Origin of the sequence: Crateriforma spongiae (assembly GCF_012290005.1) — a bacterium.
Taxonomy (GTDB): Bacteria; Planctomycetota; Planctomycetia; order Pirellulales; family Pirellulaceae; genus Crateriforma; species Crateriforma spongiae.
The window spans coordinates 1-115,343 of the sequence record NZ_JAAXMS010000012.1 but is presented as its reverse complement, the minus strand read 5'-3'; the positions used below and the strand labels follow the sequence as shown (position 1 = coordinate 115,343).

The following is a 115,343-nucleotide window of genomic DNA, read 5'->3' as shown; positions in this document are numbered from 1 at the left end:
AAGTGGCCCGCCATCGAACTCATGTGATGCGCCCGCGCGAGTGCATTGAGTCCCCGTCGCAGGTAGGCTTCGTCGGCGGATGGCGTCGGCTGAACCAGGTCTTCGTTGGCTTGCGTGCGTACGCTGCAGGCCGTCAAAAGCCCCATGGCAGCGGACGTTCCAGCCAGTAGTTCGATGAAGGTTCTTCGCGACGTCGCTGTTCGTGTTTGGTTGACCATGATCTCTCGGTCTTCACGGGTGCGTGGTTTTCAGAGCGGATGATGTTGATTCAGCAGAGCTTTTGAATACTGAACGATTCATTTGGGCTTCGAATGATCGACCGCGCCGATGAAGTCACGCGTGTGTGGCGGCTGATTGTATCCAACGTTCTGCCAAGCGACGCCGAGTCGATACTGACGGTCTTGCATCAAAGTGACCTGGCGGTGCTGTGTTGGGATGGTTGAAACGTAGATTCGCAGGGCTTGATTGTCTGCGGAACGGGCGACCAACTCTTCCCGCCAGTCACCGATCAGATCGGCGGCCAAGCAGGGATTGTTCTTCGAACCGTTGTTCGCGACGACGCCAGCCCGCGGTCCGTCGAACAGGAGTCTCTGCTCGTGGGCCAAATGATCCCACTTTTCGATTCGAACTCCATCCAGCAGTTCCCGTAGCCTGTCTCCGTCCCACCAGATGGCCATGTTGGTCGACCGTGGCGCTGGCCCGATCACTTTGCCATTGGCCGTCCAAAGATCTCGAGACCCATCCCACAGTTCTGCGCCGGGATAACGTGGGTCAATATCCGCTGCCATACCTCTGGCCACATCACGACCGCGTCGTCCAACGAAAAGAATTCGGCCGGTTTCGGCATCTCTCAACTCGGACCCGATAAAGTCTGGTTCGGGGCGATTGCTTTCGTGAATGCTCCAAGTCTCAAGGCCAGGTCTCCGTGGATCAAGGTCTCCTGTGTGCTGAGCATCTCCGTGACCGAGATTCGTTGAGTAAAGCCCCGTGCCATCGTCGTCGACCACCATCGATCCAAACACGATCTCGTCGCGTCCGTCGTTGTCGACATCGGCTACCGAAATGCTGTGGTTCCCCTGTCGCGCCCAAGGATTGCGGTGGCCATCGAAATTGACTTCGTCGCTGTCGAACAGCCAGCGTTTCTGAATTTGACCGTCGCGAAAATCCCAAGCGGCGATGACTGTTCTTGTGTAGTAGCCCCGGGACATCACGATGCTCGGGTGTTTGCCATCCAAGAATGCGACCGCCGCAAGAAAGCGATCCATTCGATTGCCATAGTCATCGCCCCAAATCTGCTGTTGCAGTTCCCGTGATGGGTTGTCGTTGTCGGGAGCACGTTGGGGAAGATAGGTCACTGTATCCAATGCAGCGCCGGTGCGTCCATCAAAAACGGTCATGTATTCAGGACCCGAGAGGATCTTGCCCACGTCTCCCGGCAGGCGACGTCGGTGTGTCGAACCTTCGCCGTCACGCAAAGCGACCGGCAATGGCACTCGCCAATCAGCTGATGGGTCACCGATCGCCTGCCCACGCCCATCCACCGTTCCATCACTTGTTCGACAAACGAATTCAGCGTGACCGTCCCCATCAAAATCAAACACTAGAAACGGATTGTAATGTGCGCCCTCGCGGACGTTTTTGCCAAGATTGATCTGCCACAATCTTTGACCATCCAAGGTGTACGCATGAAACAATGGTGGGTCGGTCATTCCACCGCGAGAGTTGTCATGGCCGCGACCGGCGACGTGAACCACCAACTCATAACGGCCGTCACCATCGAGGTCGCCGGCCGACGCGTCGTTGGCGTGATAGCCAGATGGAATCTCCGTCGGGATTTCCAGGTAGCCGAACGGCGCATGGTCAAGATCGATGGATACTTGGTTTTTGGCTTGCGGTTCTGTGATTCCCCCAGGTGCGCTCGTGCGGGTGATGCCGTAGGTGACCTTTCCCGATGCAGGAGGTGCTGCGTCCAGAAAGTGGGTCGACCCACGCAGCGGTTGGTCATTCAGTTTCTTCACTTTGTCGGTGCCGACCCCACGCCACAAATCGAATGCAACGTCAGAGGCGTCATCGAAAAGCAAACGCCAACTGAGAAAAACGCCTTGATCGGTCTGAATTGCTACCAAGCCTCGGTCAAGATCCTCCCAGTCAAGTGGCTGTCCATAAGCCGGGTTCAGGACGCAGATCGCAACGAAAAGTGTCAAGAGCTGTAAGTGTCGTTGCATCGTCGGATGCTCGCTGAAAAATGGTGTGTCGATTGTTGCGTGGCGTTTGTTCGGCTTTGGAACGGAGACGGCCGCAACCGATCGCGGTCTCCGGCGCCATCACGTCACGCAATCGATTGGTCACTGTCTTGCGGTCTTTGCAGAGGTCTGGCCCATATTCAGAGTCAAACGCAACCATTCACCTCGCGTGACCGAATCGGTAACGACAGAGACTTTGATGCCGCGACGCTTGGCCAGCGACTCCCATCGTTGGCGTGTTTGGCGACTGAGTGTTTCGTCCAAACGAGCCGTGTGTCCCGGGAATGCTTCGTAGTATTGTCCAATGATGTTGTCGCCTCGCGTGCCGCACGTGTCCGCCGGCTGCGGCGAATGATCGTCGTGGTGAAAGCCACCGATCGATCCCCACGCTTGAACGATTCCAAAATTTTCGTCGTCCTCGCGTACATCGCTGATGTATATCGTTGCCGCTTTGCTGCGATGGAGTTGTTTCCGAACGGTCACCGCATCGATCGTCGTTGCCGCCACGTTTCGATCGACAGCAATTCGCGTTGCCACGCCGGCAGCTTGTCCAAGCGACATCCAGATCGGTTCTAAACGCAACGCACAAAAGCCGACGTGCGAAGCGCTGCAGGCAACGGGCACCAAAAGGTTGTCCAGTTCACGTGGCTGCAAAACGCCGATAGGAATCTGATATGGCGGGCATCGTTTATAAAATTCACCGCGGTGGCGGCCGCCGATTCGCGGACCGTCGTGATCGGTTCCGTGACAGTTCGGTCCGTAGTCGCCCATTGCGATGGCATCCGATTGAAATTTTGCCCGCAAACCACTCCCGCACTGGACATCTTTTTCGGTGAAGATATAGCGGCCGACCATCCGCCGGCCTTCCCGAACGTACAGTTGATCCGGAATGCCATTCGTTTCAGTAAATTCATCCGCGCACAGCTTGAACTGATTCGCTTGCCTGCGAAAGAAATCAGGAACCGCGACATCATTCTGGACGAAATACAGCAAGCCGATTTGATGACGCAGGTGTTCGTCGAACAATCGATCGCGTTCGGCCCGATTGTCTGCCGGCCAAGTGTCACTGATCTGCGGTAACGACAGGCGGACGCGGCCGTTGGAAACATCGTTGACGTCGTACTTGGCATTTGGCAGTGGTGGTTCCTGGGCTTTGAAGATTGCAGCCGGATCACCGCTAGCCATGCAAAACGGTTTGTCGATGCGGCCGGATTGAATCAGATCCAGAAGCGGCGTGAAGTCGTTTCGATCGTAGCCTTTCGGCCTTGGCGTTTCGATCTGGTTTTTGGCGTCGTTGGTGACAACCAATCGAAAGTTGTATCCCTGCACCGATTCGGTCGCCTGTTGGGGCGCCAACGATTCGCCGTACGTATCCGTTGCTTCCTGACCGACATCAAAAGCGCAGCCCGATGCCGCCATCAAATCACCCTCGTAACTTGCGTCGATCCAGTGACGGGCGTGGATTCGAAGGTCCCTGCCTTCGCTGGACCGTATCTGGACGAAGGACAGTCGTCTGGACGATCGATCCGTCGTCGCCGAATGCAACGATGTCTGCGTCATGACCTGGATGTTCGGGCTTTCGTTTAGCCAGCCTTCAAACGTCTGGCGGTTGACGGATGGTTCCGCATGGGTGCCGCGAAAGTTGCCCAGGGCCTGTGCCGAATTTGCGCCGTACCGGTCACGATAAAACTTGCGAATTCGCTTTGTTAGCTCGAGATAGCTGCCGGTAAGGCCCTCGAATGTTCGGAAGTCTGCGTGGCAGAGACCGTTGCTGAGCATTCCGCCGACATAGCGATTGGGTTCGACAATCAATACCGTTGCACCATCGCGACCAGATTCAACCGCCGCCGCGATCCCCGCCGGCGTGCCCCCGTAGACAACAACGTCATAGGATTTGTCGGCTGCGTTTGCTTGATACGCTGGCGGAGTCATGCAGACCAGAGAGCAAAAGCAGGCGAGTCGGAATACGTGAGACAGCGAGAGATGTTGCGCGTTCATCGGCTCTGTTGCAGAGGTCTGTGCGGATCATTGTTCGGACCGCACATGATAAGCCTTGCCCAATTTGTCGTGTTGATCCTCGGCGTGGATGAAGTAGTGGATGTGCGCGTTTCACATGATCATGACATCATCGGCGAACGATGGCCGGTCCCCGTGATGTGACTGGCAATGCGGGGCATCGGTGATCGCTCATCAGGATCACGTCTGCTTCGGCGGTGTGCTGGCGCTGCCGACAACCTCTAGATCTTTCGATTTCGTTAAAGTGCTTCAACGTCGTCTACCTCGCGACACCGGAATACCCGTATGGCTGCGGGAAATCGGCTCGGGTGAGCGAATGACCGATTGCAGCGTGATGAGCATGCACAATGGGATTCGCCAGCCATTGGGGTTTCCATCTGTCGGTACTTGCTTTTGTCGGTGGGCCGAATGCGGGTGCGATACAATTGAAGGCTGCACGTTTACAAACGCTTGGGCCGGGGTGATGGATTTGTCAGATGCACGACGTCAGATGCTGGGTCGCGGTTATCACTTTTGCGGGGATGCTAGTGACCGGGACCGCTCAGGAACCAACGCCCGAGTCGATATATGAGACGCGTTTGAAGCCGATTTTTGATTCGCCCAACCCATCAAGCTGCGTCCAGTGCCATCTTTCCGCCGTCGACTTGAAGGACTACATCCTTCCCTCCAGTCGTGAAACGTTTTTGTCGCTGCGAGAACAAGGACTGATCGACACCGAACGCCCCAGTGAATCCAAAATCCTGCACCTGATTTCCATGGGCGATTCTGATCCCGATGCACTAGCCCGGCGGATTCACGCAAAGAATCGCAAGGCGGAGTACGACGCCTTTTCCTATTGGATTGTCGCTTGTTGTCAGGACCAGGATCTGCTTTCGGCCCGCCCGTCCGCAGGCAATCAGAAGGCAGGGCCAAGTCATTCAGATGATTTGATTCGCCACACACGAAAAGATCGTGTTCTGGATTCATTCGTCAGAAATGTCTGGTCCCAGCGGATGCGATGTTTCCCCTGCCACACGCCGGGCGAATTGGACGCGGACAATCCGATGCATCAAAAGCCCATCGAAAGGCATCGAGACTTCGTCAAGCAGTACGGAGCACGCATGAACCTCTTCAAGGAGACGCCGTGGGAGACGATGCGTTCGTTGGTTGCCAGCAGCCGGATCGTTGGAAGCGAACAGAAACGCAAAGGCACGGTTCTGCCGTTGATCAATCTTAAGAATCCCACCTTGAGCTTGTTGATCCAAAAGCCAACAGCAAAACTTCCGCCGAAGACCTCGGAAGGAAAAATCGGCGAACCGTCTTCGCAAATTCCGGTGTCACACATGGGCGGTATCAAGATGCACAAAGGCGATCAGTCATACAAGGCTTGGTTGCATTGGCTGGAGGATTACGCAGCTTCCGTTTCGGGTGGCTACGAGTCCGACGATGAACTTCCCGAGGACAATTGGTATCCGACCCAGCACGTTGTACGTATCAAAGGCGTTCCAGAATCGTGGCCAAATCTGGCAACCGTTCAAGTGTTCGTGCACCGTTGGGACGAGAAGACCGATCGTTGGGCGGATGAACCCATCGCATTCACTCAGTCACTGGTCACGCCGCGCAAAATCGTCAACGGATCACTCTTCGTCTTGGCAAAGTCCGAACAACGCGACCAGCTGGATCCAGCCGGTGTCACGCTTGAACCGAGCAAGGTGCAAATACGTCTTTTTCTTGATCACGACAACACGCTCGCCGAATCGCCTACCCGCCTGCTGAACAATCGCGACCCTGATGCCACATCTGTGTTCGATGCGGTGTTTGGAATCGGATTCAAGAATGCGGATGTAATCGAGACGCTTGAGATTCCGTAGCCGTTTCGCTTTCAGGTCGGTGTCGATTCAAAACGCTTGCGCATCTGCGCCGGGCCGGCCGGTTTCGGGGGTTTCCGCGGGAAGAGTGATCGCGATCGGTTCATGCGCCACGGATCCCGACTGCGTCCGACAGGGCGCGACGTTTGATTGTTGGATTTTCGTTCTCTTTGGAGGATGTGGTTTCGAAATTGCCGCGCCGTCGGGCATCGGCTCCTTCGTGCCAGGCGCCGAATCACCCGCGGTCCGACAGGCATGAAGTTTGCAGCTTGTCGCGATCTGGCGCAAGCCAGATTTTCTGCGTCTGGAGGATCGCCCGCTTGCGATGCCCGATCGGCGTCGTGTGCGATGCACCAGACCCACTGTTCCCCGAAGGAGCCTGACATGGACCGACGAAGCGTGATTTCCGCCCTTGCCGCTGCACCCGCCGCCGTGATGGCCTCAACCGCAGTGCGAGCCGATGATCAGCAACACAGTCATTCGCACACCGACGGATTGGATCTCCGCTGCGCGTTGACTTGCAGCGACTGCGTCGCGCACTGCGAAAACTGTGTTGCGGCATGCCTGGAAGCTCTGGCTGATGGCATGGACGACATGATGGATTGCATCAAGATCTGCCAGGACTGTGCCGACATCTGCCGAGCGTGCGCGGCCAGCGATGCACGTGGCGGTCCGATGTCCGCATCGATCATGAAGCTGTGCATCGAAAGTTGTCAAAGGTGTGTCGCCGAGTGCGAAAAGCACGACCATCCCGAATGCCAGGCTTGTGCGAAAGCGTGTCGGGCATGCATCGAAGCGTGCCAGGCAGAGCAGTGATCGTTGCTAAGTAGGCGGATAGATTCTTCTAAGTTCAGTAACCCGACGCGTAGGTTTTGAAGTCGCGTTTTTCTGGTAACCCGACGCTTGAGCGAGGGAAAGAAATGCTGTTGGCATCGATTCGCTCACGCTTCGGTTACCGAAAAGAAGGAGGCCGCGGGTAGTATCGCAACTTCAAAACGCGAAAGCGAGGAACGAACCGGCGAAGAACGCGGTCTCTCGCCGATGCGTCGGGTTGTCATTTGTCGCAAAAATTCTGTCCGCTTGCTTAACGCGATATAGCCCCCGCAGCATGAACCGCGTCACCTCCCGCCGGCCTACTTCAAGATTTGCCTGCCCAGTCGACGCGATCGACAACGTGGGGCGTTGAACGGGCGTGTATCCAACGGATGTATCTTGCCGCCGGTAGTGGTGCTTTGCGGTCTCGAATGACTCTTCCATGTCCGGTTCCGACCGGGGCATCGTTGCCCATTGTCAGACGCGAAACGGTGTCTGCTTCCCAAGCACCTAGAATGCGACAACGGACATTCAATTAAGGGTTTGAGGTATGACACGCAAAATGTTTCATCTGGGGGTGCTCGTGGGGGCCGCTGTGCTCGGGACCGCCGCGTGGACGATGACGGCGAGAGCCGGATACGAGTCAGCGGAGTACAAGGTCGTTGAAACCGATGGCGATATCGAAATCCGCGAATACCCCGATCTGATGCTGGCGGCGACAAGCTCGAAGCTGGATTCGCAGGGGCGGGATGGCAGTTTCATGCGGCTGTTTCGATACATCAGCGGCAACAACGAAAGCGACCAAAAGATCGCGATGACGACGCCGGTTTTCATGGAGGGCGATAGCGGCTTGTCGGACGTTTCGATGGGTTTTGTGATGCCCAAGGAAGTTGCGGTCAAAGGTGTGCCGGATCCCAAGAGCGACGGGGTCGAGATCCGCCGACGTGAAGGCGGCCGCTTTGCCGTCATTCGATTTTCAGGGCGGATGGATTCGAAACTCGCAAAGAAGCAAGAGGCACGGTTGCGGGATTGGATGAAGTCCCGTGGGCTTGAGGGAGAAACGACTGCGGAAGCCGCTGGGTACGATCCGCCGTTCACGCCAGGGCCGCTTGGCCGAAACGAGATCCTGATCCGGTTAAAGCAATCCAGCGACGAAACGCCTTCGGTGGACGGGTCGATGCGACATGGGGACCTGTGAAGTCAATTGATTTTCTTCGGTTGAATCCCTGCTTCTTTCAAAACCCTCGACGGAGACCACCAGCGATGTTTGGAAATCGCAAAGACAAGCTGCAGGCAAAGTACAACAAGCTGATGCAAGAGTCGTATGAACTCTCGACCGTGAATCGGAAAAAGAGCGACGAAAAGCGTGCCGAAGCCGAAGAGATTGGGCGACAAATCGATGAACTCGAGAAGCAAGCATAATCCTGTGGCGGCGAGCTTATGTGTGCTTGCGGAACGGTGAGTTGGTGGAGTCGGACTGAGCGCTCGTGACCTGGTCCGCCAGTGCATATTGGCGGCAAGGGACTCGAGACCTCGTCCACCCCGTTTGACAATTGAGGACTGATCAATGACATATGCCCGTGCTCGCTTGCTACTCGGCATGTTCGGTGTTGGTTTGATCGTCGTGCTAAGCGCCTTTCTGCTTCTGGCCCGATACCCGCTTGAAATCCTTCCCGATTCGGAGTCTTGGAGCAGCGATGATTTGACCGCACTTGCTTTAGTGTTCGGTTGTCTGGCCGCGGTGTTATTCCCACTGGACTTGCTGGGCGGTTACTTGTTACCGAACCGTTGGAGGCCAAACACGATCTCGCTGAAGATGTTCGCGGCAGGATGGCTCCGCGGCGTGCTCGTCCAGGGGACGCTTTTTGTTGCGGCCAGCCTGTTGATCCTGTTGATGGGGCGTTGGCTCGGGACCACGGGTGCAGTGGTGGCGATCGCGGGCTTCGCGATCCTTCTTGTCGGTGTACAGCTACCGATCGCCAAGTTTGTGGGAGCACTGAGGAATCGCGCGGCAGATGACGGGGACATCGACGCGAAGCTTGAAAGAGCTCAGTCGATCGTTTCGACCTGGGGTTGGAAGCCGCGCCCGATCACGGCACTCCAGCATCGCGACACCGGCTTCACCGGCGGCATTGTGGGTCTGCCCGGAATGGAGACCGTCGTGTTGCCGGCAGAGACGATCAGAAAATTATCGCCAGACCAGCTAGCGATCGTCATCGCACGACGACTGGAAGCAATTCAAAGCGGCAGCCGAACACGTGGGCTGTTGCTGGCACTTGTGTGGGTGGTGGTAGGGTTCGCGTTGTCGACCTTGTTGCCAGCCGCCGGCGTGACCAGCGTCGCGGGGCTGACCATGACCTGTCTCGGATTTACGCTTTGGACCTTTTTCGGGTTGCTGACGTTACCGACACTCAGTCGCCAAGCGTCGTACGCGATCGACGGAAAGGTTTTGCAGTCCGGCGCATCGCCGGAGGTTCTGCAGCAAACCGTGAAGGCGTTTGACGTTCTGCAGGACGATGAACCACGTCGATCCGCATTGATTGAAACGATCTTTCATCCCGTACCCAGCGTCCATAATCGTCGTTCCCCGACGCCCGGTGGCGCGCCGATCGCGTGGCATGCCGCTCGCATCACACTGTTCGTTTCCTGGGCTTGCATGGGGATGCTGGTCCGAGCCGTTCACTGTAACGTCGGCCGACCTGAACTGTGGGTGATGTTGCCGACCGATTGAATCCGGGCATGTTGATGCATGCCGAAATCGTCTTCGCAGACGAAGTGGATTCGATCTGGATCGTCGATCCTGTGACACCCGGTGATTCCACGTCGCTTGATTGGGGTGGAACCTTTTCGCTATCACCGATTGCCTCCTGCAAACTACAATTCGACTTGCGAAGCGGTCGTATTTCAGATGTGGGAAACGTGAGCGGAAGGTAAGTCGAAGGCATGCACATGGCGGAGGATGCCGGATCCAAAGGGCAGGCCGCCCTGGAAACGGTCTTTGGTTTTTCGCAAGACGACCTGGCAGTCAATCGCTTGGGTGAACTTTCGGCGACTCAGAAGGATCAGATCGCACGTGCACACTACGCCAACTCGCGTTTCGCTTGGATTGCCTTTTTGATTGTGTTCGGCGTCGCTTTCTTTGGCTTCTGTGCCGACATGCTTCGCAGGGATACCTTCGGGGCGAGAGCGTTGGCGGCGTATGCCGGTGTCACGATGCTTTTCGCCCTGATCCTTTGGGGATTCATTCTTTATCACCGGCATCAGATGAAGCGAACGCTTCGGGATGGAAGAACGTTCCCGGTGAAGGGCAAGATCCGGCTATACACCAAACGCAGCGAAAAGCTAGTGCACCGGTACTTTTGTATCGGCGATCATCCATTCCAAGTGGAGCGGTATGATCATTTTGTGTTGCTGCAGGAGTCTGGATTAGCGGGCCAGGAAGCCATCATGTATGTGTCGACGCCGCGGAAGGCCGTTCAGTCGGTTGATATGGCCAGTTACTTTGGTCGTGGGCAAAGTTGAAAATCGCAATGAAGAGGCGTACCGGCGGCCAGGGACTCGTGACCTCGTCCACGAGTGCGTACCGGCGGCAAGAGACTCGTGACCTCGTCCACTACGGCGTTTGGACGCTGTCGATTTTGTCCTGCATTGTTTGGTTGCGGTCGGTTCGCGTGCCCACTTTGATGCTTGTCGTGATGCGAGGTGCGCCCATCGCGTGGACCCGCTCGTGGCATTGTTTCACCGCGGCGAAGACTTCATCCCAATCGCCTTCGATATTCGTTCCGTAGGCGTGAAGCTGGTGATCCAACCCCGCTTCCTGCAGTACCTTTTGGCACTCGGCGACGTACTTGCTGACCGAGACACCGACGCCCATCGGGACGATGCACAGATCCATGATGACTTTCATGCCGATCGGTTCCTTTGCAGATTCGAGCTCGCATTCGACGTGTTCACCCTTGATCGTTGCCGGCGGTTGAACGTGTGTCTAGGGTGATGGTTTCACGACCTTGGCGACATCAGATCGAAAAACGTGGTGCCGCGTTTGAGGGCTGGTTAGAATGCCGCCGACCAAACCGGACGTATGCCTCAAGAGAATCCACCGATTGAAAGCGATGGGAGTTCGCCTCGTGAATCAGATCATTTTTCGTTCCGCCACCGTCATCGCCTGGCTGGGCATCGCGGCGTCAGTGAACGCCCACTACTTGTGGATCGCCGTTGACCGCGAAGCCGACAGCCGTACCGGGGCCAACATTTACTTCGAAGAAGCTGCGCGCCCGGGCGATGGATTTTACCTGGACCACTTTCTTGGCAGCAGCGATGTATGGATTCGCACGATCGAAAATCCCTCGCCGGATGCGATCAAAGCGGATGAAGTCAAGGACGGCGAAAACCGGTGGATGCGAGTGACGGTGCCGCCGGCCGACGAATACAGCGTGGACGCTTACGGAAAGTTTGGCGTTTACGCCTACGGTCAAACCAATGTGTTGCTTCACTATTACGCACGCAATTTGTCGGTCCAATCGCATGATGCCATGCATGAACTCGGGCGAGCGGAGCAGATGGACCTGGATCTTGTACCGCACGATGTGGGTGAACTTCTGGAGTTCACGCTGCTGTGGAAGGGCAAGCCGGTCGCTGATCGAATGGTCTTTGTGCGTGGGCCGGACGGTCTTCGGCTGAATGTGAAGACCGACGTCGACGGCAGAATCGAATTGCAGCGTCCGGCGTCCGGCAGACTGACCTTGCGAAGCAGCGTCGAATTTTCAACGCCCGGCAAGGACAACGGCGAAGCCTATGAAAAGATTCGGCACAATATCACGCTTGTGATGCCGATCGATGGCACCTCCGAAGGGCCCTGATGGTGATCGACCCCCATGGGGTGACGGTGATCTTGCGTTGCGCGATGCGGCTATTTCGTACCGCTGTTCAGCAAATGCGAGACACCGGACAAACGGCCCAATTCGGTGACATCCCATCCAGGCCAAAACACCAGCAGCAAGATTCCACCGGCAATTGCAATTCCGAAGGCAACGCACACGTATAGAAACGTTCGACGGCTTCCGAGTACCGCTACGATTCCGGCTTTGAAGATGAGGTTGGACAGTGTGGCGATCAGGATCACTCGCCAAGCGGTTTGTGAATCGACGCGATCTTCGCTAAACATCTTGGCCGTCGAAAGCGTGATCGCATCCACGTCGGTCAGCCCCGAAATGCCGGCAATCCAGTACAAGGCCTGTTCGCCGAACATATCCTTGGCGGCTGCAACGATGAACAGCACGACGGCGTACAGCGCGCCGAAGATAATGGCCGGTTTCAGCTGAGCCGGGTTGTCATAGTCCGGTGCGGTGGTGTCTTGCTTTCGGACGGGCATGTATAGCAGGGCACACTCCAGAACCATCAACACCAACATCGCAGCGATCGGCGGAAACGCAACATCGAGCAGAGCCGGCGCCACCGCGCCGATTTCGATCAACACGCGTATGTTGACAATCGTCGACGCGATCATGATCACCAGAGCCGCGATCGCACTGATATTGGGTGTGTCTTTGGTTTGACGGGCGTAGCTGACGGTGGTCGCGGTGCTAGAGATCAGTCCGCCGAAAATGCCGCCAAGGACCGCACCGGCTTTGGCACCCAGCAGCTTTTGCGCGACGTATGCGGCCATGCTAATTCCGACGATCAGCACCACCATCCGCCAGATGCTAAACGGGTTCAGGACGTTGTAGGGGCCGTAGGTCTCGTCTGGCAGAAGTGGCAGAATGATCAGCCCGATCAACGCAAGATTCATCACCGCGCGCAAGTCTTTCGCTGTCATGGCATCGACGACACCGTGCAGTCGAGCTTTCCAGTGCAGCAGGACTGCGGCGACCCCGGCCGTCACAATCGCCGGCCCCGTTTGGTTGACCGCCAAGGCACTGCCGACGACATACATCAACAGCACGGCGACCTCGGTAGTCATCCCCGAGCTGTTCACGCCGGACCGTAGTTTCGCGATGTTAGCGATGGCAAGCATGGCCGCCACGGATAGCAGGCCCGCTGCACTGAGCCAGCCGACACCGTCCGACGCAATCACGCACAATGTCCCCAGCATGGTGATCAGCGGAAACGTGCGAATTCCCGCGATGTCCGACTCCTTCCACTCACGCTGCAGGCCGACCAATAGCCCCAGGCCGAGAGAAATCGCAAGTGACTGGAAGGATTCCATAGACGTCAGACTTTCAAACTCGAACGGGTGCATCAACAAGCTGCATCGGCCGCAGGCCAATCCCCCATTCTACTCGGCGGACGTTTCCTCCAAACAGCAAACCTGGGGCGATGTGGCATTGCGGCGACCAAACGCCCGATTTCAAAGCGGCAATCCGAGGTTAGGATAAGATGAGGTTGGCAGGTCGCGGCCGAGTCGTATGAAACGCGGGGGATTGGAGCACCGCTTTGGCCCGTCGCGACCGCCAAGGCCGAACACCAGTCAACACAAGCATGAAGAAGGGCACCATGTCGCTGGCGGATTGCTGTGCAGATCATTTAGGCGCTGGCATCATACGACTATGCAATTTTGCGTTCGCAGTTGTCGAATCAGGGCGGTGTCGATTGGGGCGGACGCCGGTGCGGACCATCACGACAAACGACTTGGTTCATTGGTTGGAATCTGATGAACGATCGCCGGTCTTGGTGGATGTCCGCAGCGATGCAGAACTTGCCATTTCACGGATCTCCGGTGCAATCACTCGCAAGCAATTCGAATCGGACCCGCGGTCGTATTCCGGCCGGCCTGTGGTGGCGTACTGCACCGTCGGCGGTCGCAGCTATCTTTTCGCCGCCAAGTTGGTCGATTCGGGGGTGGACGCGGTCAATTATCGCGACAGCATTCTGGGATGGTGCAATGCCGGTTTGCCTTTGGTGAAGGCGGATGGCCGGCCGACGACCGACGTGCATCCGTACTGGCGATTGTTCAAAGTTCCGGATTCGTACCAGGTGCGCATGTCGAGCTGACCGGCAAACGCACCAAACGGACGAAAACGATGTCACGTCCAGCGGCCGAATCAGACCGCGACGGGGGTCGCTTGCAAGAATCGCAGTGTTTCACTGACGAATTCGTCCGGATTGTCTTGCGGTGTCCAGTGCGAACAATTCCGCATCGGGTGAAGTTCCGCGTTGGGCAGGTCTTTGACCAAACGCTCGGCAGTGTCGATAGGTTGCCAGCGATCGTCTTCACCCCACAGCAAAAGCGTCGACTGCTGCATCTTGTGCAGGCGATGCGTTAGGGGTGTCGTGTGGTTGGTGTTCAAACTTGCCGCGTTACGTACTAGGCTGACGATTCCTTCAGGTTCTTGGTAAGGCGCGATGATTCCCTCCTTGAACTCGTCGGTCAATCGTTCTTTTCTTGAAAGCCCAAATTGGAAACTCTCGACCAGTTTGTCGGTCATCTCTTCACGGCTCAATTGTGCGTTACGCGGGTGTCCTAGAGCCAGCATTTCGTCCACCGGCCAACTGTCATAGGCAACACTGTTGGACAGCACCATCGAACGCACCAATTCGGGACGACGATCTGCCAGGATCAGAGCAACGCCACCGCCGATGTCATGGGCAACGAAGTGCGCCCGATCAACGCCCATTTCATCAAGGAGGCTTTCGATCACGTCCGCTTGAAACTCGATCGAACGATCAAAACGATCCCGACGGTCGGAATAGCCATAGCCCGCCATGTCGGGGGCAACAACACGAAAATGCTCGGCCAGCGGATCAATGACCTCGTGAAACAAAAACGACCAAGTCGGTATGCCATGCAGCAACACCACTGCGTCCCCGTCGCCGACATCGGTCGCCGCGATTTGCAGCGGGGTGTCAATCAAACCTTCCAGAGAATGCATTTGCTGACGTTTGCGAAAGTCTTGGATCTTCATTGCTGTGGGGCTTCCCAAAATACGAGTTCTGCGATTGGTCGCCTTGGACGGACAATAGATGCGATGGGGAAACGCGATCTTCGTCCGACAAGCGACGGTCAGTCGAACGCCGACCAGTACTTCATCGGTCAACGCGATCGTTTGCCGCTCAATCAGATCCACATCACAGGCAGATCCACCACGCAAGTGTTGGTGACATCTTCGGCAGGTGGGAACCAACCACAGGGGCGCTTTACTGCTGAGCGACATCGCAATGGGATGCAGCTTTCGCGCCAAAGAAGCGGCGTCGGGGACTCCGCTGGCATGAAGAAAAGAGTGGGAAGGGCAAACCCTGGGGGTGGATCAATCCAGCAAGGCAAACGCCTGGTGGATCGCTGCAGACGTCTTGGCGCATGCCGCGTCATTGTCCAATTGATTCAGCGGCTTGTTGAACGGTTCAGCGCGAACGGGACCGTCGTACCCGATGTCGACCAAAGCTTCCAAAAAGGATTGAACATCGATGACGCCCGTGGCCATCGGCAATTCCCGCTGGTTGTCTTGTTGCTGGTCGATGTCCAGCCCCGCCGGCGCGTCATTCAGATCGCACCCGACCACTTGTTTTGAATCCAATGCACGAATGTCGTCCGCGGTTTCGCGAGCGGTGTACCAGTGCCACGAATCCAAGACAAATCCCATGTTGTTGACGCCGATTTCGGCATGCAAATCAGCCGTTTCACGCATGGTATGGATAAACGGATAGCGTTTGGAATTTCGCAAGGATGGTGTGCCCACATATTCCAAGCCAAACCGAAGACCGTGGTCTTGCAACACTTTGGCGCACTGGCGAAGGCGTTGGGCGTGCTGGCGGAAATTGGCGACGTAAGTCAATTCGTCGCTGCCGGGAGTGATCCAAGTCCCCATTCGCGTCACACCTGCTCGTTTCGCGGCGGCCGCGAGCGTTGGCAACTGACGCAATCCTTCCTGGAAACGCGCCTCGTCCTTGCGAAAGTCCAGTGGCAAGCCGCTGGAACCCCAGACCAATCCGGCGTCGGCCAGTTCGCCCAGCAAGTCCTGGTTTTCGCTATCGGACAACTTGGCCAACTCTGCCGGCGACGCCGCCACGGATTCGAATCCATGCTTGGCGGCCAATATGATCGCTTCCCGCTGGCTGGCTTTGACGCCAATGCTGCCCCAACGCAAATCCACGGTAAAACGACGTTGCCCTGACGGCTGGGCAAGCACGGACTTGGTCAGCGCACTTGCCGCAAGGAAACCGGCGGAGGAAGTAAGAAAACGGCGTCGTTGGTGGTTCATCGATGATGTCCTGGTGGAATGATGGGGGGGAATCACTGTTGCACTTGCGGGAATCGCTGATTCATCTGCTGCGTGATGCGATGATTGGCTTGGCGGATCAGTGGCACGTTCTCGGAATCGGGAATCTCTTGCTCATCCAACAGGCCATAGCGTCGGGCGCGATTGCGTTGATAGGCACCGCACAGATGGAATCCGATACAGCCTGGGGTTTGAAACAGCTGTTGCAGTGTGGCCGCGTACCACTCACCTTCGTTATGGGTGAATTCGCCTGGTGCCGTCTGCCATCGCATGCGGGCCGCGTCCGCCAAAAGCACCGGCTTGCCCGTCTGTCGATGATATTCCGGCAGGTGGGTGACCGGATCACGAAAGTCCTGAAACGATAGCACGTCGACGTACGGAAGCGCGGCGTCGATGACTTGCTTGGCGATCGGCGCGTTGGCTTCGTATCGGTCGCCGAAGATCAGGTGATGCTTGTCATAACGTCGAATCGCATCGTGAGTGGTTTCGTAATAAAGGGTCGCCAACTCGATCAGTTCTTTGCGGCCGGCCTCGGATTCCAGACGATCGGGATCAAAGATGGGCCCGCGCCATTGATTGTCTGGTCGGCTGTGAATCCATGTCGGACAATCACTATAGAAGTATCCGATCAGGTTGCGTTCCTCGGCAAGTTCGCCGCAATGAGCACGTGCCACATAGTCACACCAATCTTTCCAGTCATCGCTGCGGAAATCATAGTGGACGGTGTGCTTTTCCCATTGATGTGATTCGGTGAACGGCAGCAAATGACAATAGGGCATGTCCAGTGCCCGGTATTCATCGATGGTAAAGCTGCGTGAATGTTGCCATTTCCGAACGGTCACTTCTTGGACCCAGCCGACCGAATTGAACCCCCAGTCATGCAAGTTGGGTGTCACGGATTCTTGGATCCAACGAATCGTGCTGCCGCCGTACTTGTCACGCCACAGATCGATGTTTTCCGGGTACCGCAGCGTCGCCGGGTCGATGTGATTGATCCCCACCGTAAAGAACGGCTGGCCGTCGGGTGAGATCAGCCACCAGTGATCGTCTTGTCTTCCCAGCGTAAAGAAACCGTCGGGGGCCGGTTGAGTCGTTTTGACAGGTGCGGCACTGACAGACCGGGCCGTGGCGTTGATCGTCAACCCGGCGCCGGCGGCAATCAATTGTTTGATGAAACAACGTCGTTTGGCCAATCGGCTCTTTGTCGTGTCCCTTCGACCGCTCGTCGTGTCGCGGTCATTTCCTTTCGATTCAACCGTGCGGTTGGCGGTCATTGCTTCGTCGGCTGCGTTTGCGAAAGGATGGTTGTGTCATCCAGGTCGACGCCTAAAACCGTCTTGGCGATTCGATTCAGATCCTGGTATTCGCCTTCGATATGGAAGGTTTTGTGGACATGTTGAATGCTTTCACCGGGTGCCAGTGGTTTTGCGGGCGATGATGATTCCAATTCGTAAAAAGGGCCCAGCTGGGTACCGTCATCGACCGGACCGTCGTTGTACGAATTGACAACATCGCCACCGTACGGATTGTCTTGAATCTTCCACTGAGAATTTACATAGTCACGATCACCAGCAAACGAGTACTGGACGATCGTTAGGACTTGTTGCTGGGCGTCGTAGCTGCCGCACACCGGAACGATCGATTCGGGCGGCAATCCAATTTTCGATCGGAATCGTCCGTCGCCTTTGAACAGAACGGCGGCTTCCGTTGTCACCAATCGATCGGCTGGAACGTCGCCGAAGTAGTCACTGTTCAGCGTCAAAGGCTTTTTGTACGGGACGATGATGGTTGCTTGGTCCGATGGGTTGAACATGCCCAAAATCCAGATCGACAACAGACCGGTATCTTTGTGCCAAGCATGTGATCCGATGTTGGTGATTCGGTTGTCGGATTGAAAGCCGACCGATTTGACTGCGTCACCAAGTTGGACGTTCAGTGCCGATTCCATTTGTTCGGACGACAGCACCGAAATGTCGCGATCGACTTGAAGATCAAACGGAAAACCGCTGTAGTTTGTCAGGCTGATTTTCCGCTGAAACGAAACGCTGGATTGATCCTTGGACACGACCGAAAACGGTTCGGTATCGATCGCCGCCGGCGTCTGCCAGTTTTCCAAAGTGAATTCATCGCCGCCTTTGAAAAAGATTGAAAACTGACCGCCTTCCGGGCCCATCCAGAAACGGTCTTCGCCGCCGAACACGTTGATGTGGGGACGCGTTTCGCCCGAAGCGATCAGGTCGTGATTCAGCCATCCGAAACTGGTCCCCGCTTCACCGTTGGCTGTGCTGGTCATCACCCGGCCCTGATAGTCGGCGACCACGGCGATTTGGCTGGAATCGGAATCGCCTTTCAAGACAATGACGTCACCGTGCTTGCGAAGAAAATCGACGTCGTGGCCGAAGGTTCCGGGTTCGGCGGAGGGTTGTGCTGCACCGACAGGAAAACTGAACAGACACGCCAGCGACGCAAGAAACGCGGTGGAAAAAAATACAAGAGACCAATTCATCAAGTTGCTCTTTTGACGGACGATGCCGAGTTTGGATGGAGGGTCGATCCGGCAACCGTGATGTCTGTCGCGTTCGTACGTGTCGATCGCGGTCGCCTAGCAGAATCAATGCTGCTTGATCCGTTCGCTATTGTAACGGTGCGGCGTACCGAACGGTGATCGCCGGCCCGGGCCATAGAACTTCCACCATGTGATGCTGTGTTTCGGACCGAATGGTGAAGCGATTGTCCCCGCGACGAAGTTGCCCCACGGGGATCGGCAATAGGTCATAGTCGTAATGATGATTCTTACCTTCGTGGCGGTGGGGATGACCATTCAGACGCAGTGGCTCGTGGTGCGCGTCAGAGGCTTCCCAAGTGCGGTAGTGCAACACGGCTTCTTCCGCACGTTCGATCGGCGCCGTCGGATCGATAGAAATTCGACACGACTTTTCTTTTCCGACACGCACGCTGAAGGATTCCGGAACATCACTGGCGCGATACTGACGCACCGAAACCGATTCACGACTTAGGGTCAGTCCATCAACGACGTCGGTGACGAAAATTGTTCCGTCGTCATCATGGATGCGAGCCACCAGCTTGATGGATTCCGGCGTTTGGTCGGGGACCCAATGCGTGTCCCATCGCAGTTCGTGTTGTCCGATCGACGGATCGATGGTGCCCACATGATTTTGCAGATCCGCGGCCTGGCCACGCCAAGGCTGGAAACGCGACACGTGCCAGTCTTGGTAGATTCCATCGCCGTTTTCGTCATAGCCGTCATACCAAGCCAAGACGTCCACTCGTTCGGCGTCCTTCGTTGCGTCGACTCTGATTAGCGGATCATCCGAAATGATTGATCCCGTGGCGGGTGAAGCAATCCGTCCAGTGGCATGTGACTTCGCAGCCGGATCGTAGTAGACACGCAGGATCAGCGAATAAAGACCCCACTGGCCCCAATGATTCTGATTGCTCGGACCCACCGTTGCCTCGACACGGTTTTCCCCTTGAACCAAATGATCCAGCGGAAGGGTAACGACGGGATTGTCTTGCGAATGATACATTTCCGGCGAATGACCCTTGGGCGTGGTCGACAGTTCCGGCAATCGAATCCAAGTGTTCCCGTTGAACCGAATCCGCTTGTCCGTTGTTCCGGCGTGACCGCCCCAACGATCCAAAACGACTTCGGCGGCGATGGCATGTTCCAAGTCTTTTACTGCAAGCATCAAAACGGGATTTGGCAGAAACTTCTTCGCACCTTCGGCCGAAGCATTCGGGTCGGTCACTCGCCAGTCGAAATTGCCACCATTGTGAATCGCGTATTCACGATAGACATCGCCGGGTTTCGGCCCTGGTTGTTGGACGGCCGCGATCACGTTTTCGGCTGCCGCGGAATCGTTCGGTGCGGTGGAGTCGGTAGGGTGATCTGACGACTTCGACTGCTGCATGGAATCGACCAGTCGGCTTACATCCCTCGGAGCCTTGCCATCGGCCAACCCGATCGAAAAGCGTCGTCCAGGTGTGTTCAGGTAGGCGTTCAATTTCTGGCGTCCGAAACCAAACACGGTCATTTGGTCATCCATGGCATAGAACGAATCGTGCCAGCGGTCGTCATCATGGCTGTGCAGAACGATGCATTGCCGGTGACTGGCATCCCCAAACGCGATCCATTCCGGCGCATCAAGATCGCCGTCGTGCTTTTGGTCAATGGGTTTGGGGGCAGGCGTCGACGAGGTCATCCACCAATCATCAGGATCTAACCGGCCGCCGGGCGTGCCTTCATACAAGATCCAATAGTGCTTGTCGTTGGGCATCCGCGTGATCGAAAAGGTGCAGTGGGTGGGATAGAACTCATAGCGTCCTTGCCACCGGCCGTCCAAAGACTCTGTGGTGACTGCTGCATAGTCTGGACCGGCATGTACGAGTCGTGTTTGCATCGGATCGCTTTGCGAATTTCTCGCGTGGAAATAGTTGCCGCCTTGATGGAACACCGCGTTGGGAAAGCCGCGGTATTCGCCGGCCGCACCACTGCCCTTGCCGGGGTGAAAGCCCAGCCAATCATTGCCGTCGTTGTCGACCAAACTGCTAAGTCCTCCGCCCGATTTCTCCAGGTAGTAGGTTGCCGTTGGCGTCTGGATCTTGAACGCGGGTAGGTCTCCGGCGGATGCATCCACCGCATCCTCGATGACGTGGACGCCGGTTGGTCTGGGCCGGTCGCCGGTGGTCAACACGACCTTCTGCTTGGATGCCGCTGACGTCGGTCGCACGCGCAACAGCGATCCTGTTCCGCCCTGGAACTTGTCGTCGATCACCCAAGCGTTACGAAGCAGAACGTACAGAGATCCGTCATTCGAAAAACGCAGATCGACGGGACGCCGGATGCCCTCGATAAACGTGTTCACGTCTGCCGGATGATCGGGATCCAATGTGTGGATCCAGCCATGGACGAAATCGGCAAAGAAGTAGCGTCCCTGCCATGAGGTCGGCCACGCCGAATCGGAAGGACAAAAGTCACCACCGTTGACGGATGATTGCGGGTACCAATGGATCGGACCGTCGTATTGGGCGTCGTCGTACTCGGGAAAATCACCGTGTTCGACGACCGGCCAACCATAGTTGGCGCCCGCACGGCCGACGTTGATTTCTTCGGACTTGCCGCCGACATCGTTGATCAGCATCAATCCGTCGGAATCACGCACCGCGAAAGTGAACGGATTGCGGCACCCAAGTGCCCAGATCGCTTGGTACTTTCCAGCAGTGCGATCAAGCAATGGGTTGTCGTCGGGGATGGATCCGTCGGGATTGATTCGCAGGATCTTGCCCAGAAACGTATCCAGCTCTTGCGACGGCGTGCCGGCGGTTTGTTCTCCGATGCCGATGTAAAGCTTGCCGTCCTTTCCGAAGTGGATTCCACCGCCTTGATGACCCGCGGGGACTTTGCCACCCATTTTCGTTTGGTCATCGCCGATCAGCAGCACGGTTTCACTGTTGGCAATTGTGGCGTTTGCGTCGACGGTCAGACGACTGATTCGGTGGTGCGGATAGGGATCTTTGGCCACCCAGCAAACGTAGATGTAGGGTTCTTTGGGGAAACTCGGTGCGTGCGTTACGCCGATCACGCCACGTTCCCATGTCGAATCCACGGGAAAGGTGGCCAGCGGTTCGGGCATCAGTTTGCCGTCGTCGATGACACGGATTTGTCCGGTTTGTTCGCACACCAAAACGCGACCATCGGGAAGCACGTCCAGCGCGGTGGCACCATCGATCCCCGTGGCGATCGTTTCAACAGTGAAGCCGTCCGGAACGCTGATCGGACCGGCAACCCCCGAGCCCATTTTGGTCTTCACTCCCGATCGCAAGCTTTCCAGATAGGCGATCAAGTCGGTGAATTCGTCCGGCGTTAGTTCGTCCGCCAAACCTTCGGGCATGATCGACGCGATGCTATGGCTGATTTCCTCGACATCATCTTTCGCAATGAAGTGTGTCTTTGCGTTGGCATCGATCAACGTTAATGCTTCATCGGATTGCCGCATCATGATCCCGCTGATCACGCGTCCGTCAACGGTCAGCACGTTACTCGTTCGATAACCTTCGACGATTTGTCGCGACGGTTCCAACACCGATTCAATCAAATGCGGCCGATCGAATTTGCCACCGATTCGCGACAGATCCACGCCGACTTGGCCACCGCGTCCATCAATCGTATGACAGACCGAGCATTTCGTCCTGGCATCCAAAAAGATTTGCTTGCCCTTTGCGGCGTTTCCGGCATGCGTCAGTGCGAATTGTTCCAACGCATCCAGGTCAACTTTTGCACCATCATTGTGGTTGGCGGCGGATTCGTCGTCGGCATTGTTGGTGTTCTGGCCGGCTTCGTTCAGCCGACGGACGCGGATGTCTTTGACGCGAATCATCATCGGCGGCCCTTTGTGCAACTGGAAAGCGAACAGTCCCGAATCGCGGCGGTTGGCGGCGTCTTCGTCGATCCCAATCGCCATCACTTGGCCATTGATGATGTGCGTGAACTGGTTGCCGTTGGCGATGACGATCAGTTCGTTCCAGTCGTCACGGCGAATGTGGGTTTCCAATTCCACCGGATCGCCCACCGAGCCGATCTTTTCGATATGCGGCTTCTTGGCGTTGTCCTTGTTTTCGCGAACGATCACGGCGTCGCCGCGTTGCCCCAAAAACATTCGGCCTTTTTCTTCGAAGAACATCCCGGTGAACTGATCGACCGGGGCGGCACCGGGCTTTCCTTTGACCGGATGCCATTGGGCTTCGAAATCACACTGGTAGCCCGACACCACATAGTCGCCTTCGTCGACACTGCGATATTGGACGCCGGAATTGTATCCCTGGACTTGATACGACAACCGCAGTTCAAAGTCACTGAAGGAACCGCCACGATAAATCAAAAATGTGTTTTGTTCCGCGGCGACTTCAGTCGTTGTCTGGCCAACGATCGCACCATCTTCGACTCGCCAAAACCGACCGTCGCCTTCCCATCCGTCCAAGGTTTGGCCATCGAACAATGAATGGAACGGTTCCGTGTCACTCGGCTCGTCTGCGGCGGCCATCGGTGCGACGACCAGTAAGGCAGTCATGGCAGCGGCGTGCGCACCAGAAAGATCGAATGAGACCATCGAAAGAACCTGCGCTGGGTAGGAGGACAAGGAAGGATCGACGATCGCATCGTCGGGCGGGTGGTGATGCCAATATAGCTGTCCCGCCGACGGGGTGCCGCAAAGCTGCTTGACGACCACTGGCTGACGCACGCGTCAGCGTGGCCAATGGCATCGTGAAATGTTTCCGATTGTGCCGATCATGCTAAGACAAACGCGTGTTTCATGCCTGGCTTCCGATCAAGCTGAGCAATGAAGCAAACGTCTCGCCGATTTTGACGATTGTTTAGGCTTGTGAGGAACGAGCTGGAAACTAAGTTCAGCAAGGACAAGCGGATGATTCGAAAGCTGTTATGGGTCGGATGTGTGGTCGCCTTCGGAAGCCAAGCCTTTGGCCACGGCGACCTGCGATCGCGTGCCGACAAACACGCACCGGCGGGATTGATGGGCGACCACGTCCATGAACCCGGCGAATGGATGGTGGAGTACAGGTACATGAACATGTACATGGACGGAAACCGAGCCGGGACACGACGGCTGAGCGATGCCGAATCCATTGCATTCGGCGCGACCAGTGATCCGGTCACCAACCGTGGTGCGTCGCCCTCCAGCATGACACATGAGATGCACATGTTGCACGTCATGCGTGGAATGACCGATGACATCACGTTGTACACGATGATCATGTTGCCATCGATCACGATGGACCACATCCGCGGGCCAATGAATCCCGCCGGTGCGGGTAGCTATTTCACCACGCACAACAGCGGGTTTGGCGACACGACGATCGGTGCGTTGTTGCGTTTGTACAGCGACGCCGATGATGATTTGATCTTGAACTTGGGCGGTTCGCTTCCCACCGCGGACATCTTTCGAACGACCCGCGAGCCCACCGGCGGAATGATGGAGCAACCGCTGCCGTACCCGATGCGATTGGGGTCTGGAACGTTCAACGCTCGTCCCGGTATCACGTGGAAACGATACTTTGATCACGGTTCCTTCGGCACCCAGTTTCAAACCGACCTGCCCATCGGTCGGAACTACCGCGACTACAGCGTGGGAGACGAGTTTCGATTGAACACCTGGTACAGCCACGTTCTGACAGACCATTTTTCGACCAGCCTGCGAATCGAGAATCTTTGGCGAACCAATTACGGTGGTGCCGATCCGATGAGTCCCGACGCGTTGATCAGCACCAATGTGGAAAGCTTTCGCGGCGGATACACGCTGAATTTGGGCGTGGGGGCCGCGGCGTTACTGAATGGACACTTGTTGAATGTCGAAATCGTTCCGATGTTGCATCAGGATCTTGACGGCATTCAGCTGGAAACCGATTGGGCAATCGTGGCCAGTTGGTCCAAAAGCTTTTAAGGCGATTGAGTCTCGCCTTGCTGCCGGTCGCATCCAGCGGGGGTGCGCCGGCAGCTAGCTGGCTGTTGATCTTTTGATTCAACGCGGGGCATCGCCGTCTGCATGCCAAACGTCGTGGGATCACGGCAATTCTTCCGCGGACCGACAGTTCACGATCAAACATTCACAGGTCGCTGGACCACCGACTATGATGACCGCGCCGGTGATCGCCGCGGTTTCGTCGCGTCGATCGTGAATGCGTTTTTAATGTCTGTTCGTGTGGTTGTCCTTGGATGCTTTCTTTTCGATTTCCAGCGGGAAACCTTGTTCCGTTTGGATGGTTCTTGTCCGTTTTAGCATTTCTGTCGCCGGTGCCTGTTTCGTCCGAACCAATCCGGCTGCGATCACAGATCACGAAAGTCCAGCCGATGACCGGCATCGTCTTGTGGTCGGATAATCCCAAAGCGATTAAGCAGGCCGATTCGATCGCGCTAGAGTTTCGGTATTGCGGATACGATGAAGTCGTCGATGCCCATGGGCGATACGATTTTTCGAAGATCGATCAAGTGTTGGATGACATCGCATCGCGAAACCATCAAGCCGTTTTGCGATTCCACTTTTGCTACGTTGGCAAAGAAACAACGGTACCGGAATTCATTCGATCACGGTCCGACTATCAGGAAACGGTTGGCAAGAGCGAGAAGAAGACGACGCATTTCTGTGATTGGAGCAATCAAGCGTTACAGGAATTCACACTGCAGTTCTACAGCCGCTTTGCACAGCGATACGATTCCGATCCTCGGATTGCCTTTCTGCAGACAGGGTTCGGGTTGTGGGCGGAGTATCACATCTACAGCGGCCCTCGAAAGTTGGGAAAGACGTTCCCGAGCAAAGCGTTTCAGGATCGATTCCTGCGGCACATGAGTGCGTCGTTTCGACATCTGCCCTGGTCAATCAGTATCGACGCGGCCGATTCAGCGTATTCGCCGCTGGAAGACAATGCGGATTTGCTGTCGCTTTCGTTTGGTGTGTTCGACGATTCGTTTTTGTGTAAGCCGCACGCACGTGAAAACGCCGTGAACTGGCGCATACTGGGGCCCCAACGCTGGCGTCAACATCCGGCGGGCGGCGAGTTTAGCTATTACACTCGCATGGATCAAAAGCTTGCGCTAGCCGATCAGGGACCCCATGGCGTTTCGTTCGAACAGGCGGCGGAACAGTTCCATATTTCGTACATGATTGGCAACGACCAATTGCGATTCCAACCTGCCGAACGACTGCGCGAGGCGGCATCGTCAACCGGGTATCGGTTTCGTGTCACCGAAGCCACGCTGGCGGATGGCCGGTTGCGTTTGCGTGTGGTCAACGAAGGCGTAGCGCCGATTTATCGTGATGCCTATTTCAACGCCGGCGGAAAGATGGCGAAGCGATCGCTGCGTGGTCTGCTGCCCGGACAGACGCTGGCCTGCGAAATCAACGGGGTGACCACGGCCGATATCGAATCGATTTCCATCCGTTCCGATGCGATTCTGCCGACGCAAGTCATTCAGTTCGCTGCGGATCTTTAATCGGCAGTGTCGTCCAATAGACGCTGCATGCTTTGCGTGACATTCCCACTGCGATAAACGTCGTCGACAAGCGTTTCGTAGGTGGTGGCGAAGTCTTCGTTCTGTGCAAGTTCACCAAAGACTGGGGTGTATCGAATGAAGGCGCGCTTGTCATCAGCGGTTTTCTTCGCCGCTTGGTGCAGCGGTTCCTTCATGTCGTCGACAATATCCAATGGTTTACCGTTTTGGTCGACTTGTCGGTCGCAATACAGGCACCATGCGGCGATCACCAGGGTGGCAAGATGGATCGAACGACCCGCTTTCAGATTGTCGGTGATCGTGGGGATCAAAAAGACCGGCAACTTACTGGAACTCTGCAGACAGATCCGACTGACACTGTCACGGATGCTCGGGTTGCCAAACCGTTCGATCAGAGAATCTTTGTAGTCGTCCAGATTGATCCCGGGAACCGGATCGAGCGTCGGGGTTGCTTCCCGATCAAAGAAGGATCGCAGGTAAGTCGCGAAACGATCGTCGGCAATGCAATCGTTGATCGTTTCATAGCCGTGTAGCGCGCCAAAAATCCCCAGCACCGAGTGACCTGCGTTCAGCAGACGAAGTTTCATCGTTTCGTAGGGAGAGACGTCGGGAACAAACTGTGCGCCGACTTGTTCCCACGCGGGACGCCCGTTGGCAAAGCGGTCTTCGATCACCCATTGTCGAAACGGTTCACTGGTGACCGGCCATTGATCCACTAGACCGGATTGAACGCGAAAGTATTCGATATCGGCTTCGGAGGTTACCGGGGTGATCCGGTCGACCATTGAATTGGGGAAGGTGACTTGGTCTTCGATCCAGGATGCCAACTCGGGCGACTGACGCTGGGCAAAGCGTAGCAGCATTCGCCGAGCCAAGTCGCCGTTGTGCTGGATGTTGTCGCATGACAAAACCGTCACGGGGGCGGCCCCCGCATCGCGTCGCATTTTCAACGCGGCGGTCAGGTATCCGAATACGGATTTTGGTTGGTCGGGATGCTCCAGATCATGCACCACATCGGGATTGTCAAAATCAAAATCGCCGGTGGCTGGCGACAAATTATATCCACCTTCGGTGATCGTCAGAGACACGATTCGAGTTTCGGGCGATGCCATCTTGGAAATTACCACCGACGGATCATCGGTTCCCAAAATAAAGTCGATCATCGATCCGATGACGGAGCTTTCGACCAAACCATTCGGGTGCTTGACGATCAGCGAGTACAGACAGTCTTGTGGCCCCATGGCTGCGGCCATGCGAGCATCGTCTTCACGGATGCCGACCCCGCAGATGCCCCAGCATGACGTGTCTTGCTGGCTTGATTTGTCCTGTTGCCGTTGTTCCCCATCCGACAGTTTGCAGTTCAACAGTTCATCGGTATAGGAAGCCAAGTGGGAGCGAAAGAACCCGCCGACTCCGATGTGGACGATGCCCGAGGTGATGGAGGATCGGTCGTAGGTTGGACGCCCGATGGAGGAAGGCAAGTGGGGCAGATTGGCTTCGTTCAAATGATCATTGAGGCTCATGGTTCTAGCTCGCCTTCACTTCTTGTGAGAGATTCAAATTTCTTGCTTTTTCGATACGTAACGCGGCGTAGGCGGTGCCAAAGTATCCCACCGTCATCAAGAAACCCCAACGGTGAAAATCCGTGACATGGGATTCGTAAACCGACATGTCGGGGCTGGCAAACATCACTCGCAGCGCCAAGATCATGGTGATCAACAGGCACAGCCAAGCGACCGTACGCAAGACTTTCGTTGGTGTTGATTTGGGCAGTGGTACATGGTGATGAATTGCGGCTTGTTCCTGTTGCCACTGACGAATCGCAGCCATGTCGTTCTGTTCCTGCTGAATTTGGTCTTCATACGAATCGGCAGCTCCGTAGAACCGAGCCAGTACACAGTAAACGACGATTGTGAACGCCCACGTGGGTAAGAATAAGTAGAAAAAGGACATCACGTTTGCGGCATTCATCCCGAAGCCGAAGACCAGTCCAGCCGCCCAAGACGCGATGGCTGGGACGCTGGTTTCAAGATCTCGGTATTTCGACCAATAGCGAGTCCAACCCAGAATCGGAAACAGAAAGTGTTCGGCGAACACGATGCCTCCCACCGGAACGACCAACAATCCCGCGTACGTCAGCAAGGGCAGCATTTTGCTAAACACAAACGGAAAACATGCGATCAAGACGGTGACACAGCCGACCGTTAATGTCACTTTCCGTCGTGAGTGGTGATGAAAAATGGCCTGGGCCGCCAGGCCAGCGCGATAGAGGTTGGCGTTCGCGGTCGTCCATCCGGCGACAATGACGATCACGTATCCCGACAGGCCCAATGCTTGATAGGCCACATCGCCGGGGTCCAATTCAGCGATCGATTTTTGCACCAGGGCTGCCGTGCCCGCACCCATGATGCCAGCAGCGATCCACGCGACATAGTGGCCGAACAACATTCCCGCGCTGGTGCACAAGCCATAGATGGATCGCTTGGCGTATCGCAACAACGCCATGTCGATCAAGCCAAAATGAGTGATCGTGTTGGCTGCCCAAGCGAATCCGATCACTTCCCACAATCCAATACCCGGCGATCCGTCGGCCGCGGTACCAGTCCAGATTGAGTGGTCACCGATGGTGATGAAGTCATTCATGCCCATCAGTTCCGTACGCCCCAAAACGGACTCGGCCAACGCGGGCATCAGTACCAAAGCACCGCAGGTGAACATGACGACCAGCCATGGACCGCAAATGCTTGAAAATTCCGCGACGGCATTGAACCCGTACATCGCTATCAACACGACGATGACTCCGACACCCAAAACGACCAAGACGAACAGCCCGCTGGTGGGAAACCACTGCAACTGGGCAGGGATTCCAAATAGCAGTCGCACCGCGGTACTGGACACCGTGATCATGGCAGCGGAGATGACGGTGAAGATCAGCACGTTCGCACCGTTGTAAAGATCGGCCATCCGGTCGCCGGCGATCTTGTGCAGATAGGTGTAAAGACTCAGCCGAGTTTGCACCGCGATCGGAGCGGTGATCAGGGTCCAACTGGCGATCGCCAAAACATTGCCGATCAACAGTCCCCAAAGAATGTCCTGGGTCGTTGCCCCCAACGCGACGAAGGTTGCACCGATCACAAATTCCGTTGCGGCAACATGTTCACCGGCGTACAGCCCCAAAAAGTGGGGCCAGCTGTGAAGCTGTTCGTCCGGGACGGGCATCTGTTCCGGCGTCAGATTCGCAACAGCGCGAGGGGGGCTTGGCGTGGCGACAGACATGGGGCGTGGGGCGACCGAATGCGGGGGAATCGTGCGGTAAAGGGTTCGCAGTGTACCGGGCCAGTTCGCTTTCATGGTCTGGGGTGAAACAACGTGGCCCTGCGTTTAATGCGTCTTTGGCCGTACCTGCGGGCCAAATCGCGGAGATCTCTCGTGATTCGTCTCGGGCGGCATACGAAAAGATTGGCACCATTTGCGGCTCGATGGCGCATGGAATGACGAGTCCCCCCTATTCCTCCACTCGTCGGATCCACGGGAATGAAAAAGAAACGTTTGTTGTTGATCGCACTGGTTGCCGTTGGCGGCGTCATGGCTGTGGCCTACGCGTCCGTGGGGCCAGGCAAACAGGAAAGCATCGAATTGGTCGATGCCTTTGATACCGATGAAAACGGGTGGCTGGACGATGACGAGCGCAGCCGAGCTCGTGACGAAGTCCGTTCCAGCCGGGCATTTCAGTTTGACGTTCGCACGATCGCCGCACGCTTCAGTCACGCCGGTGGCATGCCGGCTGTTTCCACCGGTGGTCAAGTCGCCAAATCCGAAACGCCAGCTCAGCAAGGCGATCTGTACGATACCAGTGTCTTGCGGACGATCTTCATCGACTTTGATACCGACGATTGGGAAGCCGAACTGGAAGATTTTCACAATACCGATGTCGATCTGGCCGCCGAATTGACCGTTGATGGGCAAACGTATCCGGGGTGCGGCATCCGATTCCGTGGGGCCTCTTCCTATGATCATGTCGGCACCGGATACAAGCGGTCCTTCAACATTGCCATGGACATGGCCGACCCGAAGCAGCGGTTGATGGGTTACAAGACGCTGAATCTGTTGAACGCCCACGGTGATGATTCAATGATGAGCACCGTGTTGTATTCTCACATCGCCCGTCAATACATCCCGGCTCCGAAGGCCAACTTTGTTCGCGTTGTGATCAATGGTGAAGACTGGGGGATCTACACGAACGCGCAACAGTACAACAAAGACTTCCTGAAAGAGAACTACGACACCAAGAAAGGTGCACGATGGAAGGTCCATGGATCACCGCGCGGTGGAGGCGGTTTGGATTACCGCGGCGATGATCTGAAAGCGTACGGGCATCCCTACGAGATCAAATCCGGTGGTGAAAAAGCGACCGCCAAGCTGATGCAGTTTTGCAAAGTCTTGAACGAAACCTCCACCGAACAGTTGCCCGAAAAGTTGGAAGCGATCTGTGACGTCGATGGTCTGCTTTGGTTCCTTGCCTTGGACGTCGGTTTGATCAACGGTGATGGTTACTGGGTACGTGCCAGCGACTACAGCATCTACTTGGGCAAAGATGACAAGTTTCACTTCATTCCCCACGACATGAATGAAGCATTCCGCCCGGCACGCGGCGGTCCGGGAGGACCCGGCGGGCGTGGAGGTTTTGGATTCGGCGGTTTCGACCTTCCCAGCTTCGGTTTTGGTGGCCCGCCCCGTCGGGATGATCGATCCGAGCACGGACCGGGCGGCAGACGTCAGGCGGACGGCGAATCGTCGCCGGTGGGCTTGGATCCTTTCACCGCGATGAATGATGCGGACAAGCCGCTGTACAGCAAAGTGTTGGCCGTGCCCGCGTATCGCGATCAGTTTTTGGCGAACCTGAAGACTTTGGCCAATGAATCACTGGACTGGGAAACACTGGAACCCTTTGTCCAGTCGCAGTTGCAACTGATTGCGCCGGTGGTGAAGACCGAAACTCATGCTCTGACGACTTACGAGCGTTTCATTGCCACTACATCAGGTGATGCCAATGGAAAGCAGGAGTTCGAACCGGAGCAACGTGGACCGCGAAATCGTCCGCCGTTGAAGGACTTTGTCCAAGGTAGAAGCGAGTACTTGAAGCGATATGTGGCCGATCGCGTCAAAGTCGAAAGCCCGGCGGGCGAATGACAGCCGATCGCGACCGTGTGTGTGTGGCGTTGTTGACCGCTCGGTCGCAACGCCGATGAACTTTCGAACGCCAGGGAAGTGGATTCAATGAACCAGCCAAGTACCCAGATTCCGGACCAGAAACGTCCCACGATGAAACGCATCGAGATGAAATTCCGTCTTGATGATTGCATCGCTGACCAGGTCGCCCAGTGGGCTCGTGAACACATGGATGTGGATCCGAATTGCCACTGTGACGATGACGATCGGTATCAGGTCTGCAATCTGTATTTGGATTCGCCCGAGTTGGATCTGTTGCGTGCGACTGGTCGGGTGGGACGGACCAAGCACCGCATTCGACGTTACGGAAACGAATCGTCGCTGTGGTTGGAAACCAAACGCAAGAAGCGAATGGTGGTCAAAAAGCGACGGTCGTCGGTTGTCGAAGCGGACTTCTACGCTTGCTGCGGTGCCGCAGCGTATGGGGCGTCAGGCGGGCTTTCGGTCTTCCGCGGTGAATCAGCGGTCGATGCGGTGGGGGATCATTGGTTCTCTCGCCGAGTGTTCCGGCGCGGGCTTCAGCCGACGGTGCACATCGCCTATCGCCGCTTCGCTCGTACCGCACAGATCGACGGTCAGACCGTTCGGCTGACGATCGATGATGGCATGACTGCGTCCCCGGCGGACGGTTGGACCGTTCCACACGCGTCGGGATTTCGCCCGGACGTCCGGTTTGGCAATGGCAAGGTTTTGGAACTGAAGTTCCATGGCATCCTGCCACTGATGTTCAAAGACCTGTTGCGAACCTTCACGATCCCTGCGTCCGGGTTTTCGAAGTACCGGCACGCGATGCAAGCCCTTGCCGCGAGCCGTGGGGAAGGCTCGATGGATTCCCAGGTGGAGTCGCTTTGTTATGCCTGAATGGATGATGAATGTGAATGCGTCGGAGGTCGATCCGACGGTGACGACCTTGGGCATGCGATTGGTCTTGGCTTGGCTGTGTGGCATGGTCGTCGCCTGGATCGCCCGCAGTCGTCGTCCGGCGGGGGAACCGGATACGTTGTCGCTGACATTGATTCTGATGAGCATCTTGATCGCGATGGCGACACAGATCATCGGTGACAATATTGCGCGAGCGTTCAGTCTTGTCGGCGCCCTTTCGATCGTGCGTTTTCGCACCGCCGTTCCGGCGACCCGCGACGTTGCCTTTGTGTTGGCCGCCGTTGTGGCCGGCATGGCAGTGGGGGCCGGCCAGTACTGGGTCGTCGGCCTCGGGCTTTCGGTCGTTGCAGTTGCGACGTTCCTGAACTCATCCAAACCGCCTTCTGGCAAGGCCGAATCGAACAAGGGTGAAAAGAAGACCAAAGCGTGGCGTTTGACTTTGCAGGTCGGTTTAAGCGCGACCGACGGTTGGGAAAGCGAGATCAGTCGCTTCGCCGACAGCTATGAATTGCTGTCAGCGGAAACCACACGTCGTGGGGCCGCGATGGAGATGCTGTACCGTGTCACTCCTTCAGCCAACAGCAACGCGGTGGAAATGATCGCCGCACTGAACGGCGTCCCCAGCGTCGAATCGGTCTCGGCCAAGATGACGTGAACCGCCCTTGCGTTTGTGCGGACCGGAATCTTGCTTGCCGGCAGTCCGCTGCCGCGGTGCCGTTTGCCCTGTTGCAATCGTCACCGCTTTCTTCATTCGGTTTCATCCATCGACATGCGATGCATGGAGGCCGCCGCGTGCTAACCGTGCAGGCGCCCTACCGGTTATCATGCAAGGCCACATGATGGCAATCTGCCATCGTGATCCCGGCCGGTGGCAGTGGTTCATGACGGTTGGACCATTTTGCATTCGGCCAATCGTTGGCCCATCAGGTTTAGAAATTGCAATGGCGTGCTTTGTGAAAGACGTTTCTGATTCATTGATCAGTGGGCTTCTGTATGGGCTGTTGGCCGCCACCATGCTGGGACCATCATCGTCGCTTGCCGACGATCCTCGCCCTCGCGACCCGCATTCGGCTGCGGTGATGCACCGGATTTCTGCCGAAACACCCCGGCAACTGCGAGAACTGTTTCGCTACACCGGTCATCGTTTGCCCGTGGTCAGTGCTCATCGCGGCGGCGCGGCCAGCGGATATCCCGAAAACTGTATCGCGACCTTTGAACACACATTGTCAAAATGCTTTGCGCTCTTGGAAATCGATCCGCGGATGACCAAAGACGGCGAAGTGATCGTTCACCATGATGCGACGCTGGATCGAACGACGACGGGTACGGGAAAGGTGGTCGAAAAGACGCTGTCGGAATTGAAACAGTACCGATTGAAAGACATCGATGGCGTGGTCACGAATCATGTCATTCCAACGTTGGATGAAGTGCTGCATTGGGCCAAGGGAAAGACTGTGCTGGTGTTGGATCAAAAGGATGTGCCGCTGGAAACACGCGTGAACATCATTACCAAACACCACGCCGAATCCTACGCGATGATGATCGTCGGCAGCTTGAAAGATGTGCGTGCCTGTCACGCCATGAACCCCGACATCATGATGGAGGTCATGATTCCCAGTCACGAAAAGCTGAAGGCCTTTGACGCATCGGGAGTCCCCTGGGAAAACGTGATTGCCTTTCTGGGACATCAGCCTCCCACGGACCCATCGCTGTACGAAGCCGTTCATCAAAAGGGAACGCTGGCGATGGTCGGGACATCAAGGAATCTGGATCGTCAGTTTTTCACCCGTGCAGTCGCGGATGACGAATCGCTTCGGCGTGATTATCGGCAATTGTTGCGTCGGGGCGCTGATATGATCGAAACTGACCTGCCTCGGGAAATCGGCCCGCTGTTGTACACCGACCATCCGGCGGTTCCGACGTCCAAGCGGCCGTTGATGATGGTCCAGCCGACGATGCCGCGCTGACCCATCGTGCACGTGGGTTATGCTGTGGACCCATCCACTGTCCAATCCTTCCATCGTCCCGCATCCCAATCGGCGAACCTGACGACATGTCCGACACTCACGAGGTCAGCCATTGGATTGATCAGGTCAAGGCGGGCGATTCGTTGGCAGCCAATCAAATTTGGCACCGATACTTTGACCGACTTGTTCGCGTCGTGCGGCGGCAATTGCTGGGACAAAACCGAGCGGTCAGCGATGAAGAAGACGTGGTGCTAAGCGTCTTTGACAGCTTCTATGAGGCGGCCGAGCAAGGAAGGTTTCCAAATTTGGCAGACCGCGATGACCTGTGGTACTTGTTGTTGCGGATGTCGGCCCGCAAAGTCGTGGATAAGCGGCGGCACGATTCGCGGCGGCGACGCGGCGGTCGGGCCACCGTCGGTTCGATCGACGCGGCGGCGGACGACGATCAAACGATTGAGATCATCGGTGATGAACCTTCGCCGGAGATGGTTCTGATGATGCGAGAGACGGTCGAGCGTTTTTTTTCGCATTTGGGTGTCGGGCAGCTTCGCGATTTGGCGGGTGCCAAGTTAGAGGGCTACTCGAACGCGGAAATGGCCGAGCGTTTTGGGTGTTCCGAACGGACGATCGAACGTCGTCTGCATTTGATTCGACAGAAATGCCAACAGGAATTGCTCGCCACCGATGAACATCCGTCAACAGAAATTGCCGATCCAGATTCTGGAGCAAATCGATGATCGCTGTGCCGCCTTCGAAAAGGCTTGGCAGACCGGCAATCCTCCGTCGATTGAATCTGTTTTATCCGAAGGGGTTTCCGATCAGGAACGTGACGTTCTGCTGGCCGAGTTGATTGTTTTGGATGCCGATTATCGACGTCGACGCGGCGAATCGCCCGAAGCGAGCCAGTATCTGGATCGTTTTCCCGACCATGCCGATGACATTCGGGATGCCTTGAACGAAGGCGATCGGCCGTCCAGTGGTTTTGTTCCGCCGCCGGTCCAGCGTGTCGCGGACATGTTTCCCAATTTGCAGGTGATCGAACTGTTGGGGGCCGGCGGCATGGGAGCCGTCTATAAGGCCAAACAAGAAGGGCTCGATCGCGTCGTGGCATTGAAGATTCTGCCGGCGGAATTTGCCCACGACGCCAAGTTCTCGTTGCGGTTCACTCGCGAAGCACGCACGTTGGCCAAGTTAAATCATCCCAACATCGTGTCGGTCTTCGAATTCGGAAACGTCCAGGACACGTTCTTCTTTCTGATGGAGTTCGTTGATGGACCGACGTTGCGTGACGTCGTCCGCGCCGGCGGCCTGTCACCCAAGCATGCCTTGGAAATCATTCCTCATCTGTGTGACGCTTTGCAGTACGCGCACGACAACGGGGTGATCCACCGCGACATCAAGCCGGAAAACATTTTGCTGACACATCAGGGCACCGTCAAAATCGTCGACTTTGGGTTGTCGCGACTGTTGGACAGCCCCAGCCAGGCGACTGACCTGACCGGAACCCATCAGGTGATGGGAACGCCCCGCTATATGGCACCCGAACAATTCGAAGGAACGCACCAGGTGGATCATCGCGCCGATATCTATTCGCTGGGGGTGGTGTTCTACGAGATGCTGACTGGTGAGTTGCCCATGGGGCGTTTCGCGGCACCGTCCCAAAAGGTTGCCATCGATGTTCGGCTGGATGAGGTCGTTTTGCGAACTTTGGAAAAAGAACCAAGCCAGCGTTATCAGGCGGCCAGCGAGATCAAGTCGGACTTGAAGTCAATCGCTGACAGCAACGATTCCGGTTTGGCGGCTACATTGGTCGCGGGCGAGATCCCTGTGGAATCGATGGCTGATCATCCCGGCCAGCGCATTCCTGTCGATGTCGATCGCGGTGGTGTGCAACAGCAAGAGTCCGCCACACGTTGGTTGTTGACCCGTCGCGACTTGATGAATCAAGTGCAATCGGCACTGAAACCGTTGTTTCGCTGGCAGGCCGTTCAGATCATCGTCGGCGTGCTGTTGATCGGACTGGGGGCTTTCGGGTGGTCGCAGAACATCGGGAATCCAACCCGCGTGGCCATAGGCATCATCGTTCATGTCTACGGTGTGGTGTTCATCGCAGCCGCCATCGCCGTGATGACACGGATGAAACGAATCGATTATTCGCAATCGGTCGACGATGTACGATCCAGTATCACCCGCGTTCGTGATTTGTACCTGCGATTGACACCGTTGATTGGTTTTCCTTGGTGGCTGATGTGGATCCCCGCCGGTGTCGCCGCTGGACTGGATCAAGTCTTGCATCCGAACGTCTTGGTTCCGTCATTGACCATCGGCCTGGTGGGAATGCTGTTCTCGTATTGGTTGTATGTGCGAGTCCAAAGGCCCGGAAGCAAAAACGCCGAACTCTGGAAAGACAAATTTGCCGGGAACAGTTTTCGCAATGCGGCCAAGCTGTTGGATGAATGTCGATCCTTGGGGATCCGGTGATCACATGCGTCGCTAGTCAGGAAACGCAGTGATGGATCACGTCGTGGCCAAGTCGGCCGCTTTCCAGGCTGACATGCCGCCGATCACGTTGGTCACGTCATCAAAACCGTGTCGAAGCAAGAATGACGCGGCGATCGACGCGCGATAGCCGGAACCGCAGACCACCGCGATGGGCCCGTCTTTAGGGACTTCATCAATGCGATCTTGCAACTGGCCGCCGTGGATATGAATGGCACCATCGATATGCCCGCCGTTCCATTCCTTTTCCGTACGAACGTCCAGAACGGTTAAGCGTTTTTCGGAGTCTAATTTTCGGTTCAGGTCGTGGACGGACATCGTCTGCAGACGTGCGATCGGATATCCCGCACCTTCCCAGGCGTCGATACCACCCTCCAAGTAACCGCAGACGTCGTCGAAGCCAACCCGCAGCAAGTGAGTCGTGACCTCGGACATGTCATTGGGATCGTCGACGACGATCATCACCGGACGGTCGTAGGGCAAAACCCATCCCGCCCATGTGGGCAAGTTTTGGCCGTTGGGAATGCTGATCGATCCTGGGATGTGCGCCGCGGCAAAGGCTTCTTTGGATCGCGTGTCGACGATCAAACAGTTTTCACACACACGGTCGCGGACTGCCTTTGCGGTTTGTCGAATCTGGCCCGGCAATTCGGGGCCGATGATCGGTGCCCCATCACGGTTGATCGCCTTCATCCTCTTGAAATAGGGAGGCGACATCGGCATCTGGTCCAACAGTTTGCGGACCCAACGCTCCTCCGGCAGCGGTCGCAAAGATTCATTGAACTTGCGTTCGAATCCGACGGTCGACGATCTTCGTGATCCGATCGCTTTGCCACACAGAGAGCCTGCCCCATGAGCAGGAAAGATCTCCGTGATGTCGGGGATGTCATCCAGTCGCTGAAAAACGCTTTGATACAGTTCGCGGGCCAACTTTTGTTTCTGATCGTCGCCCAGCAAGTCAGGCCGGCCGACATCGCCGACAAACAAAAAGTCACCGCTGAACAGCACCCATGGGGTATCGTCGCTGCGGGAGCGATCGTACAGAGTGATTGCGATGTGTTCGGGTGTGTGCCCAGGGACATGCTCGAACCCAAGTTTGATATCACCAAACTCCACGGTCTCGTTCGCTTGGACATGGCGATCTGCAAACGCCTGTGCCCAGTCATCGCCGCCGTACCCGCTGGTGATGATCTCGGCGTCGCCGTTCAGCCGTGCTTTCAATTCCATGGAACCACAGACGAAATCTGCGTGCACATGAGTTTCCAAGATGTACTTGATGTGCAGGCCGTTCCGTTTCGCAAACTGGACGTAGGTTTCGACGTCACGTGTGGGATCGATGACGGCAGCCTGTGACGTCTTTTCGTCACCGACCAGATAGGACGCGATTGCAAGACCGGGAACGAAGTGCTGTTCGAAAATCATGGTTGGACCGTTGTCTGATGCCGAATATCGATTGCCAGTGACCGAATCAATCAGTCTCTGGCGTTGCCACTTTGAACCGTCGATGCATCGCTACGTTGGTCGACGTAGGACTTCACCAAATCTTTCAATTCGGGGACGTCGCATTCGAAGCCCATCTGTTCGGCTTTGGACAGTGTTTCCTCGCCCGACATGTCGTTCTCAACCGCGACATGCATCATTGTCATGGCGCCGGCACGTTTGCCTGACTTGCAGTGTGCAAAGACCGGTTTAGGTAATGCTTCCAACTGTTGTCGAAACTGGTCGACGGTATCGTGGCTGATGGTATCCATCGAAACAGGCACATGGACGTACTTCATGCCCGCTGATTCCACCAACTTGCGTTCCTGGTCCGGACCGATCGGTTGGTCGTCTTCGCCAGTAGTGCGAAAATTGATGACGGAGCGAAAGCCATCGTCGGGAAGGCCCAAGATTTCAGATTCCGAGGGTTGACCACTGACCGTGATTTGATCGTTCAGTGCTTTTCGATTGGACATGGCTTTTCGATTGGACATGGCTTTTCGATTGGACATGGAAATCATCCTTTGTTGAAGTCATTTTGTTGCTGCTCGTTACGACCGAAAATTTTCGCAAAGCCCGTGCCGCAATCCTGGGAGGCCCTTTCATGCACGGAAGACGGCCCAGCCGGCAACGGTTTGGGAGTCGCTGCGGTCGTTCATCGGCCAGTCTGGTTGTTCAAGCACAAACCAGTGAAACGGAGGTCCCCTGCGTTCAGCGACGCTGTGGTTGAGAGCGGCAAGGCCGTGGGGTTGACAACCGCGAGGATGAGAGCGCCAAGAGGCGGCGGATGTTGTGGGAGACAACGATCAGGTACAACCTGGACGTGATGGGGTCATCACCGACAGCCGATCCGGGCCGTCGAAAATTCGTTTCCTGCGCTCGATATCAAATCTTTACATGGCCAAACTGACCATCGTTGCCGACATCACCGCGAAGTCTGACAAGATCGACATTGTCAAAGCGGAACTTGAAAAACTAGTCCCGACCACGCGTGCCGAAGAAGGTTGCCAGCAGTACGACTTGCACCAAGACAATGACAACCCAGCACACTTCCTGTTCTTTGAAAACTGGGAGTCTCGCGAGGCCTGGCAGAAGCATATGAACAACCAGCATCTGAAGGACTACCAGGCCGCGACCGAGGGCATGATTGAAGACTTTGCCGTGTACGAGATGACGCACATCGCATGACCGCTGGGGGGCAAATGCGATTGGCTCAAGCATTTTGAATTTTCGACGTCAGTGCGTTTTCGTCAGAGCATGCCGACCACAAATCGGGCGTCGGCGTCGGACAGCATTCACGCGGAGATCGAATCTCGTTCGGGTTGAAAGAGGACTTCATCGATAGCGTGCATGATCCTCGCACGTCACAACGATTTTCCTGGATGCCATGATGACAAATCCCTTTGCGGAGCAATCTCGTACATGAACGCATCGGGGTTCATGACGAGGTAAACGATCAAAAGCAAAGCCGGAAGCACCATCAACGCGAACATCAACAAAAACATTCCCAATAAATGACGCGCTTCGGTATCGCTGGATTCCATAGCGAAGGTTGTTTCGCTGGGATCCCGGTAAGTGTCCGCGGATTTTTCATTGTGAAAGTACGATTCGCTTTCACGTTGACGGCGGCCGGCGTGTCGGGCCGTCGGTACGGGGGTCACATGTTGCGACTCGGGGATAAAAATGGTAGCCATGTTGCGGCCTCTGGAAAGAGATTCCGGCAGAGACAACCTGGTTCAAATCATCCGTTCATCGCGAACAAGTTTGTCCCACCGCTGAAGTCGGCGTTGGTCATTGAATGAAGGAAGCAAGCAGCAGGCCAAAGCCAAAAAACGGCCCGATATCGCGGGAAACGCCCTCTTTTCATGGCGATCGTGTCGACTGGCGTTGTCGCACCGTCAACCGACGTTGACGTTCCTGGGGATTCTAGTCAACGGTTTGAACGGGTTTTTCATGGCCGCGTTCGGCGGGCACTGGCTACGACCGACGGGCGACCTGATTTAGAATTTTGGGATGAACGCACCGTCACGCTCTGCTTCCCAAAAACCGGTCCCTCATAATCCCGGTCAGCCCATTGCACCGGAGTATTTTCGCGCGATCGCCGAGGGTACGGTCGACTGGGAAATCTGGTTTTCAACCACCGGGGACCTGCTGTGGGTGAACGATGCCGTCCGCCGGTTTACCGGTTACACGCCCCAGGAATGTTCCGCGATGGATGCCTTTCCATTGCCGCTGATTGTCGAAGAGGATCGACAGCGAATGGCGGCGCACCTGCGGAATGCTGTCGCGGGTAGCACCGAAAACAATGTTGAATTCCGGGTCGCGCATCGTGACGGATCGACACCTTGGATGGCCATGTCCTGGCAACCGCTTCGTGACGACGATGGACAATCGTTAGGGTTTCGCGTCAGCGTGCGTGACGTGACGGAGATCCGCGAATTGCGCGAAAAACTACGACTGCAGAACGAGCATCTGGAACAGTTGGTTCAAGAACGGACGGCAAAGATCGCGCAGCTGGAAGAACACCGACTGAAGATGGAAAAGCTGGCGGCGATCGGAGAACTGGCGGCCGGGGTTGCTCATGAAATCAACAATCCGCTCGCGGGAATTCGGAATGCTTTCGCTTTGCTGAAACGGCATTTGCCCGACACGGTCAAGCATTATGACAAGTTAAGTTTGATCGATGATGAGATTGAACGGATCAGCAGCATCACGCATCAAATGCATCGACTGTATCGTCCAAGCGAACAGTCGGCATCGACGTTTTCCATCCACGAAACACAGCGGCACGTGGAATCGTTGACACTGCCAACCTCTCGCAAACATGGGGTTGCGGTGCAATGGCATTTCGAACCGCTGCCATCACGGGTGACGCTGGGGAAGGATCAAATTCAGTTGCGTCGTGGTGAGCTGAAGCAGGTCTTGATCAACCTGATTCACAATGCGATACAGGCGTCGGAGCGAGGCCAAGAGGTCCACGTGAGTATTCAACCGCATGGCGAACGATTTCAAATCGTTGTCTCCGATTCGGGGTCCGGTATCCCCGAAGATCTGATCGACCGAATCTTTGATCCATTCGTCAGCACCAAGGTGGCAAAGGTCGGCCAAGGGATGGGGTTGGGCTTGTCCGTCACGCGTGGCCTGGTCGAGGGCATGCGTGGGGACATTCGCGTCGAAAGCCAGGTGGGCCGAGGGGCCGTGTTTACCGTTGATCTGCCAAGGACGCTGTAGGAACCGAGCGATCGCACCTGTATGACCGAACCGACACCCAAAATTTTGATTGCTGACGATGAGCCGTTGTACCGCGAAACGACAGCGGAGTTCCTGCGCGAGGAAGGCTATCAGTGTGTCTGTGTGGAGGACGCCAACGACGCTTTGGACGCTTTAAACAACCATCGGTTCGATTTGATTTTGTCCGATCTGAATATGCCGGGAAATTTGAAGCTTGAACTGTTGAACGAAGGGCGGACGAAATACAGCGACACACCGATGATCATTGTTACGGGGGTCCCATCGACCTCGTCGGCCATCGAAAGTGTGCGGTTGGGAGTCGCCGACTATTTGCTGAAGCCGGTGAAGCTGGATGAACTGTTGGTGGCCGTGCGACGTGCTTTGGCCCATGGAAAACAATCGCTGAACGAAAGTCGTCAGCGTGATGGATCGGCGGCCAAGTCCGATTCACAGGTCGCGGGTAGGACAGACCCCAACGATTCAGACACGAACACACGCGGCGAAACGACCGGTAAGGGGAAGGATTCATTTGGCATTGATGTGGTCGGCCAAAGCCAGCAGATGCGGGAGGTGATGGAAATCGTCGATCGTGTTGCGGCCAGCAATACAAGCGTCTTGATTACAGGCGAAAGTGGCACCGGCAAGGAAGTCATTGCTCGGGCGATTCATCGGCGTAGCCCGCGATCTGGGCGGCCGTTGCAAGTGATCGATTGCACCGCCATCCCGGAATCATTGTTTGAATCCACCCTGTTCGGACACGTCAAAGGTGCATTCACCGGTGCCGTCAGTGATCAATCCGGTTTGTTGCAAGCGGCCGATGGGGGCACGGCCTTTTTCGACGAATTGGGGGAATTGCCGCTGGTTTCGCAAGCGAAACTGTTGCGTGTGGTCCAGGAACAAACCTTCACGCCCGTCGGTCGCGATACGGTGGTCCGGGTGGACACGAGATTCATTTGTGCAACCAACCGCGACCTGCAAACCGAAGTGGATGCAGATCGTTTCCGTCGCGATTTGTTCTATCGCCTGGCGGTGATCCACATCGATTTGCCTCCGTTGCGACAGCGACAGGAAGACATCGTTTTGCTGGCCGAGTCTTTTCTGCATCGATTGCGTGCCCCGGATTCACCGGCCCTTGGGTTTTCCGATGCGACGCTTGATTGCTTTCGCAGGTATCGTTGGCCTGGGAATATTCGTGAGCTTCGAAACGTGGTCGAGCGTTCTCTGACACTGGCGGATGGGCAGTGGATCGAGCCGGCTGATTTGCCCACAACGCTGACCACTGCGGTTGCCGAAACAGAATCACAGGGGCTTGTTGATGATCTGGCGGAGATCTCACGCGACGAAGCGTTGGATCGTGCGGACCGTGCTTATCTGGACGTCTTGTTGCAGCGACACGGCGGAAACATTGCCGCCGCGGCACGTCAGGCGGGCTTGTCACGACAGGGAATGAATAAGCTGTTGAAACGCCACGATATTGACGTTGCTCCGTATCGAAAATGAAACGTTGTCGGGTGACATACCGACTGCGATGCCGGTTGACCGTCACCGCGGGGGCACTCCGTTCGCCGATCATCCGCTAGGCATTGTTACGCGGATGCAGAAGCCGATTGGCTGTAAATCAGCGCGGTGTACGGCGGCAATTCGATGCTGGCCCTAAATGGTTGGCCGTCATAGGGTGCGTCGGTCGCCACAATGTCGCCGCTGGCGGCGCCCGCGAAGTCATCGCTCCACTGTTTTCGATCGCTACTGAATCGACGTTGCCACGTGCCGCTTTGTGGCAGGCCGAATTCATACTGGCTGAAATGTCGGTTGGCAAAATTGATGATGACCACGCATTCATCATTCGGTCCGCCGTCGAGCCAACGTCGGAACGCAACCACTTTATCGCCGTGATTGACATGGAAAATGTCGACATGATTGCCGGTCAAGCCGCGAGTGAACCCGTCGATATTCTTTCGCAACCGAATCAGTTTCGACGTCAGGCGAATGATGCCGGTATGGTCGTCGGCTTGGTTCCAATCCAATTCCTCGTGATCTTGAAACCAACCGTCTTCCAAAAATTCTTGCCCTTGAAACAACATCGGGATTCCGGGTGTGGTCATCACAAGGGCAATCCCGAGGGTCGACCGTTTTTGGGCGTGCCAGGCATCCGTGTCGGCATGGTCAATTTCGCTGGGGATCCTGGCTTTCCCGTTGGCCACTTCGTCATGTGATTCGGTGTAGATCACTCGTTGGATCGCGTCACCGTTGTAGCGATGGTTGATCGCATGAATGACCTTGTGCATGTCACGGCTGGCATCGTCAGGTTGGGTCAGCACGTCCCGTATCGGATGGACAAAACGCGCGTCCCATTGCGTGGAAAACCCGGCACCGCCATCGGCATCCGACTTGGTCAAGTAATCGTTGTTCTGCAGGTCTTCGGCTATGGTGATCGCCGAAGGCTTGAAGCCATGGACTTCGCGGTTGATCCATTGGGTCAAGCCCCAGCCTTCGGGGATCTCGGTATGAGGGCTGCCATCGACGCTGCGAATGTACAACGTCATGTCGTATCGCAGACCATCGACGTGATAGTCTTCCAGCCACATCATGGCATTGTCGCGGATGTAGGACCGTACTTCTCCGCGACCATAGTCCGGTCGAGTGTCGCCCCAGGGCGTTTTGGAACGATGGTCGTTGTAAAAGTAGATTCCGCCCTTTTCGTTTTCATTCCAACCATCGAACTGCCACAGGTCCAGATCGCTGGGACCAAAGTGGTTGTATACCACGTCCAAGATGATCGCAAATCCGGCTTTATGGGCTTCGCGGACAAAGACTTTAAAACCATCGGGGCCACCATAAGCTGATTCGATCGCATAGGGATGGGCAGGGTTGTATCCCCAAGAAAGATCACCGGCGAACTCCGCAATCGGCATGATTTGCAGGGCGTTGACGCCCAGGCCGCGCAGATGGTCGAAACGTTTTCGGTAGTCGTCAAACGTCCCCACATCCCCATCGCCGTCGCGGTGAAACGAACCGATGTGCGTTTCATAGATGACCAACTCGTTCCAATTGGGCATCGAAAAATCGTCGCCCTGCCAGTCGAAGTATGGATCATGCACCACACCGTTTCCGACGCTGTTGGTTACCTGGCGGACTCTCGGGTCGATGCGTTGCATCGTCGTGTCGCCGTGTGTGATCGCATACTTGTATTGGTCACCGGGCTTCGCATTTTCGACGATGGCAAACCAGTTTCCTGCGTCTTCCCCGACCATCGGCGTCGCATCGGGATTCCAGTCGTTGAAGTCACCGATCACGCTGACCGCATCGGCGTGCGGAGCCCACACGCGAAAGGCCACACCGTGATCCAGGATGATCGGACCCATGCCCGCGACGGTCGGTTCAGTAGTTGTCATGGTTTTTGATCAATACGACGATTGAGAGAAGGGAGCGACGTTGGACCGGGGGGATGAATCAAATCAGGGGCAAGGCGTCAGGATGACGGATCCAAGCCGCTAGTCGTCTGTCCGATCAGGTGTTCGATCTGTTGAAACAGTCGATCGAAGTCCACGGGCTTGGGATGAAAATCATCACACCCCGCGGCTTTGGCGCGTGCGGCATCGCCTGGCAAGGCGTACGCCGTCAGCGCAATCACCGGGGTTTGCTGGTTCGGGGCAGCGGCGCGGATTTGCATCGTGGCTTCGATGCCATCAAGTTCGGGCATATTGATGTCCATCAAGATCAGCGCCGGGGCCGACTGGGCCGCCGCCAGCACTCCTTCGACGCCGTTGCCAGCGGTAACCACGGAAAAGCCATGCTTCTCCATACGGCGGGCGATCATATCACGGATGTCATCGTGATCTTCCACAATCAAAATGGTGGGCATGGTGATTCGTAGGCAGTGCCCACGGCTCCTGTCAGGGATGGTGCATTCATGGGGACGTTTCGGCCGCAGCGACCGACGACATGTGGCAGGCCGGCCGTGCGTGTCGCCTTAGAAGGCTTTCCATTTTGTTCTGTGTCTGGGTGAAAGTCGTTGTCATGTAAGTCGCGCCCGCTTTTCGTAGCCCGACGAACAGCCGATCGTAATTCTTGAATCGTCCCAGAGCCGACACAATGATTGGACCGGTGTAGCCTTCATCACGGATCGCCTGGCAAAGGTAACGCGTTTGTGGGAAGCCGCCTTTGGGAAGCAATGCGATCACCACCAAGGGCGGATCATGATCCTTGATGGTGCGTCCGGCGTCGTCTGGCATGACGTCGTCATCAATGACATTCAAGTGGTACGTTCCGCCGCCGCCGATCCGCAAAAGATTCAACACCAAAGTTTCGCTGAAATGATGCGACGTGCAGCCGATCATTGTGGGAAGCCCCGGTGCGTCGTCCAATGACGCGTCGACTTCATCTGCTGGATCGCCTGTCATGGTTTTGCAATCGGCGATCAAGCCGCCTGCGAGTGCGAACAAACGATTCGCATCCGCCTCGTTTAAATGATCGGCATCGTGGTCCAGGCGAATGCGCTTCAATGCCGGCACGATGACATCGTCGCACGTGGCGGGGAAACCCTGGGATTCGATGCGTTCACGCAACAGTTCACTGGCGCGTAGTTCATCGCCGGCCAACAGACGCTGATAAAACCTCATTCCAGGTTTGATTTGAACGTCTTCACCCAACAGCGTCGTCAAAATACGAAAGCTTGGCACGTACCGGCCGGCGACCACCAAACAGACCGTCAAGGGCGTGGACAGCAACAGTCCGACGGGGCCCCACAACCAGCCCCAGAACACTGCGGCCGTGATCACGGCGATGGCGGAAATCCCCGTACTGCTGCCGTACAACCATGGTTCGACGATGTTGTTGCAGATCAGTTCCATCGTGGCGATCAGCACGACCACGGTCAGAAAAACGCTGTAGCCTGGGAACACCGCTAACGCGATGGCCGATGGAAATATCGCGGCGGCCGTGGGGCCAATATAGGGAATGTAGCGCAAGAAGATGGCAAGGACGCCCCACAATACTGCGTTTGGAAAACCATCGTCCGTCATCAACGCGCCGATCAAAGACAGCCCGACTGCTAGCAGGATTCCATAGACCACGTTGATCATGGTTTGCGCGATCAAGTAGCGGCTGATTCGTTCGCCCGCTTCATTCATCGCTTCGGTGGTGGTCACATAGTCGCCGTGGCTGACCACCGCGATGATTCGGTCTCGTAAGTCATCACGGTAAATCAATAGGAACAATGCAAACACGCTGACCAGTCCCGCGGTTGCCAAGGGCCCCAGAACGGTGCCCGCGGTCGTCGCCCAGGACGCCAGGGGCGCGTTTGGTTGAACGGTTTTGACATACAGCGGCCGCTTCAAGGACGAACCATCGTTGTCCGGCTTTTCTTGGGTCAAGGGTTCCGGCAACAGGCGATCGGTCCACTTTTGAATCAGAGTCGGCGACGACGCTGCTTCCGCGCTCGGATCTTCTGCGTCGTCGGCTTCGGATTCGCCCGGTTCCAGTTCGGTGCCCTCTTCGATCGCCTCGCTGACGTCTTCCGCCAATTCATCCAGCGACCCGCCCACACCACCGGTCAGGCCGGCAACGCCACGAGCCTTGTCGATCAATTCATGGCGGTATTCCGGCAGTTGACCGACCAAGGTGGTCAGTTCGCGACCGAGTAAACTGAAAAGCCCCGCCAAGAACAGAAATGCCAGGGCGGCTGTTGCAACGACCGCCGCGACATTGGGAACGCCCCAACGATGCAGGCGGTCGACGATAGGGCTGAGCAGGAACGAAAGCAGCAACCCAAGGGCGAGCGGAATGAAGACTTCGCGAGCAAAAAACAAAGCTGCCACGGCGACCACGACGCCTAGCAACTGAGCGACTGCGGCGATGGTCGCAAGGTCCGATTTCGCTTTTGCCATGCGTGGGCTTTGGCCGTGTAAGGGGGGCGTGCGGAACGGTCTGAAGATGACCGAGGCATCCTCTGATTCGCAAACCTTGTGCCGTTGGCACTGCTGCACGCTGACCGAACAGTGTTTCGGCCGATCTTGTTGAACCCGTCGGCCCACGCGATTGAGCACGCGCTGGAAAGAAAAATCACCGACTTGCCAAGCCCTTGCCGAGCCCACGACCATTCAGCGAAACGCATGATGTTGTGGAGGTCACGTCACTGGCCGAAGCGTTTTCTTTGGGATCGTCAATAGGGTCCGGCTTTTGCAACATCGTTAACGCGAAGACGTGGTGGCCTGAACGCACCAACACAATCAAGACGATCCTTTGAAAGTGAAAGCAAACGCTGATGGATATTCCTCAAGTCACTCCCACTGAAACTGCACCGTCCGGTGATATGGGCCAAGACTATTTGGCGACGGGCAAACAAGTCGCGATGCGACGCTGGGAAGCATCGCCCTGCGGTTGGGCGGACATGCGGACGCGAAAGTACGAAACCGTCGGCTATGTGATCCAGGGCCGGTTGGAGATCGATCTGGATGGCGAAACCGCCACGCTGCACCGTGGCGATTCGTGGATGGTGCCTGAAGGAGCCCCACACCGCTATCGAATACTGGAAAAACTGGTGGCCATTGAAGCGACCAGTCCACCGGCGAGGATGGGCAACCGTGATGCAACGAAATCGTAACGGTCGGCGGACCGCCCGCTGGCAAGCGAACACAGAGTTGTGATCGGCCGCGGGGGGGGCAACTCCAGAGCTGTCGCACCCTGTAAGTCGCCCGATTCGTTTTCGCTTTGTTAAGATTCGGCGAATCGGTGGCACGATGTCTAGGCAAACCCGACCCGAATGCTCAGGCTGAGCCTGGCGTGTGGTTAGGTGATGACATCCCTCTGACAGGTGCCGTTTGCGAGGCGTCCCGTGGTCCACCGATCTATCTTTTCGATGCGAATCTATTGAGAAAAATCATGAGCGACGCCACGGCAGCGACGGGCGTAAAAGGCAACGAAATCGTTGGCGAATCGTTGCTGGAACCCGATCCGCAACTGTTGGAAGCCACTTCGTCAAAGTCCAATTTGATCCAGTGGCTGGCCGTGGCGATGTTGGTCTATTTCTTGATCTGTGCCGTCGGTCTGATCGGTTCGGGATTCAAGGCCGCCACCGGCGACGAAGCCAAAGAAATGTTTGCCTTCGCCACCAACCCGTTCGCCGGCTTGGTGGTGGGGACCGTTGCGACCGCGTTGATTCAATCGTCATCGACGGTGACATCGATCATCGTCGGGTTGGTTGCCGGCGGGCTGCCCGTTTCTGTTGCGGTGCCAATGGTGATGGGGGCGAACATCGGAACCTCGATCACTAACACCATTGTTTCGCTGGGGCATGTCCGTGAAAAGAAGGAATTCGCTCGCGCGTTTTCTGCGGCGACGGTACACGACTTTTTCAATTTGCTGTCGGTGGTCATCTTCCTGCCCTTGGAGATGGCGTTCGGATTTCTTGAAAAGATCGGTAGTGCTTTGGCCGGGTTGTTTGTGGTCGAAGACGCGTCGATGGGGAATTTAAATTTTGTTAAAGCCGCGACCAAACCCGTGGTCGGCAATGCGAAGCATTACGCATTGGAATTGGGTGACCAAGTGGGCGGCGTACTGCTGATTGTTGGCGGGGTGGTATTGATTTTTATTACCATCCACTACGTCGGCAAACTGTTGAAGCAATTGATGGTGGGTAAAGCCAAAGAGATCATGCACGCCGCGATCGGCAAAGGACCGATATCGGGAATCGTTTCAGGAACCATCGTCACTGTTTTCGTCCAGTCATCATCCACCACCACATCTTTGATGGTCCCGTTGGCTGGATCAGGAGCCTTTGGTCTCAAACAGATCTATCCGTTCACACTGGGGGCGAACATCGGAACTTGCATCACGGCGTTGCTGGCGGCGACGGCCGTCGATGGCAACGCGAATGCAGCGCTGCAGATCGCATTCATTCACTTGACGTACAACGTTCTGGGCGTGCTGATCATTTACGGAATCCCCCTGCTACGATTCATGCCGGTTCGTGCGGCGGAATGGATGGGGGTGACCGCGGCCGAGAACAAGTTTGTCGCCCTGGCGTATATTTTGGGCGTCTTTTTCATCATTCCGGGGATCTGCCTCGGTGTTTCCAGCATCGTTTAGGAGATCACTGTGACGGATATCAAGAAGATTTCGACGCACAGCATTCGCAGGCTGATCGCCGATACCGAGAAAACATTGGTCGAATTGGAATCCGAACTGGCGCGGCGTGAGAGTCAGGCTCAACAGATTCAAATCGACCATCTGGAAGAACACATGCGCGGTGCCGAACTGTCACTGAATACGATCAAGGAATTCCTTGCGGCGCTGCTGGCCGAATACCGTTCCAAGGACTGATCACCAAGCAAACCGAAGACGGCGACGTGACAAGAATAAAGATGGATGACTATCAACGTATCCGCGAGGAAGTGTTGGATTCGATCGACGAAGAAGTCGAAGCCGAACTGCGTGATCTGCTGCTTGATCAGACCGAGGAGAAACGCAACGACGATGGCAGGCAACCGAAACTGACACGCACCCAGTATTTTCGCCACCTGCTGCGACTGCAGATCGAATTGGTCAAGTTGCAGGAATGGGTGGTTGCCACGAAATCAAAGATTGCGGTCATCTTCGAAGGCCGCGACGCGGCGGGAAAAGGCGGCGTGATCAAACGCATCACCCAGCGGCTGAATCCGCGTGTTTGTCGCGTCGCCGCTCTGCCGGCACCCAATGAGCGCGAAAAGACGCAGTGGTACTTTCAACGCTATGTACCGCATCTTCCCGCCGGCGGCGAAATCGTGCTGTTCGACCGCAGTTGGTACAACCGCGCCGGTGTGGAACGCGTCATGGGATTTTGCACCGAAGAAGAGTATCAGGAGTTTTTTCGGACCGTCCCAGATTTCGAACGGATGATCGTTTCGTCGGGAACCCACTTGTTGAAGTATTGGTTTTCGATCTCCGACGAAGAACAGGCGTTTCGATTTCAGTGCCGCATTGATGACCCGCTGAAGCAGTGGAAGCTGAGTCCGATGGACTTGGAATCACGCCGTCGGTGGGAACAGTACACCGTTGCCAAAGAAATCATGTTGGAGAAAACCAACTTGGAAGGCGCCCCGTGGTGGATCGTGGACGGCAACAACAAGAAGCGAGCCCGTTTGAATTGCATCCACCATCTGTTGCAGCAGATTCCCTATCAGGAAGTCGAACAAGATTCGGTCAAGCTCCCTGAACGGCGACGCAGCGACGACTATCAACGCAATCCGATACCAAAAGAAGTCTTCGTTCCGTCGATCTACTAGACCACCGGAACGCCGAAGGCGATCAGGGAGCGGTTCGCCGCATCACGCTTCACCGGGCGAGTTCTTTAGTCGCCGGGTCAGCACTCGGTCCAATTGATTGGCGAACGCCTGGACGTCCTTCGGCTTCAACGGTTTGGGCCCTTCGGTATCCACGCCGGCCGAACGAAGTTGTTCCATGAGGTCACGTGTCGCAAGGCGGCTGTGAATCGTTTTCTCGTCGTATTTGTCGCCGCGACTTCCGACGACCAGCCCGCCTTTCTGAACGACGCGTGCCGCCAAGGGAATGTCGTCTGCGATCACGATGTCCCCATCGTTGACCATCTTGACGATCGCATGATCGGCTTGGTCCGCACCGCTGCTGACCACAACGCGACGAACCCACGGCGAATCCGGCACCCCGATCGGCTCGTTTGCAACGACAATGGCTTCGATTTCACGCCGCTTGGCTGTCCGGTAAACGATCTCTTTGATGGCAACCGGGCATGCGTCTGCGTCGACCAAGATTTTCGGTGACGGGTGGTCTTCAGAACTCAATCCAATGTCTCAATCAATCTCGCGTGGAACCGAACGTTTGGTGGTGTTTCCAAAACCATGGGCTCATCATCCATTTCCATCCACGTTGCCATGTAAACCGATACGGTGTTGGGGGTCAGCAACAGCGCTTTGGAATCCATCAGATCTTCGAACAGCTAGGCCGTTGTGTTGGGCGGCCCAAATTTCCGCAGTCCCTGTTCCATCGCATACATGGACGAAATCTGGATCGACGAAAGGTGCGCGTGTTGGGCGCGTTGCAGCGCTAAGTTGTTGTAGACCATTTGGGTTGTTCCGTCGCCAGGGACGCCGTCAAATGATGTCAGCGTCCCGATACTCGTTTACAACTTGTCGGGGGTCGCAATGCCACTCGGGACTTCGGTGGTCATCTTCATCTTGGGCGGTTCCGCGTGAGCGGTGGCGAGCCATGCGACTATCAGCAGAAGGATCGAAAAACTGGTTCTCATCGGACGTTTCATCGTTGGTGGATTGTGAAAAGAGTGTGCCCTATTGGCAGAGGGTTGGTTCAAGCGGTCGCCATGCCCCATCCAGGACAATCTCGCTGACGCCATAGTCTCGAACCGTGTAATCAAACGGTTGCCCGTTTGGCGGAAGACCATCCATCGCGCTCAGGAATCACGCGGAATGATTGCGGTTAGCCGAACTGAAGCACTCGTTTTGCTAAGTCTGTCGTTCTTTCGCTGTGGCCGTGAAGCAGATACGAACAGCCGGCCAGATAGCGGGCTCGCCACATGGGGGCAATCTGTTGGTAATCCTCCAGTGCCGCAGAACTGAACTTGTAGTCGTGGGCGTCGTTTCCTTTCAGAAAAACCAGCTCGCGTGCCTGTCCGATCAGGCGATGCGTCACTTGTGGTTGCGACGCCAGCTTCAAAACGGATCGGGCGGCTTCGGGCCGATCTTTGCGAACGAGATCAAATACGGAATCCAAATTTGTGCTGTCGTCTTCCGACGGGGCGAGTTGAAGCAGGTCCGTGTCGTTCAGCTTTCCACGGTCTTCGGCCGAACGACGAAAGTGAGGAATGAACGCTGCGTTTTGCAGCAACAGCCATTGCCGCGTGCGGTTGTCTTGCACCGTGCGATACAGGAAACGCATCGCATTGGACGTTGTCACGGCGTGAAGCGGGACGATGGCCGCTTGACGAGAAACCATTTCTGCCGCGGCGACCATGATCCCGTCGTATACGCTGTCGGGATGACAACCCGATTGAATCAGTTGCAGCACAAACTCACTGGCTTGCTCCGGTGAAGCCGTTCGTAACTCCTTGGCAACGGTTGCCGATTCGATCGGTTTTCGCTCGGATGACAACCACCCAGCGGAGAACTGTTCGGCAAGTTTCCAGTTGGATCGCCCGACTCGATCGACTTCCAAATCACTCGTTGCCGGATTCGGATCACCCGTATGATTCAGGATCGCATAACACAGGGAACGCACGACTGGTTCAGCGTGTTGCCAGCCGATGACACCGAGCGTCCGGAAAGCGTTGGCCAGATAAATGGATTTGTGACCAATGCTGCGGTAATCACGGGCGGCGTGTTTGGACAACAGGTTCAGAATCTGGGCGGCTGATGCGGTTCGTGCGACCGCGGTGGCCGCCGCGTCGGCAGCTTCGACATCCCATTGCGTCAACGCATCGTCCAACGACTGAAGGGCCTTTTGCGGATCGGGCAGATTGGATGACGGCGCGGCGGCCATGGTCCAGTCGCCTTCGCGAACGTCGGTTTGTTGGGCACGTTTGAAGTAATCGATGCTCCACAACAGCGGCGTCCAGCGATGTTGGTCGACGGCGGCCAAGGACGCTTGGTGCGCCGAGTAGACGACCAACACGCTGTGGAACTTGAAACCAACCGCCGGACGAGGCTGGACGTTTCGGATCCCGGCCAGGAAAAGTGCGGCAAGGAGTTCTTGATAGCTGCGACCGCTGTGTATTTCGCCGAAAACTCGATCGACGATTTGGCGACGCGGTGTGTCTTCGAGCAGCCGGACCAGTGGTTCAATATCGTTATGAAAGCGAACGTGTTCCGGGGCAACGGCCACTTCGTCGGCGGCCAGCTTGGGTAGCCATGCCAGGCCGGCCATGGATCCCGTGACCGCACCGATCGAATTGCGAACGAATCGTCGTCGGTCTTGCATGGTGATCTCCGTTACCGAAATCGCGTTTTGTGGGGATTGGGCAGGCAATCATTCACTATACGGCCCTCCGAGCGTGCTTTCACGATGCATGTAACGCGGATGCCGGCGTGGCAATGCCCCGACCACGTTGGTGATATGCCCGGCATTCTCCGGGCGTCGGCATCACCCGATGATGTCGTTAACCTGTACGGAGGGTCGTGCGCGTCGATTCGCCGCCCGATGGGGTGCAATGCAAACGCATGACGGCCTCAGGCAGTGTCCACGAATGAGAATCAAACGGTGACCGAAAAAGAAATCGATCAGAAAGCAGCCATCATGATTGTGATCGAACACTTGGGCGATGTTCCCGCGGGAACAAAGTGCTCTGCCGTTTTCTTTGACCGCGAACGGATACGTCGTGAACAAGAGTTTCATGCGCAGCTGTACAGCGAAACCGGTGTGCATGATCCCGAAGTGCGTCGCGCGATGGTGGCGGCGAACGTGGCTGACGAGCCCTATTGGTTGGTCTCGCTGAAATTCAGCGGAGGGGCGTCGGGTGAAATCACTCAGCTGCATCGTGTGGACGCGCGAACGCGAAAGGTTTTGCCCGAACCCGCGTCGTGACATTGGTTGCCTGGTGGCCACCAGCGGTGAAGACGATTGTGAGGACAGGGAAAACGCCAGGTGCGGCCCCGTTTCGTTTGGAAGCCTAGCCGATGTCAGCTTTCTCGTTGCCCTCTTCATCGTAGCGAATGAAGGCAAAGTAGACGAAGCAAACGGGCAGACAAGGCAATAGCAACAGGTAAAACCAAGACGCAAGCAAGGCGAATGAAAAGATGGCGGCCAAGAACGTCAGCCAGACGAACTTGGTGTCACGCCACAAGCCTTTCATTTGTTCCATGGTTCTATTTTCTCGTTGGTTCGGGAATTGCCCTGCCCGGGCGCCGTCATCGGTTCCGTGTTTCCGATGAACTGTTTTGTTTGTGTCCGACGCCGTGCTTGGATCACCGCCCTGTTTCGCGGACCCGTGCAATTCAGGGCCACGGATTTGAAGGCAATGGATTTCAGAGCCACGGGCATGGCGATACGCTGGGATGCTTCGCCAGGACAGGCCCCTATGCCGGAAGCCGGTACCGCCCTTAAGCCGCGTTTCTTGTTGATGCTTCGTCTTGCTGGTCGGCATTTGGACCAATGGCGAAACAGCTTAACGTTCCGCCACACTGCGGCAAACCAGACCCTTCCTGTTCGCCACGCGGCGATTCAAACACGATGCCAGAAATCTTGCGACAGATCGTTCACTATGGAAATCATCTGGTCGTGCCCTTTGGAATTGCGATGTTGTTATTCCCGCGTCATTGGCGGGCCGCTGGTGGCCTGATGGTGGCAACCATCGTGATCGACTTGGATCACCTGTGGGCGGATCCCATTTTCGATCCCCGTCGATGCAGTATCGGATTCCACCCGCTTCACACCGTCTGGGCGGCGATGGTTTACATCGCACTGCTGATGGTGCCGGTATGGAAGATTCAAGCGGTCGGATTCGGGTGCCTTTGGCATTTGTGTACCGATGCCATTGATTGTCGGCTCGGGCATCTGGGAACCGATCCAGATGGCTTGCTCGGATTCGTCTGGCCGTTGGTGGTTGCTTTCTGAACGCGTCATGCGTGCCGGATTCGCTTCGCAAGATTGATGGCATGGGCGGACCCGGGATGCATTACAATCCTCGGCCGGTCGGTTGGTCTGCCAACCCGCTTCGGGGCATGCCGGTGATCGGTTGACCTGACCGCGGATCGTTTGATTCGATCCTTTGACAAGAGAATTCGATAGGAGAGGTAGCATGCCCAAAATTGTTGTTGTGATGATTGCCCTGGCGTTGGTCTCGTTGCCGGCGGTGACCGCCATGGCGAAAGAAGACCGCGAAACCATCGTTCGCAATGACCGTGAACGTGTCTTGGCTGCTGGGTATTGGATCTACAACGATTTGGACGCCGCGGTCCAACAAGCACGGCAAACGGGGCGGCCGATCTTGGTCGTTTTGCGGTGCCTGCCCTGTGAGGAGTGCGTCAAGCTGGACGATGACTTGGTCGAAAGTGATCCGGAAATCAAAGCGTTGCTGGACCAATTCGTTCGTGTCCGGATCGTCGGAACCAACGGTTTGGACTTGAATGTGTTTCAGTATGACACCGATCAGTCGTTTGCCGTCTTCATGATCAATGCAGACAAAACGGTGTATGGCCGGTTTGGAACTCGATCGCACCGTACCGAATGGCTGGGGGATGTTTCGCTGGAAGGGATGGCGGCGGCGCTTCGCGAGGGACTGAAACTGCACGACGCCTATCCGGCCAACCGAGACGCGTTGGCTGGCAAGAGTGGACAACCTTTGGAATTCGAATCACCGGAGAAGTACCCCACCCTGCGCAAGCATCCCGATCGTCTGGACTATGAAGGCGAAGTCGCCAAGAGTTGTATTCATTGCCATCAAATCGGCGAAGCCAGGCGTGAATACTATTGGCAAAACGATCGTCCGATCCCAGAGGAACTGTTGCACCCGTTTCCCCATCCGAAATCCATCGGCTTGATTTTAGATCCCCGGTATCCGGCGCGAATCAAGCAGGTGGTCGATGAATCGGCTGCACAATCCGTCGGTTTTCAAGTGGGAGACGACGTGACCGCGATGAACGGACAGCCGATCGTGTCGATGGCCGACGTCCAGTGGGCATTGAACCAAGTGCCAGGCGATGGCGGTTCCATCGATTTTCAAGTGCGGCGTGATGATCGTGACATCGAATTGTCGTTGGCGTTACCCAAAGGTTGGCGACGGTGGGGCGATCCGGCTTGGCGTGTTTCATCGTGGATGATGCGCCGTATTGCTGGCGGTGGCATGCGTCTGATTCCCAACGACGACGCCGCGGTGACTGATGATGCAAAGCCGATGGCGTTTCGTGTTGCCAATGCCGGAAAGCATGGTGCCCACGGTGCGGCGCATCGAGCGGGAGTGAAGGTTGGCGATATTCTGATCGAATACGATGGGCGAAATGATTTTCGTCGCGAAGCCGACATCTTTAACCACGTCAACGACAACCATCGTCCCGGTGATCGCGTTTCGCTGAAGCTGTTACGCAACGGCCGGACCATCACCACCGAGATTCCGATTCAAAAGTAAGTCCGACCTAGCCGCCATTGCCGATGCAATACAAGTAGTCGTGTTTGGCGTCGTCTTCGAATTTGGCGACGCGGATGTAAACACGTCCGTCGCAAATAACGGGCGTGGCGAAAGTGGTGCCGTTCAACTGGTTTTTAGCAACCAAGTCGAACGCACCCGGATCGGCACGAAAGACGGTCGTTTCGCTGGATTCGTTGGTCGCATAGATCAGATCGCCGACCAGGACTGGCGACGCGGTGAAGGTGCCGCCCAGGCGTGCTTTCCACATCGTTTCACCACTGGCGGCTTCGATGCACATGGCAACTCCCGCGTCGAGCGTCAGGTATAGATAGCCGTCGCGCTGCAGCATCGACGGGACATAGGCCCTTGTGTTGGTTTCCCACACCACTTCGCCGGATCCGTCGGCCGCCACCGCGGCGACGTGATTCTTGGGGTATCCACCGCTGGTGAAAATGTGTTTGCCGTCGGTCGGTGTGGACGTCACGCATTCTGTGGTGGCCCCGTCTGTCTCCCAGAACACTTTCCCCGTTGATGGATTGAGGCTGGTGACCAGGTCACATCCGATCATGATCAACTGGTCTTTGCCGTCCATCGTCAGAATGATCGGCGAAGCGTAGTTCGGTTTCTTCGGGCGATCGCGTCGCCAAACGACCTGGCCGGTCGTTCGGTCCAAGCCGACGATACATCCACCGCTCTTGTTGTCGGCCGATGCGATCACAAGGTCTCGGTAGACGGTCGGCGACGAACCATAGCCCTGGTGGATCTGGTAATCGCACAGCTTGCGCTGCCACAGGATTTGGCCCTTCAAGTCGACCGCGCTGGTATGGACGGCTCGGTCGCTGTAGAAGTTGACGAAAATACGCTCGCCATCGGTTGCCGGTGTCGACGATGCCCAGGATGATTTCTCGTTGGGCTGACGATCGCCGACCCGAAAGAATTCGCCGCGATGGACGGCCGTCTTCCAGTGTTCTTGTCCGGTTTGACGATCCAGACAGATCAGCCACTGTGCCCGCTGCTGTTCATCGGCGGAAATCAAATACATCCGGTCGCCCAACAGGATCGGTGATCCGTGGCCGTGTCCGTCCAGGGGCGTCTTCCAAATCACGCCATCCATTTCGCTCCATGTGGTGGGTGGATCTTGATCCGCCGCGGCATTGCCCTGCCTGGATTCACCACGCCACCACGGCCAGTCCGATTCGGAAAACGTGGGTGTCTGGGCGATGCAATTCACGGCGGAAGCGACAACGCAAACCAGGCTGGCGGCAAAAGTAAGTTGGCGCATAGATATCGCAGGTGGGTTTGAGAGCAATGCGGGGCGGGAACGACGCGGCGGGAACGGCCGTGGCGACAACCAGGCGGCAAAGCGATTGTAGATCACGCCGCGTGCGTTGGTGTTGATCCGGCGATTTCGGCGGCCGTTGGTCTGACGCCCAGGGACTCAGATGCGGGCGATCGAGTGACTGTGGGGCAGGAGAAGCCTGATCCCTAGCAAGCGATGGTGGACTGCCTTGATTCGGATGTATTGTTTCAGGCCTTGAACGGTTTGCGATATTCGCGAGGCGAATGACCGATCATGTTTCGGAACTGGCGGCTGAAATAATTGCTGTCGGAAAACCCGACGTCAAACGCGATGTCCGTGATCGAACGGTGGGTGCTTTTGAGCAAGTGACAGGCTTCGCGCAGACGTCGCTGGATCAAATAGTTGATCGGTGATGTTCCCATCGCATCTTCGAATGTCCGGATGAAGCTGCGCCGGCTCATGCCCGACATCTGCACCAATTCATCCAAAGTGATCGGCTGGTTGAAGTTGTGTTCGATGTGCGAGATGGATCCTGCCAGCCGATACAGTTGCTTGCTTTCCGGCGATTGGGCGCGGCCGTAACAACGGGCCAGGAAAGTGATCAACTGCAGCATTCGCGTCATCGCCATAACGCCGAAGCCTGGACCGCGACTTTGCAATTCCTTGTCAATTTCATCCACGATCTGCAACGCTTCTGCCATCTCCGCTGCATTTAGTTGTAACCGGCTGGTGAATTGGTGACGCTTTCGCCACGCCGGTTCCAGATTGAACAGCGCGTGGTAGCCGGGCAGTGATTGTAGGTCGCACAGAGACATGGGCAGGTCGTCCGGATCAAACAAGATGTTGATCAGACTCAGTTGGTCCATGTTCAAATAGTCGTGGGGGCGGTCACCGCCGATGACGAAGGTGTCACCGGTGGTCAATTCATAACTGTCTTCGCCGGTGATGTGTCGGCCGTGTCCGCCGGTGATGATGACGATCTCGGAAAACTCGTGGCAATGCAGCCCAAACGGCTCTTGAGGGTCGCGACGCTCCACCACGATGGGAAACCCGTCGGGATGAAACCAGTCCTGTTTCTTCAGGCGGCGAATCATGATGTGGTCACCGGCGGGAAAGGAGGGCGGGAAAAGAAAAGCGGGCAGCGGAGGCAGGCAACTTACCGGGTGTCAGGCCCGATCGTTGGTGCTGTCCGACACGGCCGTCGCCGGCGTTTGGCGGTGGATTTGTCATCACCTGCGACACCGGCGCCAGGCCTTCGGCAACGCAGTTGTTAACACTCGCGTGGCACTATCGTGCTATTGCCTGGCTTGATTGTCAAGGCAAATTTCCCACAGTGGTCTTTACGCTGTGCAGTGACTGCTATCGCGCCGTGGGGCTAAGCAGGCGGACAGGTGTTTTGCGACGAATGGGAATCCCACGCGTAAGTTCTGAAGTTGCTTTTTCTGGCAACCCGACGCGTGAGCGAGGAAAAAATGTTGTTGACATCGCCTCGCTCACGCTTCGGGTTACCAAGAAATCAAGGCCTCGGGTAAAAGCGCAACTTCCCAACGCGTGAGCGAGGACCGCGGTCTTTGCCGATTCGTTACTCGCTTACGCGTCGGCTTACTAAACTTTAGAGAATCTGTCTGCCTACTTAGAAAGCAGCACCGTCGCTTCGCAAACATTGGATTATGGAATGGGCCGTTCTGGCAAGATTGACGCCATGTACGAACTGGCGCGAGAACAATACGCGGCGATCGGAGTGGACACCGATGACGCGATTCGTCGAATCGGGGACGTCGCCATTTCACTGCACTGTTGGCAAGGCGATGATGTCGGCGGGTTCGAGGGCGATCTGCAGTCGCTGGGCAACGGTTTGGCGGTGACCGGAAATCATCCGGGCCGTGCTCGAACGCCGGATGAACTGCGTCAAGATTTGCAGACGGCGTATGCATTGATCCCCGGCAATCATCGTTTGAATCTGCATGCGATGTATGGGGAATTTGACACGCCCGTTGATCGCGATGCCATCGACGTGCAGCATTTCCAAGGGTGGATTCAGTGGGCCGTTGACCAAGGCGTCCCATTGGATTTCAACCCCAGTTTCTTTTCGCATCCCAATGCCGCCGATGGGTTCACCCTGGCACACAGCGATCCGGGCATTCGTCAATTCTGGATCGATCATGGGATCGCGTGTCGCAAGATCGCCGCGGCGATGGGAGCGGCCCAGGGTTCACCTTGTGTCGACAATTTCTGGGTTCCTGACGGATTCAAGGATACGCCGGCGGATCGAAAGACGCCGCGTGAACGCTTGGCGGCTTCCTTGGACGAGATTTTTAGCGGTTCATTGCCGCCGACGCACACCATCGATGCAGTGGAATGCAAGTTGTTCGGTATCGGCAGTGAAAGCTGTGTGGTGGGATCGCACGAGTTTTACTTGGGTTATGCGATATCGCGAAACCAGATGCTTTGTCTGGATGCCGGTCACTTTCATCCGACCGAAGTCATTTCCGACAAGATTTCTTCGGTGCTGATGTACGTGCCTGAATTGTTGTTACATGTCAGCCGCGGTGTGCGTTGGGACAGCGATCACGTGGTGACCTTCACGGACGAACTCCAAGCAATCATGCAAGAAATCGTGCGTGGCGGATTTTTGGATCGCGTTCACATCGGTCTGGATTTCTTCGACGCCAGTATCAATCGCGTGGCCGCTTGGACCATCGGTACACGCAACGCTTTGAAGGCTTTGCTGGCGGCTTTGCTGGAACCCACCGAACAGTTGCAGCAGTTGGAGCGCGAGGGCGACTTCACCGCGAGGTTGGCGTTGATGGAGGAGCAGAAGATGATGCCGCTGGGGGCGGTTTGGGACCACTACTGTCAGGTTTCCGATGTTCCCGCCGGTCGACAGTGGTTGGACGTGGTGCGGCAGTATGAACAGGACGTGCTGAAACTTCGCTCGGACGCGTCGGTGCCTGCATAGCGCCATCGGCGGCGGGGTTTGAATTTCTTTTGATGGGGCCGAAGGCGACGAAAGCGTTCGGGACCTTTTGATTAGGCAGGTGATGTCATGAAAGTGTGTCGGATGTCTCGGGCGGTGGTCAGTGTTGCCGTTTTCGGCTGGATCGTTTTGGCAATGTGTTGCATTGCGGGAACATCCTTGGCGGACGAACTCGGGACGCCAAACAAACGTCTGCCCAACATCGTTTTCATCTTGGCCGACGATTTGGGATGGAGCGACACAACGCTTTTCGACACCAGCGATTTCTATCGCACGCCCAACGTCCAGCGTTTGGCACGTCGCGGAATGACGTTTGATCGGGCGTACGCTGCCAGCCCGCTGTGTTCACCCACACGTGCGAGCATCTTGACCGGATTGTCGCCCGCCCGTCACGGCATCACGTCGCCGAACTGTCATACGCCGACGGTGCGTTTGCAAGCCGCCGTGAAGCAAAATGCGGCCGCCCACCAGTTTTCCGTTCAACCGGATCCAGTGACGCGTTTGGATCCGAAACACATCACGATCGCCGAAACACTGCGGGCGGCAGGCTACGCGACCGGGCATTTCGGAAAGTGGCACCTGGGGGCCGAACCGTATTCGCCGCTGCAACATGGGTTCGATATCGATGTGCCGCATTGGCATGGCCCGGGACCGGCGGGAAGTTACGTCGCGCCGTGGAAGTTCCCTGACTTTGACCACGACCCGGACGTTCCCGACCAGCACATCGAAGATCGAATGGCCAAGGAAGCCGTGCAATTCATGCGGCAGCATCGCGATCAACCTTTCTTCTTAAACTATTGGATGTTCAGCGTTCATGCACCCTTCGATGCCAAGGCCGCATTGATCGAAAAGTATGCCAAGACGGTGGACCCGACCGACGAGCAGCGTTGTCCCACGTATGCCGCGATGATCGAAAGTATGGACGATGCGATCGGAACCTTGCTGGATGAACTGGATCGTTTGCAGGTCGCCGAGAACACGATCATCGTCTTTGCATCAGACAACGGCGGCAACATGTACAACCTGGTCGATGGGCAACGTCCCACCAGCAATCGACCACTACGCGGCGGTAAGGCGACTGTTTACGAAGGCGGTATTCGGACGCCCGCCATCGTCGTTTGGCCTGGTCAAGTCAAATCGGGAACGACCAGCGACGCGATGATTCAAAGCGTGGACTATTTTCCCACGTTATTGGAAATGCTCGGCATGTCGCCGGCGTCGGATCAATGGTTTGACGGCGTCAGCTTTGTGCCCGCGTTGAAGGGCGGGGCCATCGATCGCGACGGCATCTTTACGTACTTTCCACACAATCCACCCGTGCCAGATTGGCTGCCGCCATCGATTTGCGTTCACCAGGACGATTGGAAGCTGATTCGAATCTTTCATGGCGGCGATGATACCGGTCACCGATACAAACTGTTCAATCTGCGGGACGACATTGGCGAACAACATGACTTGTCCACGATGATGCCGGATCGCGTACGACAGATGGATGCGTTGATCGAACGACACCTTCGCGAAACCGGTGCGGTCGTCCCGCAAGCGAATCCGACTTTTGATCCGAACAAGTATGACATCGCATCCGAAGGGGCTCCGGCGGCAAAGTTTTTGCCGGGTGGCGCGAGTACGAAACGGCGGAAACCGGCGAAGCCTGTTGCGGGGTGGCAGCCCGCCGGCACGTGTGAATTGTCGATTGGTGATGGCAAGTTGTTGGTGCACAGCACCGGCGGTGATCCCTATTTCAGCTATCGATTGCAAACGCCAATCGACGAAACCGCTTTCGTTCTTCAGATGGAAATCTCATCCAACGCGGGCGGTTCCGGGCAAGTATTTTGGCAGACCGAAGGCGGCGGTCCTTTTACGGCCAAGCGGAGCGAAGTCTATTCACCAACGCATGACGGCGATCGGCATTCTTATGCGGTCAAATTCCGCACGCGGGGGCCGCTTTCAGCCGTACGCATTGATCCGGCAACCGACGTCGGCGACATCCAGGTCCACGCGCTGCGGCTAATTACCCAGGACGGACGACTCATTCATCAGTGGTCGTTTTGAGTTTGGAAATGGTGACGGACGCTGCCATCCGGATCCGTTAAAATCGATGCCGCGAAACTGATGGTGCATTGCGACCGTCGGTTGGAAGCGGCTTGGTTTTTAATGACCGTGTTTGATCGATGTCAGGCAAGCCGTCTTGTTTGTCTGCTGTGTTGTGTGTCATTTCCACCAGGACTTTTTAGCGGCAGCGTCTGTTGCTCGCTTGCCTTTGCCCTGATCCCGCCCCGCCTTTGGTCGAGCCCCACCCATGATGATCCGATCCGCTGGTTTGGTCGCCGCGATTGCCTTGATGTGCTTCGGCATGAGTTTGAAAACGTCGGCGGATTCGTCTGCGAAAGCGAACGATCGCCGACCCAACTTTTTGGTCATCATTGCCGACGATCTGGGGTTTTCCGATCCGGGATGCTACGGCGGTGAAATCGAGACACCTAACTTGGATGCCTTGGCGGCCGGCGGCTTGCGTTTCACCCAGTTTTATAACACCGCCCGTTGCTGGCCGACACGATCGGCGTTGATGACGGGCTACTATCCGCAACAGATTCGTCGCGACAGCATGCCGGGGGCGCCCAAAGGCTTTGGTGGACGCGGGGTTCGACCGCAGTGGGCACAGACCATCGGCCAGTACCTGCAAACGGCGGGATATCGAACCTATCATTCCGGCAAGTGGCACATCGACGGCAAGCCGACCGACAGCGGGTTCGATCGGTCCGACGAAGCGACACGAGGCCCGGGATTTTTCGATACCAACAAGCGCGGAGAACGAGATCCCGACTTCTATCGAACGGTTGCCACGGCACAGCATGCAATCGATTGCCTGAAAGAACATTCGGAGAATTTCGCGGGCCGGCCGTTCTTTCAGTATCTGGCGTTTCATGCACCCCATTTTCCGCTACACGCTTTGCCCGAAGACATCCAGCGGTACGAAGGGCGATACGACGATGGTTGGGACCTGCTGAGGAAACAGCGATACCAACGCCAGCGGGCTCTCGGGTTTTCGGTGGGCGATCTTTCCGTGCTGGAACCCGACGTGGGACCACCCTATGCCTTTCCCGATCAAATCGACTTACTGGGCCCGGGAGAAGTCAATCGACCACTGCCGTGGGATGAATTGACGTCGCAGCAACAGCGGTTTCAAGCGATGAAGATGTCCATCCACGCGGCGATGGTCGATCGCATGGATCGCGAAATCGGACGTGTGTTGGATCAATTGCGTGCGATGGATTCGTTTGACAACACGATCATCATGTTTCTTTCGGACAACGGGGCCAGTGCAGAAATGATGGTCCGGGGTGACGGGCACGATCCGGACGCCGCGCCGGGATCCGCCGCCACCTATTTGTGTTTGGGCCCTGGTTTTTCCAGTGCCGCCAACACGCCATTCCGCAGGCACAAGACTTGGGTGCACGAAGGCGGCATCTCCACACCATTGATTGTTCACTGGCCGGCGGGCTTGGATGCACAGAACGAATTTCGGTCGGCCGTCGCGCACGTTATCGATATCGCCCCGACGGTACTGGATCTGGCCGGCGTGCAGCGTCCTGATTTTCCCGGTGCGCCGCCGATGACCGGAAAAAGTTTACGTCCGCTGTTGTCCAACGACGGCGATTCGCTGCACGATGAGGTTTGGTTTTGTCACGAAGCCAATCGCGCCCTGCGACAAGGCGACTGGAAAATCGTCCATTCCGACAAAGGTCGCCCGTTCCCCTATCGAATCGTCGAAGCAGGCGACTCAAACGAATCCAATTGGGCTTTGTACAACTTGGCCAACGACCGCGCCGAACAGAATGACTTGGCAGACACCTATCCCGCCAAGGTCCAAGCGATGAGCGAACGGTGGTATCAGTTGCGAGATCAATTTCTGGCGGATTCGTCGACCGAAATAGCGAACGACGCAAAACCCTAAGCAACTGCAGGCCCGGTTCTGAACGGACCGAAAGAGGACGACGGTGAATCGGCCTCCGGTCCTGCGTTCACGCGACGCGTCTTGCACAGCCTAGGTGGCGGGGACCTCCACCCAGAACATGCCACGCAAGTCACCGGCTTTGAATCCGGTGGCCTGGTCGTCGGGGTAGCGTTTGGCAAGTTCCGGTTTGACGCTGTCCAGCATGTCATCCGGGCCGCCATGGCACATCAAGCACTTCACATCCAGGCGAATCGGGAAGGTGACGCCTAACCGACCGTCCTCCAAGGCGACGGTTTGGGGCAGATCGACCTTTTCATCCACGAACGGCTGGACCCAATCACGGGGCGCGTTGTTCGGATTGCGAAGCTTCCAAGAAGTGCGGCCGATTTCAACGCCGTGTTCGTCGGCGACGGTTTGTGCGATCTTCGGGGCATCTTCACTGCAAACGCGAATGGCAGCGACCGGTCCCTCGGTTTGCATGACTTCCATCAGTCGGCCGGACAGCGTTTGAAACAAGTCGTCTTTTGCGGCGACCGCGGCGGCGAAACGCTCGTCTCGCATCGACGGCATTTTCTCGGCTGTCTCCGGTGCATCCGTTGGTGCTATCTGCGAGGTTGGTTCCGGGGCCTCGTTCTCGCGTTGGCAACCGACGAAGCCGAACAAGCAGGCCAGTCCGGCGAACGTGAAGGTGGACCATCGTGTCAGGTTCATCGTGGGGCCTTTTCAGTTTCTCGTTTGGGGGTTGGGCGGTTCGGACGCCGCTTGGGTTTCGTTGGCGATCGCAGTTTGCCGTCGATGTAGTAGTCAAAATAGATATCGGCTTGTCGGCTCATCGCCTCCGACGGAACGGTTCCGATACCCGGCGGCTTTAAACTTTGGGACCAATCGGTCAACAGGGTGCGTAAATGCTGAACTTGATCTGGGTACCGGCCGGTCAGATCGGTTGTTTCCGATGCGTCCGATTCCAGGTCGAACAGAAATTCACGATCATTGCTGCGGATGTATTTCCACTTGCCCTGACGTATCGCACTTTGGCTAAGCCAACGCCAATACAATGCGTCATGCGGTGCCTCGTCTGATTCGCCCATCAGGAACGGCAGCAGGTTCACGCCGTCGATGGTGTCGTCGATCGTCAGCCCCGCTGCGGCCAACGCCGTGGCCATGGCATCCAACGAGATCACCGCCTGGGAATAGACTTGACCGCCGGGAATGGTTCCGGGCCAACATCCGACAAACGGCGTGCGGATGCCGCCTTCGGTCAGCATTCCCTTTTCACCGTTCATGGGATCGTTCAACGATCCGTCCCATCCCGGTCCACCGCCCGGCGTATCCGCTTTGTGGATCTTCAGCGGCGCACCGTTGTCACTGATCAGAAAGATCAGCGTGTTTTCACGCAGACCGTTGGATTCCAGTGTCGCCATGATCCGACCGACGCCGTCGTCGACCGCCGAAAGCATGGCTAGTGCCTGTCGTCGTCGCTGTGGCATGTCGCCCGGGAATCGGTCCAGGTATTTCTTGGGCGCATCCAGCGGTACATGTGGAGCACGATACGCCAAGTAAAAGAAAAACGGATCCGACTTGTACCGTTCGATGAAACTACAGGCAAAATCGGAGATCAAGTCCAGGTGATAACCGCCACCTTTTTGCGTCGCCGGCGGGATGTCTTGGCCTTGTAAGTTCATGTTCCAGAACCCTTGCGCATTGCTGTTCTTGAAGAACACATGATCAAAGCCGTGGGAGGTGATCGCTTGCGGTGCCCCCAAGTGCCACTTGCCCGCCATACCCGTGGCATAACCGGCCGCCTGCAGTCGTTCGGGAATGGTTTGCACCCGCGCGAAGTTGGCCATGATCTTTGCATCACGGGCCTGAGGGTTGGATTCCAATCCGAATCGGTTCTGGTACTGGCCCGTGATCAACCCACCGCGCGACGGCACGCACTGGGGCGCAGTGACGTAGCCGTCGGTGAAACGCACACCGGACTGGGCCAAGCGATCGATGTTCGGCGTGCGAATGTCGGACACAACGCCCTGGCAACCCAAGTCCGAGTATCCATGGTCGTCGGTAAAGATGATGATGACGTTGGGGCGTCGTCGATCGTCGGGCTGATCGGACCAACATTCACCAGACGCAGCGGTCACTGCGATCCAGATCAGCAAGGCGATCGTTCCCCAATGGTTGGTTGGTCTGCACATACGGTTGATGCCAAATGGGGCCGTGGTCGAGCACGCGGAAGTCGTGATGGACGCGATTGCCGGTGCGGTGGATCGAAGGCGGGGAACGGAAGAACGCAGTGTATCCGAATCGCTCGTGTCGCATTCCCTGTCGTCCGGCGGTCGGCGGGTTCGAAATGTCGCAGGTGCATCCCGCGGAGTACCGATTCGAATGGATGGAAGGCCTGCAAATTTTTTGTGGCGTTGTGATTGCGAACCCAGGTGTCCAATCGATGGTGGATCAATAGCGGTGGATTAAATCTGGGAAATCGGGCTCACCGGAGTTGACCTGCAATGCCGATGCATGCAATTATGGCGATATGGCCATGAAGCGAAAAACTCGAAAGCAATACGAAGCGCGGGCAAAGATCGCCAAGGCGCTTGCCCATCCCAGTCGATTACTGATTCTGGATCTGCTTCAGGAGCGGGAGCGATGCGTGGGCGAATTGACCGAAGCGGTGGAGGCTGACCAGTCGACGGTGTCCAAGCATTTGGCCGTGCTGCGTGACGTGGGTTTGGTGGAAGTCCGCAAGGAAGGGGCATCCAGTTATTACCGCGTCGCCTGCGATTGCCTGGGAGGCTTTTTTGCGTGCATGGAATCGGTGCTGCGGTCGGACATCCGCGACCGTCAGTCGACTTTGAAGTAGCATTTTTTTTGTCGTTAGTCATGGCGATATTGCCATGTCGCCAAATGAGAATTGAGGGGGGCGACGATGAAACGAACAACCGTGTTGTTCCTGTGTACGGGCAACTCTGCACGCAGCCAGATGGCCGAAGGGTTTCTTCGCGAATTGGCGGGTGACCGTTTCGACGCACAAAGTGCCGGGCTCGCACCGGTCGGATTGAACCCTTTGGCCGTTCAAGTCATGGCAGAAGTGGGCGTCGACATTTCGTCCCAGGAATCCAAATCATTGAAGGGTTTTTTGCGCAAGAACGAGGCGCAGTACGTGATCTTCGTTTGCGACAAGGCGGAAAAGTCTTGCCCCGAAATTTGGCCCTTCGCCACGGCAACGATGTGTTGGCCGTTCCCCGATCCCGCCGCCGTTCAGGGCGACGCCGAAGATTCTCTAGAGGCGTTTCGCCGAGTCCGTGATCAAGTCCGCGCATCGATCGAGTCTTGGTTGGCAACCGACCCGGAATCGTCCGCCACTGCCGCACACAAATCCAAAACGACGACCTGTGAAGAAGATTGAAAAGATGAAAAGTGATTGTCCGACTGACCAGCCCCAACGTGGCATGGGAGTCTTTGAACGATATTTGACCGTTTGGGTCGGGCTGTGCATCGTCGCCGGTGTGCTGTTAGGAAAGTGGATGCCCGGGTTGGCTCAAACGCTGGACGGAATGTCGATCATGGTGGACGGGGCACCGGTGGTGTCGATACCAATTGCGCTGTGTTTGTTTTTCATGATGTATCCCATCATGGTGAAGATCGACTTCGCCGAGATCGTGCGTGCCGGGAAAGCGGCCAAGCCCGTCGCGCTGACCCTGCTGATCAACTGGGCCATCAAGCCGTTCACGATGTACGCGATTGCATCATTCTTTCTGGGCACTGTTTTGATTGGAGTGATCGGTCCGGAAGCGGTCGATTTGGTGAAGCCACCTATGGGAGTTGATTTGGAGGTGGGGGCGACTTATGGCGCCGGCCAAGCGGTTCTGGTGGATGGCGTGAAGATGCTGGAAGTACCACTGTGGCGCAGCTATCTAGCCGGATGCATTCTGCTGGGGATCGCACCTTGTACCGCGATGGTTTTGGTGTGGGGGTACCTGTCCGGCGGAAACGACGGTCACACGTTGGTGATGGTGGCCGTTAATTCGCTGGCAATGCTGTTGCTGTACGGACTGCTAGGCGGACTGTTGTTGGGCGTAGGGCAATTGCCCGTTCCCTGGCAAGCCTTGTTGCTGTCCATCGGGATTTATGTTGCGTTGCCGTTGATTGCCGGATTTTTGTCGCGACGCTGGATCATCAGTGCGATGGGGGAAGTCTGGTTTCGCGAAAAGTTTTTGCATTGGCTCAGTCCAGTGACAATCGCTGCGTTGTTGGTCACGCTGGTTTTGTTGTTCTCACTGAAGGGAGAGATCATCATGGCCAATCCGTTGACGATTGTTTGGATCGCGATCCCCCTGTTCATTCAAACCGTGTTGATCTTTGCAATCGGCTATGCCCTGTCCAAGTGGCTGGGGCTGACGTACGAAAACGCAGCGCCGACCGCGATGATTGGTGCATCGAATCACTTCGAAGTCGCGATCGCCACCGCCGTCATGCTGTACGGCCTTTCTTCCGGTGCCGCGCTGGCGACGGTGGTCGGTGTGTTGATCGAAGTTCCATTGATGTTGATGTTGGTTAGGTTCTGTGTTTCGACGCGACACTGGTTTGACCAAGACCTTGCCGCGGTGCGTTCGGAGACAGAGCCGCAATTGAAGTTGGACACTTGATCATGGCTGTAGGCGAACATCGCGATTGTTTCGGCACCATGTATCCGGACAATCTGCATTTGAAAGTCGGGCGCACGAATCGCGGAAAGGTTTTCAGCGTTCAGATGCAACGTACCGCCGCAATGATGCCGGCCGAACGAAAAATTACCGTCGATACGGAACAATGGGACCAGTGCACGGCCTGTCCCGAGTTCAACAGTTGTTACAAGCTGTGCGTCGCGAAGGTTGCTTTGGAGTCGGTCGTTGCCACGGCGTAGATGACGCTTCGCCTATCGCCAGCAAGTCATGGTCGATCGCGATCGGGTTTCGGATCGACTTCGTCAGGAATTGCTTACACTGACCCCTGACAACGCTTGTGGGATAAAACTCCACGAGTGCCACGGCGTTGTGAAAGGATGGGTTGCGGATGATAATCAGGGTGTGAGGAGCGAGCGCCAAGACACCCCGGCGATTGTCCATTTTGTATTTTCTGATTCGATCCTGTTTGCGTGACGGAAAGCCACGACGCAGCCTTGGTTGGCTATTGCTGTGGTCGGTCAGTTTTGCGCTTTTCGGCGTTATCGGTCATCCCAGTGCGACGACCATCGGCAAGCCGACCGATGAACGATACCCGTGTGAAGACTGTCCTTGCGGTTGTGCATCTGCCGAATTCTGTTGGGACCAGTGTTGCTGCCACACCGATGAAGAAAAGCTGGATTGGGCTGACCGAAACGGCGTCACGCCCCCGGCCTTTCTGGTCCAACGTGTCGGCCGAGCATCGCCGCGTTTGGCCGTCCAGCGTTCAACCGCACGGCAAAGCGAAAACGCGTGTTGTTGTTGCCAGAACGCCGGTCCAGTCGCCGCCCCGGCCGTCACACCACAATCAGATTCCGACAAGCCCGTTGGTGGTACGACGGAGTCTTGTTCGCCACAAGTGGTGCTGATGTGGAAAGCGGCCAAGTGCCGCGGGCTTGCCGCATTTTGGTCAATGTTGGCGGTGGCGTTTGTCAACGATTCGGACGGTCCCAGGTTCCAGTTGCTTCCAGTGGGGTGGCATCGTCTTGGTGACCAGATGGCTAGTTCTCCCGTCGAACCGGTGGATCCACCCGTGCCCCTTGGTCCACTTTCTTCTTAGCGGCAGACGTCGTTTTTCTCGTTTGGCTTGGCCGTCGCCAACCGCCGGCATGCGTGTCGGTGCTGGGCATCGCTGCATCGGTGGTTCGTGATCCGTCACGGTTGTGGCTGTCTGGCCGGACGGTGCGTGCCGCGCCCCGCGTCGCGATTCCACGACGCCGTTGAAGTACGCAGCCCAGTGTGCTTTGCGTGAATCGTTGACGCATCGGTGAAGGCCGCCAATGCCGCTTTTCATTGCTTCTGACACGAACGGATTGTCCCGTCGTGTCCTTCGCCGCTGCGCGCCCGTTGGGCGTCCGACGGAACACGATCAAAGACTTGACCGAATATCACTGAGACCTCATTCGCCATTCATATGCATCATTCATTTTTGGGCGGGCACCGACGACACGCGTTCACGCTGGTCGAACTATTGGTTGTCATCGCCATCATCGGCATCCTTGTCGGCCTGTTGTTGCCCGCGGTCCAATCCGCTCGTGACGCGGCGCGGCAAACGCAGTGCAAGAACAACATGAAGCAGATCGGGCTTGCACTGCACATGTATCACGACACGCTTCGCGGTTTTCCGCCGGGGTGGATGTCACGGCATCCTGACACCGGCAAAGCGTATTGGCTGGGACGTCCCGGTTGGGCGTGGGCATCACAGTTGCTGCCGTACTTGGAACAGGGCAACGTCGTCGACAATCGGATTGATTTCGAAAAGCCGATGCTTGACGATTTTCATCGCGAAGCACGGGAAACCGTCATCGCGACTTATGTTTGCCCGTCCGATGCGGCGGCGCCCACGTTTGTATTGCCGCCTGGGCCGATGCCCAAGCCAAATTACAACGCGGACTACCAAAGCACGTTGGTTGCGAAAGCCAACTATGTCGGCGTCTTTGGAACCGTTCGCATGTTCGACGCCGGGTGTCCCAAGGGTGATTGCGAAGGCAACGGGACCTTCATGTTGGAACGGTCGTTGCGTTTTCGAGACATCACCGACGGATTGTCCAATACGTTTGTCGTCGGCGAACGCAATTCGCGGTATTCGCCGTCGACTTGGATTGGTGTTTTCGCCGGTGCCGCGCATGCCCCAGGACGCGTGGTTGCGGTCGCCGAAAATCCGCCGAACTCCGATACCAGTCCCGCATTCACTTTCAGCAGTGACCATCCGTCCGGGACGCATTTCTTGAAGGCCGATGGATCGGTCGCACTGGTCTCCGAACAAATCGACATGGAGACCTACCACGCATTGTGCACCCGCAGTGGACGCGAGGTGTTCGGTGAATACTGATTTCCATTTTCTTGTGGTCGACAGCATCCGTGTCGGCCGCTTACCCAAAGGAGCCTTTTGATGCGACACCATCACTTCATTCCGGTATTCGTTTTGTCATGCTTGGCAACCGCGTGTTCGGCATTGCATGCAGAAGAATCAACGTCCCATTCGTCAACCTCTGGGGATCAACGCGGCGCCCTGTTGCAGTTCGGCCAGATGCATCAAGTCATCGGGATGAAACAACATCATGGCCGTGTGCGACTGTCAGATTTAAAACCTGTGTCGAACCTGTTCGCCGTCGGCGCATTGGAGGGCTTGGAGGGAGAGATCACGATAGCCGGCGGGCAAATGGTGATTTCACAGGTCAATCCACAGGGACAATTGCAGTCGGTTGCGGGCGATACCGGCGACCGGCAAGCCACCATGTTGATCGGTGCCCACGTGGACGCTTGGGAAAAGACGGTGGTCCCCAAAGACCTGACCGATGCGGAGCTGGACACGTTCATCCAGCAACAGATCCAACGGCGTGGCGGTGATTCATCCAAACCGATCATGTTTCGGATCGTTGGGGAATTCGCCAAAGCTGATGTTCACGTGATTCACGGTGCCTGTCCGGTTCACGCTCGCATTCGCAAGGAACCGATTCCGCCGTCGCAACGCCCGTTCGAAGAAACGGTTCACGATGTATCGGCCCAAGTTGTTGGTGTTTACGCCGAAGATGCCGTTGGCAAGCTGACCCATCCGGCCACCCGAACTCACAAGCACCTGATCTTTCGACGTGAGGTCGGTGATACGCCTTTGACGGCACATGTCGAACTTCTAACCGTACGTGCGGGTTCCGTTTTTTACCTGCCGGCCGATTGAAGATTCGATGAATGGGGTGATCTGTTAGGTTTCAATTCATCGCGTCACCGTTGATCGCGGGACTTGCAGGCACGCATCGTCGTCGACATGTTCGGCGGCGATGCTGGGACGGCTGCTTGCATACAGGCAGCTGACGCAACGTTGCTTTACATCAGGATTCGCGATCGCGATGATGATTCACCATGAACAGGTCATCGACGCGTTCTGCATCGCCATCTGCCGATCCGCCCACGCATCACTGCCCCGGATGTGGCGCGTCGCAGCGCAGTTTCCCTCGCTATCCCTGGCATTTTTGTCAGAAATGTTTGTCGTTGGCCGAAGACGCCGATGGCCGACGGTTGCAGTTTGGAAACGTCGGATTTTCGGGCGGTTTGTATTGCAAGTATGCCGACGAAACAGACGTCCGGTTTGACGATTGTGGGTGCGTCTTCTGCTTGATCCATGACCGGCCCGTGATGGTCACCGAGGCTCGTTTTGGCGGTGTGGTTGCACAGCCGATCGTGTCAGTGCCTGCGCTGCAAAATCTGTATCGCCGAAACGTCAACCTGACGCTTCCCGGTGACAGTTAATCGTCTCCATCGCCCATCGCTTACTGGATGATCAGGTTCGTCTGTGTCTTGGACGGCACCCCGGAAGGATGGGGCCGTGTCGATTGGGCTTGCGATCAACGAACATTTCGATCTATGCGGGTTTCGAGATGTTCAATTTTCACGGAATCCGTCTGGGTCTAGCCTGCGCCAAGCTCGGTCCACTGTTATGTCTGTTGACGACGGGATGCCTCGTCGGCGTCGGCGGATGCGCCAACCGAGAAGCGATCGGTCGGCTGAACAACGAACCTTTGCCGACGTTTTCCGATTCGGGGCCGGCGGAGATGTCCGACCGCTGGTGGACCGCATTTGGTGATGCGGAACTCAACGCCCGAGTCCAGCAGGCGTTTGGTGGCAATTACGATCTGGCCGCCGCGTTACAGCGAGTCTCGGCCGCCCGCGCGGTGGCTCGTCGTCAGGCATCGGACTTCTTTCCCGACGTCAATGGCGTCGCGACTGCGGGCGGCGACTTTGGCCCAGGCGACGACGATTTCCCCAGCGTGATCGGTTTGGACGCCTCGTACATCGTCGACCTCTGGGGCCAGATCGATGCGTTGGTCGATGCGGAACGTTTGCGAGCCTCGGCCACGTATTCCGACTATCAGACCATCGCGTTGGCCGTTTCGGCAGAGGTCACGAGGACGTGGCTGAATTTGATCGAAGCGAAAGCGCAGCTGGAACTGTTGGACGACCAGATCGAAACCAACCGCACGGGACTGGACCTGCAGGAATCGCGATTCGGTTTGGGGCTGGTTCGCAGTCCGGACGTTCTGCGTCAGCGTCAGTTGTTGGAGTCGACGTTCGAACAGTACGCCGTCGCCAAATCGCGTGTCGATGTGCTGGAGCACCAGTTGGCGATCTTGTTGGGCGAACTACCGCAAACGGCCAGCTATGATCCGGGAACCCGTTTGCCCGACATGCCGGCGTTGCCGCGAACCGGATTGCCCGCCGAATTGTTGAATCGGCGACCGGATGTTCGCAGCGCCTTTCTGGCATTTCAGGCGGCCGATCGTGATGTGGCGGCGGCGATCACCGATCAGTTCCCGCGGCTGAATCTGACCGGATCCGTTTTGAATGTTGCCGATTCACCTGAAAATTTGTTCCGTGATTGGTTCGTGTCGATCGGTGGCCAGTTGGTTGCCCCGCTGATCGACGGCGGCCAGCGACGTGCGGAAGTGGATCGGACCACATCGGTGGCACGTTTGCGCTATAACGAGTACGGCCAGACGATGTTGATTGCGTTTGGCGAAGTCGAAGACGCATTGGCTCAGGAACGCTATCAGCTGGAGCGGCTGGAACACTTGGCCGAACAGACCGAGCTTGCACGCAAATCGTCCGAACAATTGCGTGAACAGTACCTGATCGGCGACGAAGACTATTTAGCCGTTCTGACCGCGATTCAGGGCTGGCAACGTTTGCAACGCGAATCTCTGGCCGCTCAACTAGAATTGCGGTTGATCCGCGTGTCGTTGTACTTGGCGTTGGCCGGTGGCTTTGATCCCAGAACCCAGGCCGCCGATATCGTGGTGGTGTCCACGGTTGATGTGGAATCACCGGCGCGGGATGAATCCGAACCAGCCGCCACCGATGCCGATTCGGGTGATGAAGACCGACCGGACGGTTTGCGTGACGATTCGTCGGCCGAATCGTCCGAGACGAATGGAATGCCCGGCGACGAAGAACGCAGGCAGGATGCTGGTGACGACGTTTTGCCGGCGCCGGACAGTCCGGACCGTGAGCGCCTGATCGATTTATTATCGACGGGGCCGAGTGTTTCGGCACCGAACGAGCTATTGAATGTCGAAGCGTCCCGAGCAAACTGGTCGGGGCCGACCCGCCTTCCCACTCCGCCCTCCTTCGAAACGATCGTCGCCCCGCCTGATGAGTAGCCCGCCAAAGCAGCATTCCGGATGGCAATGGTTTCGAATCATTGTCAGCGTGATTGCCTGTGCGGGAATTCTGGCCGGTTCGGTGTGGGCGGTCGTGATCATCAACCAGACCGAGCCGACGGCGCAAACGATCAACGCCAAACGCAAATCGTCGGCGTTGGTGGAAACGATCACCGTTCATCGTCAGACGTGTCGACCCACCATCACGGTGCTGGGAAACGTTCAGGCCGCCCAGGAAGTCTCGCTAAGTCCGCGTGTGGACGGCCAAATCATTGAACTGTCGCCACACTTCATCCCCGGCGGGATGGTCAAGGCGGGCGACGTGTTGCTGAAGATCGACCCGGCGGACTTTGAAAACGATCTGCGAATCAGCGAAAGTGAACTGCGTAAAGCGGAGGCTTCGCTGGATATCGAATCCGGCCGACAAAGCTTGGCGCAGAAAGAGCTGAAGCTGCTGGAGGGGACCATCGAGGGGACCAATCGTGCATTGGTCCTGCGCGAGCCGCAGATCGCGTCGATCCGCGCCGAAGTTGCCGCCGCCCAGGCCGGTGTCCAACGAGCAAAATTGCGTTTGGATCGCACGAAGGTGCTAGCACCGTTCGATGCCCAGGTGTTATCGCGCACGGTTCACGTCGGATCTCAGGTCGGTACCGGTGACGAACTGGGACAGTTGGTCGGCATTCATGAATACTGGGTGTCCGCCGCCGTACCGCTACGCAGCCTGCGTTGGATCCAATTTGCCAATCCCGAATCGGTCGGATCCTACGATGCCGATACAGTACCCGACGGCTCGGAAGTCATCCTGCGCGATCGTGATGCTTGGGGACCCGACGTCCATCGAATCGGTGTGGTTTCGCGGATGATCGGTGCGCTGGACCAGCGAACACGTTTGGCAAGGGTGCTGATCAGTGTTGCCGATCCGCTTAGCCTGCAAGGTGACGACCCGCCGTTGATCATTGATTCGTTGGTTGATGTGGAGATTCAAGGACGACCCATTCACGACGTCGTACGATTGTCACGGTCCTATCTTCGTGACGGTGACACCGTCTGGGTGATGCAGGACGATGAGTTGCGGATTCGACAAGCCGATGTGGTGTTTCGTGACGCCGACCATGTTTACATCCGTGATGGATTGAACGACGGCGATGAAGTGGTCGCGACCACGCTGGCAACCGTTGCCGATGGGGTCTCCCTGCGAAAAATCGAATCGGACAAGAATGAAGCCGGCGATTCGAATGAGACCGAAGACGCTGAAACCGGGGCACCGAAAGTACCCAACCAAGCGGATTCGACCGAGTCCGATGAAGACACGGACCCAACGGGACAAAACGACGATGAAACGTAAACCGACCGACCTGCGGATCATGTAAACGCGATGGAACGTGACGCATCCTCATCACCGACACCTCGCGGTCCGATCGCGTGGATGGCTCGCAACCCGATCGCGGCAAACCTGTTGATGTGTTTGCTGTTGGGCGGCGGAATCTGGTCGGCCTTTGCGGTCCAAAAGGAGGTCTTTCCGCAGTACTTGCTGGACGTCGTCGAAGTCAACGTCGGCTATCCCGGCGCTTCGCCGGAAGAAGTGGAACAGGGGATTTTACGCCCGATCGAAGGTGCCATCCGCAGCGTCGAAGGCATCCGCGAAATCACCAGCGAAGCGCGTGAAGGTCGTGGCGAAGTCTTGATCGAATTGGTCGGCGGCAAAGATCGGGTCAAAACGTTCCAAGAGATTGAACAGGCGATCAATCGGATTCGAACGTTTCCCGAACAGATCGAACAACCCGAAGTTCGGCTGCAGTCCGAGCAACAAGAAGTCATGCAGGTGGCGATCTATGGACCGATCGATATCTGGGCTTTGCGACAACTGGCCGAACAGTTGCGGGATCAGTTGCAGGCGACCGAGGAGATCACCCAGGTCGAATTGCGTCGTGTGCCCAACTATGTGACCCACATCGAAATCCCACGCCAACGTTTGCGTGAATACGGTCTAACGCTCAGCGACGTCGCCGACATCATTGGTCGATCCAGCCGTGACGTGGCAGCCGGTTCGGTTCAAACCGACGCGGGCGAAGTGCTGTTGCGAGTCAAAGCACGCAAACAGTGGGCGGACGAATTTGCTGCGATCGAAATTGTCTCCGGACAAGGCGGCCAAGTCGTGCGTCTGGGCGATATCGCTGAAATTCGTGACGGTTTCGAAGACGTCGGCTTTCATTCACAGTTCAGCCAGACCCCGTCGGTGGAACTGGACATCTTTCGTGCCGGTACGCAATCGCCCATCGAAATCGCCGAAACGGTGGAAAAGACGATGGCCGACTTTGAAACGGTCTTGCCACCGGGCGTCAAATGGCGAGTCGATCGGAACAACGCCGAGGAATTCCGGCGCCGTCTGTACCTGGTCCTCGAAAACGCCGTCATCGCCGTCGGCATCGTGTTGTTCATCTTGGCTTTGTTCCTGGAAATGCGGCTGGCGTTTTGGGTGATGATGGGCATGATGGTGTCCTTCATCGGCGGGCTGGTGTTCATGCCGGTGGTCGGTGTCAGCGTCAATATGATTTCGCTGTTCGGTTTCCTGGTCGTTCTTGGAATCGTGGTCGACGACGCCGTGGTGGTCGGCGAAAACGTGCACGAAAAACGGCAAACGGAACCGGATCACGAGGAGGCCGCGATCAAGGGGACACAGCAAGTTGCCAGTCCAGTGGTGTTCAGCATCCTGACGAACATTGTTGCCTTCGTACCCCTGATTTTTATTCCCGGCGAAACCGGCAAGTTTTGGAAGCCGCTGCCGATCGTCGTCATCATTGTGCTGACGCTTTCGCTGATCGAATCGCTGTTCATTCTGCCCGCCCACTTGGCCCACGCACGTGATGCGGGCCAGCGCGCCGACGGCACGATCCGTCGACGTGGTCTGGGGGCATGGCTTCACCGGGGCCAGCAGGGCTTCAGCCGCATTTTCAACCGCCTGGTGGAATTGCTTTACGGGCCGCTGTTGCGTGGGTGTCTGCGGTACCGTTACGTGACGACGTCGGCGGCGCTAGCGTTGTTCATCATCGTCACGGGTTATGCCAACAGTGCCCACATGGGCATGATATTAATGCCCGAGGTTTCGGCCGATGAAATCGAAGCGGGTGTTCGTATGCCCGTCGGTACAACCCAGGACCAAGCCGCCGAGATCGCCGATACGGTGACGCGGGCCAGTTTGCGGATGTTCGACGAACACAATCTGTATGAAGTCGCCGAAGGCATCAAAACCAACGTCCGCGGCCAAAGCTTCATCGACGTCGAAATCGTGATGAAGCCGCCGGATCAGCGTGACATGACGGCCAAGGATGTGATCGACCTGTGGCGTGAATCCATCGGCGATCTGCCCGGTGTCGACCAGGTGACTTTCGAAGCGGAAAGCGGGCCCGGTGGTCATCGACGTGATTTAAGCATTGACCTTAGCCACAGCGACATCGACATTCTGGAAAAGGCGTCCAAGGCGTTCGTCCAACGGGTCGAGCAGTACGCCGATGTTCGTGACGTCAACGACAGTTTCAACCGTGGCAAGAACCAGTACGACTTTCGGCTGCGTCCTGAAGGCCGCGCATTGGGGCTGACCGACGAAGAACTGGGACGACAATTGCGTGGTGCCTATTTCGGATCCTTGGCACTGCGTCTGTTGCGCGGAACCAACGAAAACGAAGTCCGGGTGAAGTTGCCCGAACACCAACGCGAAGACATGCACCACTTGGAAGACCTTGTCATCCGTACGCCTAATGGTGCCGAGGTTCCACTGTTGGACGTCGCCGACGTGGAAAAGAACGTTGCATTTTCGTCAATCACTCGTCGCGACGGCCGACGCGTGATCAATGTTTCGATGAACGTCGAACCCAAGCGAGCGATCACTCAGGTCTTGGCCGCATTGCAGCAAGAGGAATTGCCTGCACTGCGCGAAGATTATCCTGGCATCACCTGGACGTTCGAAGGCAGCGATGCGGAAATGCGTCGATCCACGTCATCCCTTTATGGTTCGTTCGGATTGGCTTTGGCCGTCATCTATTCGCTGTTGGCGGTTGCGTTTCGCGGGTACGTCCAACCCTTGATCGTGCTGGTTGCGATTCCCTTTGGCATCGTCGGCGCGGTACTGGGGCATATGCTGTTGGGATACGATTTGTCACTGGTCAGCCTGATGGGCGTGATCGCGTTGTCCGGCGTCGTGATCAATGACTCGCTGATCATGATTGACTATGCGAACCAATTGCGCCGTGAGGAAACGGCGATCCAGGCGATCACCTTCGCCGGACTGCGACGCTTCCGCCCGATCTTGCTGACCACGATCACCACTTTTGGTGGCTTGGTGCCGCTGATCTTTGAAACGTCACTGCAGGCCCAGTACATCATCCCGATGGCGATTTCCCTGGGCTTTGGGATTCTGTTTGCCACCGCGATCATCTTGGTGCTGGTGCCCTGTCTTTACATGATCCTGGAAGACATCACCGTGCTGTTTGCATCCCGTCGCCGCGAACCGGAAGTCGCGGCTGAATTGGCGGTCGATGCTTAGCGGTTGGTTTCGCGAAACAGCGGGCTGTCCATTGCCGCGGCCATCGTGTCGATGATTCGGTAATTGTGCCTGGACGATCGTTTCACGATGGCTTCGATTTCACTGAAGTTATCGGGGGCGACACCGTTGGCGTACGTCAAAAACTTCGTGACGAAACAACGGACAAAGCGATCACGGCTGACATCATTCGTCATGATCTGACGAAATTCCGTGACGTCATCGTAACGGGCGCCGCTAAGAAACGTCGCTGATGCGTCCACCGGAATGGTGACCACGTCGGCTGTGCGGCGTCGCCGATTTCCCCCTGCGGACGCATCGGCAGGCTGGGATGCGTCGACGTAATGATCACGCCACGCACCGATCGGATCGAAGTTTTCGAATGCGTAACCGAACGGGTCGATGTTTTGATGACAAGCCGCACAAGACGTGTCGCTGCGGTGCGCTTCCAAGACTTCACGGATGGTTCGCGCCGATCGAATGTCGGGTTCTTGGATGTCCACGTCCGAAGGCGGCGGGGCGGGATGGATGCCCATGAAGTTTTCCATCACATAAACCGCACGATGGATGGGGGACGTGCTAAGCGTGTCAGCGGTCAGGGTCAAAAACGCTCCCATCCCCAGGAAACCGCCGCGTCGACCATCACCGAACGTGTACTTGCGTAGCACGGAATCGTCGGGGACGTCGGTCAAACCATAGACCGTCGCCAAATCCGCGTTGACGAACGAATAGTCGGCGGTCAGAAGTTCGGGAATCGGATGGTTGTTGTGGACGTTGTGCTGAAAGAAAGTGACGGCTTCGCGGACCATGTCGTCACCGATTTGCTTCTTTTCGTACATCGGATATCGATCGACATCCGGTGCCATAAAGTTGATGCGATCCAGTTGCAGCCAAGCGTAGGGGAATTGGCGAAGGAACGGCTCGGCGCGGCCGGATCGCAGCCATTGGCTTAGCTCTTCCCGGATCCCAGCTTCACTGTCGAACCGCCCCTGTTCGGCTTTGGCCATCAACGATGCGTCGGGGATACTCGCCGACAACACATTGCTGAACTTTGCGGCAAAGCGTTCGTTATCGGTCAGCTGGTCACTGCCCGGCATCAGGAACGATGGCGACATCAAGATGGCCACAATGCCTTCCTTCAACGCGCCGACGATGCCCAAGGAATCCGCATGACGTTGGACAAGTCGAACGATGGGATCCAGTTCATCGGCGGTGACACTGCGCCGCCAGGCACGCCGGGCAATGGGTTGCAAAATTGCCGCGGCATCGTTCAAGGATGGCTCCGGACCAAGCAAAGCGGTTTGGCGTTTGGGCGGCCATGAATCATAGAACGGCCCTTCGATGGTCAGGCCGCCGATCATCGGACGCGGCCCTTGCCAATACTTCACCCAGTGGACCCAATGACTGGGCATGTCGCGGCGATTGGTTGCCCTCGGGACTTCTTCGGTCACGACCCGACGGTAAAGATTCGGTTTGTGTTCCTTGATGTAGTCATGCCCGATGCGATATTGGAACTTGAAGTTGCCGTTGTTCAACAACCGAAGGCCATCGGTTGCGAACGAGAATTCAATCGGTGTCCCCGCCGCCAACCAATAGGTGTCTTCGAATATCTGGAATTCGCCTTCGGCCAATGAAAAGTCCACGCTTCGATTGCCCAAATGCATTCGCAGGATCAAGGGGTCGTCATCGTGGATGCCGGTCGCTTCTTGTGGATAAACGTGCCGATCAAGTGCTTTGGCTCGGACACTGATGCGGTAGTACCCGGTTGCGGTCGTTTCTGGGAACGTCTTACAGACCGCCCTTTCACGCGGGCTGCGGATTTCGATGCCCTGGTCACTGCGAAAGGTCCGGTCGCGGCGTTGGCGATTTCCGTTGTCTTGAACCATCAAATCGTCGGGGGCGCCGACATGGTGTTGTGATTCAGGTTGTGGTTCCGAAAAGATGCATTGATCTAGGACGGCGCGAACCGCGGCCAAGTATTGGTCCAGATGGAATTCGCTGATCCCCAAAGTTTCACCGTGGGTGTCGAATCCGTCATGCAGGGTGTCACCCAACAGCATCGCCATGGGATCGTTCGTGCCGACATGATCAAGCAGCAAGACATCGCGGACGCTGTTTTCGAACTCGCGGTTGTTCAAACGGCGTGGCGGCGTCCGCAGTGTCGGTGCCGATGCACGTTCATAAGCCGTCACGGAGTGTTGCAGGAACGATTGCAGTGTCTGTGATTGTTCCGTTGACAACTCGCTGGCGTCATCGGGCGGCATTTCGCCGGCGCGGATCCGCTGCAGGCTTTTGATCCATAACTGGACATTGGACTGGTCGGGGGCGCGCCCCAAGTCGTGCAGACTGAAGTCGCCTTCGGGATCGGGACCGGTGTGGCAATCGGCGCAGTGGTCCCGCAGCAAGGCTTTGTCGGCAAAGCACGGTGCGATGGACGGCACGAAGACAACCACCAGCGTCGTCAAAAACGTTCGGTGCATCACGGACATCCTTTCAAGCTTTGCCATGGTTGAAATCGAAGGCGCCCGAACTTTGGTTGAACTGTTCGTACTCCAATCCAAAACGTTGCAAGATGGCCAAATACAAATTGCACAGCGGCATGTTGTCACCGCTGGAATCACGCGTGTCGACATGCCCGCAGTGTTGGAAACCACCACCGGCGACCAAGATCGGAAGGTCGCGATTGGAATGGGTTCCCCCGTATCCCATGCCGCTGCCGAACAACACGACGGTGTGGTCCAGCATGCTGCCATCCGCATTCGGTTCGGGGATTTCGTCTAGCTGTTTCAGACAACGCGACAGTTGTTGGACTTGGAACGATTCGATCGCAACTAGTTCCGCAACGGTGTCTTCGCGTTTGCCATTGTGCGTGCAGGCGTGATAACCCCTGGTGACACCTTGGATGTCGGTGTACTTCAGTTCGGGGGAAAACCCGATGGTCGCGACCCGAGTCAAATCCGTTTGGAACGCATAGGACACCATGTCAAAGATGGCTTTGTAGTGATTTTCGATCGTGATTTCGCCACCGCTGACGTAGCCGTCCAGTTCGAATGTCGGCTTATCGCGATCCACCCACTGTTGGCGATCGACCAGGTTGTGTTCCAGCGTGCGAATTGAATTTGCGTAAAGATCCAAGCGTTCCTTGTCGGCTTTGGGAGAATTTTTCCGCAAGCGATTGAACTGGTCGAAGGCGGCATCCAACACGCTGCCGTTTCGCTGCAGCAATTGCCGACGTTCCTGCCGCTGTTTGGCTGTCAGGTTCAGAAACAGATAATCGTACATTCGTCGAATGTCGGTGAACGGTTCGATGTCCACCCCGTTGGCGTTCCAGCTAAGCCGGATGCTGCGCTGCAAGCAAGCATTGACCGAAGCGAATCGGGTCTGCGTCCCCGTCCGTCTAGCGACGATTTGATCAATCGTCATGTTCTTTTCTGGATACGCCGCGCTGGTTTCCGGAAGCACCCCACTTAGAAACGCGATCTCGCGACCATGACCACTCTTCATGTTGTGGTCGGTGTGCGACAGGATGCTCAAACGATCCTTCAGCCACTGCAGCGAACGGATCGTCTTTGGAAACCGAAAGTCTTTGCCAAACTGTTGCGGAAAGAAGTGTTCGGGATGGGCACCGAAAGGATTCCCCACGATCAGCAGACGCTTAGCATGCGGCGAGCTGCTGCGTGGCGTTGCGGCGGAACCGGGGGTGGATTCCAGCATCGGCAACGCCATCATGCCGCCGCCAAATGAACGTACCAAAGCACGACGATTCAACATCAATGATTTTCCAAGGCGGGATAGAGGTGGGGCAAACAGTCGGTGGGTGCGGTCTTTATCCTAAACCAACGAGACAATCTGCCGCAGATTCCGGAAAAAAACGACGACGGTCTTTCCAGTCGCCGCATCCAATTCAATGTCGAAACATTGCCGGCCAACGGAACAGGGAGTGCGGTGCGGAAGGGCGAGGCAACCGTGTTCAGCGGACCGTCAATTCCAAGACCGGCCCGACGGATTCGGGATGACGATCGCTGGCAAACATATGCGTCATGCCGACGCCGATGCCTTCGATCTGCGTCGTTTCACGGACCAAGATTAACGTGATCGGTCGATCCGCATGTGACCGCAAAAAACGCAGTAGTTCGTCAGATTCAATGCCAAACGTGCCACGATTTTGGCTGCGTTCGATTTCGAATTTTCCCAATAGAACACCATCTTCCGGCCCCGGTGACGCTTCCCAAGTCGGTTCGACGTCCCAGCCGAATTTTTCAGGGTTGGTCAATCCATAGATCGCGAACCGGTTGATACGGGGAAGGCGTGAAACGACACCGCGAGTGCTGGGGACCAGGTTCAAACGCACGCGTGCGTGGACAACGTCAGCGACGTCGATGGGGGTCACGTCGAATTCGAAAAACGAACGAAAGTCCCATTTCCCCGTGCCGCTGCGTTTGACCGACAACACCGCCGGATCGATGAACTTGTGTCGTTTGTGTGATCGGGGCATCGCCGTACCACAGCGGCCCTCGGTACCGATTCGAAGGACCTTTTGGTCGCGTTGGGCGGGGGCATCGGATTCGCTTTGGCCTCCGACTGCGTCCTCGGGTTCGGATTCTACGGCGGATGGAATCATCGACATCCTATGGGTGGAAATTGAGGCCGCCGATCCCGCCTGGTTAAGACGAATCGAGTCGCCGGTGCTTTGATGATGGACGTCGATTTCGCCATCGATTAACTCGAAATCTGTGCTGTGCCCGTCGTCATCCACGCGGACAGCAAACTTGGTTCCTCGATCGATCGCATAGCCATCGGGAGTTTCCAACCGAAAGCCGATCGCTGACTCGGGGACATTGATCATTGCCGCCCCGGTGGTCAGCTTGGCGGCCATGGTGCTGATCAGTTCGATCTGGGTTGGTGCCTCGACGGTCAGTTCGGCGCCGGAACCGAATCGGATCGTTGCCAAGCCAGTTTTCAGGTGCAACGTTCCCGGACGCAAATCGGATCCTGGATTGGTAGGCAAGACGCTTTCCCAGGCCGCGTTTTCACTGGACACCAACGTCGCAACGACATCCGGCGGCGATTGCCATAGCCCGACCGCGATCATCAGGCACACCGCCGTCGCGAATATCGCGATCATGGTTCGCAGATAGGGGGATCGTGTTTTGACGAGCGATAAAACCGCTTCGTCGGAATCTTTGGTGGTCGAATCCGGAATCTGAAGGGAACGGTTGCGAAGTTCCGTATCGATCCGAACAGCCAATCGATAGCGGCGCTGCAGATCGGGGTCGTTGTCCAACAGACGATTCAGTTCTGCGGTCCCGGCCGCGTCCAGGTTTCCCAGCAGATACTGATGCAACAATTGGTCGGGATTCATGATGGATACTGTGCCGTGTGAATCTGACGTTGAACGCAGTCGGTCAGTTTTTCTCTTAGCCGACCCAGCAATTTGTAAAACGCGTTGGGGGTCTTGCCCGATCGCTCGGCCAGTTCGGTGACGCGTTGGCCGGCGGTGTACGGAGCGACCAAAAGTTCTTGATGAGCCGCGGTGAATTGTGACAGGCATTGCTGAAGGGCCGACCGCATCTCCGCATCCTGTTCATGAATCCGGGTGTCAGGATCTTCTGCCAACATGGTCAAGACTTCATCGCTCAGGATCGGTCGGCGGCGTCGCATGTCTTCGATCAAGTGAAGGCATTTGAAGCGCAGGATCACCTTGGCCCAGGGCAGGAAACCGTCGGCGTTTTCCAGCTGCCATAGCTTTTGCCACATCGTCACGCTGGCTTCTTGCAGTGCATCGTCGACGCTGTTCCAGTCCGGCAGCATGGTTCGCGCGTACACACGCAACTGGTTTTCGTGCCGTAGAAACAGTCGCAAAAATTCGGCTTCTTCCGGCGGCGAAGAGGGAACAGCATTGGGTCGCATGGTCAGCTATCCGGCGTCTTCGATGAACCTGCCGATGAAACCGAGAAAATTCTTTCGGCTTGGCCATCGATCATTCCCGAAAACCCTCGCTCGCGGAGCGACGGATCAACGATCCACCAGCTTTCGCGGGCGAAGACGGTTCGAGGCGGCACGTCCCAAACGTTTCACAGTCGACTGAGCAAATCGGCTTTCTTGTCCGCGAATTCTTGTTCGGACAGATAACCTTTTTCCATCAGCGCGCCCAAGCGATCAAGCGTCTCGATGATGTCGTGCGGGTTGGACGGTTCGCTGGCCGGCATCGGCGCTTCGCAATTGGCGACGTCTTGGATGGGGGCGGATGTCGGCTCGTTGATCGGCGGCGGTGTTGGAGGCTCCGATGCCGGCGGGGCGGGTGGAGCGACGTCGGAGGCCGATGGCGATTGAATGACACCACCGCGCGAAACGACAGGCAAGGTTGCCAGGTCGATCGTCCCGAATTGGCTGGTCAGCAAGATCGAACCGCCGGTTCCCTGTTGCTGCGAAAAGCCACCGATTTGATGGTTCAGCGTGTCATAGACCCAGGGTTCACCGCCAGTGCTGATGGCCAAACGTTGCGAAGCAGGAAAGTAGGCGTAGCGAATGTTGTTTTGTGAACCGATGGCCGACGGTGCGCCCAATTCGACCGGCCACCAATTCGTGTCCGGGTCGGGAACGAATAGCGTATTCTGGGATCCGATGGTGCCGGCAGCCTGGGATTGTGCCGATGATCCGTTCTGGCTTTGCGACTGAAACGATCCCGAAAATGGCACCAGTTGATGGTTGGCAAGTTCGTTGGAGATGTCTTGGCAAATGCCATCGACACGGTTCTTCAACGCATAGTTGAATAGGTCGCTGACCATGGTCATACCACCCTGCATCCATTGACCCGAGCCGCCGAATTCCGGGTGGTTGAACTGGGCCATCGTGCCGTTGCCGTTATGAACAGCGATCAGCATGTGCGTGACTGCATCGGTCGACAGCCCGTATCGCTGGGCCAGTGTCTGGACCAATTGTTGACCGGCGGAAGATAGTTGGGACACGGTGGGGACTTTGAGTTTTTTGGTCGGGAAAAAGAGTGGATGCTCCGCCTTGGTATCTGCATTCTGCACCCTGGCGGGCCGGACCGGAAGCGGCAACCGATCGATCTGTCGCCCCCCGTCGCCAATCTTTGGGATCGAGCTCATCCGTTTCTCCCCGGTTTTCGCCAAGCGGGTGCGGATCGCCCAAGCCATTGTTTTCGGTCCCATGTGGTGGCGGTTGACCCTGCTTAAACGGCCCCGGTATGTTCACCGCCGATTCGCCCCAGTTCTTCAGAGAGACGAATGTCTTCGAAACCTGTTCGCGACCGGAACGATTTCGACGATAAATCCCCGTTTCAGGCATTGGTCTTGCGGGCACGCTGGGCCGTGCTTTTACTGTTCGTGTTGGTCTTTGGGCTGTGGTACGGCAGCCGGATTCAGAAAAAGCTGGACGATCGCCAGCAATTGACCCCATTTGAACGAATCGTCGGACGTCTACGCGATGTCCCTGAACACGCGACCGCGGTGATCCAAGACCCCGACGTTGTTCGTAATTTGGACACCGAACCGGAGACGGCGTTGCCGCCGGGAACGGTATCGGTTGTCGGCGTCGACACCATCCCGGTACCGAAGGACTTTCTGTACAGCCGCTATCACCAAGATTCCAATCAGATCAGCGTGATTCGTCGTCGCTTGGCCGACAATCATGTGGTTCACCGTTGGGATTGGTCCTATGACGATTTGGCGTCACGTTACAAACAGTGGCTGAAAGAAAATCAACGGCGATACCCGAATTTCAGTTTCCGCGGTCCCATTCGGTTTCCCCTGGCTTCGCCTTTGATAGTGGAGGGTGGCCGCCTGGTGACGCGTCTACAGCAATCGCTTTGCTGCTTTGATCCCGATGGCACGTTGCTGTGGCAGTCACCCGAGATGGTGCACCATTCGGTGGAAGTCGATCATGACGGCAATCTGTGGACGTGTTCCATGGTCGCCGATCAAGAGGGATTTCGCGACGACGTGGCTCTGAAGATTGACGCAACGAATGGCCAGGTTTTACAGCGGTATCCGATCAGTGAAATCTTTCAAGCCAATCCAGAACATGACTATTCGCATCACGCACGGTCCGACACTGACCCGTTCCATCTGAATGACGTCCAACCGGTTCGGCGGCGATCGGAGTTCTGGGAACCGGGAGACGTCTTTTTAAGCTTGCGAAACATCAGCAGCGTCCTGTTGTTCCGGCCGTCAACCGGAAAAGTGCTATGGAGCAACGCGGTTGCGTGGTCCTATCAACACGATGTCACCGTGGTCAGCGATCATCAAATCAGTGTGTTCGATAACAACGTGATGAACAATTCGCCTTGGGGTTCCGGATTCGTTTACCGCCACGGCGATCAAAATCGTTGCATGGTTTACGATTTCAACGCTGCCCAAGCCGAGTCGGTCTTTCAGGACATCTTTGTTCGCCACAATTGCAAAACGCCCACCCAAGGTCGCGTGAAGTGGTGGAAGGAAGATGCCTGGTTGTTTATCGAGGCGTCGGATCAAAGCTTTTTCGTCGCGGCTGACTTGGACAGTGACCGTTCCTACAAGTTTGTTTGCCCCGGCAATCGTGATGGCAAAGTGGGGCACGTCGCTTGGTTCCGTTTGATGGATCCATCATGAAAGTCTTGGAAAGCATGCTTGCGTATATTGGCCCCGGGATTGGCATCGGTGGCCTCGTCTTGTTGCTGGGATTTGTCGCGGCGGGCCTGTTCCTGGTCTATGCGTTTGCGATTTTGCCGTTGCAGATGCGTCGACGTCGTAAACGCGATGAATCGAATCCACCTCTTGATCAAGGCGATTGATTCATGCCGGCATTTGCGGCTGGATTTCTGTCGGCTTTGATCGGATTGTTTCTGTACCGCTGGACCGGGTTCCAACACTGGGTGGACCGCTTTCTGGTCACGTTGGGGCAAAGTGTTTATGAACTGAATCGGTACAACCTGGACGACCAAGTCCGGCTTCGCAAAGCTCAACGCGATGCCATTGCTTTGGTTCAGTGTCTGTTCACATTGTCCATTGCTACGATGGGAATCGTGGTCGTGTCGGGATTGCCTTTTCTGGCCGTTTCGTTTGCGGGGCGGTCCGGTGTCGATGTAGTCGGTCAGGCATTGTTGGGCAGTGTGCCGATTTGCGTGATCTATGTTTGGCGATTTCGCCGACCAACGTCAGCGGACCAGTATCCCGCCGGTAAGCAGTGCTTTTACTATCTGACGCTGGGCGTCCCGTCGGTCAGCTTGTCCGCCGGTCGCATCGATCGGTGGGTGTGTGGTGACCGTCCCGCCAACGAAGGCATCATCGTGACGGGCCTGGCACGTGCGGGAACGACGGCGATGTTGCGTGTGTTGCATCAGAACGACCGGACCTGGTGTCTGACGTATCGCCAGATGCCGTTTCCGATGGCGCCGCGATTGTGGAAAACGCTGAATCGAGCGAGAAGTCGTGCGGTGCAGCGGACACATCGCGATGGGCTGTGGGTCGATCTGGACAGCCCCGAAGCGTTTGACGAGTTCATTTGGCGCGTCATCTTGAAGGAAGATTTTTATCGCGACGGTGCGCTTCATCGCCATGCCGTTTCGACGCAGCAGATCGAACAGTTCCAGCGACTTGCGACGGTCGGGGCTTCACCGTCGTTGGTCTATCTGTCGAAGAACAATAACTTTCTGTTAAGAGCGGAATCGTTCTTGGAACAGACCCAGCAATACACACTCGTGTTGCTGTATCGCGATCCGATTCAACATGCCCAAAGTTTGCTTCGCCAGCATCGATTGCACTGTCAGTTGCAACTGCAATCACCCTTTGTCGTGGACTACATGGACATGTTGGGGCACCACGAATTCGGTTTGAATCGACGCGACTTTGTCTTTGAATCGCAAGCCTTTCGCCACCATGACCCTGACACGGTTGATTACTGGATCGAACGTTGGCTGGATTACTATCGATACGCGTTAACCTTGCCTCGTGATCGAATTCGTATCATCGGCAATGACGCGGTGCGCAATGATCCCGTGTCGGTTTCCGATGCCGTTTTGGCCGGAAGTGCGATCGATCAACCTTCGCGTTCACTGGATGGCGTGCAAGTTGAAGCCGATTCCAGTACGCCATTGATCAAGGAAGCCTATCAGGTCTTCAGTCAACTGCAGCGGGCCAGTGTCTAAGTCGGTGTTCGTGACGTGTCCAATGAAGCATGCGTTCATCTAAGCAGGTGGACAGGAGTTTTGTGACAAATGGCAAAACGACGCGTACGTTTCGAAGCTGCGCATTTGCCCGAGACATTGGTTTTTGGGTAACCCGAAGCGTGAGCGAGGCGATGTCAACATCATTGTTTCCTCGCTCACGCGTCGGTTGACCAGTGAATCGCAACTTCAAAACGCGTAACCGAGCAACGGCAATATTCGCGGTTTCGTTTCTTGCCTACGCGTTGAGTTGCTGAACTCAAGTGATCTGTCCGCCTACTCAAGCGATACAGAACGATTGTGGTCGTGAGGTGCACTCAGGAAGTGTCTGTGGGGCATTGCCTGAAGAATCAGTAAATTTGCATCGAACGCATCGACTAAAGAAAAGATCGGGCATTCGACAGGCTGTTAAGATGACGGGATCTCGTCCTCCGATACGCCGAACCGAATCGACATGCCGAAGCGGTTCATCGTATTCCACGTTCTCTCTGCGGGCACACACACCATGTTTGCTTCTCTTCGTATTGCATCGCTGATCTTTTTAATGAGCCCATTGTTGATGGGTGATGGCCCATGGAATCGGACGTCGCTGCCGATTCCCCAGGGGCCTTTTGGTGGCAAAATTGGATTGCGGCCATCAGATTCGGTCAAAGACTTTCCGGCCGAAGTCAAACCTCCCAAGGGTGCGCCGAACATTCTGCTGATCTTGACCGATGATGTGGGCTTTGGCGCCAGCAGCACGTTTGGTGGACCGATTCCGACGCCGACTTTCGATCGCTTGGCGAAGTCTGGGTTGCGGTACAACCAATTTCATACCACCGCGTTGTGTTCACCGACGCGAGCGGCATTGATCACCGGACGTAACCATCACACCGCGTCGACCGGTGGCATCATGGAGATCGGGGTGGGGTATCCGGGATACAACACGCTGGTGCGAAAGTCTTGTGGCACGGTGGGCCAGATTCTGAAAGACAACGGTTACAACACGTCGTGGTTTGGAAAGAACCACAACGTCCCCGACTGGCATACCAGCCAAGCGGGACCGTTTGATTTGTGGCCGGTTGGTCTGGGGTTCGAATACTTCTATGGGTTCGTTGGTGGCGACACCAACCAGTGGGCACCTGCGATCGTTGAAAACACACGACCGGTCGAACCTCCGCATGATGATCCGAATTACAACTTTGACGAAGACATGGCCGACCGAGCAATCGATTGGATTCAGATGCAGAATGCGGTGGCACCTGAGAAGCCATTCTTTTGCTACTACGCGACCGGGACAGCCCACGCACCCCACCACGCGCCAAAAGATTGGATTGCCAAATTCAAAGGACAGTTTGACCATGGCTGGGATGAAGTCCGCAAAGAAACCCTGGCCCGGCAGAAAGCCCAAGGCGTGGTGCCGCCGGGAACCAAGTTGACCGAACGTTCCAAGGGAATTCCCGCTTGGGATAGTCTGGACGACAAACAAAAAGAGGTCTTCGCCCGCATGATGGAGGTCTATGCGGCGGCTCTGTCGCATGCGGATCATCAATTCGGGCGTGTCATCGATGCGATCGATCAGACCGGCGAATTGGACAACACACTGATCATCTACATCCAAGGGGACAACGGGGCCAGTGCGGAAGGAAGCCCGCAGGGATTGTTGAACGAGATGACGTTCTTCAACAACATCGACGTCCCCTTTGATGAGGTGTACCAGCATCGTGATGAGCTGGGCGGTCCGATGACGTTCAATCATTATCCGATCGGTTGGGCCCACGCGATGGACACGCCGTTCCAGTGGACCAAGCAAGTTGCGTCGCACTTCGGCGGTACCCGCAACGGGATGGTCATGTCATGGCCCAAGCGAATCAAACAAACGGGCACCGTCCGCAGCCAGTTTCACCATGTGATTGACATCATGCCGACGATTTTGGACGCGGTGGGAGTGCCGGCGCCGGATTCGATTAACGGTATTACCCAGGAACCCATCCAGGGCACCAGTATGTCCTACACGTGGGATGATGCTGAAACACCCTCGCATCGAACGACCCAGTATTTCGAAATGCTGGGCAATCGTGGGATCTATGACAATGGTTGGGTGGCCTGCACCACACCCACGTCACCGCCTTGGGTCAGCGTGGTGGACCCGGTGGACGTGATCGATGGATATCAGTGGGAACTGTACAACGTCGAAGAAGACTTTTCCGAGTCAAATGACCTGGCAAAGAAGTATCCGGAAAAACTGAAGGAGCTTCAGCGATTGTTCTATATCGAAGCGGTGAAGAACGATGTCTTGCCATTGGACAACAGCAAAGCTGAACGCTTGGATGTGACCAACCGTCCCAGTCTGACCGCTGGTCGCGACACGTTCGTCTACTACGACGGCATGACGCGAATCCCCGAGGGATCGGCGCCCGATTTGAAGAACAAGTCGTTCGGAATCAGCGCCGTGGTGGACATTCCCGATGATGGTGCCGAAGGATTGCTGATGACTCAGGGTGGCCGGTTCTGTGGCGTGGGGCTGTACGTTTTGGATCGCAAGCCCGTGTTCGTTTACAACCTGGCCGATGTGCATCGGTATCGCGTCGAATCAGAAAAGGCGATTCCCGAGGGTAAGCATGTGGTGACGCTGGATTTCAACTATGACGGCGGCGGTCTGGGCAAAGGCGGCGAAGCCACGTTGTCGATCGACGGTGAAGTGGTGGGAACCAATCGAATCCCTCGGACGATCCCATTCCGTATGTCTTTGGATGAAACCTTGGACATCGGTGAAGACACGGGAACGCCAGTCACGGAAGACTATCAGGTGCCGTTCGAGTTCACCGGTGGGCTGGAATCCGTGACGATCAAGATCACGGATCACACGTTGACCGACGAACAGTTGCAGCAGTACCGCGAAATGCAAGTCAAGGCGGCGCTTTCCCGCTGATCATAGCTTTCGCAGCGCAGGCATCCGCATCTTCGAACCATCAGGGCGTCCACCCGAGGACGTCCTGATTCTCATTTTGCGGCGTGACAGTCTCGTTTCAAAGACGTCCTTGTGGGTTGGGTGACGGTGTTCGTGACCAATCCAAGCCGATGGGGGAATGACGATGATTCGTTGTCAAACGTGGTGTTCGTGTCTGGGCCTGATGATCGCATTGCTGGTGGTGTCCGAAGCATCGGCACAATGCAGTGGGGGTGGCGGCGGTCGAGGGGGCAGCGGCCCCAGTCGGTCGTCATCCTTGGGGATCAGTACCGCCGCGTTTTCACCGACGGCGTCTGATGCGGCTTATCAACGTCAATTGGCGTATCAGCGTCAGCAACTGTATGCGTTGCAACAGCAGTTGTATCAACAACAGCTGATGCTGGCATCGATGCGTCAACAGCAGGCCCAGGAATACGCCCGGCAACAGGTCGATCGACAGCAGTCCATCCAAGAACAACGATTGGCGCGCGCCGAAGCGAAACGGGCCCAGCGACGTGCTCGTGCGGTGGAGCGGATCGCGCTTCGTGACGCGGAATCCGTCGATGAAGACGACGACAGCGACGTCGAAACGCAGGCCAGTATGCTGACGTCCGTTGATCTGTGAACTTGATCGTCGTGGTTGGCGGTCCCTGGTCGACCGGACGGACAAGCGGTCGCTAAAATGCCGCCGCAAGGCCCCCAAAAGGTATCGGGCCAACTTGATCAACCCGACATGCCGATCCGTTGATGACCGAGATTTACCACAACCCTCGCTGCACCAAGTCACGTGAAGCATTGAATCTGTTGCAATCGCGTGGCTTGGATGTGCGAGTGATCAAGTATTTGGAAGAGCCACCCAGCGAGAAACAGCTTCGCCAGATCGTCAAATTGCTGGGCATCCGCCCGGAACAGTTGGTCCGAAAGGGCGAAAAGCTCTTCAAGGAATTGGGGCTGGCGGATCAAACGCTGACGGACAAGCAATGGATCGCGACTCTAGCGGAACATCCCAAACTGATCGAACGGCCGATCGTCGTGCATGACGGCAAAGCGGCCATCGGGCGTCCCATCGATCAAGTGGTCGAAATCTTGGACGGCTGATCCGATGGCCACAGAACATCCCGGCCGAATGCCGGGGCTGATTGTTTTCGATCTGGACTTCACCCTGTGGGATTGCGGCGGGACTTGGTGCGATTGCCTATCGCCGCCCTTCCGATCCAAGGGACCACGTGTCACCGATCGCACCGGACGCCACATTCGTTTGTATGACGATGTGAATGCGATTCTGGAATTCTGTCGGATGGAAAAGATCGCGTTGGCGCTTGCCTCACGCACGGAGCAACCGCCTTGGGCACGCCAGTTGGTGCAGATGTTGGAGATCGATCACTACTTCGCCTTGGCCGAGATTTATCCGTCGTCCAAGTTGAAACATTTCCAAGCTCTGCAATCGGCAAGTGGTGTGGAATTTTGCGAGATGTTGTTCTTTGACGACGAAATGCGGAACATTCGCGAAGTCTCGACGTTGGACGTCACTTGCGTGCACGTCGCTGATGGCATGACGCGAGCGTTGTTTGACGATTCGCTAACTCGTCATGCCGGACGTTCGGCCGATGGTGATGGCGCCAAGCAATGGAATGCCTAGGTCGCGTTTGTCGGTTCGGCGATTTTCCGCAATTGACCATCGAAAACGGTCACGGCACAGCCGGATAATCGGACCCGATCCCCCCGCAACTCACAGTCCACGAATCCACCACGCTGTGATGCCTGGTATCCGATCAATTGTTGGCGACCCAGACGCCGGCACCAGTACGGGGCCAGGCAACAGTGTGCCGACCCCGTCACGGGATCTTCGTCAATGTTGTGGCGTGGTGCAAAGAAACGTGACGTGAAATCGCTTTGCGGCTGCGATGACAATGCCGTAACGATCACGCCGCGTGTTGCGATCTGCTTCATGCGATGAAAGTCGGGGGCCAAGTCAATCACCGACGCTTCATCTTCAACAACGACCACGATGTCAAAGCGTGATTGGAACACCGTGGCGGTGGCCAATCCGAGACACTCCAAAACGGCTTGTTGGACATCTGGGGTCACATCGTCGCGGCGATCGATCGCCGGGAAGTCCATTGTGATTAAACCCTCATGATGCCGGCAGGTCAGTGGACCACTGCGAGTTTGAAAATGAATCGGGTCTGAGCGTCCGACACGCCACGTTTCAAACAACACGTGAGCCGATGCTAGTGTTGCATGCCCACACAAATCGACTTCGGCGGCAGGCGTGAACCAACGCAACGAATATTCGTTTTCAGACTCGCTGGCAACCACAAACGCAGTTTCGGACAGATTCATCTCCGATGCAACGGATTGCATCCATCCGTCATCTGGAAACGAATCCAGCACGACCACAGCGGCCGGATTTCCGGTGAATGGTCGGTCGGCAAAGGCGTCGACTTGTGAAAAAGGAAGACTCATGCGTGTTTGGCCCAGTCCCGGCGTGATGCCGATGCTGCGAAAAATCTGTTCCCGATGGTGGGACAGTCGGTCCATCATCTTGGTTCACGATTCGGATCGAAAGCGGGGGGCCTGCCCGTCAGCGTGATTCCAGGCGGCGGCGCAGATTCCCCCCGGATCTAAACCAGAATGTCTTTGACCACTCGGGACGGTTCGACTCCGGTCAGCTTGAAATCCAGGCCCTGGAATCGATGCGTGAAACGCTGGTGGTCGATGCCCAGCAAGTGCAATGCGGTGGCGTGCAGGTCGCGGACATGAACGGGATTTTCGACCACGTTGTAGCTGAAGTCATCGGTCGCACCGTGACTGATTCCCGGACGCACGCCGCCACCCGCCATCCAAATGGTGAAACATCGCGGATGGTGATCTCGCCCGGCTTCGGGCGAATCCCATTGGCCCTGACCGGCGACGCCACGTCCGAATTCACCACCCCAGATCACCAGGGTGTCGTCCAGCAACCCACGCCGTTTCAGGTCCTTGATCAACGCCGCGCTGGGTTGGTCGGTGTCGACGCAACGCGACACACACCACGACCGCAGTCGTGAATGATGATCCCAGTCGGGGTGGAACAACTGAATGAAGCGAACGTCGCGTTCGGCCAGCCGTCGCGCCAGAATGCAGTTGGCGGCATAACTGCCAGGTCGTCGCGAATCGGGGCCATAAAGTTCAAACGTTGAATCGGGTTCGTCCGACAAGTCGGTCAATTCGGGCACGCTGGCTTGCATCCGAAACGCCATCTCGTACTGCTGGATCCGTGTTTCGATTTCCGGATCCAATGTTTCGGCATGATGTTTCCGGTTTAAGTCACCCATCGCGTCCAACATTTCACGACGTAGCGAACGCGGCATGCCGTCGGGGTCGTTCAAGTACAGCACTGGGTCTTTCGCACTGCGAAGCTTCACGCCCTGGTGACGCGAGGGCAGAAAACCGCTGCCCCAATAATGGTTGTACAGCGGTTGATCGCTGCCGCGTTTCATACGCGAGATCAAGACGACGTAGTCGGGCAGGTTACGGTTGACGCTGCCCAGCCCATAGCTGGCCCAGCAACCAAAGCTTGGTCGTCCGGGTAACTGGTGCCCGGTCAAAAACTTGGTCATCGCCGGCGCGTGATTGATCTGATCGGTCACCATGGATTTGACCAAGCAAATCTCGTCGGCAATCGTCCCGAGATGCGGCAACCATTCGCCCAACAGTGTTCCCGATTCGCCGTGCCGATGGAACTTGGTGATCGGCGGCATGATCAACTGGGGCTTGCCTTTGGTCATGCCGGTCAAACGCTGGCCTTGGCGAACGCTGTCGGGAAGCTTGGTCCCGGCCAGTTTGGCCAAGTCGGGTTTGTAGTCGAACAACTCAATCTGGGACGGACCGCCCGATTGCGTCAAGAAAATCACCCGGTTGGCTTTGGGCGCGAAATGGGGCAGTGCCGATTTCAGTTCGGACGCGGCGGCCTGATCGCCCAGCATCGCCCCGGCGGCCAGGGCGCCGAAATTAAAGCCGGCCTGTTGCAAGAAACTGCGGCGGCCCAATTGGTTCCAGTGATGGTTCATCTCGGTTCGCCTCATTCGCGTGTCATCGCTTCATCAAGATTCAGAATTAAACTAGCCACGGTCATCCAGGCTGCCGTGGATGCGGCCGAATCGGAACGCGGCGGCGGTTGTTGCCCGACCGTGCAGAATGCGATCGCTTGGTCGGTGTGCTGAAGATAGTGGTCCCTGGTGGAATGCCATAATTCGACCAATGCAGCGGTTTCGCCGGCGTCGAAGCGACGGGACAGCACGGCACTCGCCATCCGCTGGACGTCCTGCTTGGGGTCTCCGGTGTAACGGCCTGACTTATTTTCTGCGACGATCTGATCCGCCATCTCTCGCGAAGCTTCCAACATTGTGGTGTCGTTCATCAGCGTTAACGCCTGCAGTGGCGTGTTGGTCCGACGGACCCCCACTTCGCAGACGCGTCGCTGGGCACTGTCGAATAGGAACGTCGGCGCGCTACTACGTCGCCAAAACGCATAGATCGTGCGCCGATACTGTGCCGGTCCCAAGCTGTGTTGATAATCGAATCGCCCCATGGTGATTTCTGCCCAGACGCCGTCCGGTTGATACGGCATCACCGGAGGCCCGCCGACGGTCGTGTTTAAGAGCTTGGCGACATGCAACGCGTTGTCGCGGATCATCCACGCCGGCAATCGGTATCGCGAAGCTCTTGAAAGCAACCGGTTTTCCGGATCTTCGGCCAATTGTTCCGGTGACACGACGCTGCTTTGTCGATAGGTGTCGCTGGTGGCGATCAGACGCAAAATGTGCTGGACATTCCAATCGCTTTCAATCAATTCCACCGCCAAGTAATCCAGCAAACGATCGTGCGTGGGACGTTCGCCTTGCAAGCCAAAGTCTTCTGGGGTTCGCACCAGTCCCGCGCCGAACATGATTTGCCACAGATGGTTGACCACGACCCGGGGCGTCAGCGGATTTTCGGGATCGACGATCCAGCGAGCCAAGTCCAATCGGTCCTGGATCGCGTCGGCCGGGCGCGGCAACACGCTGGGCAATATGGCGGGCTGGACGATGTCGCCTTTGGCATCCCAGACGCCACGCACCAAGACGTGCGTATCGCGTGGTTCGTCGCGTTGCCGCAGCACCATGACCTTTCGCGGTTTGGCTTGATTCTTCAGTTCCGCCAATTGCGATCGAGCCGTCTGTAATCGCTGCAGCACCGTCTGGTAGTCCGTGTCGCCCAACAGAAATTGTTGTCTCAATCGGTCGCGAAGTTCGTCGGTGATCTCGTCACCGGCAGAAACGGTGCGGTGCAGGTGTGCGATCGGTGAATCACCGTCGGTACGTCGCACCGTTTCACCACGTTCGGACGCCAAGGCGATTCGGAAACGACCAATGTTGGCATCGCCGTGGGTGGAACGTTGACGCAGCACGACGACGAACTGGTCGCCGGGTTGGACGATCCAAGGTTGGGTCAATTCATAGACCCCGACATGCGGTGTGACCGTCTTTGCGCCTTCGGTGGTCCAACCGTCGCGTGCATCATCGTTCAGCGTTTCGGCGATGTTCGCATAGCGGCGATCCCATTTGCTTTTGCGATCCTTGTCGGGCTCGAAATCGGCAACGGCACCTGCCAGTTCCAATTGCGATTCAGCGGGACTGTTATTTCGGCGGCCGAGGGCCAACACGCTGGTCAACGTGAATTCGCCGTTTCCGGTCCGTGTGAAGCGTCCGTCGACATGGGACTGGTGCGGAAAGATCTCCACACGAAATCCGGTGACCATGGGCATGTCATCGGGGACCTGAATGATGACGCGATAGTCGTCCTGTTCCGGCGTGGGACCATGGGTTTGGACCGTGTGGTCCGGTTCGACCTGAAACCGTGTGCCTTCGCTACTTTGGACTTGTGGGCGGACATCCCACCAGGCTGGTGACGGTGGTGTGGAATCCGATGACAGTAGTTCCAGGTGTGATTCGAACCGCTCGTCGGCATCGGCCAAGGCGGTGTTGTGTTCGTCTTCGCATTGTTGGACGAAATCCGCCAGCTGTTCGACTGATGATTGCACATCGGGGGACGTGTAATCCAAATAGGGTTTCGCCGACATGCCCGCTTTGCCGTCTTCGTCGATGCTGTCGAAGAACGCGGCCATTGCGTAATAGTCGTGTTGTGATATCGGATCGAACTTGTGGCTGTGACACTGCACACAGCCCAGCGTTAAACCCAACCACACGGTGCCCGTCGTGTTCACCCGGTCGATGACATAGTCGACGCGTGATTCTTCCGGATCGCGTCCGCCTTCGCCGTTGGTCATGTGGTTGCGGTGAAAACACGTCGCCAAGCGTTGTTCGTCGGTCGCGTCGGGTAATAAATCGCCGGCGAATTGTTCGATGGTGAAGTCCTTGAAGGAACGGTTGCGTTGGAACTGTCGGATCACCCAGTCACGCCAAGGCCAATTTTGGCGAGTCGCATCTTGCTGATAGCCATCGGAATCGGAATAGCGCGCGGCATCCAGCCACCACATGGCCATCCGTTCGGCATAGGCGGGAGAAGCGAAGATACGGTCCAAGGCTTCGTTCCAAGCCGCATCGGTCTCCGACTGTGACTGTGACGCATCGACCAACGCCCGGACCTCGTCGTTGCTTGGGGCCAATCCGGTCAAGTCGAACGACAAACGACGAAGCTGTGTTCGTGCCGAAGCCGGTTGGCTGAGCGTCCAGCCCATCGGTTGCAACTTGTCGATCACAAAGGCATCGACGGGATGATCCGCGTGCGGGGGCACCCGGGGGCGGATGATCGGTTCAAAGGACCAGTGTTTGCCCCATTTCGCACCTTGCATGATCCAATCGCGGATCGAGTCGCGTTCCGATGCGGTCAAAGGTTTCCGGTGCGAATCCGCCGGTGGCATGCGGATGGATTCGTCGTCGGTGGTGATGCGGAGCCAGATTTCGCTGGCCTCCAAATCGCCGGCGGCGATTGCTGAATAACCGCCACGGTCTTCTTTCGCGGCGTCTTCGATGTCCAGACGCAAGTCGGCTTCGCGATTCGATTCGTCTGGACCGTGACAATGAAAACATCGATCCGACAAGACCGGCAACACGTCTCGCGAAAATCGTATGTCGTCGGCCGATGCGAAACTGGCAAAAGTCACCACACAAACAAACCACAACCAACAGAACGGTTGTCCTGCGATGATTCGCATTCTTTTGTTTCGCTGACGGGGTGGCCGGCGGTTGTCTGCGTTTTGCACCGACATTGCCGATCGCTGTTGGGACAACGGCCGATCGGCGACGGTAAAGGATGGATCCCGATACGTCATGGATCTCGCTTGGATCAGATTGGGGGAAGCGGGGGGGATCGGTGGGGCCGGACGCGGAAGGTGCCAAGACCTTGGTCGATTCAGTGTAGGCCAATGAGGCAGCGGTTTCTTGGACAGTGGACGGTCGAAATGGTACGTTTTGACCATGAGTCAACCGGTGCCCCAATCGATTCAGGATGCATTTTTCAGCCGTCATCCTTTGGCCGAGTCGGTGATTCGCTTGTTCGATTGTCTGCCGCACACCTATTTCTATGCCAAGGATCGCGACAGCCGGTTTGTCAAAGTCAACCAACAGTTTTTGGAAAATCACGGCTTTGCCGATGAATCCGAAGCGATCGGCAAGACGGATCGCGACCTGCATCCCCCTGTGATGGCCGAGGCGTACATCGCCGAAGATCGTCGGGTGATGAAGTCGGCCCAGCCGATGCCGGGACAGGTCTGGCTGGTGTTGCACCGTCGCCGAGTCCCGCGATGGTACGTGTCGACCAAGACCCCGTTGATGGATCCGGAAGGTCAGGTGATCGGGTTGGCCGGATCGATGTACCGCATCGAGCGCGACAGCGAACTGTCGGGTTATCTGCAAGAACTGTTACCGTGCGCACGGTACATCGAACGTCACTATGCCGAACCCATTTCGATGGCGTCCATGGCGGAGATGACGGGCCTTTCGACGACTCATTTCAATCGCCGGTTTCGCCAACTGTTGCACATGACGCCGAACGACTATTTGAGGTCCGTCCGAATCCAGACGGCGCAGCAATTATTGACGACGACCTCGCTGACGCTGGCGCAAATTGCGGTCGACGTCGGCTATACCGACCAGAGTCATTTGACCAAGCGTTTTCGACAAGCCACCGGGATGACCCCCGCGGCCTATCGAAAGCGGTTTGTGCGACGGTTGGATTGATGGGGCACCGTCATGTCATGGCGCACCGACCGCCAATGCGGACCGTCGATTGGCACGGTCGTGCTAATGGCTGTTGCTGAAATTGCTGTTTTGTCCCCGTCTTTGGTGCGAACCGACACCGATTTTTTCGTTGCGTCTGGCAATGTTCGCCGCGCTGGAACATAGTCCTAAGCATGGCGAATTCTCCCACAGACCGTACCGTTGAGATCGACGACGGGTTGCTGCGCGCCAACATCTTGTTGGTGCTGACCGTCGTCGGTTCTGTCTTGGGATTCGCCACGTCCGTGTTTGCCGCACGTCTGTTGGGCACCGATGAATTCGAAGACTATGCGGTGGCCGTCGCAACCTTGGGCTTGCTGACAACGATTTCCGAAGCCGGGGTCGGCAAGTACGCGATGAAGGTTTTGCCCAGGTACCGGTTGAAGAAGCGGTGGGGACGGCTGTTAGGATATTACCGCTACAGCGCCGTGTCAGTGTTGTTGATCAGTGTGGCGTTGGCCGCGGTGATGCTGATCGGCCAATGGCGCAAAGACGGACCGTTCACCAGTCACCCCGCGGCGATCGCCGCACTGTTTTTGCCGTTGACCGCGCTCAGTGGTGTCGGCATTGATCTGTTGATGGCCAATCGGATGTCCGTTTTTGGCAGCCTGGTTTCGCGGTTTCTAATTCCCGGTTCCAGCCTAGCTGTCTTATTCTATTTCTGGACACGCGGCGAAACACTCAACTCCATGCAGGGTGTCGCCATCTATGGTCTCGGTTCCGTCCTGGGGGCGATTCTGTGTTGGGGCGTGTTGATCGGAATCACCGATTCCACGATTCGGCAAAGCAAGCCCGTTTATCGAACCGGGGTTTGGATGAGCCAAGGGTTTTACTTTGCAGTTTCAGGCTTTTTGGGAGCCTCACTGTTCCGGTTGCCCATCATCGCTATGGAGATGCTGCCGATTGCTGAGACCCAGGTTGCCTATTTCGCCGCCGCATCGGAGATTGGGTTGCAAGTCCTGTTGTTGTCCAAGTCCACCGACAAGCTTTACCAGCCACAGATGTCGGTTCTGGTGCATCAGCGTGATATCGATCGTGCCCGACAGTTGAGCTGGAAACGGCATCTGTTCATCGGATCCCTGTGTGCGATCTTCATGACGGTGGTGATCGTGTTCGGACGTTGGATCTTGCGACTGTATGGCGACGCCTATGTCGCCGGCTATCCAGCGTTGTGTTTGGTTTCGGCCGGCGGCTGCGTCACCGCGTATTGGTCACTCGCACCCGCCTATCTGCGGTTTGTGAACTTCAACCGATTTGTGATCGCTTGTGAAGCCGTTGCGGCGATCGCCTTGCTGGGGCTGACCGCCGTGTTGGCTCCCGTGGCGGGCGCGACCGGTACCGCGGCTGCATTCTTGGTCGTGATCAGCGCCCTGACGATCTTCTTCGCGATCACCGCATCGCGTCACCTGTATCATCCGGCCAAATGACATTGAATCATTTGCCGGCGACCGTGGGGTCACGCCAAGGTTTCTTTGAACAACGCCAGCATACGGCTCCAAGCCTTTTCGGCTTGTTCCGGGTTGTGGACGCGAGTGTCGGGCGGGCACCAACCGTGGCCGGCGGGATAGACTTCGATCTCGGCCTTTAGGTCGGCCTGAGCGAACGATTCTTTCAAGACGTTTTTGGCTTCCGGATCACGCTGGTCGTCGTTTTCGGCCACCGCGATCAAGAACTGTGCCTCCATCTCGGGGATCAGCAAATGGGGGCTGTCCGGTGAATCGGAAACCAGCCCGCCGCCGTGGAACGTTGCCGCGGCACCGACGCGATCGGGAACCGCCGCGGCCGTGCGAAAGACGATCGGGCCACCCATGCAATAGCCCGTGGTGCCGACCTTTTTGGATGTGTCGACCTGTGCCTGCTGATCCAACCAAGCAACGAATGCTTTGGCATCGGTCGTGTGAGTTTCGGGTGACAACGTGCGAGCAAGCGAACGGACATCGTTGATCGGCGTGCTGGCACCTTTGGCGGCGGTCGGTGCTTTCTGTTTTCGATAGAACGGGTTGACCACCAAAACGCTGTAACCTGATTCGGCCAAGCGTTTGCCCATCTGTCGAAACGCGGGCCGCAAACCGAAGATGTCGGGCCAGATCAGAACGGCGGCGTGAGCCCCTGATGCCGGCGTGACGTAGTACGCGTCACAGACACCGTCGGGAGTTTCGATGGTGACGTCTTGATCGCTGACGTCCACCGCGTTGGCTGCCCTGGGCAACATCATCGCCGCTCCCATCCCGGCGGCGGCCAAAGCGCCAATGTCACGACGGGAGTACTTCTTCAGGTCTTCTTCGTAGGTTTTGGGATCGCACATATCGGGCTCCGAATAATCGCGGATGGGATGTTCCGATCGGCAACGAGCACAGGGCGATCGCGTGGCAAAATTGTGCCGACTTGGGCCGAGTGTCGAAGGACCGGGGTGCGGCACATTGTAGCAGTGCGTGCTTTGGCATAGATCGATCACCCAAGACCGCTGGACGTCGGCGACCGGCGTGATGGCTGTCGATGAGCGAAAACTTGTTTATTGTAGACATCCGAGGCGTGTCTTTTTCTGGCCGCCGATGGACCGTTCCCACCGAACTGTCCGCCCCGCGTCTGTTTCGCATGAGAGAATCGAATCGTGAACCGTTTCTTACTGATTCCGTTGTTGATCACATTGGCCGTTGCCGATGGCTGGGCCGACAGCACATCGCCCAATATCGTCGTCATCATGGCAGACGATTTGGGCCTGGGAGACGTCGGCTTTCACGCGCGGAAGTTTCGCAATCAGGATCCGATCGTCGACACACCCAACATCGATGCGCTGGCCGAGCATGGCTTGTGGTTCACCGACGGACACTCCGCGACGGCGCTTTGTGCACCGACACGTTACAGCGTGATGAGCGGGAAGAATGGTTACCGATCCTACGCGCCCTGGGGCGTCTGGAGCACGTTCGCACCGTCCGCTCTGATCAAAGGCGAAGCCACCTTGGGCAGTGTGGTGCAAGACGCCGGTTATCGGACCGGGTTTGTCGGCAAGTGGCATCTTGGAGGTGACTTTCTGATTCCCGGATCAGACCAGATCTATCGCGGACCAAAGAATGGCGATCTGACCGGCAAAGTCGACATGTCAAAGATGGTCGGTGGTGGCCCTCGCGACATGGGATTTGATTATGACTTCACCGTTCCCTGCGGAATTCAAGGACCGATCTATACGGTTTATGAGAACCAGACTTGGTTCCCCCTGGGCGACGATTCGGAAATCATTTTCTTCAACGAACAAACGGCAAAGCATCCGCAAGACGTTTCGGACAAGGGACCGGGGCTGGGAGATTCGAATTGGGATGCCAGTCAGCTGGGCAAGCTTGTTTCGCAAAAGGCCAGTAACTTCATTCGCAGTGCGGCAACGAACGACCAGCCTTTCTTTTTGTACTTCTGCACTCACGCGGTTCACCTGCCACACCGTCCACCGGCCGAGTTTGACGGCAAACCGATCAAGGGAACCACGCCGTCGAATCACCTGGACATGGTGGCGGAACTGGACATGCAGATCAAACGCATCGTCGATGCGCTGAAGTCCACCGACACGTATGACAACACGTTGATTGTTCTGATGTCTGACAATGGCGGCTTGACCGACGGGAAAGCGGCCAAGCACGGCTATGCACCCGGCGGCGGATGGAACGGCAGCAAGAATTCACCCTTGGAAGGCGGCCACCGAGTTCCTTTCATCGCCGTTTGGCCGTCACAAATCGAAGCGGGCGTTTGTGACGAATTGGTGGTCAACCAGGACTTGGTGGCAACGCTTGCCGCCTTGGTCGGTACCGAGATTCCTGTGGGTCAGGCGCCCGATTCGAATAACTTCTTGCCACTGTTGACTGGTGAAGGCGAATTTCAACCGCGCCCGTATTTCGTTCAACAGGCCGGATCAAGGAATGAGGTTATGTTCCGAAGGATGCCTTGGAAATTGATCATCCAAAGCAATCACAAGCGCACCTTGTTCGAACCCAAAAGCTTGTACAACTTGATGGATGATCCGACCGAGAGTCATAACTTGGTCGACCAATCCGAATACCGGGCCACCGTGGACCAGTTGCTGAAGGATTACCGCCAGATTGTTGATTCCGGGCAACCCACCGCACCCAGTCGCCAAGCTTTGCCGGTGAAGCCGTAGCGACGGTCGCGACAAACCAAACGTCACCAACCGGTGCGTCGGTGGTGACGTTCGACGACCCGGGATGGTCGTGGCAGTGATCATGACTGTGGGCCCAGGTGGATCAACTTCTTGTTGACGAATTCCAAGATTCCCAGGTGCGAAAGTTCGCGGCCGTAGCCGGAATTTTTGATCCCGCCGAACGGCAATTCGGCCTGCGATTTTGTCGGCTGGTTGATGAACATCATGCCGGTATGGACACGGCGGGCGATGCGCTCGGCACGTTCACGGTCGGTGGAATACACGCTGCCGCCCAGGCCGTAGGACGAACGGTTCGCCAGTTCGACGGCGGCGTCTTCATCGTCCACCACATAAACGGTCGCGACCGGACCAAACAATTCTTGATCGAAGGTCGGGTTGTCTGGTGTGACATCAGTCAAAATGGTCGGATTGAAATAGGCACCTTCGCGGTCAGGGCGATCACCGCCCAACACGACGGTGGCGCCGGCATCAATCGACGATTGGACTTGTTCTTGCAGTTTGACCGCCGCGCTTTCGCTGGACAGCGGTGCCAACGTGGTTTCTTCGTCCATGGGATCGCCCAACTGCAGCGACGACATCGCCTGTTTGAACCGTTTCATGAACTCATCGGCGATGTCGCTGACAACAATGAAACGCTTGCTGGCGACGCAGGACTGGCCCGCGTTGACGGTGCGACCTTGGACAGCCTTTTCCACGACGTCATCCAGGTCCGCGTCTTCCAGAACGATGAACGGGTCGTTGCCGCCGAGTTCCAAAACGCTGCGTTTCAGGTTCTTTCCGGCCAAAGCCGCGACAGCGCGTCCGGCCGGTTCGCTGCCGGTCAACGAAACGCCTTGGACCCGAGAATCTGAAACGATGACTTCAACGAACTCTGACGGGATGAACAGGTTCTGGTACACGCCACCGGGAAGACCACATTCTTTGTACAAGTCTTCGATCGTGCTGGCGCACTGGGGGACGTTGCTGGCGTGTTTCAGCAAGATCGTATTGCCCGCCATGATGTTGGGCGTCGCGAATCGAACGACCTGATAGAACGGGAAATTCCACGGCATCACCCCCAGCAAAACGCCCAGTGGTTCATGACGCAGGTACGCATCGGCGTCGTCTTGATTCATGCTCTGGTCGGCCAAGAATTCTTCGGCGCCGTTGGCATAGTACTCGGCGATATTGGCGCAGTATTCGATCTCATACTGGCTCTCGGAGATGCGTTTTCCCATGTCCAGCGTGATGATCCGCGCGTATTCGTCGGCATCGTCGCGCAGGAGCTTGGCGAATTTCAGCATGCATTTCTTGCGCTGCTCGAACGTCGTTTTTTGCCAAGTCTGAAATGCTTCATGGGCTTTGTTCACCGCGTCGGTCACATCGTCTTTATGAAGCGCCTCGAACTGGCGAATGGTTTCGTTTGTTGCGGGATTGACGCTGGTGATAGTCATGTTTGGCAAACCGGGGTTGGAAGGAAGTTCGATCGGGTTCGTTCCGCCAACCGTGCAAACGCGACGCCAAAGTTCCGGATGACCGTGGATATTTCTGTCGACCAGCCAGGGGGATCCGACCACCGCTGGCACAAGAAAAACGTCTTGTCTGCACGGAACGGCAGACAAGACGCTTGGCGAGAGTCTTAGACAGGCGGACAGTCGTTGGTATTGCGACGTCGTGATTATGCCGACTTACTTGGCAACGACTTGCGCTGCCGGCGCGGCCTTGCCGTGCTTCACGTCAAACCGGTCCAAGTTCATGACCTTGTCCCAGGCGGCGACGAAGTCTTGGACGAACTTCTCCTGGGCATCATCACTGGCATAGACCTCGGCGATGCTGCGAAGCTGAGAATTGGATCCGAACACCAAGTCGACTCGGCTGGCGGTCCACTTCAGTTCTCCGGTCGACCGATCACGGCCTTCGAAGAAGTGTTCACACATCGGCGATTTTTCCCATGTGGTGTTCATATCCAGCAAGTTCACAAAGAAGTCGTTGGTCAACACACCGGGGCGACTGGTCAATTTGCCCAGATCCGCCAACGGTCCGGATCCCGCGTTCGTTCCGAGCGCACGCATGCCGCCGACCAAGACCGCCATTTCCGGTGCGGTCAACGAAAGCAAGTTGGCTTTGTCGACCAGCAATTCTTCGGCCGGTCGATCGGCGTTGTGTGCTTGGTAATTCCGAAAACCATCGGCGACCGGTTTCAGATACTCGAATGATTCCACATCGGTCATCTCTTGGGTCGCATCGGTTCGTCCCGGAGTGAAAGGAACCGTGATGTCCACGCCGGCTTTTGCTGCGGCCTGTTCGACTCCCGCACAACCGGCCAACACGATCAGGTCCGCCATGGACACTTGCTTGCCGTCATTGCGTGAACCGTTGAACTGTTTCTGGATGCCTTCCAGCTTTTGCAGGATCCCCGCCAGCTTCGCCGGATTGTTGACCTCCCAATCCTTTTGCGGTGCCAAACGGATGCGTGCTCCGTTGGCCCCGCCCCGCATGTCGCTGTCGCGATAGGTCGATGCCGATGCCCAAGCGGTCGAAACCAAGTCGTTGGTCGCGATCCCCGATGCAAGGACTTGTTCTTTCAGTTGGGCGACTTCGGCCGGGCCGATCAAGTTACCCGTGGCCGTTGGCACCGGGTCTTGCCAAACCTGGGGCGGCGGAACGTCATCGCCCAACAACCGAGATGTCGGTCCCATGTCACGATGGGTCAGCTTGTACCAGGCTTTGGCGAATGCTTCTTCGAACTGTTTGGGGTTTTCGTAGAAGCGACGCGAGATCTTGTTGTATGCCGGATCCATCCGCAGGGCCAAGTCCGTCGTGAACATCATCGGCGCGTGTGCCTTTGCGGGATCATGCGCATCGGGGACGGTGTCTTGGGCGGCTTCGTCGGTCGGCGTCCACTGCCAGGCTCCCGCGGGGCTTTTGACCAGTTTCCATTCGTATTCGAACAGGTTTTCAAAGTACCCATGCGACCATTCGTTGGGCGTCGTGGTCCACGCGCCTTCCAAACCACTGGTGATCGTGTCGCCTGCGTTTCCGCTGCCATGACGGTTGATCCATCCCAGACCCTGCGCGGTCAAGTCGGCGGCCTCGGGTTCGGGGCCGACGTTGCCTTCGGGACTGGCCGCACCGTGTGCTTTGCCAAACGTGTGACCACCGGCGATCAAGGCCACGGTCTCTTCATCGTTCATGGCCATTCGTGCGAACGTATCACGAATGTCTTTGGCGGCGGCCAGGGGATCGGGCTTTCCGTTAGGGCCTTCGGGATTGACATAGATCAGCCCCATTTGCACCGCGGCCAACGGGTTTTCCAGATTGCGATCGCCTTCATAGCGTTGGTCACCCAGCCACGTGCTTTCCGGGCCCCAGTAAACATCCTTTTGCGGTTCCCAAACGTCGGTGCGTCCGCCCGCGAAGCCGAACGTTTCAAAGCCCATCGATTCCAACGCGCAGTTGCCGGTCAACACCATCAGGTCAGCCCACGAGATCTTGCGTCCATATTTTTGTTTGATCGGCCAAAGCAAACGACGTGCTTTGTCCAGGTTGGCGTTGTCCGGCCAACTGTTCAGCGGTGCGAATCGTTGGGTTCCGTCCGAAGCACCGCCGCGACCATCGGTCACCCGATAGGTCCCCGCGCTGTGCCAGGCCATGCGGATGAACAGCGGCCCGTAGTGTCCGTAATCGGCGGGCCACCAATCTTGCGAGGTCGTCATCAACGTTTTGATGTCGTTTTTGACCGCTTCCAAATCCAGCGAATTGAATTCGGCGGCATAGTCAAAGTCGTCACCCATCGGGTTACTCTTGGCCGAATTCTGGTGCAGGATGTCCAGGTTCAATTGATTGGGCCACCAATCACCATTGCTCATCGACCCGGCGATCGTGTGCCGGTTGGAGCCCGCTGACGGTCCCATCACCGGGCACTGGGCCAGGGCATCGGAACTGGCCGAGGTGTGGCTGTTCTGGGTACCTGCGTTTTGGGCTCCTGCGTTTTGGGATCCTGCGTCCTGGGCGACGGCCAAGCCCATTGGTGCCGGGATCATCAGGCCCAGGGCGATGGCCAGCGATGACGCGATGCGGCGCACGCCCGGCTTTCGGCGACGCAAACGCGGTGAAGTCCTGGCGCGGCGGCTGGCAAGACGTCGGTTTTCCTCGTGGGTTTTCATCATCAATGGATTCCTGCGGTTGGGGTGGCGAGATCAGGGGGCGACGGAGCGTCGTCTCACTAGGAATTATCGGGCTTGCCAAGGCTGCGTCCAATGCATTCTTTGTATGCCCGCAATGCGTTTGGTGCATAATGGGGCTGGCCGCAACTGTCGGACACTTGCGGCCGGTGTCTTTGACCTCGGGAACCGCGTTCAAACGGAGCCTTCCCCGCGATGGATATGGATCAACTGCGATACTTCCAGTGTGTCGCCGAGACGGGCAACTTCACCGAAGCCGCCACGCGAATGAACTTGTCGCAATCTGCGCTCAGCCGGTCGATTCAGCGATTGGAAGAAGAGTTCGGGCAACCTTTCTTCGAGCGCAAGCCTCGTTCGGTCGAACTGACCGACGCCGGCGTGTTGTTCCAGCGCAGTGCGACACAGATTCTGCGGATCGTCGAAGACACGCAGGCGGAGATCACCGACGACGGTGAAACGGGGAAGATTCGTGTCGGAGCCATACCCACGATCGCCCCGTACTTTTTGCCGGATTTGCTGAAGCAATTTTCCGATGCGTTCCCACGGTCGCACTTGATCGTCCACGAAAGCACGACCGAGGAATTGCTGAAGAAGATCAAGCAAGGTGAAATCGACATCGCGATCCTGGCCGAACCGGTCACGGAGAAATACGTCGAAGTCCGACGTTTGTTTGCAGAGGAATTGGTGTTGCTGCTGCCGCCGGGCCATCGGCTTTGTGAAAAGAAACGCATTCGGTTGTCCGACATCGAAGACGAGCCGTTTGTGATGTTGGACGAGGCACACTGCCTATCGGACAACATCACGACGTTCTGTCGTGAACAGTCGGTTTGGCCCGTGGCCGTCGAAAACGCGAATCAGCTGGCGACCGTTCAAGAACTGGTCTCGCTATCACATGGCGTGTCCATGATTCCCGAAATGGCTCGGCGGCTGGACCAGTGCGATCGCCGCGTCTATCGATCCCTTGGCAAGCCGCGGCCGTCGCGGACCATCGTCGCGGTGACCAACCCGTACCGTTTCCACAGCCGATTGTTTGCCGAGTTCCAGGCGAAGCTGTTCGGTTACAGCAAAACGCTTGCTGCTCGTCCGTCCACCTAGGGGCGGTGCGGGGGCTCGAAGGGCAACCGGTTCGCACCAACGGGGGGGCTGTCAGCGATGCGGCCAAGTTCTTCACCCATCGTTGACGGGGACTTCATTGACGAACCGGATAACCCGGTTTACCGTAGTCGGTTGAGTCTTTGGTCGGACCCTCGCAATCGTCAATTCCGTGGTTACGCGTCAGGCGAACCGTGATCTCTCTGTCCCGACTGGCTGTCTGTCACGCACTCCTCGCCGTCTTGGTGATGGGGCAGATGCCTGCATGGTGGCACGTTTCGAATTGTGATGGTCATCTTGCCGCGGTAGCGTCCGACTTTTCCGTGCCATCCGGTGGATGTTGCCACCATTGCCATGCCGCTGATGATGATGGCGCTGGTGATGATGGCGCTGGTGATGATGGCGCTGGTGATGATGGTTTGGCCGTGCATGCGGAGTCGACATCGCACGACCATTCTCCACTCGACTCTTCCCGCGATTCGTCACCCCACGACCACGATACTTGCCCGATCTGCCAGTCCTTGGCGGCTCCGGCCGGCATCGTTTCTTGGTACCCCGACATCGTCTTTGACCGTTGTGTGGTCGGTTACGTCGGGCTGTCACAGGGCCCGGTCGTCGACCCGTTGCCGCGTGATGATTGCTCCGCACGTGGGCCTCCCCGTCGCACCGTCTAATGCGTCCGACGTCTTGATCGCTGTGGCTTGCTGACCGTTCGTCAGCTGCGCGGATCTCGTCGGTGGTCTGCGCGACGTTCACGCTCGGGTCGCCATCGCTGACACGTTGATGAATCCATCTGGAATCCTCGCGTGCGCGTGCGTCGATGGTGCGACGCCCGGTCCGACCAACCTGTGTCAAACCGTTGGCGTGCGTGCCGTGGGGCATTCACTGCCAAACAACCGAATGCGGTCTGTCGTGTCCGTGGCACAAGCCCGTCCGGTTTGCATCCAGAAGACAACAACAAGATTTCACCGAGACAACGTGCCTCGGCCTGACGAATCCCGTGGTGGGCTCGTCGACCGCCGAGCCCCATTGTCGCTCACGCAAGGAACCGGCTGCCGGTGCGTGAGTGAACCCAAGGCAGCCAAAGTTTTGATTTTTTAAAAACCTATTTTGAACTTTGAAGAGACAAGATGAAGTATCTCAGGAAAAGTCTGATTCCCCTTTGCTGCCTGGGCGCTCTGTGCGTCACGGCCGGCACCGCGTCAGCAGCGACAGTTACCGATACAGCGGTCTTCACTTTTGTGGTTGGTGATGACCCTTATACGGGCACTGGCTTTGCGAACGAGTGGAACACGGGCCACGGTGATATCGGTGTTGGCTACCACGACGGCGAGTTGGAACTGCACTATCACTTTGTGGATGGTTTAAATGACTCCGCGCCAAATTCGGATTTGGAACTGGAGCCTCACGAGGCGTACATTCGTGCTGCCAGTTCAACGAGTTCCATCACTTCGGGCCCAATTTCATTCCTCGGAACGAACACAGGTGATACAATTTGGCGGCTTCCGCAAAGCAACACCGCGGGCATTCCGTTTATCGGAATAGCAGGTGAGGAGTTGACGAATCCTCCAATTACCAGTGATGTGACTCTGTCTCTTACGGGGTTTTCAGGACCTGGGCAATTCGCTATTTGGCAGGCTGACGGTGTTAATCCGCCCGATGTATTTATGTCGACCGCAATCGACGGGGTTGATCCCGCAGTTGACCAGATCACCTTCGGGGTCGGGGGGCATGATCACTTCAACTATGGGTTCACCGCGGAAGGTGTTTATGAAGTCGAGTTCACGGCTTCCGCCACCGCGGTTCCGGAGCCGGGCAGCTTTGCCGCTTTGGCAGCAGTCGGCGCTTGTGGCACCTACATCCGTCGTCGCCGCAAGGCGAAGTCGGCCGTCGCCCAAGCCTAGTGTCTGAAACTGTTCAACAGTGAATCGACAGCATTGATATGTCTCCACAGCCGCAGCCGTCTGGTCAACGACGTCCCGAACTTTTGTTCGGGATGTTGGTGTTTCTCAGCGGCGTGGCGGCGTTGGGGACAAGACGAAGCGGCTTACTAAAGGGCTGCGACCGATCTCGCGTATGAGCCGAATCCTTAAAAACTTGAGCAGTCGTTGGCGATTCCTTGTCGTTTCAGCGTCGACTCGCTTGCCGACTGGACGCGTTGGCCCGGAGTGTCGGTGATCCAAGGATTGGACGACCGAAGAACACAAAGACTAGAATCAAACGATGAATTGCGCACGGGAACTTGAGATGAAAATTGTTCGACAACGAACCCAACGGATGGCGTTCACGCTGGTGGAACTGCTGGTGGTGATCGCCATCATCGGCGTATTGGTGTCGCTGCTTTTGCCCGCGGTGCAAGCCGCTCGCGAAACCGCACGAAGCACCCAGTGCATGAACAACATGAAGCAGGTCGGGCTCGCGCTTCACAACTACCATGGCGCCCATCATTACATTCCAACCACGACCACCGGACCGGATAAATCGGACGGCGGCTGTGGAAGTGGGTTTTACAGTTGGCTTGCGATGATCCTGCCGTTTGTCGAACAGGAAACGCTGTACGACCAAATCGACTTTAGCCAGCCGCTTGCGGATCACTGCAACTACAACGTCAGCAGCGATTATCTGAATTACAGCATCGGGCCGAATCACCCCAATTCCCAGGCCGCCAAGACGATGATCGGTACCTATTTGTGTCCGTCGGATCCGGCGTCCGTTTTGCAGTATCACGATGATGGGGAAACGTTGGCCCCAGGAAGTTATGCAGGGAACGTGGGTTGGCCCAAACTTGCGTTTTGGCCCGGCAACGATGACAGCCCACTTGAGAAGCAAAACGGAGTTTTTGGATTGCTGAACCCTTCCAGTCCGGATGATTGGCAAGTGCCCCAGATTCGCTTTCGTGACATCACCGACGGCCTGTCAAACACTGCCGCAGTGGCGGAACGAAAGATTAGTTCGGTTTCCGTGGTGACGAGTCCCTGGGGTGGTAGCTATGTCGCCGGTAACACGGACGTCAACATGCAATCCTTCTGTGGTAGTTCCCATCGTGCCCGTTCACTGGAGAAGTGGATTCCTTACTGTGGTTCGGTGACTCATGGTGACCCAGCCTATATCGAAAGGCACGGCCATGCCTGGATCAGCGGGTGGACTTTTGCCGCCAATACCTACATGCACGCCATGCCGATCGGTGATCGCAATTGCCACATCTATGGTGGCGAAGGGATCGGCAGTAATCTGGTCACACCGGGCAGCCATCACGTCGGCGGCATTCACGTCTTGATGGCCGATGGCAGCGTGAATTTTCAATCCGAATCTATCGACCTGCAGACATGGTGGGCCATGGGAAGTCGCAACGGAGGCGAGATTGCAACCGACGTCGAATAGATCGTTTGCACCGCTGCATTTCGCCTGGCTTGTCGGAGCGTTTTTGTTGACGGTCGGCTGTACTGGAAGCCAACGGCATCTTCCGCAGTTGGAGCGTCTTGAACAGAAACTGTCGGTGACGATGCCGGCCGATGGCAAGGTGATCGGTGGCACCGAGCCGACCGAAGCGATGTCGATGTGGTTGATCATCAGCAAAGATCCTCTGCCGCTGCCCGAGAGTACTGATAAGCGTTCGTATCGATCCAGACGTGGCAGACGGCCCGAAGGCACCCCCGTCCCCGTTTCCGCACTTTTGAATCTGCTAGCCGCGTGTCAGGTGCCCGAGGAAGAAGTCCCCACGTTCACCGATCAACGCGGCACCGTCCACATGGGGCAGGTCGGTGACGTGCAGTTCGCTTATCGCGAAGCGAGCATCGAAGCGGGATGGCTGACGGCGGTCGAAATCCACTTGGCCGACGCGCCGTTGGATCGCTAGGAAGCCGGTCGATCAACGCAAGTGCTTGTTCAGAAACTCGGTCAGCGTCTTCCGTTGCTCGCCTGAATAGAACACCGCGCCGCCGTGCTTGGCACCGTCAAGCTTCTCGCATCGGACGCTCAAGCCTGCCTTTCGGTAGGCGTCGGCGAATCGATCCGATTGAGCAATCAGAACCGTAGTGTCGTCGGTTCCGTGGAAGATCAACAGCGGCGGATCATCTGCGCTGACATGGTGAATCGGTGATGCCAGCTTGGCGGCTTTCACTTTCTTGTCGGCCGGTCCGCCCAACAGCAGGCTGACCGGTGATCCTTTTTCGGTCGTCTTGTGCGGTTGTGTTTTGGTGCGGTGCACAAAGTCGGTGGGGCCAAAGAAGTCGACGATGGCATCGACACGCGATGACTGATCTTCGTTGCCACCGACGTTTCCTTCCAAGACTTTGACACCGCCGGTGGTGCCCAGCAACGCAGAAAGATGTCCGCCGGCACTGCTGCCAGCGACCGCGATGCGGTCGACGCTGTAGTCGTACTTGTCTGCATTCGCGCGAAGCCAGCGGACCGCGGCTTTGCAGTCGTGAATCTGGTCCGGGAACGTCCCCTTGTCGGTCAGGCGGTAGGAGATGCTGGCGACAGCGAAGCCTTCGTCGGTCAACCAGGAAACCGGGCACCGTGCTTTGCTGCCGGCACGCCATCCGCCGCCGTGAATCCATACCAACAGCGGGCTGTCAGGCTGCGGACTCAAATACAAGTCCAGCTTCAGCGAGTGCCCGTCCGGACTGGCGAATTCCAGGTCTTTGATCTTGGTTGCTTCGGCATCGGCGGCCGATGGTAGAAACACGACGCACACGATGGCAATCGTTAACAAGCATCGACAGGGTCGAAGACGGGGAAGAGCAAACGTCATGACGTGTTCCGAAGATTTCAGGCGGGAAAACGATTCGACAGGTGGGATGACCAGTGGTCGCCCACGATCATAGCCGTTGCCAAAGCGTCATGCTTGCATGAATCGGGCCACCGTCATGAACATTGAACGATAACGACATGCGTATAC

At 56.7% G+C, this 115,343-nt stretch carries 94 protein-coding genes (1 of these 94 running past the window's edge); 54 read left to right on the top strand and 40 right to left on the bottom strand.

What is annotated here, in order from left to right; translation table 11 throughout:
* From HFP54_RS24005 to HFP54_RS23995, 3 genes are all read right to left on the bottom strand, one after another.
* Nucleotides 1-218, bottom strand: partial view of a hypothetical protein gene (locus HFP54_RS24005; protein ID WP_206036376.1) — the start only. It extends 877 nt beyond the left edge of the window; only the first 218 of its 1,095 coding nucleotides appear in the window; the start codon lies at nucleotides 216-218; its stop codon lies beyond the left edge, outside the window.
* Nucleotides 219-296: 78 nt separating this feature from the next.
* Complete coding sequence (locus HFP54_RS24000) at nucleotides 297-2,225, bottom strand: rhamnogalacturonan lyase (protein ID WP_168567103.1); 1,929 nt, start codon at nucleotides 2,223-2,225, stop codon at nucleotides 297-299.
* Between the two features lie 120 nt (nucleotides 2,226-2,345).
* Nucleotides 2,346-4,241, bottom strand: a complete 1,896-nt coding sequence (locus tag HFP54_RS23995) for an FAD-dependent oxidoreductase (RefSeq protein ID WP_168567102.1) — start codon at nucleotides 4,239-4,241, stop codon at nucleotides 2,346-2,348.
* Nucleotides 4,242-4,735: 494 nt separating this feature from the next.
* On the opposite strand from HFP54_RS23995, the gene HFP54_RS23990 reads away from it, so the two are divergent.
* From HFP54_RS23990 to HFP54_RS23965, 6 genes are all read left to right on the top strand, one after another.
* The gene (locus tag HFP54_RS23990) at nucleotides 4,736-6,109 is read left to right on the top strand and encodes a hypothetical protein (RefSeq protein ID WP_168567101.1); all 1,374 of its coding nucleotides are present in this window, start codon (nucleotides 4,736-4,738) and stop codon (nucleotides 6,107-6,109) included.
* Between the two features lie 381 nt (nucleotides 6,110-6,490).
* Nucleotides 6,491-6,922, top strand: coding sequence for a four-helix bundle copper-binding protein (locus tag HFP54_RS23985; RefSeq protein WP_206036373.1), 432 nt, complete (start codon nucleotides 6,491-6,493; stop codon nucleotides 6,920-6,922).
* Between the two features lie 547 nt (nucleotides 6,923-7,469).
* Nucleotides 7,470-8,117, top strand: a complete 648-nt coding sequence (locus HFP54_RS23980; protein ID WP_168567100.1) for an SOUL family heme-binding protein — start codon at nucleotides 7,470-7,472, stop codon at nucleotides 8,115-8,117.
* 65 nt (nucleotides 8,118-8,182) lie between these two features.
* Nucleotides 8,183-8,341 (top strand): Lacal_2735 family protein, encoded by a 159-nt coding sequence (locus HFP54_RS23975; protein WP_146438450.1) that lies wholly within the window; start codon nucleotides 8,183-8,185, stop codon nucleotides 8,339-8,341.
* A 145-nt stretch (nucleotides 8,342-8,486) separates the two neighbouring features.
* The gene (locus HFP54_RS23970; RefSeq protein ID WP_168567099.1) at nucleotides 8,487-9,650 is read left to right on the top strand and encodes a hypothetical protein; all 1,164 of its coding nucleotides are present in this window, start codon (nucleotides 8,487-8,489) and stop codon (nucleotides 9,648-9,650) included.
* A 212-nt stretch (nucleotides 9,651-9,862) separates the two neighbouring features.
* On the top strand, nucleotides 9,863-10,441 hold the full coding sequence (locus tag HFP54_RS23965; protein ID WP_168567098.1) for a hypothetical protein: 579 nt from the start codon (nucleotides 9,863-9,865) through the stop codon (nucleotides 10,439-10,441).
* Between the two features lie 91 nt (nucleotides 10,442-10,532).
* On the opposite strand, the gene HFP54_RS23960 is transcribed toward HFP54_RS23965, so the two are convergent.
* Nucleotides 10,533-10,826, bottom strand: a complete 294-nt coding sequence (locus HFP54_RS23960; protein WP_168567097.1) for an MTH1187 family thiamine-binding protein — start codon at nucleotides 10,824-10,826, stop codon at nucleotides 10,533-10,535.
* A 220-nt stretch (nucleotides 10,827-11,046) separates the two neighbouring features.
* On the opposite strand from HFP54_RS23960, the gene HFP54_RS23955 reads away from it, so the two are divergent.
* Nucleotides 11,047-11,778 carry a DUF4198 domain-containing protein gene (locus HFP54_RS23955; protein WP_235952301.1) on the top strand — a complete coding sequence of 244 codons (732 nt, stop codon included), beginning with the start codon at nucleotides 11,047-11,049 and terminating at the stop codon, nucleotides 11,776-11,778.
* 50 nt (nucleotides 11,779-11,828) lie between these two features.
* On the opposite strand, the gene HFP54_RS23950 is transcribed toward HFP54_RS23955, so the two are convergent.
* On the bottom strand, nucleotides 11,829-13,124 hold the full coding sequence (locus HFP54_RS23950) for an MgtC/SapB family protein (RefSeq protein WP_168567095.1): 1,296 nt from the start codon (nucleotides 13,122-13,124) through the stop codon (nucleotides 11,829-11,831).
* Between the two features lie 272 nt (nucleotides 13,125-13,396).
* On the opposite strand from HFP54_RS23950, the gene HFP54_RS23945 reads away from it, so the two are divergent.
* Entirely contained in the window at nucleotides 13,397-13,909 is a 513-nt protein-coding gene (locus HFP54_RS23945; protein ID WP_168567094.1) for a rhodanese-like domain-containing protein, read from the top strand.
* A gap of 50 nt (nucleotides 13,910-13,959) precedes the next feature.
* Here the strand turns inward: HFP54_RS23945 and HFP54_RS23940 are convergent, their stop codons facing one another.
* The 5 genes from HFP54_RS23940 to HFP54_RS23920 all read right to left on the bottom strand — a co-directional run bounded on the left by HFP54_RS23940 (nucleotide 13,960) and on the right by HFP54_RS23920 (nucleotide 23,219).
* Complete coding sequence (locus HFP54_RS23940; RefSeq protein WP_315853972.1) at nucleotides 13,960-14,982, bottom strand: alpha/beta fold hydrolase; 1,023 nt, start codon at nucleotides 14,980-14,982, stop codon at nucleotides 13,960-13,962.
* Nucleotides 14,983-15,162: 180 nt separating this feature from the next.
* Nucleotides 15,163-16,113, bottom strand: coding sequence for a sugar phosphate isomerase/epimerase family protein (locus HFP54_RS23935; protein ID WP_168567093.1), 951 nt, complete (start codon nucleotides 16,111-16,113; stop codon nucleotides 15,163-15,165).
* A gap of 32 nt (nucleotides 16,114-16,145) precedes the next feature.
* The gene (locus HFP54_RS23930) at nucleotides 16,146-17,324 is read right to left on the bottom strand and encodes a hypothetical protein (protein ID WP_235952299.1); all 1,179 of its coding nucleotides are present in this window, start codon (nucleotides 17,322-17,324) and stop codon (nucleotides 16,146-16,148) included.
* A gap of 77 nt (nucleotides 17,325-17,401) precedes the next feature.
* Complete coding sequence (locus tag HFP54_RS23925; RefSeq protein WP_206036372.1) at nucleotides 17,402-18,637, bottom strand: DUF6786 family protein; 1,236 nt, start codon at nucleotides 18,635-18,637, stop codon at nucleotides 17,402-17,404.
* A gap of 127 nt (nucleotides 18,638-18,764) precedes the next feature.
* Nucleotides 18,765-23,219, bottom strand: coding sequence for a PQQ-dependent sugar dehydrogenase (locus tag HFP54_RS23920; RefSeq protein ID WP_168567092.1), 4,455 nt, complete (start codon nucleotides 23,217-23,219; stop codon nucleotides 18,765-18,767).
* Between the two features lie 354 nt (nucleotides 23,220-23,573).
* Between HFP54_RS23920 and HFP54_RS23915 the strand changes: the two genes are divergently transcribed.
* Both HFP54_RS23915 and HFP54_RS23910 read left to right on the top strand, forming a co-directional pair.
* The gene (locus HFP54_RS23915; protein WP_235952297.1) at nucleotides 23,574-24,608 is read left to right on the top strand and encodes a transporter; all 1,035 of its coding nucleotides are present in this window, start codon (nucleotides 23,574-23,576) and stop codon (nucleotides 24,606-24,608) included.
* A 407-nt stretch (nucleotides 24,609-25,015) separates the two neighbouring features.
* The gene (locus HFP54_RS23910; protein WP_206036371.1) at nucleotides 25,016-26,155 is read left to right on the top strand and encodes a DUF4832 domain-containing protein; all 1,140 of its coding nucleotides are present in this window, start codon (nucleotides 25,016-25,018) and stop codon (nucleotides 26,153-26,155) included.
* Here HFP54_RS23910 and HFP54_RS23905 read toward each other — a convergent pair.
* Complete coding sequence (locus tag HFP54_RS23905) at nucleotides 26,152-27,696, bottom strand: mannitol dehydrogenase family protein (protein WP_168567090.1); 1,545 nt, start codon at nucleotides 27,694-27,696, stop codon at nucleotides 26,152-26,154. The two genes, HFP54_RS23910 and HFP54_RS23905, sit on opposite strands and share 4 nt — an antisense overlap.
* A 4-nt stretch (nucleotides 27,697-27,700) precedes the next feature.
* Nucleotides 27,701-29,449 (bottom strand): purine-cytosine permease family protein, encoded by a 1,749-nt coding sequence (locus HFP54_RS23900; protein WP_168567148.1) that lies wholly within the window; start codon nucleotides 29,447-29,449, stop codon nucleotides 27,701-27,703.
* A 258-nt stretch (nucleotides 29,450-29,707) separates the two neighbouring features.
* Between HFP54_RS23900 and HFP54_RS23895 the strand changes: the two genes are divergently transcribed.
* The 6 genes from HFP54_RS23895 to HFP54_RS23870 all read left to right on the top strand — a co-directional run bounded on the left by HFP54_RS23895 (nucleotide 29,708) and on the right by HFP54_RS23870 (nucleotide 36,732).
* Entirely contained in the window at nucleotides 29,708-31,363 is a 1,656-nt protein-coding gene (locus HFP54_RS23895; RefSeq protein ID WP_168567089.1) for a CotH kinase family protein, read from the top strand.
* Between the two features lie 87 nt (nucleotides 31,364-31,450).
* Nucleotides 31,451-32,263 carry a polyphosphate polymerase domain-containing protein gene (locus HFP54_RS23890; RefSeq protein WP_168567088.1) on the top strand — a complete coding sequence of 271 codons (813 nt, stop codon included), beginning with the start codon at nucleotides 31,451-31,453 and terminating at the stop codon, nucleotides 32,261-32,263.
* Nucleotides 32,256-32,939 carry a DUF4956 domain-containing protein gene (locus HFP54_RS23885; protein WP_168567087.1) on the top strand — a complete coding sequence of 228 codons (684 nt, stop codon included), beginning with the start codon at nucleotides 32,256-32,258 and terminating at the stop codon, nucleotides 32,937-32,939. The genes HFP54_RS23890 and HFP54_RS23885 overlap by 8 nt, the downstream gene beginning before the upstream one ends.
* A 286-nt stretch (nucleotides 32,940-33,225) precedes the next feature.
* A complete protein-coding gene (locus HFP54_RS23880; RefSeq protein ID WP_168567086.1) occupies nucleotides 33,226-34,251 on the top strand; it encodes a glycerophosphodiester phosphodiesterase family protein in 1,026 nt (341 codons plus the stop codon).
* Nucleotides 34,252-34,337: 86 nt separating this feature from the next.
* Nucleotides 34,338-34,988 carry an ECF-type sigma factor gene (locus HFP54_RS23875; protein ID WP_168567085.1) on the top strand — a complete coding sequence of 217 codons (651 nt, stop codon included), beginning with the start codon at nucleotides 34,338-34,340 and terminating at the stop codon, nucleotides 34,986-34,988.
* On the top strand, nucleotides 34,936-36,732 hold the full coding sequence (locus tag HFP54_RS23870; RefSeq protein ID WP_235952293.1) for a serine/threonine-protein kinase: 1,797 nt from the start codon (nucleotides 34,936-34,938) through the stop codon (nucleotides 36,730-36,732). The genes HFP54_RS23875 and HFP54_RS23870 overlap by 53 nt, the downstream gene beginning before the upstream one ends.
* A gap of 36 nt (nucleotides 36,733-36,768) precedes the next feature.
* On the opposite strand, the gene HFP54_RS23865 is transcribed toward HFP54_RS23870, so the two are convergent.
* Both HFP54_RS23865 and HFP54_RS23860 read right to left on the bottom strand, forming a co-directional pair.
* Entirely contained in the window at nucleotides 36,769-38,172 is a 1,404-nt protein-coding gene (locus tag HFP54_RS23865) for an MBL fold metallo-hydrolase (protein ID WP_168567084.1), read from the bottom strand.
* A gap of 50 nt (nucleotides 38,173-38,222) precedes the next feature.
* Complete coding sequence (locus HFP54_RS23860; protein ID WP_168567146.1) at nucleotides 38,223-38,705, bottom strand: protein tyrosine phosphatase family protein; 483 nt, start codon at nucleotides 38,703-38,705, stop codon at nucleotides 38,223-38,225.
* A gap of 421 nt (nucleotides 38,706-39,126) precedes the next feature.
* Between HFP54_RS23860 and HFP54_RS23855 the strand changes: the two genes are divergently transcribed.
* The gene (locus HFP54_RS23855; protein ID WP_146414866.1) at nucleotides 39,127-39,417 is read left to right on the top strand and encodes a putative quinol monooxygenase; all 291 of its coding nucleotides are present in this window, start codon (nucleotides 39,127-39,129) and stop codon (nucleotides 39,415-39,417) included.
* Nucleotides 39,418-39,593: 176 nt separating this feature from the next.
* Here HFP54_RS23855 and HFP54_RS23850 read toward each other — a convergent pair whose 3' ends face one another.
* On the bottom strand, nucleotides 39,594-39,923 hold the full coding sequence (locus HFP54_RS23850) for a hypothetical protein (RefSeq protein ID WP_168567083.1): 330 nt from the start codon (nucleotides 39,921-39,923) through the stop codon (nucleotides 39,594-39,596).
* Nucleotides 39,924-40,242: 319 nt separating this feature from the next.
* Here HFP54_RS23850 and HFP54_RS23845 point away from each other — a divergent pair, with 319 nt between their 5' ends.
* Both HFP54_RS23845 and HFP54_RS23840 read left to right on the top strand, forming a co-directional pair.
* Nucleotides 40,243-41,460, top strand: a complete 1,218-nt coding sequence (locus HFP54_RS23845) for a PAS domain-containing sensor histidine kinase (protein WP_168567082.1) — start codon at nucleotides 40,243-40,245, stop codon at nucleotides 41,458-41,460.
* A gap of 21 nt (nucleotides 41,461-41,481) precedes the next feature.
* The gene (locus HFP54_RS23840; RefSeq protein ID WP_168567081.1) at nucleotides 41,482-42,960 is read left to right on the top strand and encodes a sigma-54-dependent transcriptional regulator; all 1,479 of its coding nucleotides are present in this window, start codon (nucleotides 41,482-41,484) and stop codon (nucleotides 42,958-42,960) included.
* Between the two features lie 86 nt (nucleotides 42,961-43,046).
* Here HFP54_RS23840 and HFP54_RS23835 read toward each other — a convergent pair whose 3' ends face one another.
* From HFP54_RS23835 to HFP54_RS23825, 3 genes are all read right to left on the bottom strand, one after another.
* Nucleotides 43,047-44,852: an alpha-amylase family glycosyl hydrolase gene (locus tag HFP54_RS23835; protein WP_235952289.1), complete on the bottom strand. Its 1,806-nt coding sequence runs from the start codon at nucleotides 44,850-44,852 to the stop codon at nucleotides 43,047-43,049.
* A 77-nt stretch (nucleotides 44,853-44,929) separates the two neighbouring features.
* Entirely contained in the window at nucleotides 44,930-45,322 is a 393-nt protein-coding gene (locus HFP54_RS23830) for a response regulator (RefSeq protein WP_168567080.1), read from the bottom strand.
* A 46-nt stretch (nucleotides 45,323-45,368) separates the two neighbouring features.
* Nucleotides 45,369-47,345, bottom strand: coding sequence for an AI-2E family transporter (locus HFP54_RS23825; protein WP_168567079.1), 1,977 nt, complete (start codon nucleotides 47,343-47,345; stop codon nucleotides 45,369-45,371).
* A 377-nt stretch (nucleotides 47,346-47,722) separates the two neighbouring features.
* Here HFP54_RS23825 and HFP54_RS23820 point away from each other — a divergent pair, with 377 nt between their 5' ends.
* The 4 genes from HFP54_RS23820 to ppk2 all read left to right on the top strand — a co-directional run bounded on the left by HFP54_RS23820 (nucleotide 47,723) and on the right by ppk2 (nucleotide 50,720).
* Nucleotides 47,723-48,061 carry a cupin domain-containing protein gene (locus HFP54_RS23820; RefSeq protein ID WP_168567078.1) on the top strand — a complete coding sequence of 113 codons (339 nt, stop codon included), beginning with the start codon at nucleotides 47,723-47,725 and terminating at the stop codon, nucleotides 48,059-48,061.
* 278 nt (nucleotides 48,062-48,339) lie between these two features.
* Nucleotides 48,340-49,545 carry a Na/Pi symporter gene (locus tag HFP54_RS23815; protein ID WP_168567077.1) on the top strand — a complete coding sequence of 402 codons (1,206 nt, stop codon included), beginning with the start codon at nucleotides 48,340-48,342 and terminating at the stop codon, nucleotides 49,543-49,545.
* Between the two features lie 9 nt (nucleotides 49,546-49,554).
* A complete protein-coding gene (locus HFP54_RS23810) occupies nucleotides 49,555-49,779 on the top strand; it encodes a hypothetical protein (RefSeq protein WP_146414858.1) in 225 nt (74 codons plus the stop codon).
* A 41-nt stretch (nucleotides 49,780-49,820) separates the two neighbouring features.
* The gene (ppk2, locus tag HFP54_RS23805; RefSeq protein ID WP_146416126.1) at nucleotides 49,821-50,720 is read left to right on the top strand and encodes a polyphosphate kinase 2; all 900 of its coding nucleotides are present in this window, start codon (nucleotides 49,821-49,823) and stop codon (nucleotides 50,718-50,720) included.
* A 42-nt stretch (nucleotides 50,721-50,762) separates the two neighbouring features.
* Here the strand turns inward: ppk2 and HFP54_RS23800 are convergent, their stop codons facing one another.
* From HFP54_RS23800 to HFP54_RS23790, 4 genes are all read right to left on the bottom strand, one after another.
* Nucleotides 50,763-51,254, bottom strand: a complete 492-nt coding sequence (locus tag HFP54_RS23800) for a YaiI/YqxD family protein (RefSeq protein ID WP_168567076.1) — start codon at nucleotides 51,252-51,254, stop codon at nucleotides 50,763-50,765.
* Complete coding sequence (locus HFP54_RS23795; RefSeq protein ID WP_146414856.1) at nucleotides 51,251-51,394, bottom strand: DUF1254 domain-containing protein; 144 nt, start codon at nucleotides 51,392-51,394, stop codon at nucleotides 51,251-51,253. The genes HFP54_RS23800 and HFP54_RS23795 overlap by 4 nt, the downstream gene beginning before the upstream one ends.
* 198 nt (nucleotides 51,395-51,592) lie before the next feature.
* Complete coding sequence (locus HFP54_RS26045) at nucleotides 51,593-51,718, bottom strand: hypothetical protein (protein WP_261342641.1); 126 nt, start codon at nucleotides 51,716-51,718, stop codon at nucleotides 51,593-51,595.
* Nucleotides 51,719-51,906: 188 nt separating this feature from the next.
* Nucleotides 51,907-53,403 (bottom strand): hypothetical protein, encoded by a 1,497-nt coding sequence (locus HFP54_RS23790; protein WP_168567075.1) that lies wholly within the window; start codon nucleotides 53,401-53,403, stop codon nucleotides 51,907-51,909.
* 279 nt (nucleotides 53,404-53,682) lie between these two features.
* Here HFP54_RS23790 and HFP54_RS23785 point away from each other — a divergent pair, with 279 nt between their 5' ends.
* The gene (locus tag HFP54_RS23785) at nucleotides 53,683-54,006 is read left to right on the top strand and encodes a hypothetical protein (protein ID WP_197137896.1); all 324 of its coding nucleotides are present in this window, start codon (nucleotides 53,683-53,685) and stop codon (nucleotides 54,004-54,006) included.
* Between the two features lie 85 nt (nucleotides 54,007-54,091).
* Here HFP54_RS23785 and HFP54_RS23780 read toward each other — a convergent pair whose 3' ends face one another.
* Nucleotides 54,092-54,283, bottom strand: coding sequence for a hypothetical protein (locus HFP54_RS23780; protein ID WP_145295324.1), 192 nt, complete (start codon nucleotides 54,281-54,283; stop codon nucleotides 54,092-54,094).
* A 368-nt stretch (nucleotides 54,284-54,651) separates the two neighbouring features.
* Between HFP54_RS23780 and HFP54_RS23775 the strand changes: the two genes are divergently transcribed.
* Both HFP54_RS23775 and HFP54_RS23770 read left to right on the top strand, forming a co-directional pair.
* Nucleotides 54,652-55,035, top strand: a complete 384-nt coding sequence (locus tag HFP54_RS23775; RefSeq protein WP_145295327.1) for a DUF6122 family protein — start codon at nucleotides 54,652-54,654, stop codon at nucleotides 55,033-55,035.
* A gap of 184 nt (nucleotides 55,036-55,219) precedes the next feature.
* On the top strand, nucleotides 55,220-56,545 hold the full coding sequence (locus HFP54_RS23770) for a Trx7/PDZ domain-containing (seleno)protein (protein WP_168567074.1): 1,326 nt from the start codon (nucleotides 55,220-55,222) through the stop codon (nucleotides 56,543-56,545).
* A gap of 7 nt (nucleotides 56,546-56,552) precedes the next feature.
* On the opposite strand, the gene HFP54_RS23765 is transcribed toward HFP54_RS23770, so the two are convergent.
* Both HFP54_RS23765 and HFP54_RS23760 read right to left on the bottom strand, forming a co-directional pair.
* Complete coding sequence (locus HFP54_RS23765) at nucleotides 56,553-57,827, bottom strand: BamB-related PQQ repeat family beta-propellar protein (protein ID WP_146414852.1); 1,275 nt, start codon at nucleotides 57,825-57,827, stop codon at nucleotides 56,553-56,555.
* 245 nt (nucleotides 57,828-58,072) lie between these two features.
* Nucleotides 58,073-58,939, bottom strand: a complete 867-nt coding sequence (locus tag HFP54_RS23760; protein WP_145295335.1) for a helix-turn-helix domain-containing protein — start codon at nucleotides 58,937-58,939, stop codon at nucleotides 58,073-58,075.
* Between the two features lie 581 nt (nucleotides 58,940-59,520).
* Here HFP54_RS23760 and HFP54_RS23755 point away from each other — a divergent pair.
* The 3 genes from HFP54_RS23755 to HFP54_RS23745 all read left to right on the top strand — a co-directional run bounded on the left by HFP54_RS23755 (nucleotide 59,521) and on the right by HFP54_RS23745 (nucleotide 64,777).
* The gene (locus HFP54_RS23755) at nucleotides 59,521-60,804 is read left to right on the top strand and encodes an L-rhamnose isomerase (protein ID WP_168567073.1); all 1,284 of its coding nucleotides are present in this window, start codon (nucleotides 59,521-59,523) and stop codon (nucleotides 60,802-60,804) included.
* An 87-nt stretch (nucleotides 60,805-60,891) separates the two neighbouring features.
* Nucleotides 60,892-62,874, top strand: coding sequence for a sulfatase (locus HFP54_RS23750; protein ID WP_168567072.1), 1,983 nt, complete (start codon nucleotides 60,892-60,894; stop codon nucleotides 62,872-62,874).
* A 289-nt stretch (nucleotides 62,875-63,163) separates the two neighbouring features.
* Nucleotides 63,164-64,777: an arylsulfatase gene (locus HFP54_RS23745; RefSeq protein ID WP_206036383.1), complete on the top strand. Its 1,614-nt coding sequence runs from the start codon at nucleotides 63,164-63,166 to the stop codon at nucleotides 64,775-64,777.
* 90 nt (nucleotides 64,778-64,867) lie between these two features.
* On the opposite strand, the gene HFP54_RS23740 is transcribed toward HFP54_RS23745, so the two are convergent.
* Both HFP54_RS23740 and HFP54_RS23735 read right to left on the bottom strand, forming a co-directional pair.
* Nucleotides 64,868-65,488, bottom strand: a complete 621-nt coding sequence (locus HFP54_RS23740; protein ID WP_168567070.1) for a Tll0287-like domain-containing protein — start codon at nucleotides 65,486-65,488, stop codon at nucleotides 64,868-64,870.
* On the bottom strand, nucleotides 65,485-66,969 hold the full coding sequence (locus HFP54_RS23735) for a sulfatase family protein (RefSeq protein ID WP_168567069.1): 1,485 nt from the start codon (nucleotides 66,967-66,969) through the stop codon (nucleotides 65,485-65,487). The genes HFP54_RS23740 and HFP54_RS23735 overlap by 4 nt, the downstream gene beginning before the upstream one ends.
* Nucleotides 66,970-67,313: 344 nt before the next feature.
* Between HFP54_RS23735 and HFP54_RS23730 the strand changes: the two genes are divergently transcribed.
* The 11 genes from HFP54_RS23730 (at nucleotide 67,314) to HFP54_RS23680 (ending at nucleotide 79,668) form a co-directional block, all read left to right on the top strand.
* On the top strand, nucleotides 67,314-67,634 hold the full coding sequence (locus HFP54_RS23730) for an ArsR/SmtB family transcription factor (RefSeq protein WP_146414845.1): 321 nt from the start codon (nucleotides 67,314-67,316) through the stop codon (nucleotides 67,632-67,634).
* Nucleotides 67,635-67,700: 66 nt separating this feature from the next.
* Nucleotides 67,701-68,180, top strand: a complete 480-nt coding sequence (locus HFP54_RS23725; protein WP_168567068.1) for an arsenate reductase ArsC — start codon at nucleotides 67,701-67,703, stop codon at nucleotides 68,178-68,180.
* Between the two features lie 4 nt (nucleotides 68,181-68,184).
* Nucleotides 68,185-69,420 (top strand): ACR3 family arsenite efflux transporter, encoded by a 1,236-nt coding sequence (gene arsB, locus HFP54_RS23720; RefSeq protein WP_146414844.1) that lies wholly within the window; start codon nucleotides 68,185-68,187, stop codon nucleotides 69,418-69,420.
* 2 nt (nucleotides 69,421-69,422) lie between these two features.
* On the top strand, nucleotides 69,423-69,677 hold the full coding sequence (locus HFP54_RS23715; RefSeq protein ID WP_146414843.1) for a hypothetical protein: 255 nt from the start codon (nucleotides 69,423-69,425) through the stop codon (nucleotides 69,675-69,677).
* 194 nt (nucleotides 69,678-69,871) lie between these two features.
* Complete coding sequence (locus HFP54_RS23710; RefSeq protein ID WP_168567067.1) at nucleotides 69,872-70,534, top strand: hypothetical protein; 663 nt, start codon at nucleotides 69,872-69,874, stop codon at nucleotides 70,532-70,534.
* 354 nt (nucleotides 70,535-70,888) lie between these two features.
* On the top strand, nucleotides 70,889-71,806 hold the full coding sequence (locus tag HFP54_RS23705; protein WP_168567144.1) for a DUF1559 domain-containing protein: 918 nt from the start codon (nucleotides 70,889-70,891) through the stop codon (nucleotides 71,804-71,806).
* 60 nt (nucleotides 71,807-71,866) lie between these two features.
* Entirely contained in the window at nucleotides 71,867-72,652 is a 786-nt protein-coding gene (locus HFP54_RS23700; RefSeq protein WP_168567066.1) for an acetolactate decarboxylase, read from the top strand.
* 182 nt (nucleotides 72,653-72,834) lie between these two features.
* Nucleotides 72,835-73,221 (top strand): hypothetical protein, encoded by a 387-nt coding sequence (locus HFP54_RS23695; RefSeq protein ID WP_235952287.1) that lies wholly within the window; start codon nucleotides 72,835-72,837, stop codon nucleotides 73,219-73,221.
* 128 nt (nucleotides 73,222-73,349) lie between these two features.
* Nucleotides 73,350-75,128, top strand: coding sequence for a TolC family protein (locus tag HFP54_RS23690; protein ID WP_168567065.1), 1,779 nt, complete (start codon nucleotides 73,350-73,352; stop codon nucleotides 75,126-75,128).
* Nucleotides 75,121-76,473: an efflux RND transporter periplasmic adaptor subunit gene (locus HFP54_RS23685; RefSeq protein WP_168567064.1), complete on the top strand. Its 1,353-nt coding sequence runs from the start codon at nucleotides 75,121-75,123 to the stop codon at nucleotides 76,471-76,473. Before HFP54_RS23690 ends, HFP54_RS23685 begins: the two co-directional genes overlap by 8 nt.
* Nucleotides 76,474-76,554: 81 nt before the next feature.
* On the top strand, nucleotides 76,555-79,668 hold the full coding sequence (locus tag HFP54_RS23680) for an efflux RND transporter permease subunit (RefSeq protein ID WP_206036370.1): 3,114 nt from the start codon (nucleotides 76,555-76,557) through the stop codon (nucleotides 79,666-79,668).
* Here HFP54_RS23680 and HFP54_RS23675 read toward each other — a convergent pair.
* The 5 genes from HFP54_RS23675 to HFP54_RS23655 form a co-directional block, all read right to left on the bottom strand.
* Nucleotides 79,665-82,145 carry a DUF1588 domain-containing protein gene (locus tag HFP54_RS23675; protein ID WP_168567062.1) on the bottom strand — a complete coding sequence of 827 codons (2,481 nt, stop codon included), beginning with the start codon at nucleotides 82,143-82,145 and terminating at the stop codon, nucleotides 79,665-79,667. The genes HFP54_RS23680 and HFP54_RS23675 overlap by 4 nt on opposite strands.
* 13 nt (nucleotides 82,146-82,158) lie before the next feature.
* On the bottom strand, nucleotides 82,159-83,436 hold the full coding sequence (locus HFP54_RS23670; RefSeq protein WP_235952285.1) for a DUF1552 domain-containing protein: 1,278 nt from the start codon (nucleotides 83,434-83,436) through the stop codon (nucleotides 82,159-82,161).
* A gap of 199 nt (nucleotides 83,437-83,635) precedes the next feature.
* On the bottom strand, nucleotides 83,636-85,027 hold the full coding sequence (locus HFP54_RS23665) for a FecR domain-containing protein (RefSeq protein WP_168567060.1): 1,392 nt from the start codon (nucleotides 85,025-85,027) through the stop codon (nucleotides 83,636-83,638).
* Nucleotides 85,024-85,575, bottom strand: a complete 552-nt coding sequence (locus HFP54_RS23660; RefSeq protein ID WP_146414834.1) for a sigma-70 family RNA polymerase sigma factor — start codon at nucleotides 85,573-85,575, stop codon at nucleotides 85,024-85,026. Before HFP54_RS23660 ends, HFP54_RS23665 begins: the two co-directional genes overlap by 4 nt.
* A gap of 164 nt (nucleotides 85,576-85,739) precedes the next feature.
* On the bottom strand, nucleotides 85,740-86,633 hold the full coding sequence (locus HFP54_RS23655) for an SHOCT domain-containing protein (protein ID WP_168567059.1): 894 nt from the start codon (nucleotides 86,631-86,633) through the stop codon (nucleotides 85,740-85,742).
* A 282-nt stretch (nucleotides 86,634-86,915) separates the two neighbouring features.
* On the opposite strand from HFP54_RS23655, the gene HFP54_RS23650 reads away from it, so the two are divergent.
* From HFP54_RS23650 to HFP54_RS23620, 7 genes are all read left to right on the top strand, one after another.
* Entirely contained in the window at nucleotides 86,916-88,277 is a 1,362-nt protein-coding gene (locus tag HFP54_RS23650) for an arylsulfotransferase family protein (protein ID WP_168567058.1), read from the top strand.
* Nucleotides 88,274-88,459, top strand: a complete 186-nt coding sequence (locus tag HFP54_RS23645) for a hypothetical protein (RefSeq protein WP_146414831.1) — start codon at nucleotides 88,274-88,276, stop codon at nucleotides 88,457-88,459. Before HFP54_RS23650 ends, HFP54_RS23645 begins: the two co-directional genes overlap by 4 nt.
* A gap of 3 nt (nucleotides 88,460-88,462) precedes the next feature.
* Nucleotides 88,463-89,812 (top strand): sulfotransferase, encoded by a 1,350-nt coding sequence (locus HFP54_RS23640; RefSeq protein ID WP_168567057.1) that lies wholly within the window; start codon nucleotides 88,463-88,465, stop codon nucleotides 89,810-89,812.
* Between the two features lie 523 nt (nucleotides 89,813-90,335).
* Nucleotides 90,336-92,741, top strand: coding sequence for an arylsulfatase (locus HFP54_RS23635; RefSeq protein WP_206036369.1), 2,406 nt, complete (start codon nucleotides 90,336-90,338; stop codon nucleotides 92,739-92,741).
* Nucleotides 92,742-92,904: 163 nt separating this feature from the next.
* Nucleotides 92,905-93,384 (top strand): hypothetical protein, encoded by a 480-nt coding sequence (locus HFP54_RS23630; protein ID WP_168567055.1) that lies wholly within the window; start codon nucleotides 92,905-92,907, stop codon nucleotides 93,382-93,384.
* A 122-nt stretch (nucleotides 93,385-93,506) separates the two neighbouring features.
* The gene (gene arsC, locus HFP54_RS23625; protein ID WP_168567054.1) at nucleotides 93,507-93,857 is read left to right on the top strand and encodes an arsenate reductase (glutaredoxin); all 351 of its coding nucleotides are present in this window, start codon (nucleotides 93,507-93,509) and stop codon (nucleotides 93,855-93,857) included.
* A gap of 4 nt (nucleotides 93,858-93,861) precedes the next feature.
* Complete coding sequence (locus HFP54_RS23620; protein ID WP_235952283.1) at nucleotides 93,862-94,398, top strand: magnesium-dependent phosphatase-1; 537 nt, start codon at nucleotides 93,862-93,864, stop codon at nucleotides 94,396-94,398.
* On the opposite strand, the gene HFP54_RS23615 is transcribed toward HFP54_RS23620, so the two are convergent.
* The 3 genes from HFP54_RS23615 to HFP54_RS23605 all read right to left on the bottom strand — a co-directional run bounded on the left by HFP54_RS23615 (nucleotide 94,395) and on the right by HFP54_RS23605 (nucleotide 99,957).
* The gene (locus HFP54_RS23615) at nucleotides 94,395-95,303 is read right to left on the bottom strand and encodes a PhzF family protein (protein ID WP_235952281.1); all 909 of its coding nucleotides are present in this window, start codon (nucleotides 95,301-95,303) and stop codon (nucleotides 94,395-94,397) included. The genes HFP54_RS23620 and HFP54_RS23615 overlap by 4 nt on opposite strands.
* 80 nt (nucleotides 95,304-95,383) lie before the next feature.
* Nucleotides 95,384-96,826 (bottom strand): DUF1501 domain-containing protein, encoded by a 1,443-nt coding sequence (locus HFP54_RS23610; RefSeq protein ID WP_235952279.1) that lies wholly within the window; start codon nucleotides 96,824-96,826, stop codon nucleotides 95,384-95,386.
* A complete protein-coding gene (locus tag HFP54_RS23605; protein WP_235952277.1) occupies nucleotides 96,823-99,957 on the bottom strand; it encodes a PSD1 and planctomycete cytochrome C domain-containing protein in 3,135 nt (1,044 codons plus the stop codon). The genes HFP54_RS23610 and HFP54_RS23605 overlap by 4 nt, the downstream gene beginning before the upstream one ends.
* 262 nt (nucleotides 99,958-100,219) lie before the next feature.
* On the opposite strand from HFP54_RS23605, the gene HFP54_RS23600 reads away from it, so the two are divergent.
* Nucleotides 100,220-100,981, top strand: coding sequence for an AraC family transcriptional regulator (locus tag HFP54_RS23600; RefSeq protein WP_168567052.1), 762 nt, complete (start codon nucleotides 100,220-100,222; stop codon nucleotides 100,979-100,981).
* Nucleotides 100,982-101,154: 173 nt separating this feature from the next.
* The gene (locus HFP54_RS23595) at nucleotides 101,155-102,447 is read left to right on the top strand and encodes a lipopolysaccharide biosynthesis protein (protein WP_168567051.1); all 1,293 of its coding nucleotides are present in this window, start codon (nucleotides 101,155-101,157) and stop codon (nucleotides 102,445-102,447) included.
* A 29-nt stretch (nucleotides 102,448-102,476) separates the two neighbouring features.
* On the opposite strand, the gene HFP54_RS23590 is transcribed toward HFP54_RS23595, so the two are convergent.
* A complete protein-coding gene (locus HFP54_RS23590; protein ID WP_168567050.1) occupies nucleotides 102,477-103,325 on the bottom strand; it encodes a dienelactone hydrolase family protein in 849 nt (282 codons plus the stop codon).
* A 306-nt stretch (nucleotides 103,326-103,631) separates the two neighbouring features.
* On the opposite strand from HFP54_RS23590, the gene HFP54_RS23585 reads away from it, so the two are divergent.
* Nucleotides 103,632-105,164: a sulfatase family protein gene (locus HFP54_RS23585; RefSeq protein WP_315853971.1), complete on the top strand. Its 1,533-nt coding sequence runs from the start codon at nucleotides 103,632-103,634 to the stop codon at nucleotides 105,162-105,164.
* 80 nt (nucleotides 105,165-105,244) lie between these two features.
* Here HFP54_RS23585 and HFP54_RS23580 read toward each other — a convergent pair whose 3' ends face one another.
* Both HFP54_RS23580 and katG read right to left on the bottom strand, forming a co-directional pair.
* On the bottom strand, nucleotides 105,245-106,618 hold the full coding sequence (locus HFP54_RS23580) for an NAD-dependent succinate-semialdehyde dehydrogenase (protein WP_168567049.1): 1,374 nt from the start codon (nucleotides 106,616-106,618) through the stop codon (nucleotides 105,245-105,247).
* A gap of 234 nt (nucleotides 106,619-106,852) precedes the next feature.
* Nucleotides 106,853-109,207, bottom strand: a complete 2,355-nt coding sequence (gene katG, locus HFP54_RS23575; protein ID WP_390658250.1) for a catalase/peroxidase HPI — start codon at nucleotides 109,205-109,207, stop codon at nucleotides 106,853-106,855.
* A gap of 336 nt (nucleotides 109,208-109,543) precedes the next feature.
* Between katG and HFP54_RS23570 the strand changes: the two genes are divergently transcribed.
* Nucleotides 109,544-110,443, top strand: a complete 900-nt coding sequence (locus HFP54_RS23570) for a LysR family transcriptional regulator (RefSeq protein ID WP_168567048.1) — start codon at nucleotides 109,544-109,546, stop codon at nucleotides 110,441-110,443.
* Between the two features lie 173 nt (nucleotides 110,444-110,616).
* On the opposite strand, the gene HFP54_RS23565 is transcribed toward HFP54_RS23570, so the two are convergent.
* The gene (locus HFP54_RS23565) at nucleotides 110,617-110,889 is read right to left on the bottom strand and encodes a hypothetical protein (protein WP_206036368.1); all 273 of its coding nucleotides are present in this window, start codon (nucleotides 110,887-110,889) and stop codon (nucleotides 110,617-110,619) included.
* 681 nt (nucleotides 110,890-111,570) lie between these two features.
* On the opposite strand from HFP54_RS23565, the gene HFP54_RS23560 reads away from it, so the two are divergent.
* The 3 genes from HFP54_RS23560 (at nucleotide 111,571) to HFP54_RS23550 (ending at nucleotide 114,296) form a co-directional block, all read left to right on the top strand.
* Nucleotides 111,571-112,344 (top strand): choice-of-anchor M domain-containing protein, encoded by a 774-nt coding sequence (locus tag HFP54_RS23560; protein WP_168567046.1) that lies wholly within the window; start codon nucleotides 111,571-111,573, stop codon nucleotides 112,342-112,344.
* Nucleotides 112,345-112,687: 343 nt separating this feature from the next.
* Nucleotides 112,688-113,821, top strand: coding sequence for a DUF1559 domain-containing protein (locus tag HFP54_RS23555; protein WP_168567138.1), 1,134 nt, complete (start codon nucleotides 112,688-112,690; stop codon nucleotides 113,819-113,821).
* A 46-nt stretch (nucleotides 113,822-113,867) separates the two neighbouring features.
* Nucleotides 113,868-114,296 carry a hypothetical protein gene (locus tag HFP54_RS23550; protein ID WP_168567045.1) on the top strand — a complete coding sequence of 143 codons (429 nt, stop codon included), beginning with the start codon at nucleotides 113,868-113,870 and terminating at the stop codon, nucleotides 114,294-114,296.
* Between the two features lie 12 nt (nucleotides 114,297-114,308).
* Here HFP54_RS23550 and HFP54_RS23545 read toward each other — a convergent pair whose 3' ends face one another.
* Nucleotides 114,309-115,130: an alpha/beta hydrolase fold domain-containing protein gene (locus HFP54_RS23545; RefSeq protein WP_315853969.1), complete on the bottom strand. Its 822-nt coding sequence runs from the start codon at nucleotides 115,128-115,130 to the stop codon at nucleotides 114,309-114,311.
* Nucleotides 115,131-115,343: the final 213 nt, after the last annotated feature.

What these genes read in the sequence shown, in the direction of transcription:
- HFP54_RS23935 (WP_168567093.1), bottom strand. Translation starts at nt 16,113, where the DNA reads ATGAACCACCAACGACGCCGTTTTCTTACTTCCTCCGCCGGTTTCCTT.
- HFP54_RS23995 (WP_168567102.1), bottom strand. Translation starts at nt 4,241, where the DNA reads ATGAACGCGCAACATCTCTCGCTGTCTCACGTATTCCGACTCGCCTGC.
- HFP54_RS23840 (WP_168567081.1), top strand. Translation starts at nt 41,482, where the DNA reads ATGACCGAACCGACACCCAAAATTTTGATTGCTGACGATGAGCCGTTG.
- HFP54_RS23715 (WP_146414843.1), top strand. Translation starts at nt 69,423, where the DNA reads ATGGCTGTAGGCGAACATCGCGATTGTTTCGGCACCATGTATCCGGAC.
- HFP54_RS23750 (WP_168567072.1), top strand. Translation starts at nt 60,892, where the DNA reads ATGAAAGTGTGTCGGATGTCTCGGGCGGTGGTCAGTGTTGCCGTTTTC.
- HFP54_RS23665 (WP_168567060.1), bottom strand. Translation starts at nt 85,027, where the DNA reads ATGAATCCCGACCAATTGTTGCATCAGTATCTGCTGGGAAACCTGGAC.
- HFP54_RS23825 (WP_168567079.1), bottom strand. Translation starts at nt 47,345, where the DNA reads ATGGCAAAAGCGAAATCGGACCTTGCGACCATCGCCGCAGTCGCTCAG.
- HFP54_RS23950 (WP_168567095.1), bottom strand. Translation starts at nt 13,124, where the DNA reads ATGGAATCCTTCCAGTCACTTGCGATTTCTCTCGGCCTGGGGCTATTG.
- HFP54_RS23635 (WP_206036369.1), top strand. Translation starts at nt 90,336, where the DNA reads ATGTTTGCTTCTCTTCGTATTGCATCGCTGATCTTTTTAATGAGCCCA.
- HFP54_RS23560 (WP_168567046.1), top strand. Translation starts at nt 111,571, where the DNA reads ATGAAGTATCTCAGGAAAAGTCTGATTCCCCTTTGCTGCCTGGGCGCT.
- HFP54_RS23570 (WP_168567048.1), top strand. Translation starts at nt 109,544, where the DNA reads ATGGATATGGATCAACTGCGATACTTCCAGTGTGTCGCCGAGACGGGC.
- HFP54_RS23745 (WP_206036383.1), top strand. Translation starts at nt 63,164, where the DNA reads ATGTGCTTCGGCATGAGTTTGAAAACGTCGGCGGATTCGTCTGCGAAA.
- HFP54_RS23880 (WP_168567086.1), top strand. Translation starts at nt 33,226, where the DNA reads ATGGCGTGCTTTGTGAAAGACGTTTCTGATTCATTGATCAGTGGGCTT.
- HFP54_RS23970 (WP_168567099.1), top strand. Translation starts at nt 8,487, where the DNA reads ATGACATATGCCCGTGCTCGCTTGCTACTCGGCATGTTCGGTGTTGGT.
- HFP54_RS23945 (WP_168567094.1), top strand. Translation starts at nt 13,397, where the DNA reads ATGAAGAAGGGCACCATGTCGCTGGCGGATTGCTGTGCAGATCATTTA.
- HFP54_RS23645 (WP_146414831.1), top strand. Translation starts at nt 88,274, where the DNA reads ATGAAAGTCTTGGAAAGCATGCTTGCGTATATTGGCCCCGGGATTGGC.
- HFP54_RS23740 (WP_168567070.1), bottom strand. Translation starts at nt 65,488, where the DNA reads ATGAACCTGACACGATGGTCCACCTTCACGTTCGCCGGACTGGCCTGC.
- HFP54_RS23960 (WP_168567097.1), bottom strand. Translation starts at nt 10,826, where the DNA reads ATGAAAGTCATCATGGATCTGTGCATCGTCCCGATGGGCGTCGGTGTC.
- HFP54_RS23775 (WP_145295327.1), top strand. Translation starts at nt 54,652, where the DNA reads ATGCCAGAAATCTTGCGACAGATCGTTCACTATGGAAATCATCTGGTC.
- HFP54_RS23700 (WP_168567066.1), top strand. Translation starts at nt 71,867, where the DNA reads ATGCGACACCATCACTTCATTCCGGTATTCGTTTTGTCATGCTTGGCA.
- HFP54_RS26045 (WP_261342641.1), bottom strand. Translation starts at nt 51,718, where the DNA reads ATGAGAACCAGTTTTTCGATCCTTCTGCTGATAGTCGCATGGCTCGCC.
- HFP54_RS23850 (WP_168567083.1), bottom strand. Translation starts at nt 39,923, where the DNA reads ATGGCTACCATTTTTATCCCCGAGTCGCAACATGTGACCCCCGTACCG.
- HFP54_RS23920 (WP_168567092.1), bottom strand. Translation starts at nt 23,219, where the DNA reads ATGACTGCCTTACTGGTCGTCGCACCGATGGCCGCCGCAGACGAGCCG.
- HFP54_RS23885 (WP_168567087.1), top strand. Translation starts at nt 32,256, where the DNA reads ATGCCTGAATGGATGATGAATGTGAATGCGTCGGAGGTCGATCCGACG.
- HFP54_RS23620 (WP_235952283.1), top strand. Translation starts at nt 93,862, where the DNA reads ATGGCCACAGAACATCCCGGCCGAATGCCGGGGCTGATTGTTTTCGAT.
- HFP54_RS23790 (WP_168567075.1), bottom strand. Translation starts at nt 53,403, where the DNA reads ATGCAAGACCGACGACGATTCGTTCGCAATTCGATCGGTGCGGTCACG.
- HFP54_RS23690 (WP_168567065.1), top strand. Translation starts at nt 73,350, where the DNA reads ATGTTCAATTTTCACGGAATCCGTCTGGGTCTAGCCTGCGCCAAGCTC.
- HFP54_RS23870 (WP_235952293.1), top strand. Translation starts at nt 34,936, where the DNA reads ATGAACATCCGTCAACAGAAATTGCCGATCCAGATTCTGGAGCAAATC.
- HFP54_RS23815 (WP_168567077.1), top strand. Translation starts at nt 48,340, where the DNA reads ATGAGCGACGCCACGGCAGCGACGGGCGTAAAAGGCAACGAAATCGTT.
- HFP54_RS23735 (WP_168567069.1), bottom strand. Translation starts at nt 66,969, where the DNA reads ATGTGCAGACCAACCAACCATTGGGGAACGATCGCCTTGCTGATCTGG.
- HFP54_RS23640 (WP_168567057.1), top strand. Translation starts at nt 88,463, where the DNA reads ATGCCGGCATTTGCGGCTGGATTTCTGTCGGCTTTGATCGGATTGTTT.
- HFP54_RS23670 (WP_235952285.1), bottom strand. Translation starts at nt 83,436, where the DNA reads ATGTTGAATCGTCGTGCTTTGGTACGTTCATTTGGCGGCGGCATGATG.
- HFP54_RS24000 (WP_168567103.1), bottom strand. Translation starts at nt 2,225, where the DNA reads ATGCAACGACACTTACAGCTCTTGACACTTTTCGTTGCGATCTGCGTC.
- HFP54_RS23855 (WP_146414866.1), top strand. Translation starts at nt 39,127, where the DNA reads ATGGCCAAACTGACCATCGTTGCCGACATCACCGCGAAGTCTGACAAG.
- HFP54_RS23875 (WP_168567085.1), top strand. Translation starts at nt 34,338, where the DNA reads ATGTCCGACACTCACGAGGTCAGCCATTGGATTGATCAGGTCAAGGCG.
- HFP54_RS23830 (WP_168567080.1), bottom strand. Translation starts at nt 45,322, where the DNA reads ATGCCCACCATTTTGATTGTGGAAGATCACGATGACATCCGTGATATG.
- HFP54_RS23915 (WP_235952297.1), top strand. Translation starts at nt 23,574, where the DNA reads ATGATTCGAAAGCTGTTATGGGTCGGATGTGTGGTCGCCTTCGGAAGC.
- HFP54_RS23860 (WP_168567146.1), bottom strand. Translation starts at nt 38,705, where the DNA reads ATGTCCAATCGAAAAGCACTGAACGATCAAATCACGGTCAGTGGTCAA.
- HFP54_RS23890 (WP_168567088.1), top strand. Translation starts at nt 31,451, where the DNA reads ATGAACCAGCCAAGTACCCAGATTCCGGACCAGAAACGTCCCACGATG.
- HFP54_RS23795 (WP_146414856.1), bottom strand. Translation starts at nt 51,394, where the DNA reads ATGGATTCCAAAGCGCTGTTGCTGACCCCCAACACCGTATCGGTTTAC.
- HFP54_RS23730 (WP_146414845.1), top strand. Translation starts at nt 67,314, where the DNA reads ATGAAGCGAAAAACTCGAAAGCAATACGAAGCGCGGGCAAAGATCGCC.
- HFP54_RS23835 (WP_235952289.1), bottom strand. Translation starts at nt 44,852, where the DNA reads ATGACAACTACTGAACCGACCGTCGCGGGCATGGGTCCGATCATCCTG.
- HFP54_RS23780 (WP_145295324.1), bottom strand. Translation starts at nt 54,283, where the DNA reads ATGGAACAAATGAAAGGCTTGTGGCGTGACACCAAGTTCGTCTGGCTG.
- ppk2 (WP_146416126.1), top strand. Translation starts at nt 49,821, where the DNA reads ATGGATGACTATCAACGTATCCGCGAGGAAGTGTTGGATTCGATCGAC.
- arsB (WP_146414844.1), top strand. Translation starts at nt 68,185, where the DNA reads ATGAAAAGTGATTGTCCGACTGACCAGCCCCAACGTGGCATGGGAGTC.
- HFP54_RS23975 (WP_146438450.1), top strand. Translation starts at nt 8,183, where the DNA reads ATGTTTGGAAATCGCAAAGACAAGCTGCAGGCAAAGTACAACAAGCTG.
- HFP54_RS23680 (WP_206036370.1), top strand. Translation starts at nt 76,555, where the DNA reads ATGGCTCGCAACCCGATCGCGGCAAACCTGTTGATGTGTTTGCTGTTG.
- arsC (WP_168567054.1), top strand. Translation starts at nt 93,507, where the DNA reads ATGACCGAGATTTACCACAACCCTCGCTGCACCAAGTCACGTGAAGCA.
- HFP54_RS23650 (WP_168567058.1), top strand. Translation starts at nt 86,916, where the DNA reads ATGTCTTCGAAACCTGTTCGCGACCGGAACGATTTCGACGATAAATCC.
- HFP54_RS23615 (WP_235952281.1), bottom strand. Translation starts at nt 95,303, where the DNA reads ATGATGGACCGACTGTCCCACCATCGGGAACAGATTTTTCGCAGCATC.
- HFP54_RS23895 (WP_168567089.1), top strand. Translation starts at nt 29,708, where the DNA reads ATGAAAAAGAAACGTTTGTTGTTGATCGCACTGGTTGCCGTTGGCGGC.
- HFP54_RS23685 (WP_168567064.1), top strand. Translation starts at nt 75,121, where the DNA reads ATGAGTAGCCCGCCAAAGCAGCATTCCGGATGGCAATGGTTTCGAATC.
- HFP54_RS23675 (WP_168567062.1), bottom strand. Translation starts at nt 82,145, where the DNA reads ATGCACCGAACGTTTTTGACGACGCTGGTGGTTGTCTTCGTGCCGTCC.
- HFP54_RS23630 (WP_168567055.1), top strand. Translation starts at nt 92,905, where the DNA reads ATGATTCGTTGTCAAACGTGGTGTTCGTGTCTGGGCCTGATGATCGCA.
- HFP54_RS23985 (WP_206036373.1), top strand. Translation starts at nt 6,491, where the DNA reads ATGGACCGACGAAGCGTGATTTCCGCCCTTGCCGCTGCACCCGCCGCC.
- HFP54_RS23725 (WP_168567068.1), top strand. Translation starts at nt 67,701, where the DNA reads ATGAAACGAACAACCGTGTTGTTCCTGTGTACGGGCAACTCTGCACGC.
- HFP54_RS23905 (WP_168567090.1), bottom strand. Translation starts at nt 27,696, where the DNA reads ATGAGCCTCAATGATCATTTGAACGAAGCCAATCTGCCCCACTTGCCT.
- HFP54_RS23555 (WP_168567138.1), top strand. Translation starts at nt 112,688, where the DNA reads ATGAAAATTGTTCGACAACGAACCCAACGGATGGCGTTCACGCTGGTG.
- HFP54_RS23705 (WP_168567144.1), top strand. Translation starts at nt 70,889, where the DNA reads ATGCATCATTCATTTTTGGGCGGGCACCGACGACACGCGTTCACGCTG.
- HFP54_RS23910 (WP_206036371.1), top strand. Translation starts at nt 25,016, where the DNA reads ATGACCGGCATCGTCTTGTGGTCGGATAATCCCAAAGCGATTAAGCAG.
- HFP54_RS23595 (WP_168567051.1), top strand. Translation starts at nt 101,155, where the DNA reads ATGGCGAATTCTCCCACAGACCGTACCGTTGAGATCGACGACGGGTTG.
- HFP54_RS23925 (WP_206036372.1), bottom strand. Translation starts at nt 18,637, where the DNA reads ATGAATTGGTCTCTTGTATTTTTTTCCACCGCGTTTCTTGCGTCGCTG.
- HFP54_RS23600 (WP_168567052.1), top strand. Translation starts at nt 100,220, where the DNA reads ATGAGTCAACCGGTGCCCCAATCGATTCAGGATGCATTTTTCAGCCGT.
- HFP54_RS23965 (WP_168567098.1), top strand. Translation starts at nt 9,863, where the DNA reads ATGCACATGGCGGAGGATGCCGGATCCAAAGGGCAGGCCGCCCTGGAA.
- HFP54_RS23900 (WP_168567148.1), bottom strand. Translation starts at nt 29,449, where the DNA reads ATGTCTGTCGCCACGCCAAGCCCCCCTCGCGCTGTTGCGAATCTGACG.
- katG (WP_390658250.1), bottom strand. Translation starts at nt 109,207, where the DNA reads ATGATCCCGGCACCAATGGGCTTGGCCGTCGCCCAGGACGCAGGATCC.
- HFP54_RS23605 (WP_235952277.1), bottom strand. Translation starts at nt 99,957, where the DNA reads ATGCGAATCATCGCAGGACAACCGTTCTGTTGGTTGTGGTTTGTTTGT.
- HFP54_RS23695 (WP_235952287.1), top strand. Translation starts at nt 72,835, where the DNA reads ATGAACAGGTCATCGACGCGTTCTGCATCGCCATCTGCCGATCCGCCC.
- HFP54_RS23990 (WP_168567101.1), top strand. Translation starts at nt 4,736, where the DNA reads ATGCACGACGTCAGATGCTGGGTCGCGGTTATCACTTTTGCGGGGATG.
- HFP54_RS23580 (WP_168567049.1), bottom strand. Translation starts at nt 106,618, where the DNA reads ATGACTATCACCAGCGTCAATCCCGCAACAAACGAAACCATTCGCCAG.
- HFP54_RS23980 (WP_168567100.1), top strand. Translation starts at nt 7,470, where the DNA reads ATGACACGCAAAATGTTTCATCTGGGGGTGCTCGTGGGGGCCGCTGTG.
- HFP54_RS23765 (WP_146414852.1), bottom strand. Translation starts at nt 57,827, where the DNA reads ATGCGCCAACTTACTTTTGCCGCCAGCCTGGTTTGCGTTGTCGCTTCC.
- HFP54_RS23755 (WP_168567073.1), top strand. Translation starts at nt 59,521, where the DNA reads ATGGGCCGTTCTGGCAAGATTGACGCCATGTACGAACTGGCGCGAGAA.
- HFP54_RS23590 (WP_168567050.1), bottom strand. Translation starts at nt 103,325, where the DNA reads ATGTGCGATCCCAAAACCTACGAAGAAGACCTGAAGAAGTACTCCCGT.
- HFP54_RS23660 (WP_146414834.1), bottom strand. Translation starts at nt 85,575, where the DNA reads ATGCGACCCAATGCTGTTCCCTCTTCGCCGCCGGAAGAAGCCGAATTT.
- HFP54_RS23770 (WP_168567074.1), top strand. Translation starts at nt 55,220, where the DNA reads ATGCCCAAAATTGTTGTTGTGATGATTGCCCTGGCGTTGGTCTCGTTG.
- HFP54_RS23760 (WP_145295335.1), bottom strand. Translation starts at nt 58,939, where the DNA reads ATGATTCGCCGCCTGAAGAAACAGGACTGGTTTCATCCCGACGGGTTT.
- HFP54_RS23610 (WP_235952279.1), bottom strand. Translation starts at nt 96,826, where the DNA reads ATGAGGCGAACCGAGATGAACCATCACTGGAACCAATTGGGCCGCCGC.
- HFP54_RS23865 (WP_168567084.1), bottom strand. Translation starts at nt 38,172, where the DNA reads ATGATTTTCGAACAGCACTTCGTTCCCGGTCTTGCAATCGCGTCCTAT.
- HFP54_RS23845 (WP_168567082.1), top strand. Translation starts at nt 40,243, where the DNA reads ATGAACGCACCGTCACGCTCTGCTTCCCAAAAACCGGTCCCTCATAAT.
- HFP54_RS23820 (WP_168567078.1), top strand. Translation starts at nt 47,723, where the DNA reads ATGGATATTCCTCAAGTCACTCCCACTGAAACTGCACCGTCCGGTGAT.